This is a genomic window from Paraburkholderia sp. J69-1 (genome assembly GCF_905220255.1).
GTDB lineage: Bacteria > Pseudomonadota > Gammaproteobacteria > Burkholderiales > Burkholderiaceae > Paraburkholderia.
On sequence record NZ_CAJMZG010000020.1, the window covers coordinates 1 to 114,390 of the forward strand.

Here is a 114,390-nt window from a genome sequence, read left to right on the forward strand (position 1 = left end):
AACCTATCGCTTGCATTTAAATCGCGTTTAAAAGCTTTTTAAAATTATTTAAAGAGGGTGCAAATAAAAATCTAATGCGCATTAAATCGTCGATTTCCTAAAGTTTCTCTAAAACCCGCCGATACACGCGTGTGTAGTGTTTAACTACTGACTTAAAAAGCACGCAACACCAAAAAGAGTGCGGGGGCTTCTGCGCATGCGCCAGCGTGCGGGAAGCGAGAAACATGCATTGCCGATGGAATGACCACACGCGCAGCGATATACTGCGCCTCTTTCGCTCGCCACGACGCGATGCGCAGCGTATTCGCGTCCTATGCCTCCAGCGCATCTTCCGCCACGCTGAATTGCGCAGCCGCTCCCTGTTCTCCAGCCACTTCACTTCGCGCGTGCCGCAATGCACGCGCGTGTCGTTGTCGTTTCCGTTTCCGTTTCCGTTTCCGTTCTAAAACCAGGGAGAATCCATGAAGCTGTCCAGAACTTGCGTTGCCGTGCTCGCCGTCGCGGCCGTTGCCGCACTGAGCGGTTGCGCTACCGAATCGTCGCGCGCATTGCCTGTCGCGCCGGTCGCAAGCGCACAGCGCCCGGCTGTCGGCAAGCCGGTGCAGATCGCCGTCGGCAAGTTCGATAATCGCTCGGCCTATATGCGCGGCATTTTCTCCGACGGCATCGACCGTCTCGGCGGCCAGGCGAAAACTATTCTGATCACGTCGCTGCAGCAAAGCGGCCGCTTCAGCGTTCTCGATCGCGACAATCTCGACGAGATTCGTCAGGAAGCCGGCTTCACGAAGAAAGCCCAGGCAATCAAGGGTGCCAACTACGTCATTACTGGCGACGTGATCGAATTCGGCCGCAAGGAAGTGGGCGATCACCAGTTGTTCGGCATTCTCGGCAGCGGCAGGAACCAGATTGCATACGCGAAAGTGAATATCAATGTCGTCGATACGACGACGTCGGAAGTGATTGCATCGGCACAAGGCGCGGGCGAATACAGTCTGTCGAATCGCGAAATCATCGGCTTTGGCGGCACCGCAAGCTACGACTCGACGCTCAACGGCAAGGTGCTCGAACTCGCGATTCAGGAAGCCGTCAACCACCTGGCCGATCAGGTCGATGCGGGCGCACTGCGCACCGCGCATTAAGCACGCGCGATTCGCGACTGGTGCTTCACGCTCGATCACAACAACTACGCAAACGGGGTTTTGCAATGAAATACATCGGCACGCTTCGGGGAATCTGCCTGCCCATCACGGCGGCGACATTGGTGCTTGCGGGCTGCGCGCCCGCCACGCCGTCGCTCTATCAATGGACCGGTTATCAGCCGGAAGTCTACGACTACCTGAAGGGCGAAAAGGCGCCGCAGGAACAGATCGACGTGCTCGAAAAGTCGCTGCAGCAGATCCGTGCCAAGGGCAACACGCCGCCGCCGGGTTTCCACGCGCAACTGGGGATGTTGTACGCCAATGTCGGTAACGACACGCAGGCCATGCAGGAATTCGACGCCGAGAAGCATCTCTTCCCGGAATCGACGACCTATATGGACTTCCTCATGAAGAAACCGAAACAACAATAAGCGAGCGTATTGCTATGTCCAGATTCTCTTCTCTCAAGCTCTGGCTGGCGCTGTCTGCGCTCGCGCTGCTGGCCGCCTGCGCGCATCCGGTCAAGAACGTGGATTACACGGCGTTCAAGAACGCCCGTCCGCGCTCGATTCTCGTGCTGCCGCCCGACAACTCGGCGACGGACGTCAACGCGTCAAACAGCATGCTGTCGCAAATGACGATGCCCCTCGCCGAAGCCGGCTACTACGTGATTCCGGTCGCGGTGATGGAAGAAACGTTCAAGCAGAACGGCCTCACCACGGCAGGCGATATCCAGCAGACCCCGGCTGCGAAGCTGCGTGAGATATTTGGTGCCGACGCAGTCGTGTATTCGACGATCACCCAGTACGGCACGCAGTATCGAGTGCTTGCGAGCGCAACGATCGTGACGGCGTCGGCGAAGCTCGTGGATCTCAAGAGCGGCGACGTACTCTGGCAAGGTTCGGCAACGGCCAACAGCGAAGAGGGCAACAACAACGGCGGCGGACTGATTGCGATGCTGGTCATGGCCGCAATCAAACAGGTCGCGAACTCGCTGACCGACAAGAGCCACGACATCGCGGGTATCACGAGCTATCGGCTGTTGCACGCGGGTGCGCCGACGGGCTTGCTCTACGGTCCGCATTCGCCGAAGTACGGCACGGACTAAGCGACGTTCGACGCAATCGCAATTCCCTTCGCGACAAACTTACCAAACGTACCAAACAAAAAGCCCGTCACTTTCGTGACGGGCTTTTTCATTCCAGCGCCGGATCCAGTCCGGCGTAGCGTAGCGATAAAACCGCTATTAACGCTCCAGGAACGGACGCAGCTTGTCGGCGCGGCTCGGGTGCATCAGCTTGCGCATTGCCTTGCTTTCGATCTGGCGGATACGCTCCCGCGTCACGTCGAACTGCTTGCCCACTTCCTCGAGCGTGTGGTCCGAGGTCGTGTCGATGCCGTAACGCATACGCAGCACCTTCGCTTCGCGCGGCGAGAGCGCCTTGAGCGCTTCGTCGATGGCGGCACGCATGTTCGCGTGGATCGCCGCATCGGCGGGCGAGCTCGACGATGCGTCTTCGATCATGTCGCCGAGCGTGGCATCGCCGTCGTCACCGACCGGGCTTTCGAGCGAAACCGGCTGCTTGGCGATCTTCAGGATGCCACGCACCTTCTCTTCGGTCATGCCCATGCGAGCCGCCAGATCGGCCGGATGAGCTTCCATACCGGTCTGCTGGAGGATTTCGCGCGAGATGCGGTTCAGCTTGTTGATCGTTTCGATCATGTGCACCGGCACGCGAATCGTACGCGCCTGGTCGGCGAGCGCACGCGTCACAGCCTGACGAACCCACCACGTTGCGTAGGTCGAGAACTTCCAGCCGCGGCGGTATTCGAACTTGTCCACCGCCTTCATCAGGCCGATGTTGCCTTCCTGAATCAGGTCGAGGAACTGCATGCCACGGTTCACATACTTCTTCGCGATCGAGATCACGAGACGCAGGTTGGCCTTGACCATCTCGCCCTTGGCTTGACGCATCTTCGATTCGGCAGCGGTCATGCGGCGGTTGATCGCCTTGATCTGCTGCAGCGAGAGCGAAGCAGCGGCTTCGATCTCAGCGAGCTTGCGCTGTTCGGCCTGGATGGCCGGCAGGCTACGCTCGATGGCGGGACCGTACTTGCTCGACGAAGCGGCAGCACGCACGCCCCATTCGAGGTCGGTTTCCTTGCCCGGGAACTGCTCGATGAACGCCTCGCGCGGCATGCCGCAACGGTCGACGACGATCGCCAGCACATTGCGTTCGATCGCGCGGATACCCGCGACCTGCTCGTGCAGCAGCGTGCACAGGCGGTCGATCGTGCGAGCCGTGAAGCGGATCTGTGCGAGTTCCTGCTGGATGTCCGCGCAGATCTGCATTTCGGCGGCCGTCGCGCGAGCGTCGGCGTCGGTCGTGCAGGTCATCTGTTCAAACAGCGCGCGCACGCGTGCGAAGATCGCCAGGCTGTCAGCCTTGAGCTGGGCCAGTTGCGCTTCGTTCGCCTTGGCGTTGTCTGCTTCTTCGTCGCTGTCGTCGCTATCGTCCGATTCTTCTTCGTCCGATGCCTGAGCTTCGACGACGTCATCGGCTTCGGCTTCTGCGGCGGGTGCAGGTTCCTGCTCGGCGTCACCGCTGCCGATGCCATCCACGAGTTCGTCGATGCGCATCTCTTCTGCGGCAACGCGGTCTGCGTCGGCGAGAATTGTCGCGACGATCGACGGGCAAGCCGCGATCGCCTGGATCATTTCCTGGAGACCGTCTTCGATGCGCTTGGCGACTTCGATTTCGCCTGCGCGCGTGAGCAGCTCGCTCGAACCCATTTCACGCATGTACATGCGGACCGGGTCGGTCGTGCGGCCGAATTCCGAGTCGACAGTCGACAGCGCGACTTCGACTTCTTCGTCGGCTTCGTCGTCGGCCTGCTGGTCGGCACGTGCTTCGTCGTTCAGGAGCAGCGTGTCGGCGTCCGGCGCCTGCTCGTAGACCTGCACGCCCATGTCGTTGAAGGTCGCGACGATGGTTTCCAGCGCGGCCGTCTGCGCGAAGTTATCGGGCAGGTGGTCGTTAATGTCGGCGTGGGTCAGGTAACCGCGTTCACGGCCGAGCTTGATCAGCGCGCGCATCTGGTGCTGGCGCTTTTCGAGCTGCGAGGAACCGTCCATTTGAGTCGTATCGCCGGTCTTGTCCTTGGATCCGCGGCGTGCGGTGCGGGTAGACGAGGCCAGCGCGTCTTCCCGGTCATGGCTAGTCAATACATTCTCCTCGAGAGGAATGCCCGGCGAGGGCAAAAAGGGTCACGCGCCAGCGGCGTGGCGTCCTGGCGATGACGAAATTGCAGGGGAATGGGCGGGGGCGCGTGCCGGCCCGCCGAGCGAGCGCCAAACGCACAGGGGCGTGGCGTCCTGGATTTTCGTGCAATGCAGAAAGATCGCGTATGGTAGTGCGTTACGCCATAGGAGGCAACCTGTATCGTCGCGCGGACGCACAGATCGCCCCTTGTAGGGTCGAAACGTTTTAGATACGACGTCTGAGTAGCGCTGTTGAGCGCTCCGCGTTCTCTCAAGCGCGTAATTAGACGCAATAACCGGCCAATGGTTCGCACGTTTTCCTTCGTTGGACAAACGGCCAGGCGGTGCCGCAGCAAAATTGCGTCGAAATGGCGCAGGGATGCACGTGGCACACTACGATCGCTCCCCATTACGGCGACTGCGGCGTGCCAACCCATCATTATGAACGTACTTGCGCGCTTGTGCGTTGACATCGGCAAGCCGGCTGGAATATTACGAAGGAAATTCGTCATATTGAGGCAATGCGTCAGTAATCTCGTACCACGGCGCTTTCGATGCGACGAAGAGATGCCCTTGAGGGCGAATCGTCGGCGCATCGAGAAGCGTACCCAGCGTCACGTGCACATACGCGCCTTCGTGTACGACCGAATACAGCAGCGAGCCGCAACGTCCGCAATGGACATCGTGTGCGGCATCGACATCTCCATAAACCGAAACCTCGTCCCGACCCTGTTCGAGACGCAAATGCGCGCGTTCGATACCTGCGAACGGTTTGAAAGCCGCGCCGGTTGCACGCCGGCACTGCGAACAATGGCAGTTGAAGGCGTAGCGGAATGCATCGGCGACGCGATAGCGCACGGCGCCGCAGAGGCACTGGCCTCGCAGCGATGCAGCGCGATCGTCAGCCGACGGTGAATTCATGGTGACAGGCAAGCAAACGAAACGTTACGGGCGGGTCGCGAAACGCGATGGCCTTCTCTATATATAGACACTCGCCGAAAAAACGAGGCCTTGTTTCGCATAGGTTCCCGCTTGCGCCGAAAGGTCACCAGTTATGGGAGCGTATTGCCCGCGTCGTGCCTATTTCTATGCAATGTCGGTGCGACAAGGCACACAGGCAAGTCTGGAAAGCGACTAAACCTGCCTTTTTCGCTCGTATGCGATGCCTGCTGGCGACCTTGATCCCAAATCGGGTTACCTAAGACGCCATGCACGGTTCTCGTTCACGTGCGACCGGCCCGCTCGCGCAATTCCTTGAGCCCCTTGATGACCACGAGCAGCGCGCGCCCGTGCTCTTCCGAACCGTCCCAGACATCGACGATGGCATTGCGCAGCAGGTCGTTATACGCCGACGCATGCCGCGAAGCGGCATCCATATTGTAGAAATTGCATAGCTTATTGAATGACGCGCTGCGTCGAACCCTACGCCCATTCGATAGACGCAACCGCGAAACCGTGGGCTGACTAACCCCCGAAAGCCGCGCGATCTGGCTGGACGAGCGCGTGTCTGCCGCTAGCCGGCGCAGCAGTTCCTGCACGGGAAAATGAGTGTCTGGGCCTTCCATGTCATGCATTATACCTATACAGTAGCGTTTATTGAATTGCCTGCCGAATCCGGTGGGCTCGGCGCATTTCGAGGAAGTCGATGGCACTGAAACACCTACCGCCCACGTTCTGCTGGTCCAGGATCGGTTCCGAAACGGGAGAAGATCTGCCGACGATCGTCCTGCGCAAGGAGTGGGAGCGCCGTCTGGGCGGTGGGCGTTTTCTGTGGGGCATCAGTCAGTCGCTCGGCAGCAGCGCGCAGCTTGCCGCGATGCGTACGGGCTCGCTGCTGGCGTTGTTCTCGCCGGCGGCCAGTCGCCCGCGTGTGGCCGACGTGCGGCGCGAAGACGCGCTGGTCTGGAACGCCTGGGTGGATGCGAGCGGGCAGGTGCGTCAGCTACCGCAACATGTGTTCGTGACGAGCCGCACGCGCTTGCCGTCGGGCAAGCTGCGCGATCATCACTACGCGCTTGTATGCGCGTCGCCAACCGAACTCACGCTGGGCAGCGGCCTGCGCGTGCAGCCCGAGCGTCTGCGTAGCGTCAGCACTGCGAAGGCGCCGTGCGCGTCGCAAGGCACCGTGGTCGTGGACCGCATCGGCACGACGGAGCGCGCAGGCGCGGAATTTGGCGCGAATGGTTATCCGGTCGCGTTTGGCGTCGAACTGGAAGCGCCGTATTTCGTGAAGCTCGTGCAGCCCACGCGCGTGAAGGCGCGCGACATGGCGAAGCTGCACGAAGCGGTACGCAACGCCGACCTCGGCGCCTATATCGGCCTCACGAAGCGCCTGCGCAGCGAGGCATCGGCACAACACACGCGCGGCGTAACGAGCGATCTGTTCGAGCTGGTGACGCAGGCGCGCGAAACCGCCGCGGTGCATCTGGCCGCACGCGAGGTCGAAAGCGGCACGCCAGCGCACATCTCCCGCACACGCTGCGGCGATTGGCCCGCGATGCCGGCAACTTGCGGCCAAAGCGGCCACAGCGGGGATACGCACGAACTCTTCGCACGCGACCTGTTCGACACGTTGCCCACAGACTGCAGCGCGTCCGCGCGACAAAGCGGCACCAGCACCGGCTTGCGGAGCGTCCGTACGCTAGCCGCATCACGCAAGGCCGACTGGACGCAATTGACGATGGAACTGTTCCACGGCGATCCTTACCCGTACCCGCTTCCCCACAAGCGCAGCCGAGGCCGCCCGACGCTGTCCTGAAGCGTCCCCGAAGCCGCCACAGACGGAGAGCGCGATGACGATGGAAGCCGCTCGCACCGCGATCGGGCCGATGGCGTTGGTCGCCGTCGAGCAGCGCCTGGCGCCGTCGCGTCGCATCGTTCAAGACGAACTCGCCGAATCCTTCCTGCCCACCGCTGCGCGCTGGTTTCTGTCGATGACGGGCGCACGCACGGCCACGCGCATGATCGCCATGGCCGAGCGTCACTATCCGGGGCTGTGGGGCGGCTTACTCTGCCGCAAGCGCTACATCGACGACAAGCTCAGCGAAGCGCTGCCGCAGATCGATGCATTCGTGAATCTGGGCGCGGGCTTCGACACGCGTGCGCTACGTCAGCTCGACGACAACCGTGTGCCAGCGTGGGAGTTGGATCAGCGCGCCCATATCGAAACGCGGCGCGCCCGTTTAAAGCAACGCTATGGCCGGGTGCCCGCGAATATGACGCTCGTGGCGATCGATTTCGAGCATCAGGCGCTCGACGCTGCGCTTGCCGCGCAGGGTTACCGGCGCGAGCTGCGCACGTTCTTCGTGTGGGAAGGCGTCACGCAATACCTGGACGAAGCCTCCGTGCGCGCCACCTTCGCGTTTCTTTCTCGCGCAAAGCTAGGCAGTCGCCTGGCTTTCACCTATATCTGCAGTGATTTTCTCGAAGGCGACGTACCGCCGGGAATGGCGCCGCTTTATCGCCGCTTCGTCGCATCGCGCCCGGTCTGGCGTTTCGGTCTCGATCCGCAGGCGCTGCGTGCGTTTCTCGCGCCGTACGGCTGGCGCGCCATCGAGCAGCCCGAACCCGCCGCACTCGCGCAACGCTATATCGAACCGACCGGCCGCACCCTGAGCTGCATGCCGATCGAGCGCACCGTCTACGCGGAGCGCGTCTAGACGCGCCCAGTTATGCCGATGAGTCGTCCGTTTCGGGCTTGAGTTCGAGCACGGCGGCCACGAGCGGCCAGCGTCCGGCCGCGTCCTGCCAGGCTTCGAGCGCCTGCACATCGTAGTAGCGATCGGCATCGACGCCATCGACCAGACGCGCGAGCGCATCGATATCGCCGGGCAGCAACGGACTGCGACGCGAGCGACGCGAACTGCCCCAGAGTTTCAGCGCCATTTACTTGCCCTCCACCCAGACGCCGTCCGGCGTGTGAATCACGTAACCCGATGGCGTGGCCATTGTCACCGTGCCTTCGTTTTCGCCCACCATGCGCGTCTGCGGCAGGTTCTGCGCGTAAGTCGCGAGCGGTTGCGCGCCCACTGCAAACGGGCTTTTCGCCACCAGATTCGCGAGCAGTTGCGCGAGCGCCAGATAGCTCGTCGGCTGGTCGATCGTCACCGGGCCGCCCGCGTGGTCGGTGCCGGCCGGCAGGCCGACCACCTTCACGCCCACCGGCACGTGGACGATATTCGGCGTGGGGATTTCGCGCATGCCGGCGATCTGGTTCTCTTCGCCGCGCAGCGCCGCGCCGTGCTCCGGCACGAACACGATCACGGCCTTGCGACCCGACTGGGCGACGAGGTTGATCACTTTATCGACGTCGCCCAGCAGCGTCTGCAGGCGGATCGGATACGACTGCAGGCTCGTGAGATTGTTGTTCGGCAGGCGGTTGCCGTCGTGCATCGACACCGTGTTGTAGTAGAGCGCCACCGGACCGCCGCCCGCCGCGATGCGCTGCTTGTACCAACGCGCGATCACGTCGTAGTCGTCGTACAGATTCGAGTTGTCGAATTCCTTCATGAACACGGGCAGGCCGTCGTTCGACGGAATCGTCACACCCGGCACGCCGATTTCGTTGATCACCGTACCGCGGAAATTGTCGAAGCGGCCGTTGTGGTTGAGCAGCGCGTTCGGCGTGAAACCGGCCTGCGCCAGTTGCGTGAACAGATGGCACTCGGGCGGCGCGGGATCGTAGAGCGCCTTGTGCGCCTCCTGCCCGCACGACGCGCGCAGCACGCGGATCGCCGCCGGGCCGCTATAGCTCGCGCCCGAGCTGAAGTTCTGGAACACGTAATCGAAGCGCGAGAACAGCGGGTTATTGCGCATCTTCACGACATCCATATCGTCCCAGGACAGCGAGCAGATATGTACGACGATGATGTCGAACTGCGCGCTCGTATCGCTCGTGAGCGGCGTGAAGGTGACGTGGCGGCCTTCTTCGTTGGAACGGAAAGCGGCGAGTTGCTGGTCGTAACCGCCGGCCTGTTCGTTCTTTGGCTCGTTGGCGTTGCGGTTGGCGTTATCGCCGTTGTCGCTATTGTCGGCGAGCGCGCTGGTGGCGTTCGCGACCAGCGTGCCCGCGCCCTGATAAAGCGGAATGCCCACGAGCGCGATCAGCACCAGCGTCGTCACGCGAATCCAGCGATTGACGAGGAAGTAGAGCAGCACCGCCAGCACGGCCGCGATGATCGCCTTGAGCGACACGAGACGACCGAGCAGTTCCAGCATGTACGACGGCGTGAAGGTCAGCAGCACCGGAATCTGCGAGATCGCCCGGCTGATCGGCGGCCAGCCCGACTCGTGATAGAAGAGCACGAAGCCCGCGACGACCGCGAGCACGTTGCGCGTGATGCGCAGCCAGCGCCAGTGCAGCGGCACCAGCAGCGCGACGGCGAACAGGATGTTCAGCAGCCAGACGATCTGCAGCTTCCCGAGCGAGAAGAGATACAGCTTGGCGGCGAAGTAGAGATTCCAGAGGCCCATAGTGAGTCGCGTTCCAGCGTGATTGCGGCGTGAATTCGGTGGTGCTGCTGCGTTTCGAATAGCGATAAATACGGCTGCGCGTTACGGCTGACGCGCCGGTTTGCCCCCTTCGTCGCGCCGCCGCGTGAAGATGTTCTCCAGCGCGTCGAAGAAGGCGTCGGCCAGACGCAGATACCCTTGCCAGCTCAGCAGGATCAGTTCGACGAGACCGTTGAGCGGCGCGTCGTCGCGCGGCACGTCTTCCCATTCGAGCCAGGCGTCGGCGCGACCGAACGTGCATTCGACCAGACGCCGTTCGCGCTCGATCGACATGTCCTCGAAGCGAATCCCCAGGCGCCGGTCCGCGAGCCGCGCGACCACCGCGGGGAAGTCGTGCTCGACCGAGCCGCGCGAAAGACACACGCTCACGCGCTCGCCGGAATCGAGTTTTTCGTCGCCCGCTTCGACGGGCAGCACGAGCCCCAGACCGCCCATCGAATAGTTTTCGGTCTTGCAGGCGAGCGTGCGGCCGTCGGGCAGCGTGAGCATGGCGGGCACGCGCAGCGGAATGCGGTGAGCCACGCGCACCTGGCGCGCTTCCTTGGCCACGCCCACGGCCAGTCCCAGCACGGTGAGATTCACGAGCGCCCAGAACAGGTTCATGAACACCGTGGCGGGTTCGTCGGTCTGCCAGATCGTCAGACGGCCGATGCCGCACAGAATCGCGACCACGTTGATGCCGAGCAGCACGAGATACGGCGTGGAGATGGTCCAGTCGAGGTAATCCTCCTCAATATGACCGCCCTTGGACGTCACGTTGAACTTGCCGAGCTTCGGATTGACGACGGCGATTGTGGTCGGCAGCACGATGTACCACGCCAGCACGCTCTCGTACGCTTCGGCCCAGAACGAATGCCGGTAGCGCCCCTGGATGCGCGAATTGGCGATCGCAGCGGTCACGAGATAAGGCAGCACGTAGGCGAGAATCACCGTCGCGGGCGTGTTGATGACGTGCAGTCCGAAGTACAGGAACGCGCACGGCATCACGAGGAAGATCAGACGCGGCAGCCCGTAGAAGAAGTGCAGCATGGCGTTGCTGTAGCACATGCGCTGGAAGAACGAGAGCCCTTTGCCGAACCACGGATTGTCGAGCCGGAAGATCTGCGCCATGCCGCGCGCCCAGCGGATGCGCTGGCCGATGTGCCCTGCGAGACTTTCGGTGGCGAGGCCCGCGGCCTGCACCGTGCGCAGATACGCCGAGGTGTAGCCGTTGCGATGCAGACGCAGCGACGTGTGCGCGTCTTCGGTCACCGTTTCGGTGGCGATACCGCCGATCGACTCCAGCGGCGCGCGCTTGATGACCGCGCAGGAGCCGCAGAAGAAGGTGGCGTCCCAGAAGTCGTTACCGTCCTGGATCAGACCGTAGAACAGGCTGCCTTCGTTCGGCACGCGATGGAAGGTGTCGAAGTTGCGCTCGAACGGATCGGGCGAAAAGAAGTGGTGCGGCGTCTGCACCATCGCGCATTTTGGATCGGCGAGGAAAGTGCCCACCGTCGTCTGCAGGAAGGAGCGCGTGGGAATGTGGTCGCAGTCGAAGATCGCGATCAGCTCGCCGCTCGTGAGCTTGAGCGCGTGATTGATGTTGCCCGCCTTCGCGTGGGTGTGTTCCTCGCGGCGGATATAGCCGATGCCCACATGCGCGGCGAAGTCGCGGAATTCGTCGCGGTCGCCGTCGTCGAGCAGGTAGATGCGCAGCTTGTCGCGCGGCCAGTCGATCGTGCTGGCGGCGAACACGGTCGGGCGCACCACCGCGAGCGGCTCGTTATAAGTGGGAATGTAGATGTCGACGGTGGGCCAGTCGTTGGGATCGTCGGGCAGCGGCGAAGGCTTGCGGCGCAGCGGCCAGGCCGTCTGCACGTAGCCGAGCATCAGCACGACCCACGTGTACAGCTCGGCGGCGAACAGCACATAGCCGACGATGGCTTCGGCCGGGCTCGTGAGGTGCAGCGTTTGCGTGGAGCGCCACCAGACGTAGCGGCCCGTCATGATGATCGACAGCATCACCATCAGCATGGTGGACAGGCGGCCCGGCACGCGGCGCGCGAGCATCACCACCAGCCAGACGAGGAAGAACAGCAGCACCTGGTCGCCGAGCGGCAGTGGCGTGGTGCAGATGGTGATCGCCGTGATGAAGGCGAGCACGAGCAGGCACTGGCGCAGGAAGGGCACGCTGTCGAGCGCTTCGGAGAGCTTTTCGAGGCGGTGCTGGATGCCGTCCCAGTCGATTGCAGGCAGGCGCGCCGCGATCGCTGTGCCAACGCGCCGGCCATATCGATAAAGCGGTTCGAGCTTGCGGTCGAGCCACACGCGCGCCGCGATCTTGTGCGCTTGCGGCTGCTTGTGGACCATGCGCAGATCGGCGGCGAAACGGCGGCGGCCACGGCGCGGGCGCAGAAAGAGGCGCAGGAGCCACGCGCCCGTGCTGCGGTCCTGACCGAGGTTCAGCCGCGCGACGATATCGCGGCCGATTGCGGAGAAGGCGAGCGCGGGCCAGTCGCGTTTGCCGGGGCGCGGCGGCCGGAAAAAGAGGCGCAGCAGCCACGCGCCGAAGCCCGCATCGGTGGCCACGTTCAGTTCGGGCGCGCTCACGCGGCGCAGACCCACCCAGAGCGCGCGCCAGTAGCGAGCCAGCGGGTCGCTCACGTAGTCGGCCCAGAACGTCTGCACCCTCGCGCGTATCATCCCCGGCCTCCTGCGAAGCGGTCCGGCGGCGGCGGACTCGCACCTTCGGGCAGATCGCTGGCGAGTTCGGAGAGCGCACCCGAAGCCCAGTGCGACAGCCACGAGGCGATACCGTTCAGATCGTGCGCGGCCTGCGAGCCCGGCGCGCTGCGGCAGAAGTTCGAGCCGCCCGCGAAGGCGTTGGGCACGCCTGTATCGGCATGGACTACGTACGGCAGCATGGCCGCGCCCAGACGCGCGCGCAGCAGCGCGATCAGGTCGGTGTGAAGCTGGCGGGCCGGGACCACGGCATTCGCGACGAAGGCGGTGCGCTTGCCCGCGCGCACCAGCGCCTCGGTGAAGCGCGGCAGCGTCGCGCAGGCGGCGGCGTCGGGCGTGAGCACGCCGAGCACGAGGTCGGCGGCTTCGATCGCCTGACGCGCGTGCGCCGAAGGCCAGGGCGCGGCGTCGATCAGCGTGAGCGTGCTGGACGGCAGATCGACGCGCATGAGCAGGTCGCGCAGCCAGCGGCGATTGGCGTCAAGGCGCGTCGTGCCGTCGCCGTCGTCGCTGCTGTGGGTGGTCGACTCGCCGTCGGCCGTGACGCTGCCCCACGGCAGCACCAGCACGCCGTCGTCGCTTTGCAGCGCGGCGCGCGCCCAGTCGTCGCCGGCGGCGTTCGGGTTGTAGAGATGCGTGACCAGCCCTTCGCGCGCGTTTTCGCGCAGACCGAAGTGCAGCGCCAGCACGTTGCGCGGATCGCATTCGACAGCGAGCGCCGTGTGCGAGCGCGCGGCCAGCAGGCCCGCCAGCGAAGCGGCGAGCGTCGTGCGGCCCGCGCCGCCCACGGCGGAGACGATCGCGATGGTTTTCATGAGCGGGGCTCCGCGAGAGTGGCCGCAGAGGCGGGGTTGGCGGGCGCTGGTGCCGTGGCGGCGACCGTCGATGGGCGGCGCACCACGAGATCCTTGCGACGCTTGCCGCGGATCACGAGCGCGTCCAGTTGCGGCGGCAATTCGAGCGGGCGTTGCCGCATCGGCCGCGCCCAGTCGGGCAGAAAGCGTCCGAGGCGCAACCGCCACGCCAGCCACCAGAGCGGCGCGGCGAGAATCAGCCCCCAGATGAAATAGCCGAAGAACATATCCATATCAGCGGGTTCCCTGAGCTTTGAGCGGCAGCGCGGCACGGCGCGGTTCGGCGCGCGTGGACGCAGCCGATGGCGCCGCCGGCGCGGCATCGGCGAGCACGGGCAACGCGGGCAGCGACGGCAAGGGCCGCGCCACCTCGGCAGGCGCGACTTCGCGCGGTGCGATATAGGTGGGAATCACGGGCGCCTGCTGTGGCTCCTGAGCTTGTTTCGTGGCCTGCGCTTTCTGCGGTTTGGGTGTTTCCTGCGCGGCGGGCGTCTGCTCCTGCACCGGCGCATCCTGCGGCGCATTCAGCGCGAGCCAGCCGGAGTAATCGGGCGGCGTTTGCGCGTCGATTTCGTCGGTGAGCGTTTGCAGCAGCGCGCCGATCGAGCTCGAATCGCCGCAACGCTGCTCGCCCTGGAACAGCTCGGCGAGCGGGCGCAGGAATACGCGCTGGCAGACCGCATCGGCGTCGCCCAGGCGGCACGCGAAGAAGAACACGTAGAGGCTGTCGCCCGCCGCCGTCATGATGTCGCCCGCGCGGCGCTGATGGCAGGCCTGCAACGCATCGACGTGCGCGACTTCGGGCATCAGCGCAAGGCGGATCAGCACGTTCGGCAACTGGATCACGCGGCTGCGTTCGACGGCGGCGCGCACGAGTTCGACGAAGTGCGTCGCGCTGACGTAGCCGCTTTCGTCGCCGTGCATCACGGCGGCCAGCGCCTGGCGGTAATCGGCGGGCATCGGGCGCGAGAATACCTGGCCCTGCAGACTCTCGACGATCGCTTCGACCTGCGAAAGCGTGGTGTTGCGCGGCACGACGCGGTTCGCGCCCAGATTGAGCATCAGCGATTCGTAGCGCATCGCCACGCCGTCTTCGCGCACGATGATCTTGAGCGCGGTGCCGCATTGCAGGCGCAGCGTGTGGACGTGTTCGGCGAGCGCTTCGAGGTCGCGGCTCGCGCCGAAATCGAGCACCACGGTCGCGGCGACGGCATTGCGCGCGGCGGTGAGCGCCGCCTCGTTATCGTCGACGACCTGCCACGACGGCGGCAGCACGCGCTCGTTGAGCACGGCGTCGCGCGACACGATCACACGGCCTTCGTCGGGCGCGAGTAGACCGGCTTCGCCCGCCGAATTCGAGAAGACCCCGCCCGATACCGTCAGCCGATGATCGACTGCCGAAAAGCGCAACGGCAACGACTGGCTGCCGAGCACCGCATCGCCCGTGCGCCAGAACGCGACTTCCCAGTGGAACTGGCCCTGCGTCTGCAGCAACTGCGCCACGCCCGCGAAGCGCGCCTGGAACGCGGCGAGCGCGGGCTGTGCGTTGTCTTCGCCCGCGCCCGGCGGTTCGGCGACCAGCAGCACGCCGTAGCGGTGCTGCGCGCACCAGTTGGCGAGCTGCGCGCCCTGGCGCGCGAGCGCGGCGGCGTCGTGCCAGGCGAAGAAGGCTTCCGCGCCTTCGATGTAGAACTGGCTGGCGGGCGCGGCGCACTGGTTGGCGAGCGCTTCCAGCGCCTCGATCAGCACCTGCGCGCCGTCGCGGCCTTCGAGCGGCGTGAGCGAGCAGATATTGGCCCAGTGATGGGTGGCGTCGCGCCGGTCGATGTCGATGCCGTGCTCGCGCAGCTTGGCGGCAATGCTGGCGGTATCGCGCGTGGACAGCACGGTGGCCGGGCCTTCGAGCGCGGCGGCGGCGGTTTCCCAGAACAGCGCGTCGCGCGCGGGCGAGGCGTTGGCGTAGACGATATGCACGAGGCCCATGCCGAGCGTGGCCAGCGCGGGCGGCAGACCGTCGACGGCGAGAGGCTCGCGTTGTGACAGACGCGCGAGCAGCGACTTGCGCGGCTCGGCGGCGTGGGGCGCGGCCTGCGCCTTGCCGGCGGTGGATTCGCGGGCGGGCTGGTTCATCGTGTCGCTCCCGGCGCGGCCAGCCGCGGCGCAGGCGGGCGGCCCAGCGTCGTGGCGAGAGTCGGCAGCGCGTTGTCCATCGAAGTCTTCATACGATGCCTCAATATTCCGAGTATGGCCTGACCGGCGTCGGCGGATACGGCACCGGACCGTGCTGCGGCGTGAAGAAGTAGCGCAGATACAGCAGGCCCACGTTCGGCGCGTAATCGCGTGAGCGGTCGAGCCGGAAGCGTCCGCCCACCGTGAAGTGCGGCGTCACGCGGTATTCGAGCGCGGCTTCCACGGCATAGCTGAAGCCGCCGCCCGAACCGCCGCCGAAATACGGCGAGCCCAGCCCGTTGGCGGCCATGTAAGCGGCGGCCTGCGACTGCAGTGCGGCGTTGGTCGGGAAATACGGCGAGCGGTCCTCGTTGGTGAACGATACGCCTACCGATCCGTCGATCTCCCACGACAGCTTGTTGTAACGCCCGGTCCAGTCGATCGGGATGCCGAACGACAGATAACTTTGCGGGCTGTAATAACCGCCGTTGCCGAAGGTATAGAAGTGCTCGTTCTTCGAGTACTTCCAGAAGTTGATCGTGAGGCCGCTCGACACGTTCTGGTCGGGCCGCTTCCAGACCGTCAGACCGTAACCGCTGCGGATGCGCAGTTCCTGGTTGGTCGGCACGTTGGTGCCGGTCAGCAGACCGTAGCCGACGCTCGTGAACAGCGTGCCCGGACCGAAATCCTGCGCGCCGCGCACGCTGATCGCATTGCGCACCACGCCGCCCCAGGTTTCGCCCGTGACGGGATCGCGTCCGCCCGCATACGACACGAGCGTACTCGTCATGGCCCGGCGCGACACATCGACCGACAGCGACGCGTGCGGGAAATCGTAGCGATACAGCAGGCCGCCGAGCACGCTAGTGATCGGGAAGCCGATCGGCGTGCTGCCGATATCGGCGCGCCAGTTGGTATTTGCGCGGTTGTACTCGTAACCGGCCGCCAGCGCGACGCCCGTGGCCGTCTCGTTGACCGGATTCAGGCCAGTATTGCCGAGCGCCGCGATCTTGCCGTACTGATACGCGCTTTGCAGATCGTTGGCGGGCAGCGTACCGGCGTTCAGATAGACGGTATCGGCGTGGAAGAAATAGTGGCCCGTGTAGCCATCCGGGATGCGCACGTAGAGCGGGATTTCGGTGGCGTGCAGCTCCGAAATGCCCGAATCGCCCGAGAGATTCGACTGATACCACTCGGTGGCGATCTGCCCTTGCTTGCGATCTTCCAGACCTTGCAGCGCGCGGGCCGCCGATGTCAGCCCGTCGGTGGTGTCCGGCTGCGCGCCTTCGGCCTGCTCCTGGGTCTGCGAGGTGCGATAGAGGCTGGCGGCTTCGTCGTAGTCGCCGCGCGACTGCGCCACGCGCCCGGCCTGCGTCGTGACATCCGAGCGGTCCGGATAGCGCGCGCGCAGCGGATCGACCACATCCTGCGCGTCCTGATTGAGCCCTTGCGCCGTGAAGCGCCGCGCGATGGCGAGGCGCGTATCGACGTCGTCTTCGGGCGTGTCGGCGAGCACGTCGCGCACCATCTGTGCGGCCTGCGCATTGCGGCCCATGCGTTCGTAGAGGCGCGCGACCGTCAGGCGCGCATCGGCGTCGTTCGGCTGCGTGGCCAGCACCTTCTGCGCGCAGGCCAGCGCGCCCTTGTAGTCGCCTTTTGCTTCCAGCACATCGGCTTCTTCGAGCAGCCAGCGGCGGTTCGACTTCAGGCGATCTGGCACGGCGTCGAGCGTGCGCTGCGCGCGGCGCAGATCGCCCGCTTCGATCAGACGGTCGGTGGCACGCACGGCGAGGCGCAGTTCCTGATCGTCGAGGCTCGCGCGTTGTTCGTCGGTGATGCCGGGCTGCGCGCGCGTGGCGTCGATCCACTTCGCCCACTCGTCGTCGCGATTGGCCGCGCCGAGCAGCTCGCCATAGCGCACGCGCACGCTGTTCGCGGCCGGATCGCCCGGATGCGCGGCGAGCCAGTCCTGCACCAGCTTGAGCCCCTTGTCGGTTTCGCCGATGGCGATCCATTCACGCCCCACCGTGGCCAGCATCTGCGGATCATTGGCGGCCGTGGCGCTAGCGGCGGCGCTGTCGAGCAGCGCGCGCGCTTCGTCTTCCTTGCCTTGCGCGATGAGCTGGCGCGCCTGCGCAAGCTGCTTCTGCGCCTTGAGATTGCCCATCAGTTCGCGCATGCCGTCGCTGCGCTGGGCGACCGGAATCGCATCGAGCTGCGCGGCGGCGCCGTCCATGTCATCGACGGAATTCAGATAGAGCGCCGTTGCGTAGTGCATGTCGGGCGCCTGCGAGACTTTCAGGCCATCTTCCATGACTTGACGGCCGAGCGCGGGCAAACCCAGATCGCGATACTGACGCGCGAGCGTGAAGCGCGTCCAGGCGTCGTCGGGCGTGAGGCGCACGGCGTCTTCGAGTTTGGCGATGGCCGGGCTCTTGAGGTTTTGGGCGAGCAGTTGATCGGCCTGGATCGAAAGCAGGTCGGCGCGCAGGCGCTTGAGTTCCGCGGTCGAGCCGGACAGACGCGGCGCCGTGGCCGTGATCAGCGGATCGATTTCGTTGTCGCGATGCGTCGCGCGCAGCACGGTGACGAGACTGCGCAGCGCGCCCATGTCGGGCTGCTTTGCTTCGACGAGCGGGCGCAGCAGCGTTTCCGCCTCGTTCCACTTCTTCTGCGCGATCAGCGAATCGGCGAGGATGCGCGTGGCGTCGCTATTGCCCGGATCGAGCTTGAGCGCCTGGCGGGCGAGCGCTTCGCCTTCCTCCGGCTTGCCCTGCGAATTGGCGGTGCGCGCGCGGCCAATGGTGCCCCAGATGCTCGCCGTCTTTTCGAGGCTGCGCCACTTGCCGGCGTTATCCGGATCGAGCTTGAGTGCGCGTGCGAACAGATCGCGCGCTTCGTCCTGACGGCCTTCGCGCATGCGCACGAGACCGAGCGCGCCGAGCGTTTCGCCGTCGTTCGGATCGGCGCGCTGGGCGCTCTGCAGCGATGCTTCGGCATCCTTGAGATCGCCGCGCCCCATTTGCGCAAGGCCGCGATTGCGCGCCGCCGCGCCGGGACCGGCCGGGCGCGTGCGCGTCTGGCTGCCACCACCGTTTCCACCGCCGCTATTCGATGCGACGACATAAGGCTTGCCGCTCGCCGCCGCCGCATTGGCCTGGGCGACGCCGTTCGGCCCGAGCTTCTTCGCGAGATCGGCGACGGTCTGCTGCGTGTCGGTGTCGTCGGGCACCTGTTGCAGATAGCGCAGATACCAGACGTAATAGGCCGGATCGTCGCGGCCCGCGCTGGCGAGCGCGCGCCGCCAGAGTTCGAGCGCTTCGGCGCGGTTGCTGTCCTGACGCTGATAGACGCCGTAGATCAGGTTCAGCCCTTCCATGCGTGTGCTGGCGCGATCGGTCAGCAGGTCGCCGAGAATCAGCGCGGAGGGCGCGTCGCCCGGGTTCTGTTTCAACCGCGCCCGCAGTTCGTTGATGACCTGCACGCGGCCCGCGCTCGTGCCCGACATGATGCGGTAGTAGTCGCGCGCGAGATCGCCGCGCGGCGCGCCGTTCGGGAACAGCTTCGCCATGCGCGGGGCGGCTTCCTCGGACTTGCCCGCATTCGCCAGCAGACGGATTTCGGCGAGTTCGTTCTTGTCTTTGGTGGCCACGCGATAGGCGTCGGCGAGTTCCTGGGTGGCGGGCGCATTCGGCGCGATCTTCTGCAACTGCGCGAGCGCCTTCGCGGCTTCGGCCGGGCGATTCATGCGCAACTCGACCTCGCCCATGAGCGCGAGCGCATCGAGCTGCTGCGGATTGAACAGCAGCGCCTTTTGCACCAGCGTTTGCGCGACGTCGGGACGGTTTTTCGACATCCACATGCGCGCGCCCGACAGCAGTTGCGCGGCCTGTGCCGAAGGCGCGGCGGCGTTCGCTGCGGGCTGCGGCGAGTTCTGCGCGCTCGGCACCATCGCGGTGTTCTGGGCGTTCTGGGCGCGCGCGACGAACGGCGACGCCGCGATCAGCAGCGCGAGCAGCGACGACAGGCGCGGCGTCGCGCGCAGACGGACGCGCGGTTGCTGGCCACGCGACGGGCGGGCGAGGGCGGTCAGCGCGGGGCCGGGCATCGGGTAGTCCATGCGGGCGCGACGCGGCCTTGCGCGTCGAAGTGATAAAGGCCTTGCAGATAGCCAAGGCCGAACAGCATCAGCACGCTGCTGTAGTAGCCGGGCGGCGATTTTTGCGCGAGCGTGCGGCTGCGTTCGACCTGGGCGTCGGCGAGATCGGTGCGGCCCAGCGCCGACAGATACGGCGCAACCGCCGCCGAAAAGCCGCCGTTGCCCTCGTTCGAAGCCGGCGTGCCGGTTTGCGTATCGACGCGTTCGGGCGGGAAGCCATGCGCCGCCACGAAGCCGGAGAGCGGCGTGAAGGTGGCGAGCGTCGTTTTGCGCAGCGGATCGTCATAGGCGAGCATGCCCGCCCACAGATACACGCGGATGGCGTTATAGGCGCTTTCGGCGTGCGTGGGGGCGTCGGGGCCGAAGCCGTTCTTGCCGCCGCTCTTCGCACCGTCCTTGCCGCGATAAACGACCCAGTCCGGCGAGAAACCATGTGGCGCGGTGTCGTTTACGAGCTTCGTCGAACTGTCGAGCATCGCTTTCCATTCGCTCGCCTCGGGCAGCGCCAGCGCGAAGCGGCGCATCAGCTGCAGCGGCACGTAGCTCGGGTTCAGACGCCACGTGTCCTTGTCGAGCCTGAAGCCTGCGGGACCGGGCAGCACGGTGCGGCCGAGACCCGGCAGCGTGGCCGTTTCGGTGCGTACGATGTTGCGCGCCATGACGGTGCCAAGCGCCGTGTAGCGGCGCACGTTCCAGAGCCGGCCCGCTTCGAGCAGCGTGTAGGCGATCCAGAGATCGGCGTCGCTGGCGGAGTTCGAATCAATCACGCCCCACGTGCCTTTCGAGGCTTGCGCCGCGCTGGCAGAAGCCGCCGCCGAGGCACCCGATGCAGCCACGGGCGCGCCCTTCTCGTCGATATCCGTGCGTCCCCAGACCCATGCCGGCAGATGCGCGGTGAGATCGCCTTGCGCCAGATTGTTCTCGGTCCACTGCAGGATCTTGTCGAACGCCGCGCGGTCGTTCGCGACCAGCGCGAAGAAGAGTGCGTACGACTGGCCTTCGGACACGGTGATCTGGCGCGGCGTGCTGGCGTCGATCACGCGGCCGTCGGAAAGCAGGGTGTGCTTGAACGCGGTCCAGTCGGACCACGCGCAGGCGCTTGTGCTCGCCGATGCAGGCGTCGCCTTGGCCGAAGCGGCAGGCGTCGAACTCGCCGCCTGCGCCGCGCCCGAATCGACGGGCAGCGCAAGCGGCGCGAACGCGCAGGCGCCAGCCGCGAGCCAGCGCGCGAGGCGGGACGGTCCCGGCCGCATCGTCAGTCTCCGGTGCGGCGAGCGGCCATGCGCCCGAGCGCCCAGAACACCGTAAGCGCGACGATCAGACCCGCGAGAATCCCCGCGAGCGCCATCAGCGACGGATAGCGCGAGACATGCACCCAGACGCGCGCATACCACGGCAGATCGCCGACGAAGTAACGATCGCCCACGCGCATCCCTTCCACATCGTTTTGGCGCACGAGACTCAGATCGCCATGGATCGCCGAGACCTTGGTGCCATCGTCCATCGCATCGAGCACATCGCCCAGTTGCGCCGACGATGTCGTGGCCAGCGCCACCACGCTGCGGCCCGACGACAGCGGCGACTCGAAGCCGATCAGCGCGGCGATCGGCCCGCCGAGCGTGACGATCGAGCGGCCTGCCGGGGTTGCGTCGTCCATGTCTTCGGTGCCGCCGAGCCAGCCCGGCCAGCCGCTGCGCTGATCGCGCGTGGTCACTGCGGTCTTGCCTTGCTCGATCAACAGCGGCAGATCCTTGCCCCACTTCTGCAGCAGCGTGGCCGCGGAACCCGAGCCGATCACCAGCAGGTCGTCGCCGCTCACGCTGTCGATCTGGCTGGCGGGTACGATCTTCACGCGCAGCGCGGGCAGGCCGGTCCACTGGCCCATATGGCCGAGCATCGTCAGCACGGCTTCCTGATCCTGCGCGTTGGGCGCATCGGGAATCACGATGGCGGATTCCGCGAGGTCGGCCATGCGCGTGAACGGATAGCCGCTATTGGCGAAGTAGGCCAGGTTCGGCAGCGCCGTATAGTGCGCGAAGTCGCTGAAATCAACCACCGAATCGGGGTCGATGGCGGCGCGCGCAACGTCCGTGGCGGTGGAGGTGCACAGGCCGGTCTTCTGCGAATCGATGTGGAACTGGAACTGGAACTGGTTGTTCGAGCCGACGCGGAAGGCCGGAATTTCGATGTTGCTCGTCGCGCGCGCATCGGCGCCCGTGAGCAGCGGCACGTTGATGCGCGCTTCGTCGGCGGAGCGCGTGACCGGACGCAGACGTTGCGAACGCACCAACTGGTCGTTGATGCTCACGTTGAGCACCGAATCGTTCCAGGTCGACGGCGCCGTGTAGCGATAGCGGATGTCGAGCGGCACGTTGCTGCGCGCCCACGCGTAGAGGTCGGCGGGCACGCGCATGTTCACGCGGATCATCGGCGGGTTGTAGCCCGAGACCTGCAATTGCTGCGGATCGCTGACGAGTTCGCGCAGCAGCACGGGGCGGTCGGTGGGCACCCAGTTCGGCGCGTCGTAAGGCTTGCGCGCCGGACCCATATCGACCGATTGCACGATCACGCTGTCACCCGACATGCCGGCCTGGCCGAGCACCAGCGCATCGGCGGCCTTCTCCAGTTCTTCGGGCGTGCGGCCGGCGAGCACCAGCAGCTTGCGGCCCGATTGCGGATCGGCGGCGGGGTTGGCTATCACCGAGATCGTCGGGCCTTTGATCTCCGGTAGCGTCAGACCTGCGGGCACCTGGCCGGGCAGTGCGAGCACGACGGCGTTGGCGTCGGTGGGTGCGCTGCGCACGACCGGGAAGCGCGCGCCGCGATAGCTCGCAAGCGCGCCGAGCCACGACGACACCACGCCGGCCGCATGGAGCGTCGGCACGCCCGCGTTGGCCGCGAGCACGAAGGGCACGCGCAGCAGCGTGTTGTCGTGGCGATCGAAGAACGGCACCGGCAGCAGCGCGAGGCTGTTGGGCAGCGTGATGCCGGTGGTGTTGAGCGTGAGCGTGCTTTCGGGCGCGACATCGGCCCACAGCGCCGAGTGGTACGGGTCTTCGCAGTGATCGAGCGTGTAATGCGCGATCATCTGCACGCTGATGCGGTTGTAGTCCGTGAAGAGGCGCGGGTCCAGATTGATCTCACTCGTGACCATCTGCCCGGCGGTTTCCTTCACGAGCGGAATCGTCGCGACGATTTCGCCGTTGACCATCACCTTCAGATGCGAGAGCGGATAGATAAGCGACGGCGAGTACGTGTAGACGAGGCGCAACTTCGCACTGTTGACGACTTCGTCGGTGCGTACATCGACATTCATATAGCCGGTGGGATCGAGCCCGCGCAATTGCATCGGACCGTAGACGCCCATCTGGCGCAGCGAGAAGGTGCGCGTGCGGGTCGGGCCGACGGGGAGCGGCGTGGCGTCCGCCGGCATGGCGATCTTGCCGGGCGCCGTTTGAATCACCGCGGGACCGCTGCCGCCAGGCGTCGTGGCGATGCTGCCCGCTACGCCGCCCGTAAGACCGATGCCGATATCCGGCCCGGAGGCGGGCGCAGGCGCGGCGGCCGAAGGTGTAGCAGTTGGCGTGCCTGAAGTGGCGTTGGGCTGAGCTTTGCTTGCCGACGCAGCGGCCAGCTTGTCGGCTGCGAGAAGACTGGACGCCAGCAGCAGCCCGGCGATCAGCGCGCCGAGGCGGACATGAACGGAAACTCGCATCGCAAACGGCCCTTTGTCTTATCGCGACGGCTGCCCCCAGTCGTGCACAGCCAGCCGTCGTCGGGTGATATTGGCGATTCCGCATTTCCCGCCCTGAGTCGGGAGTGCGCCAACGTTCGGAGTTCAGCGGAGTTTATATGACTCTTATCAAAACCGGCAGATGATTGCTCACCGTTTATTTACTTTGCATGGTTAAGGATTGTCAGAAGGCCGTGCATAGTCGCATTCGCGCAACGCATGGCTAGAGCCGCCTGCAATAAGCCTCTCACGCCTGCCCCCTTATCGCGCGGCGGATCGAAGGAGTGAGCAATGTTTTCGAACGGTTCCGCAATATCTATGCATAACGAATGAAAGCCCGCAAGCATTGGCTTGCATGGAAATCGACAAAAAATAAAGCGAAAAAAACTTGTCGATAATCATGATCGACACATAGAAAATTGAGTCATCAGGCGTGTCTGATTGACTTGTCGTGCCGATCTTCGGGTGGCGCTAACTGCAGATCGTTCTGTGCGCGCGTTAAGCTGGCTGCTTCATCGATCGCGGAGCGCGCAATGAACGAACAGACCTGGCATGCCGTAGACGACTGGTTTTCCGATCGCTTGATCGGCGTGGACGAAGCGCTCGACGGTGCGCTGGCGGCAAGTGCGCAAGCGGGGCTGCGCGCCATCAACGTCGCGCCGAATCAAGGCAAGTTCCTGCATCTGCTGGCGCGCATTCAGGGCGCGCGGCGCATGCTCGAAATCGGCACGCTGGGCGGCTATAGCGCGATCTGGCTCGCGCGTGCGCTGCCGGAAGACGGCACGCTGGTGTCGCTCGAATTCAGTCAGGAGAACGCGGCGGTGGCGCGCGCCAATCTCGCGCGCGCGGGCTTGAGCGAAAAGGTCACGGTCGTGACCGGCCTGGCGCTGGATTCGCTCGATGCGATGGTGAGCGACGGCACGCCGCCGTTCGATTTTGTGTTTATCGACGCGGACAAGCGCAGCAATCCGCAGTACCTCGAACGCGTGCTGAAGCTTGCGCGCCCGGGCACGGTCATCGTCGCGGATAACGTGGTGCGCAGCGGCCGCATCGCCGATCCGAACGATCACGACGCCGATGTCGTGGGGCTGCGCAATTACTTCGATCTGCTCACGCAGGACGCGCGGCTCGATACGACGGCGGTGCAGACCGTGGGCAGCAAGGGCTGGGATGGTTTTGCGATCACCGTCGTCGGCGGTTGAAGCGCTCTTGTTGCGCGGATAAAAAAACGCCGGTGCTGCATGCAGCACCGGCGTTTTCACTTCACTCATGACGCTCGTGAAGCGCGCAAGCGCGATCAGAAGTCCGTCGTCATCGAGAACAGCACCGTGCGCGGTGCGCCCATCGTCAGATAGCCGCCGGTCGTCGAGCTCCAGTAGGCCTTGTTGGTCAGGTTGAACACGTCGGCGCGGAAGGTCGTGTCGCGGCCGAACAGGTTCGTCTTGTAGCGCGCGCCGAGATCGACCGTGTCCCATGCCTTGATCGACAGCGTGTTGGTCGTGTTCAGATACTGCGGACCGGTGTGCGTGTAGCGCGCCGAGAACGTCAGGCCCGGCACCCACGGCAGATCGTATTCCGCGCCCAGGTTGAACATGAAGCTCGGTACGCCGATCGGACGATTGCCGTCGTTCGTACCCGTGTCCAGCTGCACCGCGTTGATGTAGGTCGCGCCCGCCATCAGACGCACGCCTTTGTACACCTCGCCGAACACCGACGCTTCCACGCCGCGATGGCGTTCGTTGCCGTCGGCCACGTAATAGCCCGCGCTATTGGTATAGCTCTGCGGCTTTTCGAGCTGATACAGCGCGAGTTGCGCGCCGTATTTGCCGGTGTCGTACTTCGCGCCCACTTCATACTGTTTGGTGCGCTCCGGCGCGAGCAGCGCGCCGTTATTCTTCGCCGTACTCGGCGCCTGGTCGCCCGCGGAGAGCGATTCGCTGCGGTTCGCGTAGAACGACAGGTTATTGGTCGCCTTGAACACGACGCCGAACAGCGGCGTTGTGATCGAATCGTTGTAGGCCTCGGTCTGCAGCAGCGTCGACGACGAATACGCGTTCGAGTTGATTTCCTGATGACGCACGCCCACCGTGAACAGCACGCGATCGTGCAGGAAGCCGAGCGTGTCGGACACAGCCACGCTGCGCATCAGGCTGGTCGAGGTCAGCGGCAGATTTCCGTCCAGACCCTGCGAGTAGTACTTCGACGCGGGCGTAGCTACTTGCGGCGTGTTGTAGAGGTCGGTGTTGAAGCTGCCCGACATGTTCCACGCCGATTCCGTATGCACGCTCACGATCGACGCGCCCGCCGTCACGAAATGGCTGACCGGACCGGTGTTGAAGTGGCCGCGCACGCCCACTTCCGCCGATGTCGCGTCTTCCTTGCGCGGCACGAACATGCGCGAACCCGTGGTGACGCCAGGGCTCGTGTAATACGGCGACGAATACTGGCCCGACTCGTTGCTATGGCGCGCGCCGCCCGCCACGTAGGCGGTCCAGCCCGGCATAAAGTCGTATTCGGCGCGCAGGATACCGACGGTGTCTTCGGTCGAGCTGTACGACCAGGTCTGGGCATAGTTATAAGTCGCAGACGGCACCGACGGAATTTCCGTACCCGAGACGTACACCACCGGACGGCCGTCCGAAACGTGTTGACGCTGATACAGGAAATCGCCTTCGACGCGCACTTTCTCGCCGCGCCAGTCGAGCGCCACGGCGGTCTGGCTGTTGCGGCGGTGTTCGCCGTCGATGCTGGTTTCGCCGTCGCGGTTTGCCTGGTTCACGCGAATGCCGAACTGGTCCTGATCGCCGAAACGACGACCCACATCGACACGCGTGCCGAACTCGCCCGAAGCGCTGCCTTCGAGCGTGACCTGGGTGATCGGCTTGTCGTCGGCGCGCTTGAGCTGCAGGTTCACGCTGCCGCCGATCGAGCTGCCGTTCGGCGACGCGCCGTTCAGGAAGGCGCTCGCGCCCTTGAACACGTCCACGCGTTCGAGCGCCGGCGTTTCCACCATCTGGCGCGGCGTGATGCCGTACAGGCCGTTGAGGGAGACGTCATCGCTATCGAGCTGGAATCCGCGAATGACGTAGACCTCCTGGAAGTTGCCGTAGCCGTACGCCGTGCGCACCGCCGGATCATTCTGAAGTACGTCGGCGACGGTGCGCGCCTGCTTGTCGGCGATGGCCTTGGCCGTGTAGGTCGTCATCGAGAACGGCACGTCGATGTTGTTCTTCTGGCCGAGCATGCCGAAGTTGCCGCCGCGCGCGATTTGACCGCCGCCGTAAGTCGGCGCGAGATCGCCGGCCAGCGTGTCCCTGGCGGCCTGCACCTTGACGGTGGGCAGCGTGCTATTGGTGCTTTGTTCGGTGGTGGTCGTGGCGGCGGCGCTGCTGGCCTGGGCGAACGCGGCGGCGGGCAGCGCGAACGCCACGGCGACGGCGGCGAGAATCGCGCGGCGGCTGGCGGGCATGGCAGGCGAAGCGGTCTGGATCGACGAAGCGGACAGCGCAGCCGCATCAAGGCGCGGTGAAAGCAAACGGGTTGCGGACATAGTGAATTCGAAGCGTGTGGTCGTGCAGCCGCCTCGCGAGACCTGCGGCTCGTCGGCGGACGTATCGTTTGGGGAATGGGCGCGGTGCCGCGGCGATGCGCGGCAAAGGCTGAACCTCAAAAGTATGCGGATTGTATCTGTGAATGAGAACGATTGTTATTTGTTTTCGCAGATCAAGGGCATATTCGGCGTTTACGCCACACTTTCAGCACCTGATGAATACCTGACAGGCCAGTGCGCACACAACTATCTTTGGAGGCGTTTGAGAGGGTCAAATCGCTTCGGCAGCGCAGGCAGTAGCGAGCGCTCTGAATAACGTTGCACGCGCAACGTTATGACATTTGAAAGAACACGGCGAAGCATGTTCCGGTGGCGGTATGGGCGGGGCGGGCCCGCTTACGAGCAAGGTGGCGAGCATCTTGCTGGTCGGACGTGTCGATGCGGAAGTGGACTACGTGTTGGACTACGTGTTCGCCATCGGGCGCGCTCTGGCGGACGCGCGTGGACGCGCGCGATGGCGAGGCGGCGTTCAGCGCGCGGTCTGGCCGCTCAGGCGGCCTTCCACCACCCGCACCGCAGGCGCGGCCTCCGCGACCGCAAGCCGGATCGCGTCGATCAATGCGCGCGCGCCCGGCGACGGCGCGCTATCCGAGCGCATCGTCAGCCCGATCTCGCGCCGCGTGTTGTGCAGCGGCACATCCAGCACCACGAGTTCTCCCGCGGCGATCTCGTAGTGCAATTGCTGCGCGGAAAGCGCTGCGATCATGTCCGTGCCCATCAGCAGGCCGCGAATCACGGCGAGATCGGCGGTTTCGACGGTCGGCGTGGGCGGCTTGAGTTTCAGGCGTTTGAACTGCGCCTCGAACAGCCCGCGCGCTGGTGAATTCAGGCGCGAAACGATCCACTGGGCGTTGCGCATATCGGCCACACTCAGCCCGGTTTTCTGCGCGAGCGGATGATCGCGCCGTGCGAGCACGACCATGTCCTCTGCCATCAGACGTTCGTTGGCGAGGCCGCTGGCCGCATCGTTTTCGCGCAGCGCGCCCAGAATAAAATCGATATCGCCTGCGCGCAGGCCGGCGACCAGCAATTCATAGGCGCTTTCATCCGTGACCACGCGCACGCCGGGATGCTGCGCGCTCAGGCGCGCGATGGCCGCCGGCAGGATCAGCGTGCGGCCCAGCGGCAGTGCACCCACGGTGACCGCGCCCTGAATGTTGCCGTGCAAGGCGGCGATGTCGTCGGGCACGTGCCGCAATTCGTTGAGCGCGCGCCGCACGTGCAGCAGGAAGGTTTCGCCTTCGGTGCTCAGTTGCACGCCGCGCGGACTGCGGTGAAAAAGCGTCACGCCCGAGCCGCTTTCGAGCACGCGCATCGCGCTGCTCACGGCGGGCTGGCTGATGCCGAATGCGCTCGCGGTGCTGGGCATATGGCGATGGCGCGCGAGCGCCACGAATAGCTGCAGCCGCCGCGTGTTGAGCAGCCACGCAGGCAGCGCGCCTTCGGCGAGCGCCCGGCGGCGTGTCTGGCGTGCCGCGCACCATTGCGCCAGCGCTTCGAGTTCGGTAAAGATGCGCGCGCAACGATCGAGCACAACGCGGCCGACGGCGGTCGGCAACATGCCCGAGGGCTTGCGCTCGAACAGCGGCTGGCCCAGCGCGGTTTCGAGTTCCTGCACCGATCGCGTGACGGCCGATTGCGCGCGGTACAGGGCGGCGGCGGCGCGCGTGGCGCTGCCCGTATCGGCGACCAGGCGGAACGCGCGCAGATGCGTGAGATTGAGCAGATCCGGCGGATTCATGCGGCCCCCGCGATCAGATGCAGATTTTCGGCCGAGAGATTCAGGCTCTCCTTTGAAATGTGCGTGTGCTCTTTCATCAGCGCCTCCACGCGCGCGCCTTCGCCCTTGAGCAACGCGCCGACTATGGCGTGATGCTGGCGGTGCGCGTAGGCCAGCATCATGTATTGCTGCTGGCGCGCGGCATCGTCGAAGACGACCGTGGCCGGCGAAACGAAGGGAATCTTGTCGTTGAGGCCAAGCGCCGCGCTGACTGCGTGATTCTGCGCGGCATCGACGATCAGGGCGTGAAAGCGCCCGTTCATATCGGCATAGTGCGCTTCCGCCTCGCCGCCGAGCGCCTCGGCACCCGCCTGGAAAATCGCATCGCCTTCGCGCAGGCAATCCTGCAAGGCGCGCGCGAGCGCGGGGCTCACGCCGCGTTCGGCCACGCTGCGCGCGGCCAGGCCTTCGAGCACGCCGCGCACGTCGATTGCATTGAGCACGTCGGTTACGCTGAAACGGCGCACGATATAGCCACGCCCGCCGGAGCGCTCGACGAGCCCTTCGGTGGCCAGCACGCTCAGCGCGTAACGCAGCGGCGTGCGGGAGATGCCGAGGCGTTCGGCGAGGTGGGCTTCGACAAGCCGCTGGCCCGGCGCGAGCTCGCCCGAAAGGATGCGTGTGCGCAGCGCCTGCACGATGGTTTGCTGGGTAGTCTCGTTCATCTCGATGTCCCGCCAGGGGCCGCCCGGACGGCCTTGCGAGTTCGTTCTTTTGCTATCTGTTTCGTTTATTGGCCGGTTGCCGCGTGAAGCCGTGAAGAATCACGAACAACTCGTTTCAGGATACCAAAAACCGTTATGGCGCGTGGCTTTCGCGGCAGCGAGAAAGGCCGAGGAACGCCGGATAGCCCGTTTATAGCGCTTCGAAATGCAAAAGTTAGTGGTTACCCTTACTTACCACGCAAACGCCGATTCTGTAATTTCGTATCCCAACAGGGTCCGCTTCGCGCCACAGCGCGGCGAGTCCCTTCGGTAATCGAACGTAATATCCGGCACGCATTTGCACGACGCGGGCGGGCCGGCATGAGGGCAACACAGCATGGCAAGGATAGTAGGCGGCATTGGGACTTCGCATGTGCCGACGATCGGCATGGCGTACGACAAGGGCAAGCAGAACGAGCCGGCCTGGGCGCCGCTCTTCAAGGGGTACGAACCCGTTGCGCAGTGGCTCGCCGAGCGCAAGCCGGACGTGCTGGTGATGTTCTACAACGATCACGCCAACAGCTTCTTCTTCGACTGCTATCCGACGTTCGCGCTGGGCGTCTCGCCGCAGCACGAATTCGCCGACGAAGGCGCGGGCAAGCGTCCGTTGCCGGATATCGCCGGTCACCCGGAACTGGCCATCCATATCGCCGAACAGCTCGTCAACGACGAATTCGATCTGACGATCTTCCAGGACAAGCCGCTCGATCACGGCTGCAACTCGCCGCTTTCGCTGATGCTGCCGCACGACGGCGGCTGGCCCACGGCGCTGGTGCCGTTCGAAATGAACGTGCTGCAGTATCCGCTGCCGACGGCGAACCGCTGCTATCGCCTCGGTCAGGCGATGCGCCGCGCTATCGAATCGTTCGAGGAAGATCTCGACGTGGTGGTGGTGGGCACGGGCGGCCTCTCGCATCAGGTGCATGGCGAGCGCAGCGGCTTCAACAACACCGAATGGGACATGGAGTTCCTCGACCTCATCGTCAACGACCCGGAACGGCTCGCGAAGATGAAGCACGTGGATTACGTGCGCCTGGGCGGCGCGGAAAGCGTGGAAACGATCATGTGGCTGGCGATGCGCGGCGCGCTCGCGCCGAAGATCAAGGAAGTGCACCGCAACTACTACCTCGCGACCAGCACGGCGATGGCCGTGACGATCTACGAGAACGTCGCGGAAGGTAACGAGGAGGGCGCACGATGAATCCGCAACTCGAAGGCGTCGAAGCGCTGACCGGTACGTATCCGTTCGACATCCGCCTGAGTATCAAGGCGATGCGTCTGAACCGCTTCTTCTGGATGATGCGCACGCCGGCCGCGCGCGAGCTGTGGCTGGGCGATCGCAAGGCGGCCTACGATGCCGCCGCGCTCACGACCGAAGAGCGCACGCTGGTCGACAACACCGACTGGCTCGGCCTCGTGCAGTACGGCGTGTGTTTCTTCGTGCTGGAGAAGTTCGCGCGTGTCGTGAAGATCACCAATCTGGGCATGTACGCGTGCATGCGGGGCGAATCGCTCGAAGCGTTCCTGAAAACGCGTCAGGTGCCCGACGCAGTTTGACCGCTTGACTGGCCGCGGGCGCGCCACCCGAACACGGCGCGCCTGCCGATTGATCCGCAGTAGCTTGTAGCAACACACTCCCGCGCCGACGAAGCGCGCGAGCGGGGAAATATTAACTTCGGAGACACGCATGAACTCTGCTGATGCAGTGGATATCAAGGGCTTTATCGATTCCCGCAGGATGTCGGGCTTTCAATGGCTCGTCCTCGCCCTCTGTTTTCTGATCGTGACGCTCGATGGGCTCGACACGGCCGTGATGGGCTTCGTTGCGCCGGTCGTCATGAAGGAATGGTCGATCACGCGCGCCGCATTCGGCCCGGTGATGAGCGCGGCGATGGTGGGCCTCGCCATTGGCGCGCTGGTCGCGGGACCGTCAGCAGACCGCATCGGCCGCAAGAAAGTGCTGCTTGGCTCGGTTGCATGCTTCGGTCTTTTCAGCCTGTTGTGCGCCTTCGCGAATACGCCGGGCCAACTGGTCGCGCTGCGATTCCTCACGGGCCTCGGTCTGGGCGCGGCCATGCCGAACTCGACGACGCTGCTCTCCGAATACGTGCCTTCGAAAAGCCGTTCGCTGTTGCTGACCATCATGTTCACGGGCTTTAACTTCGGCTCGGGCATGGGCGGCTTTGTTGCGGCGTCGCTGATTCCGCACTTCGGCTGGCGTGGTGTGTTCGTCTTCGGCGGTGTGCTGCCGATTCTGTTCGTGCCGGTGCTGATGGGTCTGCTGCCGGAATCCGCACGCTTCCTGCTGGTTCGCCGCTTCTCCGCCGAACGTATTGCCGCAACGCTCTCGCGTGTCAGCGGTCATCGCTTCGCCGCCACGACTCGCTTCACCTCGCCGGAACCGGCCGTTGCCGCCAAGGCGCCAGTACGCATGCTGTTCGCCGATGGCTACGCCATGAGCACGCTGATGCTGTGGGTTACCTACTTCATGGGACTCCTGATCATTTATCTGCTCACCGGCTGGCTGCCGACGTTGATCAAGGACGCAGGTCTTCCGGTCGAGCGCGCAGCGGCGATTACCGGCATGTTCCAGTTGGGCGGCACGGTGGGCGCGATCGTGGTGGGCTTCGCCATGGACCGTCTCGACCGCAACGCCGTGATTGGCGCGGCTTATCTGCTGGGCGGCGTGTTCATCTTCGCTTTGGGTATGGGCACGCTCAAATCCAGCATGCTGACCGTGCTGGTGGCTTGCGCAGGCTTCTTCATGAGCGGCGCGCAAACGGGCCTCAACGCACTCGCACCGAGCTGCTACCCGACGCGTGCCCGTGCCACGGGCGTGAGCTGGATGCTGGGCTTCGGCCGGCTGGGCGGCATTCTCGGTTCGTTCGTGGGTGGCGTGCTGCTGTCGCTGGGCTTCAGCTTCTCGACGGTGTTCTCGGTGCTGGCCGTGCCCGCTCTGGTGGCTGCCGCTGCGATCCTGCTCAACCGCCTCGCACTGCGCTTCATTACTGCGCCGGTCGCGGACGCCTGAACGTCGCGTTCGCACCCGCCACAATCGACGAATACAAACAAGACGATCTAGATCTATAAACAGGAGGCTTGGAGAATGGCAAACGGTAAGCAGTACAAAAAAATAATCGCCGCGCTGGCGGGGGTGATCTGCGCAGGCCCGGTGTTCGCACAAAGCAGCGTGACGCTCTACGGGATGATGGATACGGGCATCACCTACGTGAGCAATCAGGGCGGCCACGGCAATGTGAAGATGGACGACGGCGTGAACGGCCCGAACCTCTGGGGCATCACCGGCACGGAAGATCTGGGTGGCGGCAGCAAGGCGTTCTTCCAGCTCGTCAACCAGTTTCAGATCGACAACGGCAGCTTCATGCCGAACAAGAGCCTCTTTAGCCGCACGTCGATCGTCGGCCTGAGCAACCCCGTCTACGGCAAGCTCTCGCTGGGTAACCAGTACGACTTCATGACGGACTCGCTGTATTTCGCGGGCGATGATCCGGCCGAACTGTCGGGTCACTTCTACGACTTCCGCGCGGGTCCGTTCGACAAGCTCGCGCTGCCGAGCAACGCGACCGGCGCGTTTGACTGGGACCGCATGGCGGGCGAGACCGTCAACAACTCGGTGAAATACGTTTCGCCGACGTTCGGCGGCTTCAGCGCGGGCGCGATGTACAGCTTCGGCAACGTGGCGGGTTCGATCGGTACGGGCAACGGTTCGAGCTTCGCGCTGAACTACGCGCACGAAAACTTCGGTGTGAATGCGGCGTACACGAACCTCAAGTACGTGGTGAGCGGCGAAGGCGACGTGAGCGTGCGTAACTGGGGTATCGGTGCGCATTACAAGTTTGGCAACTGGATCACCAACGCGCTGTTCACGACGGTGCACAACTCTTATAACGGCGGTTCCGTGTATGAGGGCTCGGTGGGCGCGCATTACTACTTCACGCCGGCGCTGAGCGCGGGTGCGTCGTATATGTACATGAAGGGTAACGACGTGGTCGATAACAATCACGCGCACCAGCTGGCGGCGATTGTCGATTACGCGCTGTCCAAGCGCACCAGCGTGTATGTGCTCGGCGTGTATCAGCGTGCCAGCTCGGGCGGCAATGCGCAGATCAACGGCATGAACAGCTCGGATGGCGCATCGAGCGGTCAGACCCAGGCGGTCGCACGAGTGGGTCTGCATACGAAGTTCTGATTGTCCTCTGTTCTCCGAACGCGGCGCATGTGGGTTTCCTGCATGCGCCGCGTTTCGTCTTGCGGTATTCTCCTTCGCGCTTCTCAAGCTCAATGGGGAAACCGGTCTTATGCGTACATTCCTGCCGCTCGCGTTGGCAGTCGTTGCGACACTCTCGACTCCTGCTCAAGCCAGCGAAGATCAGCCTTGCGGCGATGATGTCGTCGCATCGGTGGCGAAGTGGGCGGGCGTGAAAGGCAATCTCGCGTCCTGGAGCAATGGCGATGGCGTGCTTGCGGCGGCGTCCTGCAAGGCGATGCCGGATGCGCCGGATACGACGATTGCAGCGCTCGCGTTCGATACGGATCATGTTGGTCCGAATAGCGATGATGGCCAGATTGCGCAGGTCGTCGCGCTGGTTAAAGGCGATCAGGTGATTGCGGCTACGCGTTCCACGATCGAAGAAGACCCGTCGGAGCAGGTCGGTAGCTTTCGCATCGATACCGCGCCGTATTGGCTTTCGCCCGACGTACGCGCGTTCGGTGTGGTGTTCAATAGCAGTGGACGCGGCCCGAATTGCGCCGATGCGGCTGCGGACCAGGAGTTGACGCTCTACGTGCGAGAAGGCAGCGCGCTGCGTGCTGTATTAGGCACGAATCTCTATGGCTGGGCTAGCATTGCCCCGAATTCGTGCGGTCCCGGCTTCGACCAGACACACGGCGCGGACGCTACCATTACGATTGCTGTCGAAAAGACCGCCAGCCGCGGTTTCGCAGATCTCGCGCTCAGCGCACGAGTCACACGCGAAGAGGTAAAAAAGCTGCAATGGGCCGAGACAGGCATGTACACGAAGCGCACTGTGCTGCACTACGACGGCAAGACCTATGGATTCAATATGTCCCGTGACTTCTGGTATCCCCCTGATTCCGTCATGAAGCGCGGAAAGTGAGCGTGTGGTCGAACGTGCAGCCGTGATAACGTGGCGAGCGCGTCAGCTACGGCGAAGGCGCACATCCCGACGCATCAACGAATCAACGCATAGCAAGGAGCAGAACGTGGTCTACGAAATGGCGCATATCACGGTGTTGGCAGGCAAGAACGCCGAATTCGAAGCGGGCGTCACGCAGGCGCTGCCGCTTTTCCATCGCGCGCGCGGCTGCCTGGCGGTCGAGCTGCAACGCGGCGTGGAAGAGCCGAACCAGTACGTGCTGGTCGTGCAGTGGGAGACCCTCGAGGATCACATGGTCCACTTCCGCGAATCCGCCGACTTCCAGGAATGGCGCCGCCTGGTTGGCCCGTACTTCGAAAAGCCGCCGGTCGTGGGCCATACGGAAGTGGTGGTGAAATAAGCGGGACGTACTCTCGCGAGGAAAACGCCGCACTGCACGCGCTGCCTGATGGCGCATGCAGTGCGGCGTTTTTTATTGACCTGAATCGCAGACAGTTACCGTAAACGGCATTCTTATATTGATTGGCAGTGTGAATTAATAGTGCGAGGCTGCCTCACGTAGAGACGCCTGTTTCAACCTCTCTCCAGTGATATATCCCCCATTAATTAGGCGCTTTGCACAATGCTATGTCGGCGACGTTGTGACGTCGGCGACTACCTACGCCGAACTGGAATATGGCGTCGCCATGTCGGCCAGTCACGCGCGGCAAAAGCGCAATCTGGCGGCCTTGATCGAAGATATCCCGGTTGCCCTGTTCGATGCGGCGGCTGCAGTGGCTTATGGGCCTATTCGGCAAGCCACGCGTGAGCGCAAGACCACCTGGACAAACTGATCGCCGCTCATGCAATGGCGCTCGACGTCGTGCTGGTGACGAATAACGAACGCGATTTCGTGCATTATCTCGGCGTGAAACTCGACAACTGGCTCAACGACTAGCGCTTCTGATCTCAAACTCCTCCACATACGCCGCCGCATTCTCCCCATCCCAGGTGTGTCCATCGACGAACACCGGCCTGGGCAATACCGCAGGCACCGAAATTCCCATCGCCCCCGCCGCTTCCCGATAAAGCGCCGTCTGATTCAGTGCGCTGGCGATCCCGGCATAGTCGGTACGCGGCGCCAGCATGCCCCAGCGCTCGAATTGCGTCAGAAACCAGACGCCTTCCGACTCCACCGGATAATTCACCGCGCCGTCCTCGAAGAACTTCATCTCGGACGCGCTCAATCCCGCCTCACCCTCCAGCCGCGCCGCAATCAGATCGGCATCCGCGCCCAGCATTTCGGGCCGCGCAAGCCACTGCGCAATTTCCCTGCGATGGCCCGCGCCGTCGAGCCATCGGCACGCTTCCAGCATCGCCTGCACCAGTGCGCGCGCCGTATTCGGATTGCTGGCGACAAAATCGCGCCGGCAGGCCAGCACTTTTTCCGGATGATCCGGCCAGATCTCGCCGCTGCGGATCACCGTGCGCCCCACGCCGCGACGCTGCGCTAGGGCGGGCCAGGGCTCGCCCACGCACAGGCCGTCGAGCCGCTCTTCGGCCAGCGCCGCCACCATCTGCGGCGGCGGAATCACCACGCTGTCGATGTCGCGCAGCGGATGCACGCCCTGCGAAGCGAGCCAGTAATACAGCCACATCGCGTGCGTGCCGGTCGGGAAAGTCTGCGCGAACACGGGCTTGCGACCGAGCGTGGCGAGCGCGCGCGGCAAGGTGCCGTGTTTGGTGAGCGCATCGGCGAGACGGTTCGATAGCGAAATCGCCTGGCCATTGCGGTTGAGCACCATCAGTACGGCCATGTCTGTCTGCGGCCCGCCAATGCCGAGCTGCACGCCATACACGAGCCCATACAGCGAGTGCGCGGCGTCCAGCTCGCCGGCCAGCAGCTTGTCGCGCAGCGCGGCCCACGTCGGCTGTCGCGACAGTTCGAGCGTGAGGCCGTGGGCGTGGCCGAACTCCAGCAGCTTCGCGGCGACGACGGGCGCGGCATCGGCGAGCGGCACGAAGCCGATCTTCAGATGGGTCTTTTCGAGCCGCGCGGCCGGTGTGGACGGCGCGGCGCCTGGGTTGGCGGTGGCATTCATAGGCGAGTTCATGCGTCGCGCTCGCGCGCGTCGGCGGCCGCGACGATCTGGCGGGCGACTTCGGCGAGCTTGAGGCTCTGGTTCATCGCGCGCTTGCGCAGCGAAGCGTAGGCGGCGGGCTCGGTCAACTTCTGTTGTTCCATCAGGATTCGCTTGGCGCGGTCGATCAGCTTGCGCTCGGCGAGTTCGTTCTCGGCCTGGGTCAGACGCTCGCGCAGTTGCGCTTCCTGCGCGAAACGCGCGAGCGCGACTTCGAGAATCGGCGCGATGCGCTCGCCAGCGAGACCTTCGACGAGATACGCCGTCACGCCCGCATTGACCGCCGAGCGGATCAATTGCTGATTGGCGTCGTTGCTGAACATCAGCACGGGACGCGGCGCGGTGGCGTTCATCACTGCGAGCTGTTCGAGCGTGTCGCGCGAGGGCGATTCGGTATCGATGATGATGACGTCCGGCCGCTCGCGTTCGACGACGCGATGCAGCGCCTGGGGCGTCGCGGGCTCGGCGAGCATGTCGTAGCCCAGGCGCGCGAGCGCGTCGCGCAGATCGCCGATGGGCTTGTCGGTGTCGGTTACGAGCAGGACGCGCAGCATGGTGTTTCTTGGGTCGATGGCATGAAGGCTTTCGACGTGGCGCATCGCGCGAGCCGGTTGGCTCGATGCGTTTGCCTCGCGAGTCGAACAGCATTGCCCGACTGAAATGGATCGCGACGTGTGGGGCGTCGTCGTACGTGGCGCGCCGCATCGTTGCGGCACACGTCATCTTTTCAGCAAGGTGCGTGCCAGTTTGTGCTCCGCACGAAATGAGGGCGAAGAAGGCGCAGCGGCGGGGCGCAGGCCGGATTTAGATCGGATGTGATGCACCGCAGCAGTGCATGCAACGCGCTCTGGCACTCGAATGGCGCAAATCGGAGTGACGCATCGCAACTAACAGCCAATTCCGTGCGATGCCATTAAATCAGAAAAGAGGGATGTTGAAGCGTCGAGACCTAATGCAGCGGAGTTCAGCAAGCAGCAGAAGATCCGCCCGTATCGCGCGACAGTTCTCTGCTGCGTGCGTACGCGGCCTCAGCCCGCGCGACGCACTGGCGGAAACCGCCGCTTGCCGCCGCCCGTGCCGATACGGCGGAAGCGTTCGCGTTTGGTCTCTTCCTCGAAATGCGTCAGCGACAGCTTCACAAGATCGCTGCGCGAGACGATGCCCACGAGCCGCTTCGATTCGCGATCGCTCACCACCGGCAGCCGCTCCAGCCCATGCACGGCAAGTCGCGCGGCGATCTGGCGGCAAGTTTCCTCGGGCAGCGCGACATCCACTGTACGCGCGGCGAACAGCGTGCCGACCGGCTGATCGAGCGCTTCATCCGCGCGCACCGCTTCGAGCATCGCGCGATCCGCCACGCCTAGCACCTGGCCGTCACGCACCACGGGCCACGCGCGCCGCTGCTGCGTCGTGCCGAAGAAGCGCGTCAACGCTTCGCGCACGCTCATGTTCGCGTCGATCGATTCGACCTGACGCGTCATCACCTCATCGACGTAATGACGCTCCAGCGGATCGACACTATATTCGCGATAGATGTGATACCCACGCCGCGCAATCTTCTCGGTCATGATCGAGCGCTTCATCACAACGGTCGCGAAACCGTGCGCGACCAGCGTCGCGGCGAGCAAAGGCAGCAGCGCATTGCCGTCGTGCGTGAGGCCGAAGGCGAACACGATGGCCGTGAGCGGCGCACCCAGCGTGGCGCCGAGCGTCGCGGCCATGCACACTAGCGGCCACAGCGCGGGATCGCTGCCGGGCAGCACGTGACTGAGCACGCATCCCAGCCCGGCGCCCAGCATCAGCAGCGGCGCGAGCACGCCGCCCGACGTGCCGGAACCAAGCGCGATGACCCAGATCACGGCCTTCACGGCGAGAATCGCCACGGCCGCCTGCAACAGAATATGTTGATGCAGCAAATCGCCGATCACGTCATAGCCCACGCCCAGCGCGCGCGGCTCGATATATCCGCCGATCCCCACCGCCAGACCGCCGATAGCGGGCCACCACGACCAGTGCAGCGGCAGACGCTTGAACAGGTCTTCGACCTTGTAAAGCGAAACCGACAAACCCGAAGCCAGCGCGCCCGAGAGCAGCCCGGCGATCACACACGAGCCTAGCGCGAGCGCTTGAGGTGGCGGTGTCTGCATGGCGAACAGCGGCTGGGTGCCGAAGAACACCGCGCGCGCGAAACCCGCCACGGCACATGCAAGCGCCACTGGCAGAAAACTGCGCGGACGCCATTCGAACAGCAGCAATTCCACCGCGAGCAGGACGGCCGCGACCGGCGTGCCGAACACCGCCGTCATGCCTGCGGCGGCACCGGCCACGAGCAGCGTCTTGCGCTCCGCGGCGGTGAGGCGCACGCACTGCGCGAGCAGCGAACCCAGCGCGCCGCCCGTCATGATGATCGGACCTTCCGCGCCGAACGGCCCGCCGCTGCCGATCACGATTCCCGACGACAGCGGCTTGAGCACCGCCACCTTCGGCGACATCTTGCTCTTGCCGAACAGGATCGCTTCGATTGCTTCGGGAATGCCGTGGCCGCGAATTTTTTCCGAACCGAAACGCGCCATCATCCCGACGATCAGGCCGCCCGCCACCGGCACGACGATCACCCACGCGCCGAGCGTATTGAGCGCGGGCGAATGATCGGCGAACGAGAAGCGGCCAAAGAAAAACAGGTTCGTGAACCAGTGAATCAGGCTCAGCAGCACGAACGCGGCGAGTGTGGCGAGCGCGCCAATCACGGCCGCCAGCGCGCCGATACCGGGCAGGCGAGCGTTGGCCGAAAAATCGCGCTTGTGGGAATCGTCGGAACGCATGGTCTTCAAAGGTCGATTTGCGGAATGGTGAAAGCGCCTTCGAGCGAGCGCAGTTCCGCGCGATGCAGTTCGGCGAGGCGCACGAGCAGCTTTTCGCCGGCGTCGAGCAGATGCACTTCCACCTGGCGGCGGTCGCGCTCGCTCACGCGACGCTCCACGAGTTCGAGCGCTTCGCAGCGTGACACAAGCGCGACTACGCCGTGATGCTGCGCCTGCAGACGCTCGGCCAGTTCGCCGATGGTGGCCCATTCGCGGCCAGGATAACCCTTCACATGCAGCAGCAACAGATACTGCAGCGGCGTGATGCCTTCGTTCTGGGCGGCCTGCTCAGAGAAGCGCTCGAAACGGCGCATCTGATAGCGGAATTCGGACAGTTGCTCGAAATCGGCCTTTTTCAGGCCGCGTGGGCTTTGCTTCATCGGGGATCCAGGGCGGGACGTTTCGATCTACGAATATATCACAACATGATATTTATGGCCGCAATGGGACATTGCGGCAGCGCTGTTGCGTGCTTCAGACGCTCTGTTTTTGCAGCGGCTGCGTTTGGCGGTAAAGGCCCGAGATCAGATCGGCCTGCGTGATGATGCCGGTGAGGCGGCGCTCGCCGTCTACGACTGGCACGTGATGATGCCCGCGTCCCGCGAACAGCGCGAGCAATTCGACGATGGGCGTCGCCGCGGTAATCGTGCGCACGTGCGTGCTCATCAATGTGTTGACGCGCGCATCGTTGCCCGCGCGTTCACGCGGGCCGAGGCCGAACGTGCGCAGCAAGGCGCGCAGCGGATGCTGGCGGGCGCCATCGTCGGCGAGATCGGCGCGGGTGACGATGCCTTTCACGTGACGCTGTGCGTCTACCACCGGCAGCGCCTTCACGTCATGCTCGCGCAGCAGCGCGCGCGCTTCGCCCACCGTGGTCGCGGGCGTGATGCTGACGACGTCGCGCGACATGACATCGGCGCAATTGAGCATGCCGAAAGTGCGCGCGTAGGCGCGAATTTCGGTTTCGCGCAGCAGCGCTTCGAGATCGTCGGTATCGACGTCGATCAACTCGTTGCGCTCGCGCAGGGCGGCTTCGAGATCGGCGCGCAAGAAGCCGCTCGCGGCAGGCGCGGGCGGCGTGGATTTCGCTGCGAGCGCGGCATGCGGATAGCGATGCCCCGTGGCCTTGTGATAGACAAGCGTCGCGCCCAGCAGCACGAACGATTGCAGCAGCACGGGCTCCAGCACGAACTCGTAGCCGAGCGCGCGCACGGCAGGGCCGCCGAGCACCGCAGTCAACGCCACCGCGCCCGAAGGCGGATGCACGCAGCGCAGCGTGAACATCGCGCAGATCGCCACGCCCACGGCGACGGCGGCAGCCAGCACCGGATCGGCGATAAAGAGCGCGCAGGTCACGCCCACGACCGCCGAAACCAGATTCCCGCCGATGATCGACCACGGTTGCGCCAGCGGGCTGGCAGGCACGCCGAACAGCAGCACGGCTGAAGCGCCCATTGGCGCGATCAGCCAGGGGATCGTCGAAGCGTTGCCGAGCAGATGTTGCGAGACGGCGCCGGTGAGTGCAATGCCGATCAGCGCACCGATGCCCGAACGCAGACGTTCGCGCCAGCGCAAGGTGACGGGCGGCGGCGCGAAGCGTGCGATCCAGCGGGAGAAGTTCAGACGAAACACAGTTGAAATAGCGACAAATCGAACGTTATAAGCATGAAGCCGGGAAGCTTCGATTGCGTCGAATTATATCGTAACGTGATATAAATGGTGCTGCGCGATGCTCGGTATAAGCGCGGATATACGTGCCGATATAAGCGTTGAAGTTTTCGCGGGGGTTGGCGCAGATCGACATTAATGAGGATGCCGAATAAATTGGCATGAAAAAGCCGCCGGGCGCATGCGATGCGCCCGGCGGCTTGTCTTGTGGCTCTGGCGAAGGCCTGGGCCTAGACCGTATGACGCGGACTGCCCGCCATCGGATGCGCATCGCCGGGATGGGCGTTCGGCAGGCGGCGGCCATGATCGGCGGCGTTGCGGCTGGGCGCCGGGGCGTGATGCTGCGCCTGGCGCGTCTCGGAGCGCGCATGCGGATGCGGCTGCGGATGGGTTTCGGCGCGCGGCATCGGGCGCGGCGCGCCATGACCGCCCGGACGCGAGACCATTTCCACATGCACGCGCGGCCCATGCGGCGCGCGCGGCGGCGGCTCGACAAAGGCGTGCTGTTGCATCGGCAGATGGCCATCGTGGTGCGCCATCACGTTGCGCAGTTCGGCGCGGCGATGGAACACTTCGCCGCGCAGATCGCCGCGGCCATAGTAGTGACGATGGCGTTGGCCATCCGGGCCGACGAACCAGATGTACGTCATGCCGCCCACGTAGACCACGTCGCGATCGAGCGCGACCGACACATAGGCGTCGTGCGGCTCGGGCACATAGGCGGGCGCGCCCACCACGACCGGCGCGGGCGGCGGCGCGGCCACCACCACGGGGCGCGCGGGCGCAGCGACCACTTGCGTATGGGTCACGCAGCCCGAAAGCAGCGCAACCGAAAGAGGGACGAAGGCCGCGAGCGCGGCGAGGGCGCCGGTTTTGGGTCTGGAAATAAAGGCGCGCGTGTTCCCGTTCAAGCGTGGCTCCGTGAGAAGGTTGATGGCTCAACCGGTTAACGGCAGGAATGAACAGTGGCTTGAGGAAAAGGGACGTCGAAGTGCGGGTTACAGCGCCTTCGCCATTTCCGTCGTCCCGCCCCAACCGAGTTGCCGATACAGATCGCGGCCCTGCTCGGTCGAATGCAGGATCACGTAGCGGATGCCACGCCGCGCGAATTCGGCGTCGGCGAGTTGCATGAGCTGCCGGGCGAGGCCGCGCCGCCGTGCGTGCGGCTCGACGTAGACATTGAGCACATAGCCGCGCCGGTCCTGATCGGGGTGAGCGGGATGCGGCGGCCAGTCGATTTCCATCAGGCCGATGCTCGCGACGGGCGCATCGACTTCGGCTTCATTCAGCACGAAACCGAAGTAGCGACCATCGGCAAGACGCGGCGCGAGCCAGGTGCGGAAGTGCGCGGTCATGGTCGCGAGCGTGGCCGCGTCGCGGCCGGCTTCGCGGAACATCGCCTCGCGGTGGTGGCAGACGAGTTCGAGATCGCCGCTATGAATGGCGCGTGGCTGCATCGGAAATCCCCGTATTCATCAGTGCAAAGCCCGCGGCGTGCGTCTAGCTGGCTTTGGTCCCTTCGATCTCGCGCAGGATTTCGTCGAAGGGCGCGGGCTTGACGAGATGCCGGTCGAAGCCGGCTTCAGTGGTGGCCTGGCGGTCGCGTTCCTGGCCGTAGCCGGTGAGCGCGATCAGCTGCGTGTGCGCCGTGGCCGGTTGCGCGCGCAGCGCCTTGGCGAGCGCATGGCCGTCCATGCCTGGCAGACCGATATCGAGAATCGCCACATGCGGCTCGAAGCTTTGCGCGATCGTCAGCGCACTCGGGCCGTCGTGCGCCACGCGCACGTCATGGCCTTCGAGTTCGAGCAGCATCAGGAGCGAGGTGGCCGAATCGACATTGTCGTCGGCGATCAGTACGCGTCGTTTGCGTGAGATTTGTTCGTTATCCATATTGTTGTTATCTATGGGTACGGCGTCGGTATCCGGCGCGAGCACGATGGGCAGCCGCACCACGAATTCCGAGCCCTTGCCGAGTCCTTCCGAATGCGCGGCCACGGAGCCGCCATGCAGTTCCGCCAGCTCGCGCACGAGTGCGAGGCCAATGCCGAGCCCGCCGTCCGCGCGCTTGACCGCGTCGCGCGATTGCATGAAGAGTTCGAACACATAAGGCAGCTCGTCGTGCGCGATGCCGATGCCATTATCGCGCACGCTGATCGCCACGTCGGCGTTGCTGGCATCGAGACGCAAGGTGACCGCGCCGCCTACGGCCGTATATTTGGCCGAATTCGACAGAAGATTGCTGATGATCTGCGCGACGCGAATGCCGTCGCCCACAATATGGCAAGGCGCCGCCGTCATGTTTACGGTCAGTTTCTGCTGCTTGGCGTCGAGCACCGGGCGGCTGGTCTCCACCGCCATTTCGACGATCTGGCGCAGATCGAGCGTGTTCATCTGCAGGGCGATCTTGCCGTGCGAAATCCGCGAGACGTCGAGCAGATCGTCCACCAGCCGGCCGAGATGTTCGACCTGGCGGCTGGCGATCTGGCGCGCGTCGGCGCGGCCCGCGTCGCTTGCGCCGTGGCGCGGGTCGAGCAGTTCGATGGCGTTGCGGATCGGCGCGAGCGGGTTGCGCAACTCGTGCGCGAGCGTGGCGAGGAAGTGGTCCTTGCGGCGGTCGGCGTCGCGAAGCGCTTGTTCGGCGGCGTAGAGGCGCAGCAGCGCGCGCACGTTCGCCACCAGTTCGGCGGGATCGACGGGTTCGGTCAGATAGCTGTCGGCGCCGCCGTCGAGCGCGCGAATCTTGTCGCGCGCCTGCACGGCCGCGGCCGACGTCTGCAGAATCAGCGTCGAATTGGTCCGCGGGTCCTGCTTGATGAGGCGGCAAACGTCGATGCCGCTGATGTCCGGCAACTTCACGTCGAGCAGCACGAGTGCGGGCGCGTGCTCGCGCACGGCGTCGAGCGCGGCCTGCCCCGTGGCGGCTTCGATCACCGCGAAGCCCGCATGGCGCAACACGCGCGACTTCACATAGCGCGCGCCTTCGTTGTCGTCGACATTGAGGATGAGTGTGGCGTCGGGCGTCATGATGCCGCGCCTCCCGAGCCGGCGGGTTCGTTGTGTTCATCGCTGGCGTGAGCGGCATCGGCGAGCCGCACGGGAATATCGACATGAAACGTCGAGCCCACGCCCAGTTCGCTCTCCACGCCCACTTCGCCGCCCAGCAAGGCGGCCAGCTTGCGGCACAACGGCAGGCCGAGGCCGGTTCCCTTCACGCGCTGTTGCAGACGGTTCTGCACCTGGCCGAACTCCTCGAAGATGATCGGGTGATGCTCGGGAGCAATCCCGATGCCCGTATCCGCGACGAAGAACACGATGCGCTCGCCGTTCGCTTCGAGCCGCGCGCCCACGCGAATCAGGCCTCGTTCGGTGTACTTGAGCGCGTTCGAGACGAAGTTGCGCAGGATCTGCGTGAGCTTGGGTTCGTCGGTGTAAAGGCGCGGCAAGTCGGCCGTGGCGGCGAATTCGAGCGACACGTGCGGTGTTTCCAGCAGCGGCGTCAGCATGGTGCGCAGCGCGGCGAACAGATCGGCGGGATCGAACCACGCGGGCGTGACTTCGGTCTTGCCGGCCTCGATCTTGGCGAGATCGAGCAGATCGTCCACGGCTTCGCCGAGCGTTTCCGCCGAGGCGAGGATCAGCTTGACCTGGCGCTCCTGTTCCGTCGTCAGATCGCCGTCGAGCCGGTTGAGCAGCAGGTTGGCGAGCGCGCGGACCGACGAAAGCGGCGTGCGCAGTTCGTGGCTCATGTTGGAGAGAAAGCGCGTTTTCATCAGGTCGGCGCGGCGCAGTTCTTCGGCGCGTTCGTCGAGTTCCGCATAGAGCGCGACCACGCCGCGATTGGTCGCTTCCAGTTCCTGGGTCAGGCGCGCGAGTTCTTCCTGACGCTCGCGCAACTCGTCGAGCGTCGCCACCAGCTCGCGATTTTGCTGCTGCACTTCTTCGAGCGAATCGGCCTGCGGCGCGAGCGCGGCCGCGCCGTTGACGATGCGCTCCAGTTCCTGGCCGCGCAGCGTCGAGCGCTCGTGCGGCAGGCTGCGCGCCATCGATACGGTGGTGCCTTTCGGCGTCGATTCGATCTCGAAGCGATCCATCAGCCGCCGGCTGCCCATGATGCCCAGCCCCATGCCGGTGGGCGAGCGCCACGTGCCGTCGAGCACGGCTGCGAGATCGCGCAGCCCCTGGCCGTGGTCGCGCACGATGATTTCGAACGTCTGCGGCGAGCGCGCCGCGTCGAAGGCGAAACTGACCTCGCCGCCGCCCGCGTAGTCGAAGGCGTTGCGCGCGATTTCGGACACGGCGCTGGCGATGCGAGTCTGGTCGAGCGTCGAAAAGCCGAAGCCCGCCGCCAGGTCGCGCGAACGCCGCCGCGCCACGACGACGTCCTGGGCGGTTTCAATGCGGATGCGCAGCAGTGGCGTATTCATGGTTCAACTGTACTCCCGGCTGCGCCTTGACGACGACGACGGTGGCGTCGTCGCGGCGGCGCGAGAAGTCGCGGTAAAGGACAGCGGCGATGACGACGGCCGGCTGATGGGCGAGCCCCGACCAGGCGTCCAGATCCCAGCGCGTGCCGACCCCGTCCGAATGCAGGATCAGCAGGCTGTTGGCCCGCCAGGCCAGTTCGAATTCCTGGGTGCCGCGCATGGTGTGACCGACGATGCCGTTGCGCGAGACGATCTGGTAGCTCGGGCGGGCGTCGCCTTGCGCGCTGATCGAATTCGTCGACGAGTTCGACGACGAATTCGACGATAAGCTCGCCGACGAAGCCGCGCCCGCAAGCCCCGGCCGCCCGGTGCCATACGCCACCGCCGCAATATTGCCGGTGCCGCAAAAGCTCACGCTTGCGCGCACGAGATCGAAGCGCGCCAGCGCGAGCGCCGCGCCGCGCGTCGGGCGCAACGCCGCGTGCGACAGCTCCATCAACGCGGCGGGCAAAAGCCCCGCGCGCCGCCGCAACACTTCGAGCGCTGCCGTGGCGGCCACGTGCGCTTCCGCGCCGTGACCGAGGCCATCGGCGAGCGCGATCGTGAAACCGCCCGGATCGGCCTGCGCCTGCCAGCCATCGCCGCTCACTTCCTCGCCCGGATACGGCACGCAGACGCCGCCGATCTCGGGACCGGAGAGCGCCGCGCGCGGCGCGCCGGGCTTTTGCACCAGCACGCGCAGCACCGTGCCGTGGCCCGGCTGCGACCACAGCGCGATCTGATTCGAAAGCCGCCGGATCGCGCCCAGACCCGTGCCGGGCGTGCCAGCCGTCGAGTGGCCGTCGGACAGCGCGGCGCGCACATCGGTCATGCCGGGGCCGCGGTCGAGCGCGATCAGTTCCACGCCGCCGTCCAGCGCGCGCACCAGCAGTTCGCCGTGGCCCGCGTGCTTGAGGATGTTGGTGGCGGCTTCGGTCAGCACGATCGCGAGGCGTCCCGTATCGGTCTCGTTGAGCCCGGCCAGGTGTGCGGCCTGCGCCGCGCCGCGGCGCGCGAACGCCACGCTGCTGGCGTCGCCGATCTCGAAGGAGCGATGAGTGCCGCCGGCCGAGCCGGACGCGCCGCCTAGCGTACTTTCCATTTGATGATGGTGACCGTGGTGCCACTGCCCGGCGTGGAGTCGATCGTGAACGCATCGCACAGACGCCGCGAGCCGCCCAGACCCAGGCCCAGACCGTTGCCGCTCGTGAAGCCGTCCTGCAAGGCGCGTTCGATGTCGGGAATGCCCGGTCCCTGATCGGTGAAGGTGAGCTTCAGCCCCACGCGCACGCCGTTGCTGACGGCGTCGAGCCGCGCATCGCCGCCGCCGCCGTATTGCAGCGTATTGCGCGCGAGTTCACTCGCCGCCGTCACGAACCTGGTCTGCTCGATCAGCGAAAAGCCGTGGGCGATCGCTTCGTCGCGCACGATCTGCCGCAGCCGGACGATTTCCTCGTCCGAGCGCAGGCTCACCTGGGTGAGCAGCCTGTCGGTCGTGCCGTTGCCGTTCATCTCGCAGGCAACCGGCGTGCTAGACCTGACGCTGCTTGAGCAGCGCCATGCCTTTTTCGACATTGAGGGCGGTGCGCACGCCAGTGAGCGTGAGACCGAGTTCGACCAGCGTGATCGCCACCGACGGCTGCATGCCGACCACCACGGTCTGCGCATCGAGCACCATCGCCATCGCCGCCGTGTTCGAAATCATCCGGCCGATGAACGAGTCCACCATATCGAGCGCGGAAATATCGATCAGCACGCCCTTGGCGGATTCCTTGACGATGCGCGCGGTGAGATCGTCCTGCAGCGCGATCGCGAGGCGGTCGTGCATGTCCACCTGGATCGAGACGATCAGGCAGTCGCCCAGACGCAGAATTGGAATGCGTTCCATGGCGCGCTTGCTCCCTTAAGCCGCGGCTTTCGGCTTGATGATCGACGAGCCGGTGCGCTGCAGCGCGATCACGAAGGCGTCGGCGAGCGTGGATTTGGTGGTGACGTTGGTGAGATCGACGCCCAGATGCACGATGGTCTGCGCGATCTGCGGACGGATGCCGCTGATGATGCAGTCCGCGCCCATCAGCCGCGCGGCGGCGACGGTCTTGAGCAGATGCTGGGCGACGAGGGTATCGACGGTCGGCACGCCGGTGATGTCGATGATCGCGAGGCCCGCGCCCGTATCGACGATCTTCTGCAGCAGGCTTTCCATCACCACCTGGGTGCGCGCGGAATCGAGCGTGCCGATCAGTGGCAGCGCCAGAATGCCTTCCCACAACTGCACGACCGGCGTGGAGAGCTCCAGCAGTTCCTCCTGCTGACGCGCGATGATCGCTTCGCGACTCTTCTGGAACACCTCGGTGGTGTAGAGGCCCAGTTCGTCGATCAGCAGATTGATCGACCAGCTGACTTCGGCCAGCTCGGCGGGATTCACGAAGCTCTCGCGTAGACGCGCATAGAGAGGCTGCTTGAGCGAGAACACGAAAGTGGCGGTTTCGGCGGGCGTGAAACCCTGTCGCGCGCGATGAGCCGACATATCGGCGAGAAAAGCGCGCACCGGCTCCCATTCCGGGCGATTGACGTCGAGCGCGTCGGACTTTGCGAGCGTGTCGAGGAACACCTTGAGGAAGGTCGAAAATTGCTCGCGGATTTCCGCTTCCATGGCGAGACCGCGGCGCAGCGCGATGGGCAGATGCAGGCGGACCCAGTCGGCGAGCAGGGCGTCGCGATGCGGGTTCAGAACATCTTCGAGACGGGCCCGTTCGGGTGTGTTCATGCGATCTCTCCTGCAGTCTGGCGGTGCACTTGCAGTCTCTATTTTTGAGACGGAACCGCTGCACCTTACACCATTGTCGTGATTGAAGCTATTACCCGTAGGTAAAAAGAACGGGAACGGAATGGACGTTTTTGGGGTTTTCTGAGGTCGCGGTCGAGTCGGTAAAGTCCTTTTGTATTAAGGGGTTTCACGCTTTTGCATGGTGTTCTTGTAGTTTTTACACGCAATGGCGATGTCGTGCATGTTGCGGCCGTGAAGCGCGATTCGGGAATTGGGTGCGGGACCGCACTCTGGCGTGAGGGAATTGCTCGCATCGCGCGGTTTTTTGTGGCTGGACGCGCTGGTACGGAGATTGCTATGTATTGACCGCCACACACAAAAACGAGGAGAGGGGTGCCACATGAAGATCGATCCCGTTTCACTACAGGAATCGACGCCAACGGGTCTCACCAGCGGAACGGCAGGGGCCGCGTTCGCTACCGCGCAAGGACTGGCGGAAGAGGTCGCCGAGGACGAGAAAGGCCTGCGGGTCTTGTCGAGATTGTCGTATTGCGTTGCCTGGCTGTTTGGGCTGGAGGCCTTCTTTATGGAGCCTGCGGCGGCGGGACAGGCGGGGCAAGGGTTTGAGGGGAGGGGGCGCGAATAAAGCGCCGGGACGGCCGGCTGACTTGTTGGTTGAGGTCGGCTGGTCGTCACCTGACTGGTTTTTGCTGTTTTGTTTCTGCTGGGTCTTTTGCTGGTCTTCTGGACCCGGTTTCTGTAACAAAATCCCGGTAGATGTAACGTGACGTAACAGGTTTTTTGGACCTGGGTGTGAGGTTACGTTTGCTCCGCGGTTTGTTCGATCAAAACTCGCAAAAACATAGAAAAGAAAAGACCTTGAAACACACCCATCGCCCGAATGCTTTATAAAAGTGGCGACAGCCAGCCAGAAAACCGACCGAGCCCCGCATGAAGACCGTCCTGCAAATCATCACGCTACTCACCGCCCTGACCGGCCTGCTTCCCCACACAGCCAGCGCAGCACCGCAACAAGTTGACCAGACCGACCCGCAGGCGCTGATCAAAACCGCCACCCAGCAAGTGCTCGACGAAGTCCGCGCCCAGTCGATCACCCCCGACGACATCCCGCGCATCCGCAGCATCGTCGACCGTGACATCCTCCCGTACGTCGATTTCCAGCGCACGACGCAGCTTTCGATGGGCCGCCACTGGCGCACCGCCACGCCCGCCCAGCAGCAACAGGTGATGCAGCAGTTCCAGCTTCTGCTGATCCACCTCTACGCCGGCGCCCTGGCGCAACTGAAGCCCGATCAGCAGATCGAATACACCCCCATGCGTAACTCCCCGACGGATACCGACGTCGTCGTGCGCACCCTCGCGCAAACCAGCGGCAAGCCCGTCGAGATCGACTATCGCCTCTACAAGACGCCGAACGGCTGGCGCCTCTACGACCTGAACGTGCTCGGCGCCTGGCTGATCCAGACTTACCGCGCGCAGTTCAACGAAAAGATCCAGCAAGGCGGCGTAGACGGCCTGATCCAGTTCCTGAGCTCGCGCAATCAGCAACTCGAAGCCGGCAAACCCTGACGCGCGCAGACTGCGCGCCCTTTCGCCCTTTCGCCCATCGCGCGTCTGCGTTACGCTCGCGCGCGGCACGCCGCTTGCCCTGCCCATGCCAGGCAAACCGGAACGCAAGCGGCGTGCAGCAAGCCACGCATACCCAAATGATTTCGCCCGTTGCCGCCCATTGCGCGCAGCGCGCACTACCCTGAATGCAGGTGCGCCCCGATGCGCGAACCCAATTCGCACCACGAATCGCCAAATGAATCCTATGACCGTCCCCGCCCCGGTCGCCATGCCATGAATTTTCCGCTTCCGCCTCCCGAGCGGCCGCAGTTCGGCCACGCTCACGCGACTCCCGGCAGCCGCCGCAACCGCGTGTTCCCCCCGAGCACGCCGACCGTCCACACGCTCGCGTCCGTCATCACCGGCGTGGTGGTCGTCTGCGGTCTGTACTTCGGCCGCGCAGTGCTGATTCCGATCACGCTTTCGGTGCTGCTGAGCTTTCTGCTCGCGCCGCTCGTCAACGCGCTGCGCCGCCTGCGCCTGCCGCAGTTTCTGTCGATCATGATCGCCGTGCTCGCCACCGTGCTCGCGCTGGCGGGCGTGAGCGCGCTGATCGGCGCGCAGGTCGTGCAGCTTGCCGCCGATCTGCCGCAGTATCAGGAAGCCATCGAGCAGAAAATCGAGACGGTGCAGGAAAAGACCGTCGGCCGCGCTGATTCGCTGATGACGCGCGCCGCCGCCGCATTGCAGCGCGTGACGCCCACGCCGCCGCCCGCGCCGCCGCAGCCGCGCGGGCGCGCCGCGCGCAATCAGCCGCAGCAGCCGATGCCGGTCGAGGTCCACACGCCCGCGCCCACGCCGATGCAGCTCGCGCAGAAAGCGTTTTCGCCGGTCATCGCGCCGCTCGAAACCGGCTTTATCGTGCTGGTGGTGACGATCTTCATCCTGCTGCAGCGCGAGGATCTGCGCGACCGGCTCATCAGTGTGTTCGGCTCCGACGACCTGCACCGCACAACGACCGCCATCAACGACGCCTCCGAGCGTCTGTCGCGCTACTTCGTCGCACAACTGGGCGTGAACGTTTCGGTGGGCGCGGTGCTCGCGGTGGGGCTGGCGGGCATCGGCGTGCCGGGCGCGCTGCTGTTCGGCGCGTGCGCGGCGCTGCTGCGTTTCGTGCCGTACATCGGCATCTGGATCGCCGCCGTGATGGCCACGATTCTGGCCGCCGCGATCCAGCCGCAATGGACCATGGCGGTCTGGACGCTGATCTTCTTTATCGTCGTCGATGTGGTGGCGGGGCAGTTCGCCGAGCCGATGCTCTATGGGCGCCGTTCGGGTCTTTCGCCGCTCGCGGTGGTGGTGGCGGCCATTTTCTGGAGCTGGCTCTGGGGGCCGATCGGTCTGGTGCTGTCGACGCCGCTGACGCTGTGCATCGTCACGCTCGGCCGTTACGTGGATCGATTGAATTTTCTGACCATCCTGCTCGGCGATCAGCCCGCGCTCACGCCCGCGCAAACCTGCTATCAGCGTCTGCTCGCCGACGATCCGCATGAGGCGCTGTTGCAGGCCGACCGCCTGCTCGCCGATATGCCGCTGATCGATTACTACGAGCAGGTGGTGTTCGAAGGGCTGCGGTTCGCGCGCAACGACGTGCTGCGCGGCGTGCTGCCGGCCGAGCAACTGGCGCGCATCAATCAGGCGTTGCTCGATATCGTCGAAGATCTCGAATCCGTTGACGATTCGCGCCACGCGGCGCTGGAAGATGCGAACGCGCGCCGCAATGGCGATGCCGTCGATGCGCCGCTGGACGTGCCGCATGACGGCCGCGTCGTGCTGTGCATTCCGGGGCGCGGCGCCTTCGACGACGTGGTGGCCGCCATCGTCTGCCAGTTGCTGATGCGCGCGCGCATTCCCTGCACGGCGACCACTTACGACGACGTGCGCAACACGAAAGCGGGCATGGTGGATGCGCTGGATATCCACGCGATTTGCGTGGTGTCGCTCGATGCCGCGGAATCGCCGCCGTACCTTCGCAACCTGGTGCGGCGCGTGCGCGAGCGGGCGCCTGCCATGCCGATCATCGTCGGCGTGCGGGCGATGCGTCGCGACGAAGGCATGGGGATTGCCACCGACGATGCCGCTACGCATCTCGCCGCGACGCTGCGCGATCTCGTGGAGGAGTGCGGCACAGCGCTGACGCGCCAGCCGGAGGCGGTCGCACGACAACAAATGTGACAGTCACGCTGGCGTCACATTCATGTCTGATGATATGCGCCCCTGTGCCCCTGGTTGCGGCATCACTAGGAGACATGAATTGTTGAGCCCCCACGAGTTCGCCACGCTAATGTTGATCCGCCACGCGCCGGAACAGATCGACATGAACCGTCACGAACTCGACACCCTGCTTGAACGCCAGCTCGTCGCGCTCGAAACGCGCGCCGAGGGACTGTGCCTGCCGTCGCTCACGACCGCGGGCCATTCGTTGCTCGCCGCGCTCGGCCGCGTCGAGCCCGTGCGCATGATGCACGACGATATGAGTTTCGATACGCATTGAGGCGGCGCGCGGACGCGCAGCCTGCGGGCGATGATCAAGCCCGCATAGAATGGGCGTCCGTTCAAAACATGCCGGGCTCGCCGGCCGTTTCCCCGCCGATGAACTGTCTTTGCCTCGCACTGAAATTCGCGCTCAATGCCGCTTTGCTTGCGGCGTCGCTTGATCTCGCCCACGCCGCCGATCTAGACCGCAGCGACCCCGACCGCGCGCAGATTCTGGCGGCCGCGCACCGGGATCGCAAGGAAGACGGGCGCTACATCGTGCTTGAGATGGTCAAGACGGGCGACGTGGCTTTTCTCTGTGCGGCCATCCGTTTGCCGCAAGGCTCGATCGAACAGACCGACGATGCAATCGACATCGATCTGCTTGCGTTCCAGAAGACAGCCGGAGTCTGGAAGAACGTTGCGAGCGCAGCCAATTTCAGCGCAATCCCGCTCGATCGCGAGGCCTGCGCACCGGAAGGGCACGCATTCAAGACCCGCGCCAGCATTATCGCGTTCATCAAGCGCTTCAGCGGGCCCTGACATACGCACTACGCGCGCCGTCCGCGCAAAAAAAATCGCCGGCGGTTGCCCGCCGGCGCTCAATCTTCGACTCTGCATGGTCCCTGAATGAACGGGGACAGGGTATGGTGCGCGGCGCACGAACCGGCAAGTCGGTCGATTCGCTGCCGTGCTCCATGACTTGATTAACGGTCATCGAGACAAAAGGTTGAATTCGGAAAAACCCGCTCGCTCGCTAACCCTGGCAGGGTCGGAATCGGTAAAAAAGACCTTCCAGGAAGACGCAAAACGCATTCGCGCCTTCCGTCGGACTGCTTAGCGGCGATCCACCCACACCGTCTGGATGTTGCAGAACTCGTGCAGCCCGAAGCTCGACAGTTCGCGCCCGAAGCCGCTCTTCTTCACGCCGCCCACCGTCACGCGCGGATCGGTCGCCACGTCGCCGTTGATAAAGACCGCGCCCGTTTCGATCTGCGCCGCCATTGCGTTCGCGCGCTCGAGGTCGGCCGACCAGATCGTGCCGCCCAGACCGAATTCGCTGTCGTTGGCCAGTTCGACCGCGTGCTGCGCGTCGCGCGCCACCACGATCGCCGCGACCGGGCCGAACAGTTCTTCCTTGAACGCCGTCATGCCCGGCTGCACGTCGGCGAGAATCGTCGGCGCGTAGTAGTTGCCCGCGCCTTCGATCTTGTTGCCGCCCAGCACGAGGCGCGCGCCTTCGGCGATCGAACGCTCGACCTGGTTGTGCAGTTCGTCGCGCAGGTCGTAACGCGCCATCGGGCCGATAAAGGTGCTGTCCTCGCGCGGCGCACCCACGCGTAGCGCCTTCACGGCTTCGACGAAACGCGCTTCGAATTCGGCGGCGATGCTTTCCTCGACGATCAGGCGCTTGGCCGCGAGGCACACCTGGCCGGTATTGCCGTAGCGGCCCAGCACGGCGGAGCGCACGGCTTCGTTCAGATCGGCATCGGCGAGCACGATGAAGGCGTCCGAGCCGCCCAGTTCGAGCACGCACTTCTTGAGCGCCGCGCCCGCCTGCTGCGCGATGGCCGCACCGGCACGCACGCTGCCCGTCACGGCGATGGCGGCGATGCGCGCATCGGCGATCACCGGCGCGACGCGCTCGGGCGGCAGGTTCAGTACTTCGAAGGCGCCTTCCGGCAGGTCGGTGGCGGCGAGCGCGTCGCGCAGCAGATAGGCGCTGCCCATCACGTTCGGCGCGTGCTTGAGCACGTACGTGTTACCCGCGAGCAGCATGCTCAGCGCGCCGCGCAGCACTTGCCAGATCGGGAAATTCCACGGCATGACCGCGAGGATCGGGCCGAGTGGACGGAATTCCTGACGCGCGACGCCGCTTTGCACCGGCGCGTTGAGCGGCGCGAGCATGGCCGGGCCGTGCTCGGCGTACCACTCGGCCAGCGCCGCGCACTTCTCGACTTCGCCGCGCGCCTGCACGACGGGCTTGCCCATTTCGTCGGCGATCATGTTGGCGAAGACCTGCTTGCGCTCGCGCAGCACGTGCGCGAGTTGCACCAGCACGGCGGCGCGCTGGGCGACCGGCGTGTCGCGCCAGGTGCGCGCGGCGCTGGCCGTACGCACGAGCGCGGCTTCGACGGCGACTTCGCTGTCGAACGCATAGGTGGCGATGATGTCGCCGTTGGCGGGGTTGCGCGAGACGGCGCCGGTCGTGTCGATGTGTGCGGTCATGCTGGGCTCCTGGCAGGAAACATGAGATGGGATGAGCCACAGCATACGAGCTGGCAATGCTCAGTAAAAGTGAATAATATTGAACAAATTGTTCTCTGGGGGTGAGGGTGTGGAACTGGCTCAATTGCAGATCTTTCGCGAAATCGCCGATGCAGGCAGCGTGCAGGCCGCCGCGCTGCGGCTGCATCGCGTGCCGTCCAATCTCACGACGAGGCTCAAGCAACTGGAAGAAGAACTGGGGGCGGAACTCTTTATCCGCGAAAAGATGCGTCTGCGGCTGTCCGCGACGGGCGCGTCCTTTCTCGACTACACGCGCCGCATCCTCGATCTCGCCGATGAAGCGAAACTCTCGGTTGCCGGCGACGAACCGCGCGGCGTGCTGCCGCTAGGCTCGCTCGAAAGCACGGCGGCTGTGCGCATTCCACCGGTGCTGGCGGCGTTTCATCAGCGCTATCCGGAAGTGGCGCTCGATCTGTCGACCGGTCCGTCGGGCAAGCTGATCGATCGCGTGCTCGAAGGCGAACTGGCCGCGGCTTTCGTCGACGGGCCGCTTTCGCATCCGGCACTCACGGGCGTGCCGGTGTTCAACGAGGAACTGGTGCTGATCTCGGCGGTGAACCGCGCGCCTATCAAGCGCGCGCAGGACGTGAACGGCGCGAACATCTACGCGTTCCGCTCGAACTGTTCGTATCGGCGAATTTTCGAGCGCTGGTTCGAAGAGGATTGCGCGGCGCCCGGGCGCGTGTTCGAACTGGAGTCGTATCACGGCATGCTGGCGTGTGTTTCGGCGGGCGCGGGGCTCGCGCTGCTGCCCGCGAGCATGCTGGAAAACATGCCGAGCCGCGCTTCGGTGATGGCGCACACGTTGCCGGTTTCCGTGCGCAACGTGTCGATCCATCTGGTCTGGCGGCGCGATCTGCGCGCGCCGGCTGCGCTGCGTCGGCTGGTGGACATGCTGGAAGCGCAGGCGCTGGCCGCCGCGCAGTGAAAAGCGCCCCGGCACGCGCATGCACCTGTGCCGGGGCCAACCCCAGTCCAGATCGGCTCAACGAGCGGCCCAGGCAGTCTCGGAGAAGACTGGCCGCATCGTAGCAAGCGCGCGCAGGCGTGAACGAAGGCTTTGGCATATCGTAATGAACGCTCAATCGTGCGGATGCAAGCGCCGATGCAGCGGCGCCAGCGCCATCGACAACACCACGCACACGCACAGAATCGCCACCAGCGCGAACATCGACACCTTGAAGCCCGCCGCGTAATCGAGCGCGCCAGGATGCTCGCCCAGCCGCGCGAAAAAGAGCCCGCCGAGCGTCGCTGCGCCCACGGCCGCGCCGATCTGCAGCATCGCCGTGACCATACCCGACGCCACGCCCGCACGCGCCGGTTCGACTTCCGCGAGCACGATGCGCACGACCGAAGGCAGCACCAGACCCTGGCCGATACCCATCGCCGCGAGCCCGACGTAGAAGCCCGTGCCCGGCGCCGTGGCGCCCGCGAGCGACGCCGCCGTTGCAAGGCCCAGCGCGATCATCACGTAACCCAGCGTCAGCACCAGATATCCGCCGATGCGCGCCACCAGACGCGGCATCAACAAGGGACTCGACAGAAAGCCCACGCCGAACGGCAGAATCGCGAACCCCGACGCCAGCGGCGTCCAGTGCAGCCCGCTCTGCAGATAAATCCCGTAGCTCAGGAAAAACGCGCTGAGCAGATAGAACAGAAACGCTAGCGCCAGACCGAGCGCCACTACGGGATTGCGCAGCAACCGCACGTCGAGCAGCGGGTCTTTGCCTGCGGCCAGCGTGCGCAGTTCCACGCGCAGCAGCAGGCCGAGCACCGGCACCGAAGCCGCGAGGCAGAACAGCATCCACGCGGGCCAGCCTTCTTCGCGTCCGCGCGTGAGCGGATACACCAGCATCAGCAGAAACAGCGAGAGCAGCAGCGTGCCGGGCACGTCGATACGCGCGCCGCGCGGCGGCCGGCTTTCCGGGATAAACCGCCAGCTGCCGAGCAGCGCGAGCACACCGATGGGCAGATTGACGAGAAAGATCGCGCGCCAGCCCAGGCCAAACGGATGCAGGCTGATGAGCGCGCCGCCGCCCAACTGGCCGATCACCGCCGCAACGCCGAACACGAAACCGTACAGCCCCATCACGCGCACCTGCTCGTGCGGCGCGTAGACGCTGCGGATCGTCGCCAGCACCTGCGGCGCGAGCACGGCGGCGAACAGGCCTTGCAGGATGCGCCCGAGCACCAGCACCGAACCGCTCGACGCCAGGCCGCAGAGCGTGGAGGCCAGCACGAAGCCCGCCATGCCGATCATGAACATGCGCTTGCGGCCGTAGAGATCGCCCAGCCGTCCGCCGGTAATCTGCGCGACGGCATTGGCGCACGCGTACGCCGACACCACGAGTTCCAGCTGCGACGGGCTGGCGGCGAGCCCGCGGTGAATCGACGGCATCGCCAGATTGACGATGAAGTAATCGACTGGCGGCAGGATCGCGCCGATCAGCAGCACCACGAGCGCCCAGCCGGAATGACCGTGCGCGGCAGCGCCGCAAGCGGGTGCCGCGGCCACGGGCGGCGCGGCGGTCAGGGTGTTGTCGCTCATGACGGACCTTTCTGGAGAGTTGCGCGGGCGCGTTGCAGCGCACCATCGGCAGGCCATTGTGCTATAGCACGCATCCGGCGGAAAAGCGGGAATAGGTGGTACTATCCATCGACTTATTCGATGGATAGCGAGGGCAGGATGCGCGGTTTCGAACTCGACCAGTTACGCTCGTTCACGGTGGTGGCGGACGCGGGCAGCCTCACGGCCGCCGCGCCCACGCTGCATCTTTCGCAATCCACCGTGAGCGAGCAGATGCGCAAGCTGGAGGCGCGCGCGGGCGTGCCGCTATTCGTGCGTAGCAAGCGCGGCGTCGAGACCACGCCGGCCGGCTCGCGACTGCTGGAACACGCGCGGCGCATCGTGGCGCTCAACGAAGCCGCTTTCGACGACGTGCGCGGCCAGGCGATCAAGGGCGAGTTGCGCGTCGCCATCACCGATTACTACCGCACCCACGAAGTGGCCGGCATGCTCGCGCGCCTGCGCGAGTGTTATCCGCAACTGAGCCTGCACGTGAGCACGATGAAAAGCGTGGAGATCGAGCAGGCGCATGCGCGCGGCCAGATCGATCTGGGCGTGGTGATGAATATGTCGGTGGGCGCCGTGCGGCCCGCGAGCGGCGACGCGCGCTGGGTACTGCGCCGCGAGCCTTTGTATTGGGTGGCGTCGCCTGCGCTGGCGGAATCGCTGCCCGATCCGCTGCCGCTCGTGCTGCTGCCCGGCGACTGCATGCTGCATCAGATCGCGGTGCACGCGCTGCAAGAGCAGGGCCGCGCGTTCGTGATGGGGCATAGCGCGTCGGGCGTGGCGGGCCTGCAGTCGATGCTGGCGGCGGGGCTGGGCGTGGGCTGCCTGTGCGCGTCGGCGGTGCCGGACGGCTTGGTGCGTCTGAGCGCACGCTATCGCTTGCCCGCGCTGCCCGAGGCGGTGTTTTCGCTCACGCCGCCGCTACCCGGCGAAAACGAAACGGTGACGCAGGCGCGCGAGGTGTTGGCGCGCCAGTTGGTGGTGTGACGGCGCGATGTGAGCGCGCTCACCACTTGATCCGGTGCTTCTCGTCTGTTTCGCGGTGGCGAACGTCGTCGTCGCTATGCAAATAGAGGCTGGTCGTGCTCAGCGACGCGTGGCCGAGGTTGTCGCGCACGAGGCGCAGATCGACATCGCCATCGGCCATATGCGAGCCCGCGCTATGCCGCAGCCAGTGCGCCGACGCGCTTTCGAGCCGCGCCGCGCGCGCCTGCGCGTGCTCCGCATCGGCTGATCCGACCGTTCCGCCCATCTCGCGCAGCCGTTGCGCGGCGCCCGCGAAAATCCCTTTGACGATGGTGTGCAGCGCCGTGCGCGTGAGCGGCTTGACCGATTTGCCGATCGGCAGCACGAGCGGCGTGGTTTCATGCGGCGCGGGCAGCGCACTGAGCTCGCGGGCGCGGCGATAGCGCGTGAGCTCGGTCATCATTTCGGCGGTTGCGGGCACGAGACGGCGGCGCTCGCCTTTGCCGAGCACATCGAGCCACCAGCGCTCCACGCCCGAATTGTCGCGCCGCACGAAAAAATCGCCCATCGTATTCGTGCCGACTTCGGAAATGCGCAGGCCGCCCAGATACAGCAGCGTGAGCAGCCAGCGGGTGCGGCCGTGGTGCTCGCGCTGGCGCGCGGTCTCGAGCGGCAGGCTGTCGACGTAAGCCTTCACCTCGTCCCAGAGTTCGCGTTCGAGATAACGCGTGATACGCGGCGCCGCGCGGCGCGCGCGCTGACGCGACAGCGAAAGCGGATTCCCCGCCAGATAGCCCGCGCTCACCAGCCAGGAAAACAGCGCGTTGAGAATCACCATCGCCTGGCGCTGGCTCGTGGCGGAAAGCGGGCCGTAGAACGGCCGCCAGCGCGGATCGTCGCGGGCGTGCTTGCGACCGCCGCCTGCGACCCAGCGCGCGGCGGGCTGCGGATCGGCGAGAAATTGCTGATACGCGAGCAGATCCTCATGCGTGAGCGACGACAGCGGCTTGCCCAGTTGCACGATGGCCCAGAGCAGCAGGCGCTCGGCTTCCTTGCGGTAGGTCTCGAAAGTGGCCTTCGAATCGGCGATGCGCGCGAGCCACGCGCGGATCGCTTCGAGGTCGTTGGCCGCCGCGATCTGCATGCGGCCGTGCGCGCGATTGACGCCGTCGCGGCCATCGAGATCGGCGGGCAGTTCGAGAGCGTCGAGCGGACGGGGAGCGAGCAGGGCGGTGTGCATGGGCAAAGCGTGACGGAAACCACGCGGACTATAACGCGGATCGCCCGCTGCCCGAAGGCCGCGCGAGCCTCGATGGAAGGCCCGCGCGGCGAGTCCCGCCGATTATGCCGGTGCGCTACCGTCGGTCAGGCGCGCTTCGTGATGCACTGCATGAGAGGTATCGACGCCATTGATTGCTGGCGTCCCGGCGTGCGCGGCCGCGGCGTGCGCGCCCTCGATTGCGCTCGCCACGCCCGGCACCATCGCTGGCAACGACGCGCCGTTCAGGCCGATTTCCTTGAGCAACGAATCGACGAGCGGCGCATGCGTGCGATAAGCCAGCGCCGCCGACATCGCCTGCTCGGCGAGATTGCCGGTTCCAGTGCCGGTTCCGTTGCCCATTGCGCCCACGCCATCGGCAGCGATGCCGCCCTGACGATTGAGCCCATCGACCTGAATGATCTTGATGCCTTCGATCGACTTCATCGGCTCGACGGTCTGCTCGATGATCGACGGCAGCGCCTGCAGCAGCGCGAGCTTGAACTTCAGGCTGGTCTGATCGGAAGAAAGCGTGTTGATTGCGTCGTTCAAGGCGCGTTGCGCTTCGGCTTCGGCGATGCCTTTCTTGCGGGCCGCCTCGGCCAGCTCGACGATGGCCGTGGCCTGCATCTGTGCGGCTTCGCGTTCCGCGCGCGCCTTGGTCGTCACGTGCACGGCGCTGGTTTCCGCCTCCTGCGCGGCTTCGATCAGCGCGACCTGCTTGGCGCGGTCGGCTTCGGCGGTGCGGCGCGTGGTTTCCACGAGCTGCTCGGCCTTGACGGCTTCGGCGAGCGACTCATTGGCGCGCGCCTGGGCCTGCGATTGCGCCTCGGACTTCTGCGCGATGATGATCGCGCGTTCCTGTTCGGCGATCTGCGTGACCTTGGCCTGCTCGATTTCCTTCACGCGGATTTCGCGGTCGGCTTCGACCTTGCGCGAGCGCACGGCCTGTTCGCGTTCGATCTCCGACTCCTGCACCTGACGTTCCGCGCCGATACGGCTTTGCTCCGCTTCCTGATGACGCTGCGCCTCGAATGCGGTGATGCGCGCGTTCTGCTCCGCCGTGCGCGTCTTCACCTGCTGCTCCTGTTCGAGCTTCATGAAGGCTTCCTGCTGATCGATCTCGAGACGCTTGGAGAGCGCATCGCGATTCTTTTCTCGCACGGAAACTTCGGTGTCCTGCTCGACTTCGTTACGCTCCTTGCGTCGGCGCTCGGTTTCCTGCGTGAGCTTGGTGAGACCTTCGGCGTCGAACGCATTATTCGGATCGAAGTATTCCTTCGAGGTCTGGTTGAAGTTGGTCAGCGAAACGCTTTCCAATTCGAGACCGTTCTTCGTGAGGTCTTCCGCGACGGTGTTCTGCACGCCTTGCACGAACTTTTCGCGCGCGTCCTGCAGATCCTGCATCGTCATTTGCGCGGCGGTGGAGCGCAGTGCATCGACGAACTTGTCGTCCACCAGCGCGCGCAGATTTTCCGGCGCGAGCGTGCGCTGGCCGAGCGTTTGCGCGGCGGTGGAGACGCCTTCGGCGGTGGGCGCGACGCGCACGAAGAAGGCCACGACGACATCCACGCGCATGCGATCTTTGGTGATCAGGCTGTCACGCGACGCGCGGCTGACTTCGAGCTTCAGCGTGTTCATGTTGATGGGGATGACTTCGTGGAACACCGGCAGCACGACGGCGCCGCCGCTCATGATGACGCGCTGGCCGCCGAGGCCGGTGCGCACGAAGGCGCGTTCTGCCGATGCGCGTACGTAGAGACGCGCGAAGATCAGGCCGATCAGGCACAGGCCGACGATGACCGCGAGGCCGATGGCGCCGTAGAAGATGATGGTATCCATTGCGATGTCTGACTCATGTGATGCCTCTCCCCCGGCCCCTCTCCCCTGGGAGAGGGGTTAAAAAGTCCCTCTCCCGGAGGGAGAGGGATTTAGGGAGAGGGAGCAGGATCGGGCCTTTTGATCGCCCGATAGAGCGAACCCGAAACCCGCGTAGTAATCAACACCGTTTGCCCGCGCACGAACACGAGCCCGGCTTCATCCGGTTCGACGCGAACGTAATGCGCCTGGCCGAATTCATCGACGAAACGCCCTTCAGCCGGATTGCCTTGCGTCGCTTCGCCCGTGACGATACGCACGGCTCGACCAATAAAATCGATCTCCGAAAGCGCGCTGGTTTCTTCCTGCGGCACGATGCGGCCAATCGGCTTGCCGGTTTTACGCACGAAAACCAGCGCAAGCGGCAGCGCCAGACACGCGGCCAATGCAGGCGGCAACATGAAATGAAATAGCCCGTGCAGCACCGATTGCAATAACAGCCCCGCCACCGCAAAGCCCGTGAGAAACAACACCAGTAAAACCAGAAACGGCACGCGGCCTACATGCAGCCAGCCAAGAAATTGCCCGGCAAGCCCGGCTTCGCCGCCACTCGCCGCGTGATCGATATCGAATTGATGGGCAATCAGATTGCCCGCATGCGCGGTGACGCTAAATCCAAATAACAGCGTCACGCTTTCCAGAACGGCAATCACCAGCATGATGCCGATCGCCACGATGAATGGCGCATATCCCGCTTGCAGCAAGGAGGTCATTGAGCTTTTTCTGTTCTGCGTTATCCCGCTGTAAGTTTATATCGTTTTGATGCAATGCACTAAATGCACTGCGAATAAACGCGCAAATAAACTAATGCGGCGTGCATTAATCTAGCCTTTTGCGCGTAAAAATACCGTAAAGATTAGTGGTTTCGGTGACGGGATAATGACTGTCGCGAAAACTTAAATTAATTTGCGATTAAACCGTCGCGATCAGAAACGATTCGCCCATTGCGGGCCGCAAACCGTCGCGGCGATCGGCGAAATAACGCGCGACGATTTCCTCGGTGCCGATATGTTCGGCGCGCGAGAAACCGGCTTCGCGCGCGAGGTCGAGCATCTCCCCGGGCCGGAAGAAGCTCTCGAACGGCGTGCCCGCCGCGCGCGCGCGCTCGTAGACGGCGGCGTGCTGCGAACGCTCCGGTTCGTCGATCATGTCGAGCGGCAAGGTGAAGGTCATCGCCAGCGTGGTGCCGGGCGCAAGCTGCGCGATCTCGCGCAGCGTGGCCAGATTCGCCGCGCGCGTGAGGTACATCGACACGCCCGTGGATGCCACCACCGCGCGCTGCGCGACATCGAAACCCGCGCGCACCAGTTGCGCGCGCCACGATTGTCCGGCTTCGAAATCGACGGCCACGAAACGCAGCCAGTCCTGCTCGCGAAAACCCAGGTCGGCGAGACGCTGGCGTTTCCAGCTCTGCGTATCGGGTTGATCGACTTCGTACACGTGCAGGCGCGAGGCGATCTCGGGATGACGCTGGGCGAACGTGTCGAGCCCCGCGCCCAGCAGAACGTATTGCGCGACGCCTTGCGCGTTCTGTGCGGCGACCAGATCTTCGATCAACCGCGCGCGACCCACGATCGACGCGCGGTAGCCACGCGTGCCTTCCGGGTCCATGTCGGGACGTTTGCGCCAGAACACGTCGGGCGCGGCAAGCTGCATGCCGATTTCGTCTTCGAGCACATGCGGTTCGGCATCGACCTGAACGTGCAGCGCGCGCCAGAGTGCGGTGCGTACGGCGCTGCTATCGGGAATGGATGCGGACATCGGCGTCTCCTTGTCGTGAGCAAGCTGCATAGTGCGCTAGCTTAACGAATTCGTATCCTGCGCCGCCGGGCTGTACACCTCGGCGCTGACGGTCCGCAGCGCTTCGATCATCACTTCGGCGGCGGGTGACAGCAGCTTGTCGGCGCGCGTGATGATGCCGAAGTCGTCCATCTGGCAATCCATCGGCAGCGGCAGGATCGCCACCATGCCGTGCGCCGCGTAGTAGCGCGCGACGTCGCCGGTCAGCACGGCGATCATGTCGCTTTGCTCCAGCACGCGCGTGATGAAGAGCAGCGCGGGCGTTTCCACCACGTTTGACGGCGGCGCAAGACTCGCGCGCTGGAACATCAATTCGAAACGATGGCGCAGTACGCTGGCCACCGGCGGCACGACCCAGGTGGCGCGGGCGACATCCGCGAGCGCGAGCGGCCTCGCCGGCGCCTGCGCGAGCAGCGGATGCCCCGGCCGCACGACGGCGCACACCGGCTCGCCGGTCAGCGGCTCGTAACGCAGCGCGAGTTTGTCGTGTTCGGCGGAAAGGCGCCCGAGCACCACGTCGAGTTTGTCCTGCGCCAGATGTTCGAGCAGCACGTTGCTGGCGTCGATCTGCACGGCAATACGCATGTTCGCATGCGTGCGCTTGACGGCCGCCACGGCGGCCGGCAACACGCGCACGCCAGGCGAGGTGATCGCGCCCACCGCCACATGCCCGAGCCGCCCGGCCTTGAGCGCAGTCAGTTCTTCCTGCGCCTGGTCGAGACTGCCGAGCACCGCGCGCGCGTGGCGGATCAGCGCGTCGCCGTAGAGCGTGGGCTTCATGCCGCGCGGCATGCGCTCGAACAGCACGGCGTCGAGCATCTCTTCGAGCTCGCGCAGCAGCTTCGAGGCGGCCGGCTGCGTCATGTTCAGCGCCGCCGCCGCGCGATGAATATTGCCTTCTTCCGCGAGCGCGACCACGAGCAGCAACTGCCGCGTCTTGAGCCGCGTGCGCACGTACCAGGGGCTTGTCTCCAGCATGGCCGAACCCGATTTCCCAAATAGTTCTAAGCGTTTATACCAATGCCGATTTCGATATCGAAACCGTCGTTTTTTTCATTAGAAGGTTATCAGAGTTCTCCTTAAACTAGGCAAACATTCAGTCCACCAGACCAGACGATGTCGGCAACGAAACCTAAACTGCGCTCCCAACAGTGGTTCGGCACCACGGACAAAAACGGCTTCATGTATCGAAGCTGGATGAAGAATCAGGGCATTCCCGATCACGAGTTCGATGGCCGCCCGGTCATCGGCATCTGCAATACGTGGTCGGAACTCACGCCCTGCAACGCGCACTTCCGCAAGCTCGCGGAACACGTCAAGCGCGGCATCTACGAGGCGGGCGGTTTCCCGGTCGAATTCCCGGTGTTCTCGAACGGCGAATCGAATCTGCGCCCCTCGGCGATGCTCACGCGCAATCTCGCGTCGATGGACGTGGAAGAGGCGATTCGCGGCAATCCGATCGACGCCGTCGTGCTGCTGTGCGGCTGCGACAAGACCACGCCCGCGCTGCTGATGGGCGCGGCGAGCGTCGATGTGCCCGCCATCGTCGTGACCGGCGGGCCGATGCTCAACGGCAAGCTCGAAGGCAAGGACATCGGTTCGGGCACGGCCGTGTGGCGTCTGCACGAATCGCTCAAGGCGGGCGAGATCGATCTGCATCATTTCCTCGCGGCCGAAGGCGGCATGTCGCGCTCGGCGGGCACCTGCAACACCATGGGCACGGCGTCGACGATGGCCTGCATGGCCGAATCGCTGGGCGTTTCGCTGCCGCACAACGCGGCGATTCCGGCTGTCGATGCCCGCCGCTACGTGCTCGCGCATATGTCGGGCATGCGCATCGTGCAGATGGCGCTCGAAGACCTGAAGCTGTCGAAGATCCTCACGCGCGAAGCGTTCGAGAACGCAATCCGCACCAATGCGGCGATCGGCGGTTCGACCAACGCGGTGATTCACCTGAAGGCGATCGCGGGCCGTCTTGGCGTGCCGCTCGAACTCGAAGACTGGCAGCGCATTGGCCGCAGCACGCCGACCATCGTCGATCTGCAGCCGTCGGGCCGCTTCCTGATGGAAGAGTTCTATTACGCGGGCGGCCTGCCGGCGGTGCTGCGCCGTCTGGGCGAAGCGAATCTGCTGCCGCACCCGGACGCGCTCACCGTGAACGGCAAGTCCATCTGGGACAACGTGCGCGAAGCACCGAACTACAACGACGAAGTGATTCGCCAGATCGACAACCCGCTGATCGCGGACGGCGGCATCTGCATCCTGCGCGGCAATCTTGCGCCGCGCGGCGCGGTGCTCAAGCCCTCGGCGGCCACGCCTGAATTGCTCAAGCATCGCGGCCGCGCCGTGGTGTTCGAGAATTTCGATCACTACAAGGCGACCATCGGCGACGAATCGCTCGACGTCGATAAAGACTCGATCCTCGTGATGAAGAACTGCGGCCCGCGCGGTTATCCGGGCATGGCCGAAGTCGGCAATATGGGCCTGCCGCCCAAGCTGCTGCGCCAGGGCGTGAAGGACATGGTGCGAATTTCCGATGCGCGCATGAGCGGCACGGCTTACGGCACGGTGGTGCTGCACGTCGCGCCGGAAGCGGCGGCGGGCGGCCCGCTGGCGGCCGTGCGCAATGGCGACTGGATCGAACTCGATTGCGACAGCGGCCGCCTGCATCTGGAAATCAGCGACGAGGAACTGCAGCGCCGCTTGAGCGATGTCGATCCGGCTGCCGCGCCTGGCGTGGCCGAGCAACTCGGCAAGGGCGGCTACGCGCGCCTGTATGTCGATCACGTGCTGCAAGCCGATGAAGGCTGCGATCTGGACTTCCTCGTCGGCAAACGCGGGTCCGATGTGCCGCGCCACTCGCACTGAGCCCTGAGCTTTGACGTACGCAAGGATTTCAACATGACGATTGCACTCACGGGCGAACTGCTGATCGGCGCTCAGGCGAAACGCGGCGAAGGCCAGGCGTTTCAGTCGATCGATGCCGCCAGCCAGGAAGCCATCGCGCAGCCGGTTTTCCACGGCGCGCTGCAAGGCGACGTCGATCAAGCCTGCGCGCTCGCCGATGAAGCGTTCGACACGTATCGCGCCTTGCCCGCCGAAACGCGCGCGCAGTTTCTCGACGATTGCGCCGCGCGCATCGAAGCGCTCGGCGATGCGCTGATCGAGCGCGCGATCTGCGAAAGCGGTCTGCCGCGTGCACGTCTCGAAGGCGAACGTGCGCGCACGGCGAATCAGTTGCGCATGTTCGCCACGCTCGTGCGTAGCGGTGACGCGCTCGACGCGCGCATCGAACCCGCCTTGCCCGAGCGTCAGCCGCCGCGTACGGATCTGCGCTTCTGGCGCATCGGCGTGGGCCCGGTGGCGGTGTTCGGCGCGAGCAATTTCCCGCTGGCGTTTTCGGTGGCGGGCGGCGATACGGCTTCGGCGCTGGCTGCCGGTTGTCCGGTGATCGTGAAGGCGCATGCCGCGCATCCGGGCACCTCCGAACTCGTGGGCCGCGCGATCCAGCAAGCGGTCGCGGCGGCGGGCCTGCCTGAAGGCGTGTTCTCGCTGCTGTTCGATGCCGGTTACGAAGTGGGCGCGGCGCTGGTGCAGCATCCGGCGATTCGCGCGGTGGGCTTTACCGGCTCGCGCGCGGGCGGTCTGGCGCTGGTGAAACTCGCCGCGGCGCGCACCGAGCCGATTCCCGTCTACGCCGAAATGAGCAGCGTGAATCCGAACCTGCTGCTGCCGGGCGCGCTGGCCGCGCGCGGCGAAGCGCTGGCGCGTGAATTCGCGGCATCGGCGACGCTCGGTTGCGGGCAGTTCTGCACCAACCCCGGCTTGATGCTGGGCCTCGCGGGCGCGGAATTCGACGCCTTCGCCGCGCATGCGGCGCGCGAATTCAGCGCGGCGAATGCGGGCGTGATGTTGACTCCGGGCATCCTGAGCGCTTATGAGCGCGGCGTGAATCGCCTCGCGCAGCACGCCAGCGTGACCACGCTCGCGCGCGGCGCGGCGGCGCCCGGGCGCGCGCAAAGCGTACTGTTCAAGGTCGACGCGCGCGATCTGCTTGCTCACGCAACGATCGGCGAGGAAGTATTCGGCCCGAGTAGCGTGCTGGTGGAATGCGCGGACGAAAGCGAGTTGCGCGCGGTGCTGCGCGGCATCGAAGGCCAGTTGACGATCACGCTCCACGCCGAACCCGCCGATGCCGATCTCGTGCGCTCGGTCTTGCCGCTCATCGAGCGTAAGGCGGGGCGCGTGCTGGCGAACGGTTTCCCGACCGGCGTGGAAGTGTGCGATGCGATGGTGCATGGCGGCCCGTTCCCGGCGACGTCCGATGTGCGCAGCACGTCAGTCGGCACGGCGGCGATCGAGCGCTTCCTGCGGCCGGTCTGTTATCAGAATCTCGCCGACGGGCTGCTGCCCGAAGCGCTGCGCGATGCGAATCCGCTCGCGATCAATCGACGTATTGCGGGCAAATTCGCGGGCTAACCTGAGAGCACTCAATAAACGCATCGACACAAGCGATTAACACAAGCGACGCAGTATCGTCCTCACACGCCGCCCATGAGATCCGCGCTTAACGCGGACCGGCGGCACGCTGGAGCAACAGGAAGGAGACAGACAGGATGACGAATTCGCAGGTGCTGCAATCTGGCAAGACCGAAGCGAGCGCGCCCCAGATGGGCGCGGAGGAAAAGCGTATCGTCGGCCATATCGCGCGGCGGCTCGTGCCGTTTCTCGCGCTGATCTATGTAGTGGCCTATGTCGATCGCACGGTGGTGGGTTTCGCGAAGCTGCATATGAACGCGGCCGTGGGCCTGAGCGATGCGGCCTATGGCATGGGCGCAGGGCTGTTCTTTATCGGCTATTTCCTCTGCGAAGTGCCTAGCAATCTCGCGCTGGCGCGCTTCGGCGCACGGGTGTGGTTCGCGCGCATCCTGTTCACGTGGGGCGCGATTACGATGGCGATGGCCTTCGTCAGCGGTCCGAAGAGTTTTTATGCGTTGCGTTTTTTGCTGGGCGCAGCCGAAGCCGGGCTCTATCCCGGCATTCTGTTTTTCCTCACGCACTGGTTTCCGCTGCGCCATCGCGCGCGCGTGATTGGTCTGCTGGTGCTCGCGCAGCCGATTGCCGGCATCGTCACCGGCCCGATCGCGGGCGCGCTGCTGGAAACCCACGGCTTTTTCGGGCTCTCGAACTGGCAGACGCTTTTTGTCGCGAGCGGCCTGCCTGCCGTGCTGCTGTGCATCCCCACGCTGCGTCTGCTGCCCGAGTCGCCCGCGCATGCGCGCTGGCTCGATGCGCCGTCGCGCCGCTGGATCGAACGCGAACTGGCTGCCGACAAGCGCAGCTACTCACTCGATTCGCATCGCAATCCGTTCAGCGCGTTGAAAGACCGCCGTGTCTTGCTGCTCGCGCTGCTGTTTCTGCCGTTTCCGCTGTGCATCTACGGTTTGTCACTGTGGTTGCCTACTATTATCAAGGCGTTCGGCGTGAGCGATTCGACGGCGGGGCTGCTGTCCGCGGTGCCGTATCTGTTCGCGGTCGTCGGCCTGTTGATCGTGCCGCGTCATTCGGATAAACGCCGCGAGCGCTACGGACATATCGTGGTGATCTCCAGCGTAGCCGCCTTGACGATGGCCGCGAGCGCGTGGGTGCATTCGCCGGTGCTGCAACTGCTGTTCATCAGCCTGACGGCATTTTCGATTTACTCGATCCAGGCCGTGGTCTGGGCGCTGCCGGGCGAATTCCTGAGCGGCACCAGCGCCGCCGTGGGGATCGCGATGATCAACTCGCTCGCGAATCTGGGCGGTTATCTCGGGCCTTACGGTGTCGGGCTCATCAAGGACGCGACGGGCAGCCTCGCGGCCGGACTGTATTTTCTCGCGGCCACGCTGGTGATCGCGGTGCTCGCCACCTTCGCGGTGCGCGCCGCGCTGCGCACGCCAGCCACCTCTACTGAAGCAGGATTGACGACATGACGACCAGCAGCACGCCCCGCTACCGGGGCATTTTCCCGGTGGTGCCCACCACGTTCACCGCAAGCGGCGAACTCGACCTGGCCAGCCAGAAGCGCGCTGTCGATTTCATGATCGACGCGGGCGTCAACGGCCTGTGCATTCTCGCCAACTTCTCCGAACAGTTCTCACTCTCCGACGACGAACGCGAACTCATCACCCGCACCGTGCTCGAACACGTGGCGGGCCGCGTGCCGGTGATCGTCACGACCACGCATTACGGCTCGAACGTGTGCGCCGCGCGCAGCAAGCGCGCGCAGGAGCAGGGCGCGGCGATGGTGATGGTGATGCCGCCGTATCACGGTGCCACCTTCCGCGTGCCCGAAGCGCAGATCTATGAGTTCTACGCGCGCGTGTCCGACGCCATCGACATTCCGATCATGATTCAGGACGCGCCCGCGAGCGGCACGGTGTTGTCCGCGCCGTTTCTTGCGCGCATGGCCCGCGAGATCGAGCAGGTGTCGTACTTCAAGATCGAAACGCCGGGCGCGGCCAACAAGCTGCGCGAGTTGATCCGCCTCGCAGGCGACGCGGCCGAAGGCCCGTGGGACGGCGAAGAAGGCATCACGCTGCTGGCGGATCTGCACGCAGGCGCGACCGGTTCGATGACGGGCGGCGGCTTCCCCGACGGCATCCGTCCGATCCTCGACGCCTGGCTCGCAGGCCGCGCGGATGACGCCTTCACGCTCTACCAGAAGTGGCTGCCGCTGATCAATCACGAGAATCGTCAGGCCGGTTTGCTGGCCTGCAAGGCGCTGATGAAGGAGGGCGGCGTGATCGACTGCGAACTGCCGCGCCATCCGCTGCCCGCCATGCATCCGGAAACGCGCGCCGAACTCATTGCGATTGCGCGACGTCTCGACCCGCTCGTGCTGCGGTGGGGCAAGTAAGACATTCGGCATCCATAACAATAACTGCCTCGTTTATGCTGAATAAGGAATGGAGATCGTCATGAATGCGTCGTATACGTTGGCCATCGTCGGTGTCGGCAAGATTGCGCGCGACCAGCATCTGCCTGCTATCGCGGGCAATCCCGGCTTCGATCTGGTCGCGGCCGCGAGCCGCAACGCGCAGGTCGAAGGCGTGCGCAATTACAGCGATGTCGATGCCTTGCTCGCCGCCGAACACGACCTCGATGCCGTGTCGCTGTGTGCGCCGCCGCAGGTGCGTTACGCGCAGGCACGCGCCGCGCTCGAAGCGGGCAAGCACGTGATGCTCGAAAAACCGCCGGGCGCGAGCGTGAGCGAAGTGGAAGCGCTGCGCGAACTCGCGAAGCAGCACAAGCGCACGCTGTTCGCCACCTGGCATTCGCGCTGCGCGAGCGCGGTCGAACCGGCGCGTGCGTGGCTCGCTCAGCGCACGCTGCGCGCCGTGCATGTGCGCTGGAAGGAAGACGTGCGCCGCTGGCATCCGGGCCAGCAATGGATCTGGGAACCGGGCGGGCTGGGCGTATTCGATCCGGGCATCAACGCGCTGTCCATCGTCACGCGCATCCTGCCGCGCGAAGTGCTGCTGCGCGGCGCGACGCTGCATGTGCCGGGTGACTGCTCGACGCCGATCGCCGCCGAACTCGATTGCATCGATACCGATGGTGTGCCCGTGCGCGCCGAATTCGACTGGCGTCATGGTCCGGTCGAGCAATGGGAAATCGACGTGGAAACCACCGACGGCCTGCTGTCGATTTCCGAAGGCGGCAAGCGCCTGGCGATCAACGGCGACCCGGTCGAACTCGATGTGGAACGCGAATACGCGGCGCTTTACGAGCGTTTCCACTGGCTGATCGCGCACGGCACCGAGGATGTGGACGTGCGCCCGCTGCGCCTCGTGGCGGACGCATTCCTGCTGGGAAAGCACATCGAAGTCGAAGCATTCGGGCACTGATCGCGTAACAACATCATTCGCATGACGAATTAAGCTGATACAACGCAGAAGCAACAACCACACCCAAGGAGACAGAAGCATGACGAGCACCATCCGCCGCTTTACCCTTCGCGCCGTGTTCGCGGCCCTGTGCGTCGCGCCGCTCGGCATGAATATCGCGGCGCACGCCGATTCGCCCACCAAGATCGGCTTTCTCGTGAAGATGCCGGAACAGGCGTGGTTCATCAACGAACAGAAGGCCGCTACGGCGCTGGGCCAGAAGGAAAATTTCTCGGTCGTGAACATCGGCACGCCGGACGGCGAGAAGGTGCTGGCCGCGATCGATAACCTCGGCGCACAAGGCGCGCAGGGCTTCGTGATCTGCGCCCCCGACGTGCGTCTCGGACCGGCAATTCAGGCGCGCGCCAAGCGCTACAACATGAAGTTCGTGACGGTGGACGATCAGCTGGTCGATTCCTCGGGCAAGCCGCTCGCGAGCGTGCCGCATCTGGGCATGTCGGCGTTCAAGATCGGTAATCAGGTCGGCACGGCCATCGCCGACGAAATGAAGAAGCGCGGCTGGAAGCCGGAAGAAGTGGGCGCGCTGCGCATCACCGACTACGAACTGCCGACCGCCAAGCTGCGCACGGATGGCGCCACGGCCTCGCTGATCGCCGGCGGCTTCAAGAAGGAAAACATTTTCGACGCGCCGCAAAAGACCACCGACGACGAAGGCGGCTTCAACGCCGCTTCGCCGGTGCTCGCGCAGCATCCGAACATCAAGAAATGGGTGATCTTCGCGCTCAATGAAGAAAGCGTGCTGGGCGCCGTGCGCGCTACGGAACAACTGCATCTGCCCGCCGCGGACGTGATCGGCGTGGGCATCAACGGTGCGGGCGAAGCGTTCGCCGAATTCCAGAAGAAGGCGCCCACGGGCTTCTACGGCACCATCGCGGTGAGCTCGACCAACCACGGCAAGGACAGCGCGCAGAACCTCGTCGAGTGGATTCGCGACGGCAAGCAGCCCGCCGCCGATACGCAGACCACCGGCAAGCTGATGACGCGCGACAACTGGACGGCTGTGCGTAGCGAGCTGGGTATCTAAGTTCTGCTCAGGGAATGCAATGACTGAAACTATGACCTATGCCGATGCAGCGCGCGCGAGCGGAGCGGTACAACAGGCTCAACAGGGGCCGCGCGCGTATCTGGAGCTCGACGGCATCACCGTGAGCTTTCCGGGCGTCAAGGCGCTCGACCGCGTGTCGCTGGAAGTGCGCGCGGGCGAAGTGCACGGCCTGATGGGCGAGAACGGCGCGGGCAAATCCACGCTGCTCAAGGTGCTCTCGGGCGTGAACCAGGCGCAGGAAGGCACGCTCGCGCTCAATGGCGTGGAGCAGCGCTTCACGACCACGAAGGCGGCGCTCGATGCGGGCATCGCGATCATCTATCAGGAATTGCATCTGGTGCCCGAGCTGACGGTGGCCGACAACCTGATGCTCGGGCAACTGCCCAACCGCCTGGGCGTGCTCGACGAACGCACGCTCGTGCAGCGCGCGATGGACGAACTCAAGCGTCTGGGCGAGCGGATCGATCCACGCACCCCGGTGAAGAATCTCTCCATCGGCCAGCGCCAGATGATCGAGATCGGCAAGGCGCTGATGCGCAACGCGCGCGTGATCGCCTTCGACGAACCCACGAGTTCGCTCTCGGCGCGCGAAACCGAGAACCTCTTTCGCATCATCAACGCGCTGCGCGCCGATGGCCGCGCGATCATCTACGTCACGCACCGCATGGACGAAGTCTATGAGTTGTGCGACCGCGTGACGGTGTTCCGCGACGGCAAGCGCATCGAGACCTTCGAATCGGTCGCCGATCTCGACCGCAACCGCCTGATCGCGGCGATGGTAGGCCGCTCGATCGAGGACGTCTACGGCTATCGCCCGCGCGCAGCCGGCGACGTGGTGCTCGAAGCCAAAGGGCTGATGGGACCAGGCCTGGCCGAGCCGGTGTCGTTTGCGGCGCGGCGCGGCGAGATCGTCGGCTTCTTTGGGCTGGTGGGCGCGGGCCGCTCCGAATTGATGAAGCTGATTTACGGCGCCACGCGCGCCAGTGCCGGCCACGTCGAACTGAACGGCCAGCGCGTGAACTTCGCGAGCCCGCGCGACGCCGTGCGCGCGGGCATCGCGCTGTGTCCGGAGGACCGCAAGCAGGAAGGCATCGTCGCGATTGCGTCGGTGGCGGATAACCTCAATATCAGCGCGCGCCGCCATTTCAGTCCCGCGCGCTTCCTGCTCGACGCGAAACGCGAGAAGACGTTGGCGCAGGACTACATCAAGAAGCTCGCGATCAAGACGCGCAATGGCGATACGGCCATCGGCACGCTGTCGGGCGGCAACCAGCAGAAGGTGATCCTGTCGCGCTGGCTGGCCGAACGCATCGACGTGTTCCTGATGGATGAACCCACGCGCGGCATCGACGTGGGCGCGCGCGCCGAAATCTACAACCTGCTTTACGAGCTGGCCGAAGCGGGGCGCACCGTGATCATGGTGTCGAGCGATCTCGCCGAGGTGATCGGCGTGGCCGACCGCATCGTCGTGATGCGCGAAGGGCGAATCGCAGGCAGCCTGCCGAAGGCCGAAGCCTCGCCCGACGAACTGATCAAGCTCGCGCTGCCGCGTTGAGCACTACCGAAACACACATTGAGATGAGTCAAGCCATGCAGCCACAAGGCACGTCTACCGTCAACGAAGCCGCCGCGCCGATCACGCCTTCGCGTGCGCGCGCGTGGGACATGATCAACAAATCGGGCATCGCGGTGGTGTTCGTGGCGCTGTTCGCGATACTTTCCGCGACGGTGCCGGATTTCCTCACGAGCCGCAATATTCAGGGTCTTCTGCTGTCCGTCACGCTGATCGGCTCGATCTCCGTGACCATGATGTTCGTGCTCGCGCTGGGCGAGGTCGATCTGTCCGTGGCGTCGATCGTCGCGTTTTCGGGCGTGGTCGCTTCGACGGTGATCACGCAGTCGCATAGCGTGATGCTGGGCATCGCGGCGGGCATTCTCGCGGGCGGCGCGGTCGGGCTCGTCAACGGCGTGCTGATCGCGCGCTTCAAGATCAATTCGCTGATCGCCACGCTCGCGATGATGGAAGCGGTGCGCGGTCTCGCCTTCCTTACCTCGAACGGCGACGCGGTGATGATCTCGGAAGAGCGCTTCTTCGACCTGGGCGGCGGTTCGTTCCTCGGCATTTCGTTTCCGATCTGGAGCAACATCATCGGCTTCGTGCTGTTCGGCTTCCTGCTCAAGAAAACCGTGTTCGGCAAGAACGTGCTGGCCGTGGGCGGCAATGGCGAGGCCGCGCGTCTCGCCGGTCTGCCGGTCACGCGCATCAAGATCACGGTGTTCGTGCTGCAAGGGCTGGTGACAGGCTTCGCGGGTGTGATGCTGGCTTCGCGCATGAGCTTGGGCGACCCGAAGACTTCGGTGGGCCTGGAACTGGGCGTGATCTCGGCCTGCGTGCTGGGCGGCGTCTCGCTCACGGGCGGCGTGGCGACGATCTCGGGCGTGCTGGTGGGCGTGCTGATCATGGGCTCGGTGCAGGACGCCATGAGCCTCATGAACGTGCCGACGTTCTATCAGTATCTGATTCGCGGCGGCATTCTGTTGCTCGCGGTGCTGTTCGACCAGTTCCGACGTAGCAAGCGCGCAGTCTGAGGAATCGCAATAAGAAGTATTCCACCCGTCCTGCGCAGCGCGGACGGGTGCTGGATTTGATATGCGGCAAGTATCGGCAACATTTGATGCCGATGGCCGAGGAGCGTGGCGTTTCGAGACGGCGGCGCGGGCATACCATCTTGCGCCACTGCGGGGATTGGCCTCGCGCTCGACACTCCCCGGACTCCACCCATGCACGACAGCCGGCCCTTGGCCCTACCCGAGGTCACGCTCTGCGCGGCCGATACGATCAACCCGGCGCTCGCCCTCGATATCTCGATGTCGCGTTGCACTTTCGGCGACGCCATGCTGTTCATGCATCAGGACGTGGCCACGCGCGCGCATCGTCAGAATCGACCCGCTGCGCTCGCGCGAGGCGTATTCGGCGTTCATGCTCAAGGCACTCGTCCAGCACATCGCCACGCCCTGGGTGCTAGTCGCGCAATGGGATGGCTATGTGCTGGACGCGTCGCGCTGGAGCGAGCGGTTTTTCGAGTACGACTATATCGGCGCGCACTGGCCGCATAGTCCGCCGGGCTAGGACATGGGCAATGGCGGCTTTTCGCTGCGATCGGCGCGCCTGCTGAAAGCATTTGCCGACGAGCGCTTCGTGGTCGCGCCCGATACGGTCGAAGACGAAGCCATCTGCCAGCGATGGCGCCCCGTGCTGGAAGCGGAATACGGCATGCGCTACGCGCCGCAGGACGGGGCGGCGCAGTTTTCCTACGAGGCTTCGCCGGGCGCGCGGCCGAGCTTTGGCTTCCACGCCGTCTATTACATGTGGCGTCACGTGGACGACAGCGAAATGATGGCGATCATGCGCGATATCGATCTGCGCACCTTCGCGTCGAACGAATCGCTGCATCTGCTTACCGTGTATTGCCGGCTGCAGAAGTACGCATGTGTGCGCGCGATGTACGCGCGCTACCGCAGCCCCTGGCCGTCAGGAAATCGCCGATGCGCTCAAGCGCGCGCATCAAGGAAGAACTCGTGCAGCATTACGTGCAGATCTGCGAAAACGCCTGATTACGTCTCCAGCGCGGCGCCGCCCAGTATCGAAGTCGCATCGGCGCGCGCGTTGTCGAGCTGCACGACACTGGCCTGACGCGCCGCGAGTGCATCGCGATGCTCGATCGCCGTGAGGATTGCCTTGTGGCGCGGCAGCGAAAGCGCATGGGTATTCGGATGCCGGCTCGTGAGCTTGATCGATTCGGTCAGCGCCAGCGAGAGCATATTGCCGATATACGCGAGCATGTCGTTATGCGTGGCCGCCATGATCGCGCGGTGGAATTCGAGGTCGGGCTCGAGCAGGTCGCTGGCGGTTTTCGCCTCTTCCATGCGCGCGTAGGCGGTGGCGATGCGGGCGCGGTCTTCATCGGTGGCGGAAATCGCGGCGAGCGCGGCGGCGGCCGGTTCGATGATCTGGCGCACCGTCATGAGCGAGCGGAAGAATTCGCCTTCGGGCAGGCTGTTGACGGTCCAGAACAGCACGTCGGGGTCGAGCATGTGCCATTCTTCGCGCGGGCGCACCACGCTGCCCACGCGCGGCTTGGACACCACGAGGCCCTTGGCGACCAGCACGCGGGTCGCTTCGCGCAGCACGGGGCGGCTTACGCCATATGTTTCGCACAATGTCGGTTCGGGAGGCAGACGCTGTCCCGGGCGCAGCGAGCCGCCCACGATCTGCATGCCGAGCTCTTGCACGATGCGAGCGTGCATGCTCTTGCGTTTCTCTAGATTGCGGTAATCCATAGATGATCCGACCGGGCGCGCCGGTCAGGCATGCCCCCTGTTGACGACGATCACGCGCTGGTGGCGCGCATCGCCCGGTATTCCCGCCGCACGATCTCCATCAGCTCCGCCACCGAAGTAAGCGCGCTCTTTTGTTCATACGTGACGCGGCCCCGCTGCATCAACATGATGCGATCCGCAATATCGAGCGTCTGCGCATAGTTGTGCATGATCATGATAATGGATAGCCCACCCTTTTCCTTCAGACGCATGAGCAGGTCGATGATGAGCCCGGCCTCGCGCGCGCCCATTGCCGCGAGCGGTTCGTCGAGCAGCAGGATCTTCGCGTTCGAGTGCACGGCGCGCGCCACCGCAATCGCCTGACGCTGGCCGCCGGATAGCCGTTCCACCGGCAGATCGACCGACGGCACATGCACGCCGATATCGTCGAGACACTGCGCCGCGCGCTCGCGCATCTGCTTGTGATCGAGCAGCCGGAACGGACCGCGCCGCACGATCTCGCGGTTCAGGAACATGTTGTGATAGATCGACAGCGAATTCGCGAGCGCGAGATCCTGATAGACGCATTCGATACCCAGCGAGCGCGCGTGATCGACGGAACGCAGCAGGGTTTGCTGACCGTCGATATACAGTTCGCCGTCGGTCTGCTGATGAAAGCCCGTGAGGATTTTCACGAGCGTGGATTTGCCCGCGCCGTTATCGCCGAGAATGCCCAGAATTTCGCCCCTGCCGAGCGTGAGCGAGACGCCGTCGAGCGCCGTCACCGCGCCGAAGCGCTTGACGATCTTGTCGCCGCGCAGGGCGAGCGGTTCGAGCGCGCCACCATTCGCGGGCGCGTGGAAAGCCTGCGATTCGTCCATCAGCGGCCTCCCTTGCGGCGAATGCGGCCGACGTGAATATTGAAGACCATCGCGGCGAGAATCGCGGCGCCCAGAATGATGTTGAAGGTAAAGGCGTTGATGCCGATCAGCGTGAAGCCGTCGTTCAGAATGCCGAGCACCGCCGCGCCGATCAACCCGCCCACGATCGTGCCCGAGCCGCCCGTGAGCGGCGTGCCGCCGATCACCGCAGCGGCCACGGCCAGAAACATGATCTGGTTGCCGCCCGCCTGCGGATCGATCGAGGTGATGCGAAAGCCTTCGAGTATGCCGGTCAGGCCTGCGAGCACCGCCGCGATCACGAAGTTGCCCAGCCGTAGCCGGTTCACATGAATACCGGCCTCGCTCGCGCCCACCGGGTTCGCGCCCGCCGCCTGCGTATGCAGGCCCCAGCGCGTATGGCGCAGCAAGGTGTGCATGATCACGGCCAGCGCAACGGTCCAGAGAATCTCGCTATAACCCCACGCGCCCATGAAGGCCGAAAACTCCGGCGAACCCGGCGTGGATGCCGGCGTGCCGCGCGAAACCGTCAGCGTGATGCCGTTGATCAGAAACAGCGTGCCGAGCGTGGTGACGAAAGAGGGCAGGCGCAGCCACACGGTCACCGCGCCATTCACGAAGCCGATGATCGCCGCCGCCACCAGACCGGCAATCACGGAGAGCCACATCGGTGCGCCCGCATCGTTGGCGAACACCATCATGAACGGAGCAAAGGCGAACACCATGCCCGCCGACAGATCGATATCGCCGCCGATCATCAGCATGATTTCGCCGAACGCGATGATCGCCACCGGCGCGATGAACTGCGAGAGATTGACGAGGCTCGCGTTGGTGAGCAGGAAATCGTGATTCGCGAACTCGAAGTAAGCGGCCAGCAACACAGCCACGAGCAGGATGCGCAGCTCGGCCGCCCAGTGCGAGGTCCACGGAACACCCGCGCGCCGGGGCGCGCGGGCTTCGACATTGCCAGGTTCGTTCACCGTATCCATCACGACTTGATTGCGCCGCTCATCGGCACGATTTGCGGCTTGGTGGTCTTGCCTTCATAACGCGTCGAGGTGTTCAGATACGGCTCGACCGTCGACTTCGTCACGAACTTCAGACCCGTGTTGATATTGGCCGGCCCAACAAGGCCGCTCGAAGCGAGGAACACGAACGCTTCCATCACCGTATAGAAGCCCTGCACATAGGGCTGCTGGTCGATGGTGAAGTCGAGGAAGCCCTCGTGAATCAACTGGATGGTGGTGGGCAGCAGATCGAAGCCGCCGCCGTGCACGCCCTTCGAAGGCAGATTCGATTCCTTCATCACCTGCGCGACGCCCTGCGTGCTGCCCGCGTCCACCGCGAACATACCCTTGAGATCCTGGTGGCCCAGATAGAACGACTTGATCTTCGAAAGTTCTTCGTTGACCGTTGCGCCCGTGGCGACGGTCTGGATATCGATCTTCTTGCCGGACTTCTTGATCGCGTCGCTTGCGCCATCGAGACGCGGCTGGATGTTGAGCTGCCCAGGCGTGGCGATGAAAAGCGCCACCATGCCGCTATCGATCAGACTGACGATGCGTTCGCCCATCTGATAGCCCGAGAGATACAGATCCTGGCCGATATAGGCGAGGCGCGGATTGCTCTTGCCGCGCGGCGCGTCGGCGTTATAGGCGAACACCGGAATGCCGGCGTCGAGCGCGGCCTGAATCGGTTTGTCGAAAGCGCCCGGATCGACGATCGGCACGGCGATGGCGTCGGCCTTGGCGGCGATCGCGGAGTTGACCGCGCGCACCATTTCGCCTGCATCGGAGGTGGCCGAACCGGTCCACTGATAGTCCATGCCGAACATCGAGCAGGCATCCTGAATACCGTACTGCGTCGGCACGAAGAAGGGATTCGTGGTCACGTGATTGACGAACACGATCTTCCACTTCTTGTGCGAAGGGAAGGCCATTTCGGCGGCCTGCGCCTGCGAAATCATGCCGCCCGCGCCGCCGCCCAGCGCGCCCATCAGCGACAGCGCAGCGCCTAGCCCTGCGCCTTGCATCAGGCCGCGCCGCGTGGCGTTCAGGCCCGTGTTGCGGGTGTCTTGCGTGGATTCCTGCGGATGGTTGTCGTCATCCCGTTGCTGCGCCATGTCTTCCTCCGGCTCTCGTTGTCGTGGGTCGATCGAATCGACTTTGCGTTCGACGTTGCGTCGATAAACGTGCAGATGCTGGGGCGGCACCGGAAGTGCGCGAGCGTGGGTGCGTGATTCGGTGCGTGCTGTGACGTCGATAACGTTGCCATGCGCCGTGCCGTACCGCAAAAATCTTAGTGCAGGGCTGTTGAGCCGCCTAATCCATGTATACCCCTAACTAGTCGGACTATTGGGTGCGCGGCGGTGAGGCGAAGCGCGCCTGCTTCATCGGTTCGAGCGGCGCGTCGGGCTGCGTGAGCGTTCGGCGCGCGCGTTGCGCGCCCTTGCCGCCGCCCGTCGATTTACGCCGCGCCGCGTGACGTTCGGTGGCGCGCTGCAGCAGACAGAACGCGCAGAGCAGGGCGCCGATAACGATGCGCGTCCACCACGAACTGAGCGTGCCGTCGAAGGTGATGAGCGTCTGGATCGTGCCGAGAATGCCCACGCCGAATACCGAACCGATCACATAGCCCACCCCGCCCGTGAGCAGCGTGCCACCGATCACCGTCGCGGCGATGGCGTCGAGCTCCATGCCTTGCGCCTGCAGGCCGTAGCCCGAGAGCACGTAAAGCGTGAACACCACGCCACCGAGCGCCGAGCAGAAACCCGACAGCGCATACACGCCGATCTTGGTGCGCGCCACCGGCAGGCCCATCAGCAGCGCGGAGCGCTCGTTCCCGCCGATCGCATAGACATTGCGGCCGAAGCGCGTGAAATGCGCGATTACGATGCCGCCCGCGAGCATCGCCAGCGCAGTCAGCGAGCCGGTCGTGAGCGAGCCGCTGCCCATCGGAATGTTGAATTCGGAGAGCGCGTGAAAACCGGCGTCGTTGATCTGGATGGATTCGGTGGTGATGAGGAAGCAGGCGCCGCGCGCGAGGAACATGCCTGCGAGCGTGATGATGAAGGGCTGCAGGCGGAAGAAGTGGATCAGCGCGCCCATGGCCGCGCCATAGAGCGCACCGAGCAGCAGCACGAGCGGCACGACCACGGCCACGGGCCAGTGCAGTTTTTCGGTGCCTATGGCGCAGAGTATGGTTGTGAGCGCAACCACTGCGCCCACGGAAAGATCGATGCCGCCCGAAATGATCACAAACGTCATGCCGATGGCGACGATCAGTAGAAACGCATTATCGACCAGCAGTCCAAACAAGACCTGCAGCGAGAAAAAGCCTTTGTACATGACCGAACCGAAGCCAAACAGCGCGACGAACAGCAGCACGGTCACGACGATAGGCAATACACGCGGATCGACAAAACGCGCGATCCCGCGCCGCCACGCGGCAGCGTTCGTGGAAGCGGCGGTAGAAGAAGCGGAAGGCGATGGACGGTTCATGCAGCAAATCCCCGAAGTGTCCTTGAATGACGGGCGTTCATGCGCGCGCCCGGCGACCCGATGCGAGGCGTCGCAACTGCGCGGCCAGGAAAGCGCGCGCGGCGGGCGACTGGATCACGCTCACGACCAGCACGACCACGGCCTTGACCACGAGCGTGGCTTCGGGCGGCACGCCGATCGAATACGTCGTGTAGGTCAGCGTCTGGATGATTAGCGCGCCTAGCACCGTGCCCGCGAGACTGAAGCGCCCGCCCGAGAGCGAAGTGCCACCCAGCGTCACGGCGAGAATCGCGTCGAGTTCGAGCAGCAGACCGGCATTGTTGCCGTCGGCGCTACGCACGTTCGAGCTGATGAGAATGCCCGCAATCGAGGCCGTCAAACCGCAGAACGCATACGCGCCGAACACCACCGCCTGCGAAGACAAGCCCGCAAGCCGCGCGGCCACCGGATTCACGCCGATCGAGCGGATAAAAAGCCCCAGCGCCGTGCGATTGACGATCAGCACGGTCAGTACCGTTACGGCAATCGCGATCCACACCGCGCAGGGCACCAGCGCGAGATAACCGCCGCCCGCATAGAGATAGCCCTTTGCGCCGATCGGGATGATCTGCCCGCCGGTGAGCAGTTGCGCGACGCCGCGCCCGGCCACCATCAGGATCAGCGTGGCGATAATCGGCTGCATGCCGACAAAGGCCACCAGCAGGCCGTTCCAGAGGCCCGCGGCGAGGCCCACGGCCAGCGCCGCGCCAAAGGCCATGGCGACGTTGGTGGGATCGTCGGCGAGCACGGTGGCGGCTGCCGCGCCCGCGATGGCGACGACCGCGCCCACCGAAATATCGATGCCGCGCGTGGCGATCACGAGCGTCATGCCGAGCGACACCACCACCAGCGGTGCGGCGCGCATGAGGATATCGACGGGCGCGCCGAACAGATGGCCGCCGAGAATCGTGATCGACAGAAAGTTCGCACGATGCGCGACATCCACGGCGAATAGCGCCACCAGCGTGAGCGCAGGCCATACGAGCGGATGCCGCAGCAGCAGCGCGAGCCACGAGGGCAGGCCCGCAGGCAGCCCCGACTTCGGACGCGTGTTCATCGGCGGTCTCCGGCGATGAGGTCGTAGACCTCGTGTTCCGAGCGCTGCGCGCCCGCGAGTTCGGCCACCTTGCGGCGATCGCGCAGCACGGCGATACGATCGCTCACGCGCACCACTTCGCTGATTTCGGATGAGATGAACAGAATGCCCAGCCCCTTCGCGCAGAGCGCGCGCACGCGGTCCATGATTTCGAACTTGGCGGCGACGTCGATGCCGCGCGTGGGTTCGTCGAGGATAAGCAGACGCGGTTCGGTGGCGAGCCAGCGCGCCAGCAGCACCTTCTGCTGATTGCCGCCCGAGAGCAGGCCGATGGGTTGCTCCGCATCGCGCGCCTTGATGCCAAGTTGCGCGATGTATTGATCGGCGAGTTCGCGCTGGCGCGCGCGGCCGATCATGCGCCACCAGCCACGCCGCGCCTGCAGCGCCAGCACGATGTTTTCGCGGATCGACAGATCGGCGACGATGCCTTCCTTCTTGCGATCTTCCGGGCAGTAGGCCATGCCATGCCGCACGGCGTCGCGCGGCGAGGACAGCTTCACGGGCTTGCCGTTGATATGGACCGCGCCCGCGTCGGCTTTATCGGCGCCGAAAATCAGGCGTGCGGTTTCCGTGCGCCCTGAACCGAGCAAGCCGGCGAGGCCCAGAATCTGCCCCGGCTGCACTTCGAGATCGAGCGGATTGAGCACGCCGCGCCGCGCGACGCCTTGTGCTGCGAGGTAGGGCTGGCCGCCTGGCGCGGCGGCTTCGTCGTGGCGCGGCGCTTCCGCCTGCGCGAGCCGCGCGCCGGCATCCTCGAGCCCGACCATCTTCGCGACCAGCGTTTGCACCGGCAGATCGGCGGCAAGATATTCGCCTTCGCGCTCGCCGTTACGCATGACGGTGATGCGGTCGGAGATTGCGTAGGTCTGCTCCAGAAAATGCGTGACGAACAGAATCGCGATACCCGACGCTTTGAGCTTGCGCAGCACGTCGAAAAGCCGCGTGACTTCGCCTTCGTCGAGGCTGGAAGTGGGTTCGTCGAGAATCAGGATGCGCGCGTCGACCGACACCGCGCGCGCGATCGCCACCATCTGCTGCATCGCAATCGGATAGGTGTCGAGCGACTGCGTCACGTCGAGCGAAAGATTGAGTTGCGCGAGCGCTTCGGCGGCGCGCCGGTGAATCGTTTTCCAGTCGATCAGGCCGCGTTTGCGCGGCTGCCGCCCGGCGAAAATATTCTCCGCCACCGAGAGATTCGGGCAGAGATTGACTTCCTGATAGAGCGTCTGGATGCCCGCGGCTTCGGCTTCCTGCGGCGTCGAAAAACGCACCGCGTGGCCTGCAAGGCGGATCTCGCCGGCTTCCGGTTCGTGCACGCCCGTGAGCACGTTGATCAGCGTGGATTTGCCCGCGCCGTTCTGGCCCATCAGCGTGTGAACCTCGCCGGGGAACAGACGAAAATCGACCCGGTCGAGCGCACGCACGCCGGGGAAGGTTCGCGACAGGCCAACGGTTTCGAGTAGCGGCGTTGCGCTCATAAGCAGGAGCCGAAAAAGAACGAACTGCCAATCAATGCGTAGCGCGCGTCACGCTGGATAGACCGTGACGCGCGCCCCTTGCCTTCCCAACCTCGATCAATACTTGCGCGAGGGCAGCGTTTGCGCCGCAACATCCATCGGGAACACGGTTTCGTTCGTGACGATGCGCTTGGGCAATTGCTTGCCGGCGACCACGTCCTTCACGGCCGTCATCAGTTGCGGCCCGAGCAGCGGGCTGCATTCCACGTCCACGTTCATCTTGCCGGCGATCATCGCTTCGAAGCCGCCCTTGGTGGCGTCGAACGAGACCACGCTCACGTCCTTGCCCGGCTTCATGCCTGCTTCTTCCATCGCCTGGATCGCGCCCAGCGCCATGTCGTCGTTATGCGCGTAGACCACGTTGATCTTGTTGCCGTAGGACTTGGCGAAGGCTTCCATCACCTGCTTGCCGCCTGCGAGCGTGAAGTCGCCGCTTTGCGAAGCGATGATCTTGAACTTCGGATCGTTCTTGATGACTTCGATCAGACCGGCATGGCGATCGTTGGCCGGAGCGGAACCGACCGTGCCCTGCAGCTCGACGATATTGATCGGGCCGGGAGTGCTCTTGTAGTGCTCTTCGAGCCATTTGCCCGCGCGGCGGCCTTCTTCCATGAAGTCCGAACCGATCATCGTGACGTAGAGCGATTGATCCTTCACGTCGATGTTGCGGTCGGTGAGGATCACGGGAATCTTCGCGCGTTTGGCTTCCTGCAGCACCGGTTCCCAACCCGATTCCACCACCGGCGAGAACGCAATCACATCGACCTTCTGCGCGATATACGAGCGGATCGCCTTGATCTGGTTTTCCTGCTTTTGTTGCGCGTCCGAGAACTTGAGGTTGATGCCTGCGTCCTTGGCGGCGGCCTTGACCGACACCGTGTTGGCGGTGCGCCAGGCGCTTTCCGCGCCCACCTGGGCAAAACCCAGCGTAATCTGCTTGTCTTCGGCGTGCGCGACGCCCGCCGCCAGAGAGAAAGCCGCCGCTGCCGCGACGAACCCGCTCACCATGCGAGTTGCCAGTTTCATGCGTGTCTCCGATGTCGCTCTATCGTTTTTTAATTCACGGCGCATCGCTCGCGTCCACCACGGCCGGACAGAAGCACGAGTCGATCGCGCCATCCCGGGCCCTCGGTCGCCCTCGGACCGCTGCCTTGCAATTGCTGCATTGCGGTGCTGCTTTTTTGATTCGGATTTCTGAATAGCCAAACTATATGCAACAGTTAAGGCCGTTTTTATTAGCGTTTTCCCGATCATTGCGACTCATATAGTCATGCTATTTATGGGTCTTTCTCACAAAGTGGGCAAAGCCATGAACATCCGTAAGCCCAGGCTCCGCTCGGCCGAGTGGTTCGGCACGGCGGACAAGAACGGTTTCATGTATCGCAGCTGGATGAAGAACCAAGGCATTCCCGATCACGAGTTCGCCGGCAAGCCCATTATTGGCATCTGCAATACGTGGTCGGAACTCACGCCCTGCAATGCGCACTTTCGCAAGCTCGCGGAACACGTGAAGCGCGGCGTGTACGAGGCGGGTGGTTTTCCGGTCGAGTTTCCGGTGTTTTCGAACGGCGAATCGAATCTGCGGCCCACGGCGATGTTCACACGCAATCTCGCCTCGATGGACGTGGAGGAATCGATCCGCGGCAATCCCGTCGATGCGGTGGTGCTGCTGGTGGGCTGCGACAAGACTACGCCGGCCTTGCTGATGGGCGCGGCCAGTTGCGATGTGCCCGCGATCGTGGTGAGCGGCGGACCGATGCTCAACGGCAAGCACGAAGGGCGCGACATCGGCTCGGGCACGGTCGTGTGGCAATTGAGCGAGCAGGTGAAGGCGGGCAAGATTTCGATTCACGATTTCATGTCGGCGGAAGCGGGCATGTCGCGTTCGGCGGGCACCTGCAACACCATGGGCACGGCTTCGACGATGGCCTGCATGGCAGAAGCATTAGGCGTGACGTTGCCGCATAACGCAGCGATTCCAGCGGTAGATGCGCGGCGTTATGTGCTCGCACAAATGTCAGGAATGCGAATCGTCGAAATGGCGCTAGAGGATGTGCGGCTTTCGAAACTGCTCACGCGCGAGGCGTTCGAGAATGCGATACGCGCGAATGCGGCGATAGGCGGCTCCACCAACGCGGCGATTCATTTGAAGGCGATCGCCGGGCGCATTGGCGTGCCGCTGGAACTGGACGACTGGACCCGCATCGGGCGCGGCACGCCCACGCTGGTCGATCTGCAGCCTTCCGGCCGCTTCCTGATGGAAGAGTTCTATTACGCGGGCGGTCTGCCCGCCGTGTTGCGCAGGCTCGGCGAAGCGAATCTGCTGCCGCATCCCAATGCGCTCACGGCCAATGGCCGAACGCTTTGGGAGAACGTGCGCGAAGCGCCGAACTATAACGACGAAGTCATCCGCCCGATCGGCAATCCGCTCGTGCAGGATGGCGGCCTGTGCGTGTTGCGCGGCAATCTCGCGCCCAACGGCGCGGTGCTCAAACCGTCTGCGGCCACGCCGAAATTGCTCAAGCATCGCGGCCGAGCCGTGGTGTTCGAGCATTTCGAGGACTACAAAAAGCGCATCGTCGATCCCGATCTGAACGTGACGGCGGATTCGGTGCTCGTGATGAAAAACTGCGGCCCGAAGGGTTATCCGGGCATGGCCGAAGTCGGCAATATGGGCCTGCCGCCCAAGCTGCTCGCGCAGGGCGTGACCGACATGGTGCGCGTGTCGGACGCGCGCATGAGCGGCACGGCTTACGGCACGGTGGTGCTGCACGTCGCGCCCGAGGCGCGCGCGGGCGGGCCGCTTGCCATCGTGCGCGACGGCGACTGGATCGAGCTGGATTGCGAAACCGGCACGCTGCGCGTGGATATCGACGATGCGGAAATTCACACGCGTCTGGACACGTGGCGCGCGCAGCAACAGCCGCTGGCGGCGGACGGCAGCGGTTATCGCAAGCTCTACGTCGAACACGTGCTGCAAGCCGACGAAGGCTGCGACTTCGATTTTCTGGTGGGTTGCCGAGGCGCGGAGGTGCCGAAGCACTCGCATTGACCGGCGTGATGTCGTTGTGCGCGCAACGGGCGAAAGCCCGCTGCGCGCACACGGATGGACTGCTTTACTTCTCGATGATGCCCGGAATCGCGACGTTCGGATTGACGTCGGCCGTGTAGTCCACGCCTTCGATGCCGAAGCCGAACAGGCGCAGGAATTCCGCCTTGTAGCCGGCGAAATCGGTCATCGCGTAGATGTTGTCATCGGCGACTTCGTTCCACCAGGCCTTGACCTGCTCCTGGATGGCCGGATCGAGTTCCTTGTAGTCGGCGCGCAGACGGCCTTCGTCGTCGAGGATCGGCGTCGTGCTGTAGAGCGAGTCCTTGTACAGACCGTAGACCTGCTCGATGCAGCCTTCGTGCGTGCCGTTGGCCTTCATCGCGCGGAACAGCAGCGAGAGGTAGAGCGGCATGATGGGAATCGCCGAGCTGGCCTGCGTTACTACGGCCTTGAGCACGGCCACGCGGGCGTCGCCGCCGGTGGCTGCGAGCTTCGCGCGAATGCCCAGCACCTTCTGGTCCAGATCCTTCTTGGCCTGGCCGATCGAGCCGTTCCAGTAGATGTCGTGCGTGACTTCGGCGCCCAGATACGTGAACGCCGTGGTCTTCGCGCCATCGGCGAGCACGCCGGCTGCAGCCAGCGCGTCGATCCACATCTGCCAGTCTTCACCGCCCATCACCGCCACGGTGCCGTCGAGCTCTTCCTGGGTGGCCGCTTCGAGGACGGTTTCCTTGATCACTTCCTTGTCGGTGTCGATGCCGCGCATGCGCAGCTGCTTGCCGACCGGCTTGAGTGTCGAGTTGTGCACGGTGCCCGTGACCGGGTGCGTGCGGCGCGGCGCGGCGAGGCTGTAGACCACCAGGTCGACCTGGCCGAGATCGCGCTTGATCGCTTCGATGGTTTCCTGCTTGATGACGTCCGAGAACGCGTCGCCGTTGATGGACTTCGCGTAGAGGCCCTTCTGGGTGGCGAACTTCTCGAAGGCCGCCGTGTTGTACCAGCCGGCCGTGGCCGGGCGGGTGTCGGTGCCGGCGCGCTCGAAGCAGACGCCGAGCGTGGCTGCATCCGAGCCGAAGGCCGCCGAAATGCGGGCGGCGAGGCCGTAGCCGGTCGAGGCGCCGAGCACGAGCACGCGCTTCGGGCCGTTGGCCACGGGGCCGTGTTGTTTAACGTATTCGATTTGCTGAGCGACGTTGGCTTCACATCCTGCCGGATGGGCCGTCACGCAAATGAAGCCGCGGACGCGCGGTTCGATAATCATCAGACTTCTCCGTAAGTCGCATGGTGCATGCAGGAACGGGGCGCATTTTAGCGCGAGCCGGGCCTGCGGGCCATTCGTCGCGTTTTTGGCGAGGGTTATTGGGGCCGGTTGCGCGCTGAGAGCGGCATTTTTTGCGGCCATTTTTCCCTCGCCACGGAGTCGTTTCGAGGCGCTTTCAGTGTGCCGCGGCCATCGGATTCGACGCGGCCGGCAGGCAGCCAAGGCCTTGCAGCGTGGCTTCCACAGCGTTATCCAGCGGTGTGTGCGGCTCGCGGCCGAGCGTTGCGACGAGGCGGCGGTTGTCGAGTTCGAGCGTCTCGCGCCAGAGATAGCGCATTTCCAGCATTTCGCGCGGCGTGGTCGAAAAGAGCGCTGCCACGTAGATCAGCGGCCAGGGAAACGCGCCGCGCTTGACCGTCAGGCCGTGGCGCGCGGCCACGCGGCAAATGGCGGCGGCCATTTGCGTGCCGTCTGCGTCCCAGTGGCCGGCCATGTGAAAGCGCGCGAAAGGCGCGAGCGCGTCGCGCTGCGCGATCAGTTCGAGCATGGCGCGCGCGACGTCCGGCACATAGCCCCAGGCGTGGCCGATGCCAGGCGTGCCCGGCTCGCGCACGCTCGCCACCGGCGCGCCGGGCTTGAGAAACCCCTGCGCGAGCCAGCTATTTCCTACCCGCGGCCCGAAAAAGTCGCCCGCCCGCAGCACGATCGCGCGCACGTCCCGCGCGGTGGCGGCCTCGATGCACCGCTCCAGTTCCACGCGGATCGCGCCCTTGCGGGTGCGCGGCTGCTGCGGCGCGTCCTCGGCCACCCGCGGCAGCGCCTCGGGGCCGAAGTTGTAGACCGTGCCCGGCAGCACGACGGTGGCGCGCTCAGCCTGTGCGGCGGCCAGCGTGTTGTCGATCATCGGCAGCACGAGATCGGCCCAGCGTCGATAACCCGGCGGATTCACCGCATGCACGATCACCTCGCATCCCTGGGCGGCGCGCAGGACGGCTTCGCGGTCCATGACATCGCCTTGCACGACCTCGAAGCCCGGCAGGCTGGCAGCGCGCCGCTGCAAGGCCCGCACGCGCCAGCCCGCACCGGCAAGCTGGCGCGCGACTTCGCCGCCGATTCCGCCGCTCACGCCCAGCACGAGGGCCGTGCGGGCCGGTTCTCTGAGATTTGCCGCCATGATCGTTCTCGCTTGAATGAAGTGTCGATGGCTGCATTCTGCGCGTCTCGCAGATCATAAAAAATTGCCGAAGATGCGCTATCGGCTATACATTTATGCATGGCTTCGAACCTCAATTGGGAACTCTACCGGACCTTCCTCGCGGTACTCACGGAAGGCTCGCTCTCGGGCGCGGCGCGCGCGCTCGGCATCACGCAACCTACGGCGGGGCGGCATATCGCGTCGCTGGAAGCCGCGTTCGGCCAGTCGCTGTTCACGCGCTCTCCCGCCGGCTTTCTGCCGACCGAGGCCGCAGGCACGCTGCGCGGTTACGCCGAGTCCATGCGCAGCACGGCGGCGGCGCTTGAACGCGCGGCTTCGGGGCAGGGCAATGCGATGTGCGGCGTCGTGCGTGTGTCGGCCAGCGAAGTGGTGAGCGTGGAAGTGCTGCCGCCGATCCTCGCCGCCTTGCGCCGCGCGCATCCGCAGATCGTCGTCGAACTGGTGCCGAGCAACCGGCTGCAGGACCTGCTTCAGCGCGAAGTGGATATTGCCGTGCGCATGACGCAGCCGCAGCAGGACATGCTGATCGCGCGGCGGATCGGCGAGATCGAGATCGGCATGCACGCGCGCGACGACTATCTGGCCGATCACGGCACGCCCGACACGCTCGCCGATCTCGCGCGGCACACGCTGATCGGCTATGACACGGTGACGCCGTTCGTGCGCGCGGCGTCGAGCAGCTTGCCGTACTGGAAGCGCGAGAGTTTTGCGCTGCGCACCGATAGCGATGTCGCGCAACTGGCGCTTATCCGCGCGGGTTGCGGTATCGGCATTTGCCAGGTAGGGCTGGCGCGGCGCGACGCGCGCCTGCAGCGCGTGCTGCCGCATGACTGCGCCGCGAGCCTGACGACGTGGATCGCCATGCATGAAGACCTGCGTAGCAACAAGCGCTGCAAGGCGGTGTTCGATGCGCTGGCCAGCGGCCTGGAAGCGTATATCGCGCAGGCGGCCTGAACGTGCCCGCCCGCGCCTGTGATCAGCGGGAGATCATTCGCTCGCGATCTCCACCACCGGCTCGCAGCGAATCGGGAAGTTCACCGAGTTGGCGATATAGCACTGCTCGTGCGCCGCGTGGTGCAGCTGTTCGGCGAGACTCGGGTTGTCGCCCGCGCGGATCGTCACGCGCGGACGCAGCACGATTTCCTTGAAGCAGCCGCGCTGCGGGCTGTCGATCATCGTGCCCTGCGCGTCGTCCACATAGGCGAGCACGACGATGCCCGCATCGGCGCACAGATGCAGATACCAGAGCTTGTGACAGGCGCTGGCCGAGGCCACGAGCAGATCTTCCGGGTTCCAGCGCGCGGCGTCGCCACGAAATGCGGGGTCCGCCGATCCGGCGATAGCGGCCTTGCCGGCCGCTTCGATCGTGTGATCGCGGTCATAGTCGCGATACCCCGAGGTGCCCGTGCCGCGATTGCCGGTCCATCGCACCGTCACCGCGTAGTTGTGTTCTTTGTGCGCCATCTGAAGCTCTCCGTGCTGTCATGGGTCGGCACATTAAGACACAACACGGCTTTTTTTACGACGTTTTTTTCTGGTTTTCCGCTGAGCCTCGCGCGCAAACCGGGATCGATTTTCAGGCTGTCACTAGAGCGTTTTCTTCGACCCAGCGCACGAATTCCTCCGCAGGCATGGCCTTCGCATAAAGCCAGCCTTGTGCGAACTGCACGCCATGCTCGCGCAGATACGCGGCCTGTGCTTCGATTTCCACGCCTTCGGCCACCATCGCCAGATTCAACTCATGCGCGATGCTGATCACGTGCGGCACGATCGCATTGACTTCCGAACCCGAAGTCAGCGATTTGACGAAGGCTTTATCGATCTTGATGCCGTCCACGGGCAGCGTTTGCAGATACGCGAGACTCGAATAACCGGTGCCGAAATCGTCGATAAAAACCTGATGCCCCGCATCGCGATAGCGCTGTAAAACAGGCCCGATCTGTTCGGCGTCGATAAACGCGCGCTCGATGCATTCGAACCAGATTTGCCTCGCCAGCACGTCGTATTTCGCGAAACACGCGTCGAGCGTCTTCAGCACGCGCGAGGAAACCAGATCGTCGCGCGTGAGGTTGATCGAGATATGCAGGTCGCGACGCTGCGCGAGCACGCTGCCTGCGCCTGCAAACACGGATTCGATCACGAGGTCGGTGATTGGCTGGATCAGGCCGATCGATTCCGCCATGGGAATAAAGGTGTCGGGCGCGATCAGGGTGCCGTCGCCGAGACGCCAGCGCACCAGCGCTTCCGCACCGATGCAGCGGCCCGTGCGCAGATCGACGAGCGGCTGGAACCATGCCGTGAACTGGCGCCGGCGTATGCCTTCGAGCAGCGCATGACGCGGCGTGCGCAGCTTGCGGCGCCAGCGCAGCACGAGCCACGTGCCCAGCACGCTGGCGATCAGCACGGGCACGAGAAAGGTTCTGATCTGCGCGGGAAAGTCCGGCCGCACGCGATCTTCGGGCTCGTAAGCGACGACCGAAATCGGGTAGCGCTGTGAACGATTCACCACGTAGTAGCGTTGCTCGAAGAAATGCGCGGCCGGATCGCGAAACAGCGCGGCGCGCGACAGCGCTTCGTCGGCACGCGGCCAGCGCGCGATAACCGAACCATCGACGGATTCGAGCAGCGCGAGTTCGATCGTGTCGTCGAGCGGCACGATGTCCAGATAAAAGCGCGGGTCGACCACGACAATATGATTGCCGAGCCGGATATTGAGCATGGGCAGTTCATTGCCGCGCTTGCCCGCTTCCGTGGACCACGCGCTGACGTCGTGCGGGTAGTGCCATTGCGCGGGCGGCAGCGCGTTATCCATGCCGCCGCGCAACGACGAACAGAGAATGCGCGTGCCATCGGTCCACGCGACATTGCGGATATAGCGGTATTGCTCCTCGACACGCCGCATCGATTGCAGATGGTCGGGCGTGCAGGGCGTGTCGTCGAAGCTGGAAAGCGTGCGCAGGGAAGCAACAGCTTCGGCGGTCACGAGTTCGGCGCGTATCAAGGCGCGCCGCGAGTATTCGTTCACCTGCTCGCGCTGATGCTGCTCGATCACTGCATCCGTGGCAGCGGCGACAGCCGCGAGCGTCGCGCACACCGTAAGCGCGACGAGGCAGAACGTGACCAGCACGGACAATCTGCTTTTCATGCCGGATAGGCGCGTTCGCGTGGGTGAGTGGCCAGCCGATGTTAGCCCCTTTCGCGCGCTGCGGTCCGAGCGGTGCGCATTGCGCCGCTATGTCGCTAAACGCCTTATTCGTTGCGCATGAAATGAGTCAGGCCGCGCGTTCAATGGAGTTGCAGATCGGCGTGCACCACACGATTGCGCCCGCTTTCCTTCGCTCGATAGAGGCGCCGGTCGGCGACCTGCATGAGCGCTTCGTAATCGGCGGCGCAATCTTCGGGGCTGGCGGCCACGCCGATCGACACCGTGAAGGCGATCGCATCGGCGCTGTCTGGTGGGGCGTCGGCGCGCACATGCGATTCGACGGCGCGGCGCACGCGTTCGGCCACGGCGGCGGCGGTGGCGAGATCGGCGTCGGGCAGCAAGGCTGCGAATTCCTCGCCGCCCACGCGCGCAGGCAGGTCCACGCTGCGCAGATTCGCCTGGAGGATCTCCGCGAAGATCGTCAGCACGCGATCGCCGGCCGCGTGACCAAAACTGTCGTTGACGCGCTTGAAGAAGTCGATGTCGAGCATCAGCGCGGCCATCTGCGGAGGCTTGCTCTCTGCGCCTTCCTTGCCTTCGGCGCGTTGGGCGCGGTCGAGGTTTTCCGCGAAGGCTTCCATGAAGCGCCGCCGGTTGGCGAGACCGGTGAGCGGGTCGCTGCGAGCGAGCGCTTCCAGCCGCTCGCTCGCTTCCACGTAATGGCCGAATATATTCGTGACGATGCGCAGCGTGCCCACCAGCAGCAGGATCAGCACGATCCACGCGGCAATGACCGGGCTGTTGAACACGCGTCGCGCGGCGGTGAGCGTGAGTTCGCTGTTGTCGGTGGGCGCGAGCAGCATCCAGTGCGTCTGGCCGACACGCTGATACAGGACGTAAGTGCCGCGATGCTCGACGTAACCGGAGCCTTGCCGCATCCATCGATCGACCGAATGCTGGGCGATCTGCAGCAGTTCGGGATTGAAGGCCGCAGGGCGCTGATCGGTGAGTGCGCCGTTGCGGAAATAAACGATGTTGCCGTTGCTGTTGAGCAGGCCGAATTCGATATTTTCGTCGCCGTCTTCGGGCGCGCCGCCTGCGGCGAGTTGCAGCGAGAGCAGACGCGAAGGCGTGAGATCCATCACCACTGCGCCGCGAAACTTGCCGTCCACATACACCGGCGCGCTGAGCGTCGAAATCGATTCGCCCTTTTGCAGGCCCGCATACACCGGCGTCCACAGCACGTCGCGCGCGGGATTGCGCTCGGGCAACTGGCCGCGATAATAGTTCATCGTGTTGAAGCGGCGCAGCAGGTCGGGCACGCTGCGGCCCTGATGCTCGGGCGCGATCACGAACACGCCATTCGACGAGATAAAGGCCACGGTGCTTTGCACGGTATCCGCATGCTGGCTGATCTGCACGAGCGGGCTGATGGCGCGCGCGAGCGCGATATCGGCGGGCAAGGTGGCGGGGTCGCGCTGGAAGCCTTCGAGACCGGCCAGACCGGCCGCATTGGTGCCGTAGACGCCGGGCCCGTCGAGCGCACCGGCCACATGCCAGACCGGCTGCGTGGAGGCGGCCAGCGCCTGCATCACGGCCGATTGTTCGGCGGGCGAGGGCGGCGTGCTGGCGGCAAGCTGATGCTCGGCGTAATTGCGCAGGAACATCAGGCGGCGGCGTTCGGCTTCGATCAACGCGTCCACGCCCACGGCGCGCACTTCGAGATCGCGCTGGCGGCTGTGCAGATCGTTGCGCGTCATGTTGTACAACTGGCGCAGACCGACCGCGCTCAACAGCGCCATCGCGCCGATAAAACAGAGCGTCACCACGAGACGCGGCCGCTTCATGACGATGCTGGAAAAGCGGCCGCTTCGCGTGTGGACCGCCGAGCACTTCGCGCTGCGCTGCATGGTGTCGCCGTCCCTCGTGGTTGTGCCGCCGCGCGGCGTTCGGGTACGGCGCCAAGGATAGCATCGGGCGATTTTGCGAGTCCCGGCTCAGGCCAGCGCGACGAATTCCCGGACCGTGGCCGAGGTGTCCTGCTCGCGCCAGCCGAGCGCGAGGCGCGCGCGCATATGCACGCCGGTCACATCGAGATAACGCACGCCCTTGACCTGCACCTGGGCGATGGCGGCGGGCACGATCGACACGCCCAGACCGGCCGCCACCAGATTGACGACGGACGACACCTGCGGCGCGGGCTGCGCGAGACGCGGGCTGAAGCCGGTTTCGGCGCAGGCGCGCACGATCTCGTCGTGCAGCGTGGCGCCCGCAGGGCCGGACACCAGCACGAAGGGTTCGTGTTCGAGCGCAGTGAGCGGCAGGCGCCGGCGCGCGGCAAGCGGGTGCGACGCGGGCAGCGCGATCTTCATCGCTTCATCGGGGAAGTGATGCAGGGCGATGCCGGGCAGCGCTTGCGCCTGGGCCTGAGCTGTTTCGCGGCGTCCGGGGCGGAAGAACACCGCGTCGAGCCGGTCTTCGGCGAGACCCTGAAGCAATAGCGGCGTGTTGGCTTCGTCAAGCGTCAGGTCGACGGCCGGAAAGCGCTGCTTGTAGCGCTGGATCAGATTCGGCACGAGCGGATTGAACGCCGCCGACCCCGTGAAGCCGATGCGGATCTGGCCCGCTTCGCCGCGCGCCGCCCGTTGCGCGACCTGCGCGGCGCGCGCGGCATCGTCGAGCACCCGGCGCGCTTCGATCAGAAACGCCTCGCCCGCGCGCGTGAGATCGGCGCCTTGCGGCGTGCGCACGAACAGGGTAACGCCCAGTTCGTGCTCCAGACTCTTGATCTGCTGACTGAGCGGCGGCTGGCCGATACCGAGCTTTTCGGCCGCGCGCGTGAAGTTGCGCTCGGCCGCCACGGCGACGAAATAGCGAAGATGTCGAAGTTCCATGCCGATGTTAGCCAGTGCTAAAAAGTATCGCGTTAGCGGGTTCCATATATTGGACAGTATAGCGGCGCGGCGGGACAATTTGCCTCGTCACTGGATTTTCCGCGAGGCATCGCCGTTATGAGTTCCGTATCGTCCGCCGTGGGTGTCAGCCCGGGCTCCGCTGCTTATCGCCGCATCAGCATTGCGCTGTTTCTGGCCGGATTTGCTACGTTTTCCTTACTGTATTGCGTGCAGCCGCTGCTGCCGGTATTCGCCGATGAGTTTCATATCGGCGCGGCGCAAAGCTCGCTGGCGCTGTCCTTATCGACGGGCTTTCTTGCGGTGTCGATTCTGTGCGCGGGCGCGCTCTCCGAGCGCTTCGGGCGGCGCGGCCTGATTTTCGCGTCGATGACGCTGGCCGCGCTCTTTAACGTGCTCGCCGCCGTCGAGCCCAGCTGGCACGGCATTCTGGTCGCACGCGCACTCGAAGGTTTCGCGCTGGGCGGCGTGCCCGCCGTGGCCATGGCTTATCTCGCCGAAGAAATCACCGCCACCGGGCTGGGATTCGCGATGGGGCTTTACGTGGGCGGCACCGCGTTTGGCGGCATGGTCGGGCGCGTGGGCATGAGCTGGCTCAGCGAGCATCTGTCGTGGCGCACCGCCATGCTGACGATAGGCGTGATCGACATTGTCGCGGCCGTGGCGTTCTTCGTGCTGCTGCCCGCTTCGCGCAATTTCGTGCGCCGCGCGAGCCTCAATCCCGCGCATCACATCGCGCTGTGGCGCAAGCATCTGGGCGCATCCACGCTGCCTGCGGTGTTCGCCACGGGTTGTCTCGCGATGGGCTTTTTCGTGACGATCTACAACTACGCGGGCTTTCGTCTGCTGCTGCCGCCGTTCAATCTGAGCGAGACGCAAACGGGCCTGATTTTCTGCGCTTATCTGTTCGGTATCGTCGCCGCGACGATGGCTGGCGCGCTCGCCGACCGCTGCGGTCGCGGGCCGATTCTGATCGGCGGCGTCGTGGTCGCGGCGCTGGGACTGGCGTTGACGCTCGCGCATGCGATCGTGCCGGTGGTGATCGGCATTATCGTGCTGACGGTGGGCTTCTTTACGACGCATTCGGTCGCGAGCGGCTGGGTGGGCCAGCTTGCTGATGGCGCGAAGGGGCACGCCACGTCGCTCTATCTGCTGGCCTATTACCTGGGGTCGAGCGTGCTGGGATCGTGGGGCGGCTGGTTCTGGCAGAACGGGCAGTGGCCTTCCGTGGTGGCGTTTTCCTTTGCGATGCTGGCGGCGTGTGGCGTGCTGGCGATGTTTATCGCAGGCAGACAGTCACGCGCGGCGGTGAAGCTGGCGAGCTAGAACATCGAAAAACAGCCGTAAAACAGCCGTAAAACGCAAAGCGCGCCGGGAAATCCAGCGCGCTTTTTTGCTTTCAACGGACCGATACTTCAAGCTTTCCACGCCGACCCGCGGATCACGCTGCAAAAATTTCCCGCGTGAAAATGCGGGTCCTTATCGGCGAGCACATCGGCTTTCACATTGCCGAACGTCGTTGCGGGCTTGTGGCGGATGCCGTCATAGAAGGCCTGAATGATGTCTTCCTTGAAATGCTCCGTGCGCGGGTGCGCGTGCACGACCGCCTCGCGTTCCGCATCGCTGTACTCGTGATACGTGAGGCCGAGCACATCCATCTCCACACCCGCCGTCACCAGCGCGACAACCGGATGCATATGCTGAGGAATCCCAGGCGTGGTGTGAAGGGCGATGGCGGTCCAGACCAGATCGACATCGTGCTGATCGATGCCGCGTGCGCGCAGGAAGTCGCGTGCGGCGTTGGCGCCATCGACTTCGAAACGCTCGTGTTCGCTGCTATGCGAATGCATCAGCCCGACATCGTGGAACATGGCGCCTGCGTAAAGCAGTTCGGGATCGAACTTCAGGCCGCGATGCAGCCCGGCCAGCGCGCCGAAATGATAGACGCGGCTCGAATGATTGAACAGCAAGGGCGATTCGGTATCGCGCACGAATTCGGTGATTTCTCGGGCGAGCTGGCTATCCGGAATGCGGGCAAGGCGCGGCACGGCGGTGGAGGAAAGATCGAGGCTCATGACAGGGCTCCTTTCGGGGTGGTGTGGAGTCCATTCTGGCCTGTGCTAGCATTGTCCGTAGTTGACTGACTACGCCGAATCCTGCCATTTGACGCGTGATTCGGCCATCCACACGCGAAGCACGCCGAAGCCGAGTTCAAACCCTCTCATTGATCTGACCCCATGCCGAAAATCATCGCCATTCTCGCGTTGCCGGGCGTGCAATTGCTCGATGTGAGCGGCCCGCTCGACGTCTTTGCGCAGGCCAATATCGAGGCGGGCCGCACGGTCTACGATCTGCGCGTGATTGCCTGTCGGCCGGGACCGATCCGCAGTTCATCGGGCGTGCGGCTGTTGCCGGACGAAGTCGCGGGCAAAACGCCGGAGCACGAGCAGGCGCGCATCGACACGCTGCTGGTGGCCGGTGCGCCCGATGCCGCCACCGCGCAACTCGCGCCGCGCGTGCGCGACTGGCTGCGCACGACCGCGGCGCGCGCGCGGCGTTTCGGCTCGGTCTGCACGGGCGCGTTCGCGCTGGCCGCGAGCGGCCTGCTCGACCGGCGCCGTCTGACGACGCACTGGGCGAGCGTGGAGGCGCTCGCGCAGGTTTGCCCGACCGTCTCGATCGAGGCCGATTCGCTCTACGTGCGCGATGGCAAACTGCGCACGGCCGCGGGCGTGACCGCGGGGCTCGATCTGGCGCTGGCGCTCGTCGAGGAAGATCTGGGGCGCGAGATCGCCATGCAGGTCGCGAGCCAACTGGTGATGTTTTTCAAGCGCCCCGGCGGACAGTTGCAATTCAGCCGCAAGGGCGAGACGCGCCCGGCGGGGCGCTCGGCGCTTCAGGAAGTGCAGCGCTGGGTGGCGGCGAATCCGGCGCTCGCGCATCGCGTGCCGGATCTGGCCGAACGCGTGGGCCTGAGTCCGCGCCATTTCGCCCGCCTGTTTCAGGCCGAGGTCGGACTCACGCCGGCCGCGTGGGTGGAAGCGGTGCGCGTCGACGCGGCGCGCGCGCTGCTCGAAACCGAGGCCGAAGCGCCCAAACGCGTGGCCGCGCGTTGCGGGTTCGCAAACGCGGACACCTTGCGGCGCGCATTCATCAAGCATGTTGGCGTGTCGCCGGCCGAGTATCGACGCCGCTTTGGCGGGCCGTCGGCGGAGCCCGTTCAGGCGTGAAAAAGAGCCCGGTATGCGGATTGCTTGATCTGGCCCAGCAATAGCCGATTCGTCTGGCATGAAAGCGTTGTTAGCGGGCAATTTTCAGGACAAGCATCGGCGATCCCGGCGATAATCTGAACCACGGATTGCCCGGTTGCGCAAGCGATGCAGAAAGCATGCGAACAGGTGCGCGAATGTTGCCGCATCGAACCTATCGACGGCAAAACCGCGCAAGAGTCCTGAAGGAATTCAGAACCCTTTCACGGAGTCAAAAACAATCGAGCGCCGCACGGGGCCGCCCTGAATGGGGGCATGCGGCAACCTTGTCCTACACGACGCGTCCATGTCGAAGCGGCCCGCAAGGGCGATTCGGGCGCGAAGGTTGCGCAGGGGACGATCTCACGAAGATCTGGCGCATCTGAGGTATCAGGCGCCGCAGACCAGCAGGCAGTGCCGGCGCGTCGACGCCACGCGCCGGGCGGTGAAAACAAGAATCCACGCGACACATTATGTATTCGATCTTGCCCGCGTTCGTATCCGCGTTGTTTCTCGGGTTCGGCGTGTACGTGCTCCTGACGGAAGGCGTGTCGCGCCTTTCGGTGCCGTTCGCCTTGATGTGCGCGACCACCTTCGTCTGGCAAGGCACCTGGGCATTCCTGTTCCAGACGCCCGATCCCGAACTGGCCGAAGTGCTCGTCAAGTTCGGCTATCTGTTCATCCTGTTTCTGCCCACGACGTATTACCACTTCAATATCGAAGTCAGCGCGCGGCGCAGCGAGCGGCCTTTTCTGATCGCCTCGTATGGCCTGAGTCTCGTGCTCGCGATGTTGCTGATCGTGAGCGACGAAGTCGTCTCCGGTTACGGCACATTTTTCTTCGGCCGATATCCGCATGCGGGCCTGCTGCATCCCGTCCACGTGGCGCAGACCGTGCTGCTCGCATTGCGCAGCGGCTGGGTGCTGTTTGTGGCGCGCGGCCAGACCCAGGCGCGCGACCGCCGCCGTCTGCTCGATCTGTGTCTGCTGAGCCTGGCCATTTACGGCGTGGCCGCGAGCGATTACGCCGTGAATTACGGCATCGCGTTCTATCCGGTGGGCGCGGTGTTCATCGCCGTGAGCCTGGGGATTCTGGCCGTCACTATCGTGCGTTACGGGCTGATGCGCCCGTATCTGATCGCGGCTACGGTCGCGCATGAAGTGGCCACGCCGCTTGCAGCCATCGGCATGCATGCCGAGGAAATCGGCAATGTGCTGCCCGAACTCATGCGCGGTTATCAGCTGGCCGTGCAGCATCAGCTCTGCGTCGATGGCCTCTATCCGGGGCAGACGGAGCGCATTACCTCGCTGGCCTCGTCGATACGGCGGCAGGTCGATAGCACCAGCACGGTGGTCGAGATGTCGCTGGCGTCGTTTACGCTCGACCGGCTCGACCGGCGCAGCTTCGAGGCGTATCCGATCCGCTCCTGCGTGAACGCGGCGCTCGAACGCTTTCCGTTCCGCCCGGGCGAGCGCGAACTGGTCACCGTCTTGCCGATCGATCCGCTGCTGAGCTTTTCGGGCTCGGATTCGCTGGTGGTGTTCGTGCTGTTCAACCTGCTCAAGAACGCGCTCTTTGCGATTCACGCGAGCGGCAAGGGCGCGGTGGAAATCGACACGGCCAGCGAAAACGGCTATTGCGTGCTGCGTTTCACCGACACCGGGCCGGGCATTCCCGCCGACGTGCTGCCGCGCATCTTCGAGCCGTTCTATTCGACCAAGTCGCATGGTAAGGGCGCGGGCATGGGCCTCGCGTTCTGCCGCCGCGTGGCCGACGCGCTGGGCGGGGCGATCGCGTGCGAATCGGTGCAGGGCGTGGCCACCACTTTTACGCTGTATCTGCCGGAGCCGGGCTCGTCCGCGGATCGTGCAATCCAGGACACGCCGGGGAAGCCCCGCCGATGGACGGCGGGGCAGGACTACGCGGGTTGAAGCGGCGCTGGCCTGATCCAGCGATGAATCGGTTTCAAGTCAACATTGCGTCAACTTCGAGTCAACATCGCGTCAACTTCGGGCCAATGCCGGGCTTCGTCCCAGGGTTCGCGTCTGGATCGTTTTGTGGACGATGCCCTTAACGGACGCTCGTCGGCAGCACGATTTCATATTCCTTGACGCGCTCGACGATCCCCGGCGGGAAGCGGCGAATCCGCTTGTCGGTACCGGCAAAGAGAATCTGCTGGTAGCCGAGCGAAACGGGGCGCCCGTCCACGCAAAAACGAAACACGAGATAAGCCGAGCATTGCCGCACCTGGAAGGTGTTCATGTAGCAATCGACGCGCTGGAACGGAAACGTCTCTTGCACATACTCCTGGTGCGCGCGCTTCGTGACGAAGACGCCGCCTGCCGCGAGCAGGTTGTTATGGATACATTCGTGGAACCAGCGTTCGCGGCAAATGCCCTGCCACTCGAAATAGCGGGCGAAATACGTGTTCATGAAGGCATTGGAGTCCTTGAGGTAAATATCGATGACATGATGGAACGTCTTGGGAGGCGTGGCGGCCATGATTTCGTCGGCAAAGCCGTTGGCGCCACGGGAGAGCACTGCGGGGATCGATTCACGAGCATTCATTGGATGAACTCCATATGAGTTGACCGCTGGCGGCGGTCGCGCATGCCTTCGAATGTCCGAAGACATGCCCCCAATTCTGTGCGTGTTACCTGGCCGCCAAAACCGCGTTTGCCACATGCCGGTGCATCCTGCGGCACCGTGCGTGCTCGCAAACGATTTCGCGCATAAGCCTGGGTTGCGCTGTCTGTGCGTTTGCCCGCAACACCCGTGGGTCAACGGTTGCCGAGCCTGGCCCGAGGCCGCATAATCTGGCAGCGATAGCGTTGCGATGCGTTGCGCGTGTTCTGCTGTGCGGGGCACTGATCAATGGTTTCGCGGGCTTCGCGAGCACCGAGGCATATACATGAGTTCGATCGTCAGGCAGCCGGTTTTTTACCCCGTATCCGTGGTCTTTCTCGACGACAGCGCGGATTTTCTTCACGCCCTGCGCGGGCTTTTCCCGCAGGCGCCCACGCATCACTTCTTCACCTCGCAGGACGAGGCGCGTGCGTTCATCGAATCGGCTGGCACGCGCGCCGCGCGCCAGAGCCCGATGTCGGGCGCGGCGTGGTCGGAGTTCGAGAAGAAGGGCGGCAATGCGCTAGGTCAGGACGCGATGGCGGACGCCACGCGCTTCGAAGACGTGGCCGCCATCGTGGTGGACTACGACATGCCGGGGCAGGACGGGCTGGAATTTCTCGCGTCGGTGAAAGACGCGAACTGCACGCGCATTCTGCTGACCGGCACCGCCGATGAATCGCACGCCGTCGACGCTTTCAACGCCGGGCTGATTCATTTTTACGTCAAGAAGTCGGACCCGCAGATGACGCGCAAGCTGGCGCAGGCGCTGGCCAACGCGCAGCAGAAGTTCTGCGCGCAGCACGGCCATATCGGCGTGCATGGCGTGGGCGCGGTCTATGCCGACCGCCGCACGAGCGAAGTGCTGCATACGCTGGCGCAGCGCGAGCGCATCGTCGAATACTACTGGCGGCCCGAGCAGAACGCGGTGCTGACCTTCGACGCGCAAGGCAACGCGGGCGTGTTCCTCGCGTGGGACGCGCACGACTGGGACGCGCAATGCGATGTGGTCACCGACGAAGGCGGTCCCGCCGCCTTGCGTGACGAAATGGAAGGGCGCCGCATCATGCCGGTGTTCTGGCCGAACGAGGCTTACCGGCCGGGCATGGCGCGCGTGGAGTTTGCCACGCCGCAGCCGGTGCCGGGCACCCAGGATGTCTATACGAGCTGGACGCGCATCGAAGGCGTCGAACTGGCGCCGGGCCTCGTGACCTATGCGCAGTGGTTGCGGCAGCAACGAGGCTGATCGAAACGATGAAGGGCGCACCACGGTGCGCCCTTTTCGTTGGTGCTTTAACGCATTGGTGCGTTAGAACGTTTCCCAGTCCTGGTCGTTGCCTGCCGTAGCGAGTACCGGCGAGGGCGCTGGCGCCGGTGCGGTTGCCTTCGGCATGGGTTTGCTCGCGGGCTTCAGCGTGGATTTGCGTGCTGGCGCAGACGCGCGTTGCGCGGCTTTCACGGGCGCAGGTTTCATCGGCTGGGTCTTGCGCGATGTATCCGCTGCTTGCACGACCGACTGCAACGTCGATTGTGCGCCGATCCTGAACACCGCCACCACATCGCGCAGGCCACTCGACTGCACAGCCATCGACTGCGCCGCCGCCGAAGCTTCTTCCACGAGCGCCGCGTTCTGCTGCGTCACCTCATCCATCTGCGCGACGGCGCGATTGACCTGCTCGATGCCCGTGTGCTGCTCTTCGGACGCTGCGGCGATCTCACCCATCAGATCGGCGACGCGGCGCGCGGACTGCACGACTTCGTCGATCGTCGCGCCTGCTTCGTCGACGAGCTTCGAGCCTTCCGCCACCTGCACCACCGACTGCCCGATCAGATCCTTGATCTCCTTCGCGGCGCTCGCGCTACGCTGCGCGAGCGTGCGCACTTCGCCGGCCACGACCGCGAATCCACGGCCCTGTTCGCCTGCGCGCGCGGCTTCGACGGCAGCATTCAGCGCGAGAATATTGGTCTGAAAGGCAATTCCGTCGATCACGCCGATGATCTGCTCGACGCGCTGCGACGTATCGGCGATGCCGTGCATCGTGGTCACGACGCGGCGCACGACTTCGCCGCCGCGCGCCGCCACATCCGACGCATTGACGGCCAGCGTATTGCCCTGGCGCGCGTTATCCGTGTTGTGCTTCACGGCGGCCGTGAACTGCTCCATGCTCGCAGCGGTTTCTTCGAGCGAGGCGGCCTGTTCTTCGGTACGCGAGGACAGATCCTGATTGCCCGCCGCGATCTGCTGCGCGCCCGTCGTGATCGATTCGGCCGACGTCTGGATGCGCTGCACCGTGTCCACGAGCTGGCGCTGCATCTGGCTCATGGCGTGCAGCAGGCTGCGATCGTCGCCGGGCGAGAGCTGGACCTGCGCCGTGAGATCGCCAGCGGCGATGCGCTCGCAGATATCGGCGGCATAGTCGGGCTCGCCGCCCAGACTCGCGCGGATACTGCGGATCAGCCAGAACATGCCGAGCGTGAGCGCCACGCCAATCAGCGCGACCAGCGACAGACTGCGGATCAAGGCGCCATAGAAGGCATCGTCGATATCGTCTACATAGACGCCGGTGAAGACATGCCAGTCCCAGCCGGGCACGACATCGGCGTAGGTGATCTTTTCCACCGGGCTGCTGTGGCCGGGCTTGGGCCACACGTAGCTGCTGACATGATTGCCGCCCGCCGACGAGCTTTTCACGATCTCCAGCGCGACATGCGTGCCGTTGGAATCGACCATATCGGCCTGGCTCTTGCCTTCGAGTTCGGGCTTGGGCGGCACCAGCACGGCCGTGGCCGCGCTGTCGTAAATGCCGAAGTAGCCGCTTTGATCGGCGCCGTAGCGCAGGCCGCGCAACGCGGCGATGGCCTGACGCTTCGCATCGTCGACGGGCAGATGACCTTGCGATGCTTCCTTCTGATAAAAGCCGATGACGCCGAGCGCGGTTTGCGTCTCCTGCGCGAGCGAGCCCTTGCGGTCTTCGAGCATGCCCACGCGCGTCATGACCGCATTGGCCACGACCAGCACCACGAGGGCAATCCACAGCAGCGCGACGATGCTCCACGCTTTTTGATTCAACGACAGTCGCTTCACGTTCTCCGTTTCCTCCAGGCCCGGCTGCCGTTTGCGGCAAGCCCTGTTTCATGGCGCAAGGCGGTGAGACCCACCTTTCCCGCCATGTTTATCGGCGCGCTGGACGACGATCTGAAGCCAGGGAATGCCCGGCGAACGAGCTTTTTGATTGGGCTGGAGAATGCGTTATTCGTCAGAGGATTGTGTAAGCCGATTGATATGCGCAATGGCTGAAAGTTGCGCGTGCAACGAAATCGCCAAAGGTGGCGTTAGCGCTTGAATGTGCCTGCCGCCAGGCCACTGACAATGTGCGCGGCAATGGCATCGGGCGTTGCGGATTCATCGCTGATCGCGTGATTTGCCGCTTCGCCTGCAAAAAGCGTGTAGAAGCCACGCAGCGTTTCGTAATCGCCGATCTTGCCCGCATCGCGTCGGGATGCCCGCAGCGCGCAGGTTTCGATCCCCGGACGCAGCAACACATAATGCAAGGGGATGTCCTTGACGATGGTGCGCAGCGTGTCGAGCATCGCGGGCGGGATCGAGAAGTCCAAAACCACCTGAAAGTCGGAGCGCGCGAACGGCAGGCAGGCCGCGGTCATCGAACGGATGATCGTGCGGAAGTTGTCGTGGCGCTCGCGTGCGTCGGGTTTGACGATGAACTTCCAGAAGCGGTCGCCTTCGATGCAGGCCACGGGTTGCGGCAGGAGCGGGATCAGCGCTTTGGTGACCGCTGTCTTGCCGCTGCCGGGCGGCCCGCTAATCACAATGATCCGACCAGTGTGAATCGGCTGACCGTTCTGATCCAGTCGGCCCGTGGAGGGTGTCGTTGGCATAGGGGCCTCGCGAGGCAGGGCGGCGCGGTGTGCGCAAGCCTTCCCAGTATAGGGCGCTCGCGTTGCCGGCCTGCGCTCAGGCGTCCACGTTGCCCAGCCCGGACGTCTCGATCTCCTCGATCAGCGCCCTGAGCACACTGTCGATCGCCGACGACAGGCGCCGGTCGCGCATCGTCGTCACGTAGAGGCTGCGCTGGCGTAACTCGGGTTCGTCGATGGGACGCGCGACGAGCGCGAGTTCATCGGCGCGATGGCTGAGGCCCGCGAGCGAAAGCTTGCTACCCAGCGTGATCGCGCCCGCGAGCGCGGCGAAGGCATGCAGCGCGCTGGAGTTGTTGCTCGTGAGAATCGCGTTCAGTTCGATACCCTGACGCGCGCAGCAGGCGTCGATCAACTGGCGCGCCGTGTTGCCGCGTTCGAGCAGCGCCACGGGATACGCCGCGAGATCGGCGAGCGTGAGCGTGTCCTGCTGTGCGAGCGGATGCGCGGGATCGAGCAGCGCGCACACGCCCGCCTGCGCGCTGTATTCCACGCTCACCTTCGCGGGATCGCCGCCCGAGAACGACACGCCCAGATCGACTTCGCCCGATGCCACCCAATGCTCGACCTGCGCGGGCGCGCCCGAACGCAGCATGAAATGCACATGCGGCACGGCGGCGTGATGGCGCGCGAGCACGCCGGGCAGAAACGAGCGCGTAAAACCCTCGGTGCAGCCGATGCGCACGATGCCGCGCCCCAGCGCCTTGCTGGCGGCGATTTCGGCGAGCACCGCATCGCCTTCGAGCAGCGCGCGGCGCGCGTGGGCGGCAAGGCGCTCGCCCGATTCGGTCAGCACCATGCCGCGCGGCATGCGCTCGAACAGCGGCGTGCCCACGTCCTCCTCCAGTTTGGCGATCTGCCGGCTGATGGCCGAAACGGCCACGTGCAGCGTCTGCGAAGCGGCCGCGAGCGAGCCGGTGCGCGCCACTTCGATGAAGTAGCGCAGGGCGATGCCGTGCAGCATGGTCTAGGGGTCTCCTGAATCTGCGTTGCCGTTTTGGCAATGCTATCCGCAAAATTTGAAATTGTTGCGAATTTTTGGCGTTCATAGACTGGGTTTAACTTCCTCATCCGCAAGACCCAGGAGACCCCGTGAGCGTGCTTGAGACCCTTGAGACCCGAGAAATCGCCGAGCAACCCCTTGCCACGCGCCAGCAGGCCATTGCCGCCGCGCTTGAGCACTTCGATTCGGGCGCATTCCTGCAAGCGCTCGAACGCCGCGTGGCGGTGCGCTCGGAGAGCCAGAACCCGGCGCAGGCCGAGGCGCTGGCCGCCTATCTGAGCGACGAAATCGCGCCCGAACTGGCGGCGCTTGGCTTCACGAGCCGGTTGGCTGCCAACCCGGTCAACGCGCGCGCGCCGTTTCTGATCGCCGAGCGTATCGAAGATCCCGCGCTGCCGACCGTGCTGACCTACGGCCACGGCGACGTGGTGCGCGGTTACGACGAACAATGGCGCGATGGCCTGAAGCCGTGGGAAATCCGCGTGGAAGGCGACCGCTGGTACGGACGCGGCACCGCCGACAACAAAGGCCAGCATTCGGTGAACTTCGCGGCGCTGGCGGCGGTGCTGGCCACGCGCGGCGGCCGGCTGGGCTACAACGTGAAGGTGATCTTCGAGACTGGCGAGGAAATCGGCTCGCCGGGTCTGAACGAAGTCTGCGCCGCCGAGCGCGACGCGCTGGCCGCCGATGTCTTTATCGCCTCGGACGGCCCGCGTGTGAGCGCGGAGCGCCCGACGCTGTTTCTCGGCTCGCGCGGCGGCGTGACATTTGAGTTGCGCGTCGATCTGCGCGACGGCGCGCATCACTCGGGCAACTGGGGTGGTGCGCTGCGCAATCCGGCCATCGTGCTCTCGCATGCCATCGCCAGTCTCGTGGACCGGCACGGCGCGATTGCCGTGGAAGGCCTGCGTCCGCCGCCGATTCCCGCGAGCGTGCGCGCCGCGCTCGCCGACATCGAACTGGGCGGCGACGAAAACGCGCCCGCCGTCGATGCCGATTGGGGCGAGCCGGGCCTCACGCCCACGGAACGTGTGATCGGCTGGAATACGCTCGAAGTGCTGGCCTTCAAGGCCGGCAATCCCGACGCGCCCGTCAACGCGATCCCGCCGCGCGCCCATGCGGTGTGCCAGTTGCGCTTCGTGGTGGGCACCGATTATCAGCGCGTGGGCGAGCATCTGCAGGCGCATTTTGCGCGGCTAGGCTTTAGCGAAGTCGAGGCGCGGGTCACGCAGACCGCCGCCGCCACGCGCCTCGACCCGGACGACGCGTGGGTGCGCTGGGCGCTCGAATCGCTGCGCGCGAGCACGGACAAAAAGCCCGCGCTGCTGCCGAATCTGGGCGGCACGGTGCCCAACGACGTGTTCGCCGAAACGCTTGGCCTGCCCACGCTGTGGGTGCCGCATTCGTATCCGGCCTGCGCGCAGCACGCGCCCAACGAGCATCTGCTGGGCAGCGTCGCGCGCGAGGCGCTCGCCGTGATGGCGGGCCTCTGGTACGACCTGGGCGACGATGCCGCGCGCATGGCCACCCTCGCCACCCGTAGTTAGTCGAGCACGCAGACGAGGAAGACCATCATGACCACGGCATCCACGCACGCCGGTAAAAAGCGGCCCAGCCTGACGCAGATCGTTGTCGCGACATCGGCGGGCAATGCGCTCGAATGGTTCGACATCGCGATTTACGGCTTTTTTGCGGTGTTTATCGGCAAGCACTTCTTTCCGGCGGCCAGCGAGACGGCTTCGCTGCTGCTGACCTTCGGCGCGTTCGGCGCTTCGTATCTGGTGCGTCCGCTGGGCGGCATGGTGCTGGGCGCCTACGCCGACCGGCGCGGGCGCAAGGCCGCGCTGATGCTGTCCGTGAGCCTGATGATGGTGGGCACGGCGATCATCGCGCTGGTGCCGGACTATGCCGCGATCGGCATGGCCGCGCCGCTTGCGGTGCTGGCGGCGCGCCTGATCCAGGGCTTTTCGGCGGGCGGCGAGTTTGGCGCATCGACGGCGATGCTGATCGAACACGCCCCGCACCGGCGCGGCTTTATCGCCAGCTGGCAGTTCGCCACGCAAGGACTGGCGACGCTGCTGGCGGCCTCGTTCGGCTATGGTCTGGCCAAGGCGATGGCGCCCGCCGATCTGGCCGCGTGGGGCTGGCGGCTGCCGTTCTTCTTCGGTCTGTTGATCGGCCCGGTGGGGCTTTATCTGCGCCGCTTTATCGAAGATGCCGAAGACTTCACGCAGGCGGCGCGCACCGAATCGCCCGTGCGCGAAGTGTTCGCAAAGCAGAAGCGGCTCGTGCTCACCTCGATCGGATTGCTGACGGTTTCGACGGCCGTGAATTATCTGCTGCAATACGTGCCGACGTTCGCGATCCGCGATCTGCATCTGGGCGCGGCCACGGGCTTCGCGGCCACCATGGTGGGCGGCGTGATACTCACGGTGGTCACGCCTTTTGCGGGACATCTTTCGGACCGCATCGGCCGACGTCGCCAGATGACCTGGGTGGCCCTGCTGTTCGCGATCACCGCTTACCCGGGCTTCGCATGGGCGACGTCGCAAGGCGGCGCGATGCCGCTCTTCGTGCTGATCGCCTGGCTCGCGCTGCTCAAGTCGATCTACTTTGGCGCTTTGCCTGCGTTGATGGCCGAGATCTTTCCGGCCGCCACGCGCGCGACGGGCATGGCGATTGGCTATAACGTCGGCGTGACGGTGTTCGGCGGTTTTACGCCCGCCATCGTCACCTGGCTGCTGGGCGCGACCGGCGATAACAGCGCGCCGAGCTACTACCTGATCCTCACGGCCACGATCAGCCTTGCGGCGCTCGCGTGGGTGAGCCGCGTGTCGGTCGAACCGCTGGCGCGCCGCGCCGCTGCATAAAGCGGGCGCGGACTTCACGATGTAACCGTCGGTGTGATAGTTTGTCTGACGTTAAGGCGCGGTTAGCGCGGCGCGGCGGGCGGATCGACCTCCGCTCGCGCGCGGCAACCGTCGCCGGGAGATAGACGCATGCAGACCACCGAACTCACCGACTGGAACCAGTTCATGGAGCTGACGACCCAGCTCGACGGCTGGGCGTTTCGTGGGCAGCAGAATGCCCAATGGCGGCTCGAAAGCTCGCTCTCGCGTTATATGCGCGACTACGTGGACGACCACAGCGAATGGCGCGTGCGCGAAGAGCGCGCGATCCGCGTATTCCGCCGCAAGGCGCACAACTTTCTCGCGCGTCCCGACATCCTCGCCGACGATCTGCGCTGCCTCGCGCTAATGCAGCACCACGGCGCGCCCACGCGTTTGCTCGACTTCACGAAAAGTCCCTTCGTTGCAGCCTTTTTTGCGCTCGAACGCGCGACCGGCGACGCCGCCGTCTATGCGCTCAATACGCCTGCGCTGTGGAATAATCGCGCGCGTCCGAAGAGCGATCCGGCGCTCACGCGCGATGTGATCGATCCGCGTGCGCCTGGGCATTTCGAGCGCTATTTCTTCTGCAATACGAACGAAATTATCTGGTCGGGCGAGCCTTCGGAAATGGACGACCGGCTGGTCGCGCAGTCGGGCACTTTTGTCGTGCCGGGCGTGATCGACCGGCCGTTGCAGGCGATTCTCGACGGGTACGAAACCAACGAAGAACTGCTGCATCAGATCGTGCTGCCCGCGCGCATCCGCATGGATGCAATGAAGTGGCTTTACCGGATGAACATCACGAATGCGTCGCTGTTTCCGGGGCTGGACGGCCTTGCGCGCTCGATCGCGGTGGAACTGGAAATCGTCTGGTCGGGGATGATGCAGTCGAAGTGAAAGGCGGGCACGCGCCGGTGCCCATCAAGCGACGTATCATGCCGCGCGCGTCCCATCGGCAAGCAAGCGCGACACCGGCGCCAGCAACGTGCGCAAGGCCTGCAGCGAAACGGGCCGCGAAAACCAGAACCCTTGCGCCTCGTCGCAACCCAGCTCGCGCAGACGCTGGGCCTGTTCGGCCGTTTCGATACCTTCTGCCGTCACCTTGAGTTCCAGCGCGTGCGCCATCTGGATGATCGCGCCCACCAGCGCATCGCTGCGCGGGTCCGTGGCCATCTTCGTCACGAACGAGCGGTCGATCTTGAGCCGGTTGAGCGGCAGACTCGCGAGCCAGCCAAGGTTCGAATAACCGGTGCCGAAATCGTCCACGGCCACCTCGATGCCCAGCGCGCGCACTGCACGCAGCGTCTGCACGGTGCGCCCGGCATCGGCGAGCAGCATGCTTTCGGTGATCTCGATTTCGAGCTGGTCGGGCGCGAGCGCGGCGCGCTCCAGCGCCGCCTCGACCTGCGCGGTGAAGCGCGGATTGACGAACTGCTGCGGCGACACGTTGACCGCCACCTTCGGCAAGATGCGTGCGAGGCGCTGCAACTGACCGGTTTCGCGACACGCTGTCGACATCGCCCAGGCGCCGATCGTGTCGATCAGCGAAGCCTCTTCGGCGATGGGGATGAATTCGGCGGGGCTCACGAGCCCGTGAACGGGATGACGCCAGCGCAGCAGCGCCTCGGATTGCATGATGACGCCGGTTTGCAGCGAAACGCGCGGCTGATACATCAGGAAAAGCTCGCGCGCGTCGAGTGCATGACGCAGCGCGCTTTCGAGTTCGAATTGTCGCGTGGCGCGCTGCTCCTGCGCGCGCGCGAAGCGGCGCACCTGGGCGCGCCCGCTGCGGCGCGCCTCGGACACGGCGACGCTGGCGCGGCGCACGAGCGTGGCGGCATCGTCGCCATCGGCGGGATGACGCGCGGTGCCGATGCTCATGCTCGCCGCCGCGCTGCGCCGTCCCGGCGCGCGTTCGGCCGGCTCGGGCCGGACGGATTCGTCGCCTTGCGCGAAGGCGTCGATCAGCGCCTGCGCGACCTGGCCGGCTTCGTCGCCGCGGCCCGGCAAGGCCATGGCGAACTGATCGCCGCCGATGAAACCCATCGGACTGTCGCCGCAGTGCGCCTGCGCGAGCCGGCGCAGCCGCGCGCCCGCGTATTCGAGCGCGAGATCTGCGCCTTCGGGGCCGAGCGCTTCGCGCGTTTTCTGCAGATCGTCGATTTCGATGACGAGCACCGTGAGCGGCTCGCCGCTGCGGCGGCTGCGCGCGAGCAGCAGATCGAGACGTTCGAGAAATAGCTCGCGATTGGGCAGACGCGTGGCGCTGTCGTGATTGGAGACGTACCAGAGCCGCGCCTCATTTTGCGCGTGTCGCGAGGTGTCCACGGCGATGCCGATGTAGTGGCCGGCGTAACGCTCTTCCAGCGCGCCCGTGAGCGGCGCCATCGCCAGCGACACCGGCACGCGCGTGCCGTTGCGGCGCACATAGGACCACTCGCCGCGAAACTGCGCGAGCGCGCCCGCGCTGGTGGCGGGCACGGGCCCGACACGGCGGATCAGTTCGGCGGGGTCGTGCAGCGCGAGGAATTTGCGCTGGCCGATCAGATCCTGCTCGCTGTAACCGGTCAACTGCTCATAGGCCGCGTTGACGCGCGCGAACACGCCATCGGGCCGGCACAGGAAGGCGCCAAACGGCGCGGCGAGAAAGGCCGATTCATAGACGCTGGGCGTGCTCATCGAAGTCCTGTGCGCGTGGCATGGCGAACCCGCGCGCCGCCGGGCGTAGCGGTGCGTGTCGCCTTGTCGTTATGGAAATCGACGAAGCAGGAGGCGTGCCATATCGGATGCGCGCGCAACGGTCTGGACGGCGCGGTGAGGTGCGGGTGGTTACGTAACGTGTGCGATGCGGGGTGAATGGGTGTTACGTAACGGTATCGCGCCGTGATACCGGATGCGCGGATGGGCGCTTGCAGCGCTCGAAAAGCGGCCGATACGGCTCGTCACGTTCACCCGACCCATACAGACTGAAGCTCTAAAAAACATCGAGTTCGATATCGGCGTGTATGGTCGCCAGATACTCGAATACCGGTGCCAGGATTTCCAGTCCCCGATCGGGCGCGCAGTGATAGATCAGCCGAATCCGATCCGCGTGCCGACCGGACTAGCCCGGCCGGACCGGCGTTTAATATGTGACTCCCAAGGCGGTTTACGGAGACTGTTCAAACCGCCGAAATATATAGAATTCCTGATGCGTACATTCGGTTTATGCGAGGTGATGGCAATCTATCTGATCTTCAGACTCTCTCCAACCTACCTCGATACCTACGATTCCGAATCGCTATGCGAATTCGTGGTGCTGATCGCGACAGGCACATCGATCCAGCTACTGATCCTGCTGCTGGACGAACTCTGGCTCTTTCATGGCGTGTCCAGCATCAACCGCCGTCCCGCATACTTTTCCCTGGGCCTGCACGGCGGCATCAGCATTTCCGGTCTGATTGCCGCCTGGCATTACATCGCGGTATAGGCGCAAGGTTAAACGGCCGCCTCGGGTCGCAGCAGATTCAATCCGGTTGCCAGTCGCGTGGCCTTGAATTCCGTCACGGTATGAACAGCCACGCCTTGCTGCACGAACGGATCGGCAGCGAGGATCGCGTCCAGGCGCTCGCGCTCCATGTTCGATACGACGATCACGCCGCCGTCGCGCGGCACCTTCGGGCCGGCCGCAACAAAGTGGCCGGCGGCAAACTGCGCGTCGAGGTACGCGCGATGCGCGGGCAACACATCGTCGATACGATCGAGCGATGCGGTGTAAGTCAGCGAAACGATATACATGCGAATTCCAGAAAAATAGACCGTCGACGATTGTAGTGGCGTGCGCTCAGCGGGCGGTTGCAGCCGCCGCGGCCTGAAGCGCCGCATGCTGCAGCAGCATGATGGTTTTTCCATCGACGATCTCGCCGCGCCCGATCGCCGCCAGCGCTTCGGTCAAAGGCATTTCGATCACTTCGAGATCTTCGCCTTCTTCGGCGATGCCGCCGCCGCGACCCACGCGCGTGGAGTCGTCGTACTCGCCCATGTAGAAGTAGAGCTTTTCCGTGACCGAACCGGGGCTCATGAAGGCCTCGAACACCTTGCGCAGATTGCGCACGCGATAGCCCGTTTCCTCTTCGACTTCGGCGCGGATGCGCTCTTCCGGCGAGGCCTGATCGAGCAAACCGGCCGCCGCTTCGATCAGCATGCCGTCGTGGCCGTTGACGAAGGCGGGCATGCGGAACTGGCGCGTCAGCACCACATGGCCGGTCGCGGGATTGTGCAGCAGGATGGTCGCGCCATTGCCGCGGTCATAGGTTTCGCGGCTCTGGCGTTGCCAGCTGCCGTCGCGGCGCAGGAAGTCGAAGGTGACTTTGCGCAGCACATACCAGTTGTCCGAAAGCACGGTGGTATCGACGATGCGGATGCGGTCCTGGGTGGTCGTCACGAGAAGCTCCAGTCTGGATCAAAGGGGCGATGCAAGCGGAAGTTCGACATTCCTGCCTGCCGATGGTAACGTGCAATCTCGTGCAGTTTCAAGAAAATTCGTGCAAACCCGATTTCACTCGGTCCGACGATGCTCACCAGCCAAAGAAAAAAAGCGATTCTCGACGCCCTCGAACGTGACGGTCAGGTGCTGGCCGGCGAGCTGAGCGTGGCGTTCGGTGTGTCCGAGGACACCGTGCGGCGCGACTTGCGCGAACTGGCGGCGGAAGGGCGTCTGCAGCGCGTGCATGGCGGCGCGCTGCCTGCTTCGCCCGCTATTGCGCCGCTGGCCGAGCGCGAAGATATGGATGTGGCCGCCAAACAGCGCGTGGCGCGCAAGGCGGCTGCCATGATTGCGCCAGGCCAGGTTGTGATCGTCGATGGCGGGACGACTTCCGCGCTGCTGGTGCAGTCGCTCGCCCCAGATCTCGTTGCGACCATCGTCACGCATAGCCCAGGCATCGCAGTGGCGCTGGCCGCGCATCCCAGCGTCGAAGTCGTGCTGATCGGCGGGCGGCTGTACAAGCATTCGGTGGTGAGCGTTGGCGCGGCGGCCATCGAGGCCATGTCGCACATTCACGCCGATCTCTACTTCATGGGCGTGACCGGCGTGCATGCCAAGGCCGGCCTGAGCACGGGAGATTATGAGGAAGCCTATGTGAAACGCGCGCTGGCGGCGCGTGCGGCTGAAACGGTGGTACTGGCGAGCGCGTCGAAGCTCAACGCGGCTTCGCAATACTGCATCGGCG

The 114,390-nt window shown here is 64.8% G+C and carries 98 protein-coding genes and 1 pseudogene (1 of these 99 only partly in view); 41 read left to right on the plus strand and 58 right to left on the minus strand.

All coding sequences use genetic code 11. The features are described from left to right. Positions 1 to 461 precede the first annotated feature (461 nt). The 3 genes from U5A67_RS29685 (at position 462) to U5A67_RS29695 (ending at position 2,247) form a co-directional block, all read left to right on the plus strand. The gene (locus tag U5A67_RS29685) at positions 462 to 1,139 is read left to right on the plus strand and encodes a CsgG/HfaB family protein (protein WP_321817119.1); all 678 of its coding nucleotides are present in this window, start codon (positions 462 to 464) and stop codon (positions 1,137 to 1,139) included. Between the two features lie 65 nt (positions 1,140 to 1,204). Beyond that, complete coding sequence (locus U5A67_RS29690) at positions 1,205 to 1,570, plus strand: DUF4810 domain-containing protein (protein ID WP_321817120.1); 366 nt, start codon at positions 1,205 to 1,207, stop codon at positions 1,568 to 1,570. A 14-nt stretch (positions 1,571 to 1,584) separates the two neighbouring features. Beyond that, positions 1,585 to 2,247, plus strand: a complete 663-nt coding sequence (locus U5A67_RS29695) for a DUF799 domain-containing protein (protein WP_321817121.1) — start codon at positions 1,585 to 1,587, stop codon at positions 2,245 to 2,247. A 138-nt stretch (positions 2,248 to 2,385) separates the two neighbouring features. Here U5A67_RS29695 and rpoD read toward each other — a convergent pair whose 3' ends face one another. The 3 genes from rpoD to U5A67_RS29710 form a co-directional block, all read right to left on the minus strand. After that, complete coding sequence (gene rpoD, locus U5A67_RS29700; RefSeq protein ID WP_321817122.1) at positions 2,386 to 4,365, minus strand: RNA polymerase sigma factor RpoD; 1,980 nt, start codon at positions 4,363 to 4,365, stop codon at positions 2,386 to 2,388. 528 nt (positions 4,366 to 4,893) lie between these two features. Further along, on the minus strand, positions 4,894 to 5,322 hold the full coding sequence (locus U5A67_RS29705; RefSeq protein WP_321817123.1) for a GFA family protein: 429 nt from the start codon (positions 5,320 to 5,322) through the stop codon (positions 4,894 to 4,896). 302 nt (positions 5,323 to 5,624) lie between these two features. Further along, positions 5,625 to 5,966 carry an XRE family transcriptional regulator gene (locus U5A67_RS29710; RefSeq protein ID WP_321817124.1) on the minus strand — a complete coding sequence of 114 codons (342 nt, stop codon included), beginning with the start codon at positions 5,964 to 5,966 and terminating at the stop codon, positions 5,625 to 5,627. Between the two features lie 80 nt (positions 5,967 to 6,046). Between U5A67_RS29710 and U5A67_RS29715 the strand changes: the two genes are divergently transcribed. Together U5A67_RS29715 and U5A67_RS29720 are read left to right on the plus strand one after the other, a co-directional pair. Beyond that, the gene (locus U5A67_RS29715; protein WP_415767962.1) at positions 6,047 to 7,159 is read left to right on the plus strand and encodes a hypothetical protein; all 1,113 of its coding nucleotides are present in this window, start codon (positions 6,047 to 6,049) and stop codon (positions 7,157 to 7,159) included. A gap of 34 nt (positions 7,160 to 7,193) precedes the next feature. Then, entirely contained in the window at positions 7,194 to 8,060 is an 867-nt protein-coding gene (locus U5A67_RS29720) for an SAM-dependent methyltransferase (RefSeq protein WP_321817125.1), read from the plus strand. 10 nt (positions 8,061 to 8,070) lie between these two features. Here the strand turns inward: U5A67_RS29720 and bcsR are convergent, their stop codons facing one another. The 9 genes from bcsR to bcsB form a co-directional block, all read right to left on the minus strand. Next, complete coding sequence (bcsR, locus tag U5A67_RS29725) at positions 8,071 to 8,286, minus strand: BcsR/BcsP family cellulose biosynthesis protein (RefSeq protein ID WP_205986075.1); 216 nt, start codon at positions 8,284 to 8,286, stop codon at positions 8,071 to 8,073. Continuing rightward, complete coding sequence (gene bcsG / locus U5A67_RS29730; protein WP_321817126.1) at positions 8,287 to 9,873, minus strand: cellulose biosynthesis protein BcsG; 1,587 nt, start codon at positions 9,871 to 9,873, stop codon at positions 8,287 to 8,289. A gap of 81 nt (positions 9,874 to 9,954) precedes the next feature. Further along, on the minus strand, positions 9,955 to 12,594 hold the full coding sequence (gene bcsA / locus U5A67_RS29735) for a UDP-forming cellulose synthase catalytic subunit (protein ID WP_321817127.1): 2,640 nt from the start codon (positions 12,592 to 12,594) through the stop codon (positions 9,955 to 9,957). Further along, a complete protein-coding gene (gene bcsQ / locus U5A67_RS29740) occupies positions 12,591 to 13,448 on the minus strand; it encodes a cellulose biosynthesis protein BcsQ (RefSeq protein ID WP_205986078.1) in 858 nt (285 codons plus the stop codon). Before bcsQ ends, bcsA begins: the two co-directional genes overlap by 4 nt. Next, positions 13,445 to 13,720, minus strand: a complete 276-nt coding sequence (locus U5A67_RS29745; RefSeq protein WP_321817128.1) for a hypothetical protein — start codon at positions 13,718 to 13,720, stop codon at positions 13,445 to 13,447. The genes bcsQ and U5A67_RS29745 overlap by 4 nt, the downstream gene beginning before the upstream one ends. 1 nt (position 13,721) lies before the next feature. Beyond that, entirely contained in the window at positions 13,722 to 15,617 is a 1,896-nt protein-coding gene (gene bcsE / locus U5A67_RS29750) for a cellulose biosynthesis protein BcsE (RefSeq protein ID WP_321817129.1), read from the minus strand. Between the two features lie 100 nt (positions 15,618 to 15,717). Beyond that, complete coding sequence (locus U5A67_RS29755) at positions 15,718 to 19,776, minus strand: cellulose synthase subunit BcsC-related outer membrane protein (RefSeq protein ID WP_321817130.1); 4,059 nt, start codon at positions 19,774 to 19,776, stop codon at positions 15,718 to 15,720. Beyond that, a complete protein-coding gene (gene bcsZ / locus U5A67_RS29760) occupies positions 19,746 to 21,068 on the minus strand; it encodes a cellulose synthase complex periplasmic endoglucanase BcsZ (RefSeq protein WP_321817131.1) in 1,323 nt (440 codons plus the stop codon). Before bcsZ ends, U5A67_RS29755 begins: the two co-directional genes overlap by 31 nt. A gap of 2 nt (positions 21,069 to 21,070) precedes the next feature. Further along, positions 21,071 to 23,530, minus strand: coding sequence for a cellulose biosynthesis cyclic di-GMP-binding regulatory protein BcsB (bcsB, locus tag U5A67_RS29765; RefSeq protein ID WP_321817132.1), 2,460 nt, complete (start codon positions 23,528 to 23,530; stop codon positions 21,071 to 21,073). A gap of 551 nt (positions 23,531 to 24,081) precedes the next feature. Between bcsB and U5A67_RS29770 the strand changes: the two genes are divergently transcribed. Continuing rightward, positions 24,082 to 24,750 (plus strand): O-methyltransferase, encoded by a 669-nt coding sequence (locus U5A67_RS29770; protein ID WP_321817133.1) that lies wholly within the window; start codon positions 24,082 to 24,084, stop codon positions 24,748 to 24,750. Positions 24,751 to 24,845: 95 nt separating this feature from the next. Here the strand turns inward: U5A67_RS29770 and U5A67_RS29775 are convergent, their stop codons facing one another. The 3 genes from U5A67_RS29775 to U5A67_RS29785 form a co-directional block, all read right to left on the minus strand. Continuing rightward, complete coding sequence (locus tag U5A67_RS29775; protein ID WP_321817238.1) at positions 24,846 to 27,017, minus strand: TonB-dependent siderophore receptor; 2,172 nt, start codon at positions 27,015 to 27,017, stop codon at positions 24,846 to 24,848. Positions 27,018 to 27,627: 610 nt separating this feature from the next. Continuing rightward, positions 27,628 to 28,899: a LysR family transcriptional regulator gene (locus U5A67_RS29780; RefSeq protein ID WP_321817134.1), complete on the minus strand. Its 1,272-nt coding sequence runs from the start codon at positions 28,897 to 28,899 to the stop codon at positions 27,628 to 27,630. Beyond that, the gene (locus U5A67_RS29785; protein ID WP_321817135.1) at positions 28,896 to 29,603 is read right to left on the minus strand and encodes a GntR family transcriptional regulator; all 708 of its coding nucleotides are present in this window, start codon (positions 29,601 to 29,603) and stop codon (positions 28,896 to 28,898) included. Before U5A67_RS29785 ends, U5A67_RS29780 begins: the two co-directional genes overlap by 4 nt. 376 nt (positions 29,604 to 29,979) lie before the next feature. On the opposite strand from U5A67_RS29785, the gene U5A67_RS29790 reads away from it, so the two are divergent. The 7 genes and pseudogenes from U5A67_RS29790 to U5A67_RS29820 form a co-directional block, all read left to right on the plus strand. Next, positions 29,980 to 30,843, plus strand: coding sequence for a gallate dioxygenase (locus U5A67_RS29790; RefSeq protein ID WP_205986085.1), 864 nt, complete (start codon positions 29,980 to 29,982; stop codon positions 30,841 to 30,843). Further along, positions 30,840 to 31,199, plus strand: a complete 360-nt coding sequence (locus tag U5A67_RS29795; RefSeq protein ID WP_321817136.1) for a protocatechuate 3,4-dioxygenase — start codon at positions 30,840 to 30,842, stop codon at positions 31,197 to 31,199. The genes U5A67_RS29790 and U5A67_RS29795 overlap by 4 nt, the downstream gene beginning before the upstream one ends. Before the next feature lie 130 nt (positions 31,200 to 31,329). Continuing rightward, a complete protein-coding gene (locus U5A67_RS29800; protein WP_321817137.1) occupies positions 31,330 to 32,673 on the plus strand; it encodes an MFS transporter in 1,344 nt (447 codons plus the stop codon). 75 nt (positions 32,674 to 32,748) lie between these two features. Beyond that, positions 32,749 to 33,852 carry a porin gene (locus tag U5A67_RS29805; RefSeq protein ID WP_321817138.1) on the plus strand — a complete coding sequence of 368 codons (1,104 nt, stop codon included), beginning with the start codon at positions 32,749 to 32,751 and terminating at the stop codon, positions 33,850 to 33,852. Between the two features lie 109 nt (positions 33,853 to 33,961). Continuing rightward, the gene (locus U5A67_RS29810; protein WP_321817139.1) at positions 33,962 to 34,780 is read left to right on the plus strand and encodes a multidrug ABC transporter ATPase; all 819 of its coding nucleotides are present in this window, start codon (positions 33,962 to 33,964) and stop codon (positions 34,778 to 34,780) included. Between the two features lie 106 nt (positions 34,781 to 34,886). Next, the gene (locus U5A67_RS29815) at positions 34,887 to 35,180 is read left to right on the plus strand and encodes an antibiotic biosynthesis monooxygenase (protein WP_321817140.1); all 294 of its coding nucleotides are present in this window, start codon (positions 34,887 to 34,889) and stop codon (positions 35,178 to 35,180) included. Between the two features lie 208 nt (positions 35,181 to 35,388). Beyond that, a pseudogene (locus U5A67_RS29820) lies at positions 35,389 to 35,717 on the plus strand (type II toxin-antitoxin system VapC family toxin); the annotation flags it as partial. On the opposite strand, the gene U5A67_RS29825 reads toward U5A67_RS29820, so the two are convergent. The 13 genes from U5A67_RS29825 to U5A67_RS29885 all read right to left on the minus strand — a co-directional run bounded on the left by U5A67_RS29825 (position 35,707) and on the right by U5A67_RS29885 (position 48,659). After that, positions 35,707 to 36,861, minus strand: a complete 1,155-nt coding sequence (locus tag U5A67_RS29825) for a CmpA/NrtA family ABC transporter substrate-binding protein (protein WP_321817239.1) — start codon at positions 36,859 to 36,861, stop codon at positions 35,707 to 35,709. The pseudogene U5A67_RS29820 and the gene U5A67_RS29825 overlap by 11 nt on opposite strands. Before the next feature lie 8 nt (positions 36,862 to 36,869). Next, positions 36,870 to 37,454: an ANTAR domain-containing response regulator gene (locus U5A67_RS29830; RefSeq protein ID WP_205986090.1), complete on the minus strand. Its 585-nt coding sequence runs from the start codon at positions 37,452 to 37,454 to the stop codon at positions 36,870 to 36,872. Between the two features lie 474 nt (positions 37,455 to 37,928). Then, entirely contained in the window at positions 37,929 to 39,722 is a 1,794-nt protein-coding gene (locus tag U5A67_RS29835; protein ID WP_321817141.1) for a chloride channel protein, read from the minus strand. A gap of 5 nt (positions 39,723 to 39,727) precedes the next feature. Next, positions 39,728 to 40,141, minus strand: a complete 414-nt coding sequence (locus U5A67_RS29840) for a helix-turn-helix domain-containing protein (RefSeq protein ID WP_321817142.1) — start codon at positions 40,139 to 40,141, stop codon at positions 39,728 to 39,730. A 94-nt stretch (positions 40,142 to 40,235) separates the two neighbouring features. Continuing rightward, entirely contained in the window at positions 40,236 to 41,393 is a 1,158-nt protein-coding gene (locus U5A67_RS29845) for an HPP family protein (protein WP_321817143.1), read from the minus strand. Positions 41,394 to 41,659: 266 nt separating this feature from the next. Further along, on the minus strand, positions 41,660 to 42,340 hold the full coding sequence (locus U5A67_RS29850) for a hypothetical protein (protein WP_321817144.1): 681 nt from the start codon (positions 42,338 to 42,340) through the stop codon (positions 41,660 to 41,662). Positions 42,341 to 42,427: 87 nt separating this feature from the next. Beyond that, the gene (locus U5A67_RS29855) at positions 42,428 to 42,886 is read right to left on the minus strand and encodes a GNAT family N-acetyltransferase (RefSeq protein WP_321817145.1); all 459 of its coding nucleotides are present in this window, start codon (positions 42,884 to 42,886) and stop codon (positions 42,428 to 42,430) included. Between the two features lie 43 nt (positions 42,887 to 42,929). After that, positions 42,930 to 44,453 carry a response regulator gene (locus tag U5A67_RS29860; protein WP_321817146.1) on the minus strand — a complete coding sequence of 508 codons (1,524 nt, stop codon included), beginning with the start codon at positions 44,451 to 44,453 and terminating at the stop codon, positions 42,930 to 42,932. Further along, positions 44,450 to 45,853, minus strand: coding sequence for an ATP-binding protein (locus U5A67_RS29865; RefSeq protein ID WP_321817147.1), 1,404 nt, complete (start codon positions 45,851 to 45,853; stop codon positions 44,450 to 44,452). Before U5A67_RS29865 ends, U5A67_RS29860 begins: the two co-directional genes overlap by 4 nt. After that, positions 45,822 to 46,994, minus strand: a complete 1,173-nt coding sequence (locus U5A67_RS29870; RefSeq protein WP_321817148.1) for an ATP-binding SpoIIE family protein phosphatase — start codon at positions 46,992 to 46,994, stop codon at positions 45,822 to 45,824. Before U5A67_RS29870 ends, U5A67_RS29865 begins: the two co-directional genes overlap by 32 nt. Next, entirely contained in the window at positions 46,979 to 47,404 is a 426-nt protein-coding gene (locus U5A67_RS29875) for an ATP-binding protein (protein WP_321817149.1), read from the minus strand. Before U5A67_RS29875 ends, U5A67_RS29870 begins: the two co-directional genes overlap by 16 nt. 19 nt (positions 47,405 to 47,423) lie before the next feature. Next, positions 47,424 to 47,780: an STAS domain-containing protein gene (locus tag U5A67_RS29880; protein WP_321817150.1), complete on the minus strand. Its 357-nt coding sequence runs from the start codon at positions 47,778 to 47,780 to the stop codon at positions 47,424 to 47,426. A 15-nt stretch (positions 47,781 to 47,795) separates the two neighbouring features. After that, on the minus strand, positions 47,796 to 48,659 hold the full coding sequence (locus tag U5A67_RS29885) for an STAS domain-containing protein (protein WP_205986101.1): 864 nt from the start codon (positions 48,657 to 48,659) through the stop codon (positions 47,796 to 47,798). Positions 48,660 to 49,059: 400 nt separating this feature from the next. Here U5A67_RS29885 and U5A67_RS29890 point away from each other — a divergent pair, with 400 nt between their 5' ends. The 5 genes from U5A67_RS29890 to U5A67_RS29910 all read left to right on the plus strand — a co-directional run bounded on the left by U5A67_RS29890 (position 49,060) and on the right by U5A67_RS29910 (position 53,306). Beyond that, positions 49,060 to 49,305 carry a hypothetical protein gene (locus U5A67_RS29890; protein ID WP_321817151.1) on the plus strand — a complete coding sequence of 82 codons (246 nt, stop codon included), beginning with the start codon at positions 49,060 to 49,062 and terminating at the stop codon, positions 49,303 to 49,305. A 305-nt stretch (positions 49,306 to 49,610) separates the two neighbouring features. Then, positions 49,611 to 50,249: an ABC transporter substrate-binding protein gene (locus tag U5A67_RS29895; RefSeq protein ID WP_321817152.1), complete on the plus strand. Its 639-nt coding sequence runs from the start codon at positions 49,611 to 49,613 to the stop codon at positions 50,247 to 50,249. Between the two features lie 273 nt (positions 50,250 to 50,522). Further along, positions 50,523 to 52,463, plus strand: coding sequence for an AI-2E family transporter (locus U5A67_RS29900; protein WP_321817153.1), 1,941 nt, complete (start codon positions 50,523 to 50,525; stop codon positions 52,461 to 52,463). A 79-nt stretch (positions 52,464 to 52,542) separates the two neighbouring features. Further along, positions 52,543 to 52,782, plus strand: a complete 240-nt coding sequence (locus U5A67_RS29905; protein WP_321817154.1) for a hypothetical protein — start codon at positions 52,543 to 52,545, stop codon at positions 52,780 to 52,782. Positions 52,783 to 52,880: 98 nt separating this feature from the next. Then, positions 52,881 to 53,306, plus strand: a complete 426-nt coding sequence (locus U5A67_RS29910; RefSeq protein ID WP_321817155.1) for a hypothetical protein — start codon at positions 52,881 to 52,883, stop codon at positions 53,304 to 53,306. Positions 53,307 to 53,600: 294 nt separating this feature from the next. On the opposite strand, the gene U5A67_RS29915 is transcribed toward U5A67_RS29910, so the two are convergent. After that, complete coding sequence (locus tag U5A67_RS29915; RefSeq protein ID WP_321817156.1) at positions 53,601 to 54,992, minus strand: aldehyde dehydrogenase family protein; 1,392 nt, start codon at positions 54,990 to 54,992, stop codon at positions 53,601 to 53,603. 109 nt (positions 54,993 to 55,101) lie between these two features. Between U5A67_RS29915 and ptrR the strand changes: the two genes are divergently transcribed. Beyond that, positions 55,102 to 55,980: a putrescine utilization regulator PtrR gene (ptrR, locus tag U5A67_RS29920; RefSeq protein WP_321817157.1), complete on the plus strand. Its 879-nt coding sequence runs from the start codon at positions 55,102 to 55,104 to the stop codon at positions 55,978 to 55,980. Positions 55,981 to 56,133: 153 nt separating this feature from the next. Here ptrR and U5A67_RS29925 read toward each other — a convergent pair whose 3' ends face one another. Then, positions 56,134 to 57,600 (minus strand): MFS transporter, encoded by a 1,467-nt coding sequence (locus U5A67_RS29925; RefSeq protein ID WP_321817158.1) that lies wholly within the window; start codon positions 57,598 to 57,600, stop codon positions 56,134 to 56,136. Positions 57,601 to 57,738: 138 nt separating this feature from the next. Between U5A67_RS29925 and U5A67_RS29930 the strand changes: the two genes are divergently transcribed. Then, positions 57,739 to 58,611: a LysR family transcriptional regulator gene (locus tag U5A67_RS29930; RefSeq protein ID WP_205986110.1), complete on the plus strand. Its 873-nt coding sequence runs from the start codon at positions 57,739 to 57,741 to the stop codon at positions 58,609 to 58,611. Between the two features lie 19 nt (positions 58,612 to 58,630). On the opposite strand, the gene U5A67_RS29935 is transcribed toward U5A67_RS29930, so the two are convergent. The 5 genes from U5A67_RS29935 to U5A67_RS29955 form a co-directional block, all read right to left on the minus strand. Beyond that, on the minus strand, positions 58,631 to 59,830 hold the full coding sequence (locus U5A67_RS29935; protein ID WP_321817159.1) for a tyrosine-type recombinase/integrase: 1,200 nt from the start codon (positions 59,828 to 59,830) through the stop codon (positions 58,631 to 58,633). A 102-nt stretch (positions 59,831 to 59,932) separates the two neighbouring features. After that, entirely contained in the window at positions 59,933 to 61,690 is a 1,758-nt protein-coding gene (locus U5A67_RS29940) for a flotillin family protein (protein WP_321817160.1), read from the minus strand. 89 nt (positions 61,691 to 61,779) lie between these two features. Further along, positions 61,780 to 62,439 carry an OB-fold-containig protein gene (locus U5A67_RS29945; RefSeq protein WP_321817161.1) on the minus strand — a complete coding sequence of 220 codons (660 nt, stop codon included), beginning with the start codon at positions 62,437 to 62,439 and terminating at the stop codon, positions 61,780 to 61,782. A 199-nt stretch (positions 62,440 to 62,638) separates the two neighbouring features. After that, positions 62,639 to 63,487: a class I SAM-dependent methyltransferase gene (locus U5A67_RS29950; protein ID WP_321817162.1), complete on the minus strand. Its 849-nt coding sequence runs from the start codon at positions 63,485 to 63,487 to the stop codon at positions 62,639 to 62,641. Between the two features lie 36 nt (positions 63,488 to 63,523). After that, positions 63,524 to 64,504, minus strand: a complete 981-nt coding sequence (locus U5A67_RS29955) for a LysR substrate-binding domain-containing protein (protein ID WP_205986115.1) — start codon at positions 64,502 to 64,504, stop codon at positions 63,524 to 63,526. Between the two features lie 138 nt (positions 64,505 to 64,642). Between U5A67_RS29955 and U5A67_RS29960 the strand changes: the two genes are divergently transcribed. From U5A67_RS29960 to araH, 8 genes are all read left to right on the plus strand, one after another. Beyond that, the gene (locus tag U5A67_RS29960; protein WP_205986116.1) at positions 64,643 to 66,394 is read left to right on the plus strand and encodes an IlvD/Edd family dehydratase; all 1,752 of its coding nucleotides are present in this window, start codon (positions 64,643 to 64,645) and stop codon (positions 66,392 to 66,394) included. A 39-nt stretch (positions 66,395 to 66,433) separates the two neighbouring features. Further along, positions 66,434 to 68,005 (plus strand): aldehyde dehydrogenase (NADP(+)), encoded by a 1,572-nt coding sequence (locus U5A67_RS29965; protein WP_321817240.1) that lies wholly within the window; start codon positions 66,434 to 66,436, stop codon positions 68,003 to 68,005. Between the two features lie 191 nt (positions 68,006 to 68,196). Then, the gene (locus tag U5A67_RS29970) at positions 68,197 to 69,498 is read left to right on the plus strand and encodes an MFS transporter (RefSeq protein ID WP_321817241.1); all 1,302 of its coding nucleotides are present in this window, start codon (positions 68,197 to 68,199) and stop codon (positions 69,496 to 69,498) included. Next, complete coding sequence (locus tag U5A67_RS29975; protein ID WP_321817163.1) at positions 69,495 to 70,424, plus strand: dihydrodipicolinate synthase family protein; 930 nt, start codon at positions 69,495 to 69,497, stop codon at positions 70,422 to 70,424. Before U5A67_RS29970 ends, U5A67_RS29975 begins: the two co-directional genes overlap by 4 nt. Positions 70,425 to 70,485: 61 nt before the next feature. After that, complete coding sequence (locus U5A67_RS29980; RefSeq protein WP_321817164.1) at positions 70,486 to 71,415, plus strand: Gfo/Idh/MocA family oxidoreductase; 930 nt, start codon at positions 70,486 to 70,488, stop codon at positions 71,413 to 71,415. Positions 71,416 to 71,494: 79 nt separating this feature from the next. Beyond that, positions 71,495 to 72,499 carry an arabinose ABC transporter substrate-binding protein gene (locus tag U5A67_RS29985; RefSeq protein WP_205986120.1) on the plus strand — a complete coding sequence of 335 codons (1,005 nt, stop codon included), beginning with the start codon at positions 71,495 to 71,497 and terminating at the stop codon, positions 72,497 to 72,499. Between the two features lie 19 nt (positions 72,500 to 72,518). After that, positions 72,519 to 74,075, plus strand: a complete 1,557-nt coding sequence (gene araG / locus U5A67_RS29990) for an L-arabinose ABC transporter ATP-binding protein AraG (RefSeq protein WP_321817165.1) — start codon at positions 72,519 to 72,521, stop codon at positions 74,073 to 74,075. A gap of 23 nt (positions 74,076 to 74,098) precedes the next feature. After that, positions 74,099 to 75,109 carry an L-arabinose ABC transporter permease AraH gene (gene araH, locus U5A67_RS29995; protein ID WP_321817166.1) on the plus strand — a complete coding sequence of 337 codons (1,011 nt, stop codon included), beginning with the start codon at positions 74,099 to 74,101 and terminating at the stop codon, positions 75,107 to 75,109. 216 nt (positions 75,110 to 75,325) lie between these two features. Here the strand turns inward: araH and U5A67_RS30000 are convergent, their stop codons facing one another. Next, entirely contained in the window at positions 75,326 to 75,502 is a 177-nt protein-coding gene (locus tag U5A67_RS30000) for a hypothetical protein (RefSeq protein ID WP_321817167.1), read from the minus strand. On the opposite strand from U5A67_RS30000, the gene U5A67_RS30005 reads away from it, so the two are divergent. Beyond that, positions 75,501 to 75,650, plus strand: coding sequence for a DUF5672 family protein (locus U5A67_RS30005; RefSeq protein WP_321817168.1), 150 nt, complete (start codon positions 75,501 to 75,503; stop codon positions 75,648 to 75,650). The two genes, U5A67_RS30000 and U5A67_RS30005, sit on opposite strands and share 2 nt — an antisense overlap. Positions 75,651 to 75,653: 3 nt before the next feature. Further along, positions 75,654 to 76,214: a hypothetical protein gene (locus U5A67_RS30010; RefSeq protein ID WP_321817169.1), complete on the plus strand. Its 561-nt coding sequence runs from the start codon at positions 75,654 to 75,656 to the stop codon at positions 76,212 to 76,214. On the opposite strand, the gene U5A67_RS30015 is transcribed toward U5A67_RS30010, so the two are convergent. The 8 genes from U5A67_RS30015 to U5A67_RS30050 form a co-directional block, all read right to left on the minus strand. Then, positions 76,136 to 76,861, minus strand: coding sequence for a FadR/GntR family transcriptional regulator (locus tag U5A67_RS30015; protein WP_205986122.1), 726 nt, complete (start codon positions 76,859 to 76,861; stop codon positions 76,136 to 76,138). The two genes, U5A67_RS30010 and U5A67_RS30015, sit on opposite strands and share 79 nt — an antisense overlap. 50 nt (positions 76,862 to 76,911) lie before the next feature. Continuing rightward, on the minus strand, positions 76,912 to 77,721 hold the full coding sequence (locus U5A67_RS30020; RefSeq protein WP_321817170.1) for an ATP-binding cassette domain-containing protein: 810 nt from the start codon (positions 77,719 to 77,721) through the stop codon (positions 76,912 to 76,914). Continuing rightward, positions 77,721 to 78,728: an ABC transporter permease gene (locus U5A67_RS30025; RefSeq protein WP_321817171.1), complete on the minus strand. Its 1,008-nt coding sequence runs from the start codon at positions 78,726 to 78,728 to the stop codon at positions 77,721 to 77,723. Before U5A67_RS30025 ends, U5A67_RS30020 begins: the two co-directional genes overlap by 1 nt. Then, entirely contained in the window at positions 78,728 to 79,861 is a 1,134-nt protein-coding gene (locus U5A67_RS30030) for a sugar ABC transporter substrate-binding protein (RefSeq protein WP_415767963.1), read from the minus strand. The genes U5A67_RS30025 and U5A67_RS30030 overlap by 1 nt, the downstream gene beginning before the upstream one ends. A gap of 229 nt (positions 79,862 to 80,090) precedes the next feature. Beyond that, on the minus strand, positions 80,091 to 81,239 hold the full coding sequence (yjfF, locus tag U5A67_RS30035) for a galactofuranose ABC transporter, permease protein YjfF (RefSeq protein WP_321817172.1): 1,149 nt from the start codon (positions 81,237 to 81,239) through the stop codon (positions 80,091 to 80,093). A gap of 37 nt (positions 81,240 to 81,276) precedes the next feature. Further along, positions 81,277 to 82,335, minus strand: coding sequence for an ABC transporter permease (locus U5A67_RS30040; protein WP_205986126.1), 1,059 nt, complete (start codon positions 82,333 to 82,335; stop codon positions 81,277 to 81,279). Then, positions 82,332 to 83,852 carry a sugar ABC transporter ATP-binding protein gene (locus tag U5A67_RS30045; protein ID WP_321817173.1) on the minus strand — a complete coding sequence of 507 codons (1,521 nt, stop codon included), beginning with the start codon at positions 83,850 to 83,852 and terminating at the stop codon, positions 82,332 to 82,334. Before U5A67_RS30045 ends, U5A67_RS30040 begins: the two co-directional genes overlap by 4 nt. 96 nt (positions 83,853 to 83,948) lie before the next feature. Further along, a complete protein-coding gene (locus U5A67_RS30050) occupies positions 83,949 to 84,899 on the minus strand; it encodes an ABC transporter substrate-binding protein (protein WP_415767965.1) in 951 nt (316 codons plus the stop codon). A 301-nt stretch (positions 84,900 to 85,200) separates the two neighbouring features. Here U5A67_RS30050 and U5A67_RS30055 point away from each other — a divergent pair, with 301 nt between their 5' ends. After that, on the plus strand, positions 85,201 to 86,943 hold the full coding sequence (locus U5A67_RS30055) for an IlvD/Edd family dehydratase (protein ID WP_321817175.1): 1,743 nt from the start codon (positions 85,201 to 85,203) through the stop codon (positions 86,941 to 86,943). Positions 86,944 to 87,007: 64 nt separating this feature from the next. Here U5A67_RS30055 and fabV read toward each other — a convergent pair whose 3' ends face one another. Then, a complete protein-coding gene (fabV, locus tag U5A67_RS30060; protein WP_321817176.1) occupies positions 87,008 to 88,204 on the minus strand; it encodes an enoyl-ACP reductase FabV in 1,197 nt (398 codons plus the stop codon). A gap of 175 nt (positions 88,205 to 88,379) precedes the next feature. Further along, positions 88,380 to 89,378: an NAD-dependent epimerase/dehydratase family protein gene (locus U5A67_RS30065; protein ID WP_321817177.1), complete on the minus strand. Its 999-nt coding sequence runs from the start codon at positions 89,376 to 89,378 to the stop codon at positions 88,380 to 88,382. A gap of 99 nt (positions 89,379 to 89,477) precedes the next feature. On the opposite strand from U5A67_RS30065, the gene U5A67_RS30070 reads away from it, so the two are divergent. Beyond that, positions 89,478 to 90,374: a LysR family transcriptional regulator gene (locus tag U5A67_RS30070; RefSeq protein WP_321817178.1), complete on the plus strand. Its 897-nt coding sequence runs from the start codon at positions 89,478 to 89,480 to the stop codon at positions 90,372 to 90,374. Between the two features lie 33 nt (positions 90,375 to 90,407). Here U5A67_RS30070 and U5A67_RS30075 read toward each other — a convergent pair whose 3' ends face one another. From U5A67_RS30075 to U5A67_RS30090, 4 genes are all read right to left on the minus strand, one after another. Further along, positions 90,408 to 90,884 (minus strand): OsmC family protein, encoded by a 477-nt coding sequence (locus tag U5A67_RS30075; RefSeq protein ID WP_321817179.1) that lies wholly within the window; start codon positions 90,882 to 90,884, stop codon positions 90,408 to 90,410. A 112-nt stretch (positions 90,885 to 90,996) separates the two neighbouring features. Next, entirely contained in the window at positions 90,997 to 92,565 is a 1,569-nt protein-coding gene (locus U5A67_RS30080; protein ID WP_321817180.1) for an EAL domain-containing protein, read from the minus strand. Positions 92,566 to 92,705: 140 nt separating this feature from the next. After that, entirely contained in the window at positions 92,706 to 94,475 is a 1,770-nt protein-coding gene (locus tag U5A67_RS30085) for a diguanylate cyclase (RefSeq protein ID WP_321817181.1), read from the minus strand. An 87-nt stretch (positions 94,476 to 94,562) separates the two neighbouring features. Next, positions 94,563 to 95,459 (minus strand): LysR family transcriptional regulator, encoded by an 897-nt coding sequence (locus U5A67_RS30090; protein WP_321817182.1) that lies wholly within the window; start codon positions 95,457 to 95,459, stop codon positions 94,563 to 94,565. 117 nt (positions 95,460 to 95,576) lie between these two features. Between U5A67_RS30090 and U5A67_RS30095 the strand changes: the two genes are divergently transcribed. Beyond that, the gene (locus U5A67_RS30095) at positions 95,577 to 96,803 is read left to right on the plus strand and encodes an MFS transporter (protein WP_321817183.1); all 1,227 of its coding nucleotides are present in this window, start codon (positions 95,577 to 95,579) and stop codon (positions 96,801 to 96,803) included. Positions 96,804 to 96,892: 89 nt separating this feature from the next. On the opposite strand, the gene U5A67_RS30100 is transcribed toward U5A67_RS30095, so the two are convergent. Continuing rightward, positions 96,893 to 97,552, minus strand: coding sequence for an HD domain-containing protein (locus U5A67_RS30100; protein WP_321817184.1), 660 nt, complete (start codon positions 97,550 to 97,552; stop codon positions 96,893 to 96,895). 162 nt (positions 97,553 to 97,714) lie between these two features. Between U5A67_RS30100 and U5A67_RS30105 the strand changes: the two genes are divergently transcribed. After that, positions 97,715 to 98,707 carry a GlxA family transcriptional regulator gene (locus U5A67_RS30105; RefSeq protein WP_205986139.1) on the plus strand — a complete coding sequence of 331 codons (993 nt, stop codon included), beginning with the start codon at positions 97,715 to 97,717 and terminating at the stop codon, positions 98,705 to 98,707. A 491-nt stretch (positions 98,708 to 99,198) separates the two neighbouring features. Beyond that, positions 99,199 to 100,656: a sensor histidine kinase gene (locus tag U5A67_RS30110; RefSeq protein ID WP_205986140.1), complete on the plus strand. Its 1,458-nt coding sequence runs from the start codon at positions 99,199 to 99,201 to the stop codon at positions 100,654 to 100,656. 139 nt (positions 100,657 to 100,795) lie between these two features. Here the strand turns inward: U5A67_RS30110 and U5A67_RS30115 are convergent, their stop codons facing one another. Then, positions 100,796 to 101,293 (minus strand): acyl-CoA thioesterase, encoded by a 498-nt coding sequence (locus U5A67_RS30115; protein WP_205986153.1) that lies wholly within the window; start codon positions 101,291 to 101,293, stop codon positions 100,796 to 100,798. 343 nt (positions 101,294 to 101,636) lie between these two features. Between U5A67_RS30115 and U5A67_RS30120 the strand changes: the two genes are divergently transcribed. Continuing rightward, the gene (locus U5A67_RS30120; RefSeq protein WP_205986141.1) at positions 101,637 to 102,596 is read left to right on the plus strand and encodes a response regulator; all 960 of its coding nucleotides are present in this window, start codon (positions 101,637 to 101,639) and stop codon (positions 102,594 to 102,596) included. A 63-nt stretch (positions 102,597 to 102,659) separates the two neighbouring features. Here U5A67_RS30120 and U5A67_RS30125 read toward each other — a convergent pair whose 3' ends face one another. From U5A67_RS30125 to U5A67_RS30135, 3 genes are all read right to left on the minus strand, one after another. Further along, complete coding sequence (locus U5A67_RS30125) at positions 102,660 to 104,435, minus strand: methyl-accepting chemotaxis protein (RefSeq protein WP_321817185.1); 1,776 nt, start codon at positions 104,433 to 104,435, stop codon at positions 102,660 to 102,662. Between the two features lie 248 nt (positions 104,436 to 104,683). Next, the gene (locus U5A67_RS30130) at positions 104,684 to 105,247 is read right to left on the minus strand and encodes a phosphotransferase-like protein (RefSeq protein ID WP_321817186.1); all 564 of its coding nucleotides are present in this window, start codon (positions 105,245 to 105,247) and stop codon (positions 104,684 to 104,686) included. A gap of 76 nt (positions 105,248 to 105,323) precedes the next feature. Continuing rightward, positions 105,324 to 106,250 (minus strand): LysR family transcriptional regulator, encoded by a 927-nt coding sequence (locus U5A67_RS30135; RefSeq protein ID WP_321817187.1) that lies wholly within the window; start codon positions 106,248 to 106,250, stop codon positions 105,324 to 105,326. Between the two features lie 134 nt (positions 106,251 to 106,384). Here U5A67_RS30135 and U5A67_RS30140 point away from each other — a divergent pair, with 134 nt between their 5' ends. The 3 genes from U5A67_RS30140 to U5A67_RS30150 all read left to right on the plus strand — a co-directional run bounded on the left by U5A67_RS30140 (position 106,385) and on the right by U5A67_RS30150 (position 110,077). Further along, on the plus strand, positions 106,385 to 107,836 hold the full coding sequence (locus tag U5A67_RS30140; RefSeq protein WP_321817188.1) for a M20 family metallopeptidase: 1,452 nt from the start codon (positions 106,385 to 106,387) through the stop codon (positions 107,834 to 107,836). Between the two features lie 27 nt (positions 107,837 to 107,863). Then, positions 107,864 to 109,159, plus strand: a complete 1,296-nt coding sequence (locus U5A67_RS30145; RefSeq protein WP_321817189.1) for an MFS transporter — start codon at positions 107,864 to 107,866, stop codon at positions 109,157 to 109,159. 129 nt (positions 109,160 to 109,288) lie between these two features. After that, positions 109,289 to 110,077: an FRG domain-containing protein gene (locus U5A67_RS30150; RefSeq protein ID WP_205986145.1), complete on the plus strand. Its 789-nt coding sequence runs from the start codon at positions 109,289 to 109,291 to the stop codon at positions 110,075 to 110,077. A gap of 36 nt (positions 110,078 to 110,113) precedes the next feature. On the opposite strand, the gene U5A67_RS30155 is transcribed toward U5A67_RS30150, so the two are convergent. Beyond that, complete coding sequence (locus tag U5A67_RS30155; RefSeq protein WP_321817190.1) at positions 110,114 to 111,859, minus strand: putative bifunctional diguanylate cyclase/phosphodiesterase; 1,746 nt, start codon at positions 111,857 to 111,859, stop codon at positions 110,114 to 110,116. A gap of 214 nt (positions 111,860 to 112,073) precedes the next feature. Here U5A67_RS30155 and U5A67_RS30160 point away from each other — a divergent pair, with 214 nt between their 5' ends. Continuing rightward, the gene (locus tag U5A67_RS30160; RefSeq protein ID WP_321817191.1) at positions 112,074 to 112,649 is read left to right on the plus strand and encodes a hypothetical protein; all 576 of its coding nucleotides are present in this window, start codon (positions 112,074 to 112,076) and stop codon (positions 112,647 to 112,649) included. Between the two features lie 8 nt (positions 112,650 to 112,657). On the opposite strand, the gene U5A67_RS30165 is transcribed toward U5A67_RS30160, so the two are convergent. Both U5A67_RS30165 and U5A67_RS30170 read right to left on the minus strand, forming a co-directional pair. Next, on the minus strand, positions 112,658 to 112,957 hold the full coding sequence (locus tag U5A67_RS30165) for a YciI family protein (RefSeq protein WP_321817192.1): 300 nt from the start codon (positions 112,955 to 112,957) through the stop codon (positions 112,658 to 112,660). A gap of 46 nt (positions 112,958 to 113,003) precedes the next feature. Continuing rightward, entirely contained in the window at positions 113,004 to 113,603 is a 600-nt protein-coding gene (locus tag U5A67_RS30170) for an NUDIX domain-containing protein (RefSeq protein WP_321817193.1), read from the minus strand. Between the two features lie 129 nt (positions 113,604 to 113,732). Between U5A67_RS30170 and U5A67_RS30175 the strand changes: the two genes are divergently transcribed. Further along, positions 113,733 to 114,390, plus strand: the 5' portion of a protein-coding gene (locus U5A67_RS30175; protein ID WP_321817194.1) for a DeoR/GlpR family DNA-binding transcription regulator. 98 nt of this gene lie beyond the right edge of the window; the window shows 658 of its 756 coding nt (coding positions 1-658); it begins with the start codon at positions 113,733 to 113,735; its stop codon lies beyond the right edge, outside the window.

What these genes read in the sequence shown, in the direction of transcription:
- U5A67_RS29800 (WP_321817137.1), top strand. Translation starts at nt 31,330, where the DNA reads ATGAACTCTGCTGATGCAGTGGATATCAAGGGCTTTATCGATTCCCGC.
- U5A67_RS29795 (WP_321817136.1), top strand. Translation starts at nt 30,840, where the DNA reads ATGAATCCGCAACTCGAAGGCGTCGAAGCGCTGACCGGTACGTATCCG.
- bcsB (WP_321817132.1), bottom strand. Translation starts at nt 23,530, where the DNA reads ATGCGAGTTTCCGTTCATGTCCGCCTCGGCGCGCTGATCGCCGGGCTG.
- U5A67_RS30045 (WP_321817173.1), bottom strand. Translation starts at nt 83,852, where the DNA reads ATGAGCGCAACGCCGCTACTCGAAACCGTTGGCCTGTCGCGAACCTTC.
- U5A67_RS30095 (WP_321817183.1), top strand. Translation starts at nt 95,577, where the DNA reads ATGAGTTCCGTATCGTCCGCCGTGGGTGTCAGCCCGGGCTCCGCTGCT.
- U5A67_RS30070 (WP_321817178.1), top strand. Translation starts at nt 89,478, where the DNA reads ATGGCTTCGAACCTCAATTGGGAACTCTACCGGACCTTCCTCGCGGTA.
- U5A67_RS29790 (WP_205986085.1), top strand. Translation starts at nt 29,980, where the DNA reads ATGGCAAGGATAGTAGGCGGCATTGGGACTTCGCATGTGCCGACGATC.
- U5A67_RS30085 (WP_321817181.1), bottom strand. Translation starts at nt 94,475, where the DNA reads ATGCAGCGCAGCGCGAAGTGCTCGGCGGTCCACACGCGAAGCGGCCGC.
- U5A67_RS30020 (WP_321817170.1), bottom strand. Translation starts at nt 77,721, where the DNA reads ATGGACGAATCGCAGGCTTTCCACGCGCCCGCGAATGGTGGCGCGCTC.
- U5A67_RS29890 (WP_321817151.1), top strand. Translation starts at nt 49,060, where the DNA reads ATGAAGATCGATCCCGTTTCACTACAGGAATCGACGCCAACGGGTCTC.
- U5A67_RS29910 (WP_321817155.1), top strand. Translation starts at nt 52,881, where the DNA reads ATGAACTGTCTTTGCCTCGCACTGAAATTCGCGCTCAATGCCGCTTTG.
- U5A67_RS29780 (WP_321817134.1), bottom strand. Translation starts at nt 28,899, where the DNA reads ATGAATCCGCCGGATCTGCTCAATCTCACGCATCTGCGCGCGTTCCGC.
- U5A67_RS30090 (WP_321817182.1), bottom strand. Translation starts at nt 95,459, where the DNA reads ATGGAACTTCGACATCTTCGCTATTTCGTCGCCGTGGCGGCCGAGCGC.
- yjfF (WP_321817172.1), bottom strand. Translation starts at nt 81,239, where the DNA reads ATGAACCGTCCATCGCCTTCCGCTTCTTCTACCGCCGCTTCCACGAAC.
- U5A67_RS29940 (WP_321817160.1), bottom strand. Translation starts at nt 61,690, where the DNA reads ATGGATACCATCATCTTCTACGGCGCCATCGGCCTCGCGGTCATCGTC.
- U5A67_RS30160 (WP_321817191.1), top strand. Translation starts at nt 112,074, where the DNA reads ATGCGCGGATGGGCGCTTGCAGCGCTCGAAAAGCGGCCGATACGGCTC.
- U5A67_RS29705 (WP_321817123.1), bottom strand. Translation starts at nt 5,322, where the DNA reads ATGAATTCACCGTCGGCTGACGATCGCGCTGCATCGCTGCGAGGCCAG.
- U5A67_RS29770 (WP_321817133.1), top strand. Translation starts at nt 24,082, where the DNA reads ATGAACGAACAGACCTGGCATGCCGTAGACGACTGGTTTTCCGATCGC.
- U5A67_RS29710 (WP_321817124.1), bottom strand. Translation starts at nt 5,966, where the DNA reads ATGGAAGGCCCAGACACTCATTTTCCCGTGCAGGAACTGCTGCGCCGG.
- U5A67_RS30040 (WP_205986126.1), bottom strand. Translation starts at nt 82,335, where the DNA reads ATGAACACGCGTCCGAAGTCGGGGCTGCCTGCGGGCCTGCCCTCGTGG.
- U5A67_RS30155 (WP_321817190.1), bottom strand. Translation starts at nt 111,859, where the DNA reads ATGAGCACGCCCAGCGTCTATGAATCGGCCTTTCTCGCCGCGCCGTTT.
- U5A67_RS29975 (WP_321817163.1), top strand. Translation starts at nt 69,495, where the DNA reads ATGACGACCAGCAGCACGCCCCGCTACCGGGGCATTTTCCCGGTGGTG.
- U5A67_RS30100 (WP_321817184.1), bottom strand. Translation starts at nt 97,552, where the DNA reads ATGAGCCTCGATCTTTCCTCCACCGCCGTGCCGCGCCTTGCCCGCATT.
- U5A67_RS29985 (WP_205986120.1), top strand. Translation starts at nt 71,495, where the DNA reads ATGACGAGCACCATCCGCCGCTTTACCCTTCGCGCCGTGTTCGCGGCC.
- bcsZ (WP_321817131.1), bottom strand. Translation starts at nt 21,068, where the DNA reads ATGCGGCCGGGACCGTCCCGCCTCGCGCGCTGGCTCGCGGCTGGCGCC.
- U5A67_RS29875 (WP_321817149.1), bottom strand. Translation starts at nt 47,404, where the DNA reads ATGAACGGCAACGGCACGACCGACAGGCTGCTCACCCAGGTGAGCCTG.
- U5A67_RS30010 (WP_321817169.1), top strand. Translation starts at nt 75,654, where the DNA reads ATGGGCAATGGCGGCTTTTCGCTGCGATCGGCGCGCCTGCTGAAAGCA.
- U5A67_RS29960 (WP_205986116.1), top strand. Translation starts at nt 64,643, where the DNA reads ATGTCGGCAACGAAACCTAAACTGCGCTCCCAACAGTGGTTCGGCACC.
- U5A67_RS29980 (WP_321817164.1), top strand. Translation starts at nt 70,486, where the DNA reads ATGAATGCGTCGTATACGTTGGCCATCGTCGGTGTCGGCAAGATTGCG.
- U5A67_RS30050 (WP_415767965.1), bottom strand. Translation starts at nt 84,899, where the DNA reads ATGGTGAGCGGGTTCGTCGCGGCAGCGGCGGCTTTCTCTCTGGCGGCG.
- U5A67_RS30065 (WP_321817177.1), bottom strand. Translation starts at nt 89,378, where the DNA reads ATGGCGGCAAATCTCAGAGAACCGGCCCGCACGGCCCTCGTGCTGGGC.
- U5A67_RS29955 (WP_205986115.1), bottom strand. Translation starts at nt 64,504, where the DNA reads ATGCTGGAGACAAGCCCCTGGTACGTGCGCACGCGGCTCAAGACGCGG.
- U5A67_RS29840 (WP_321817142.1), bottom strand. Translation starts at nt 40,141, where the DNA reads ATGAAGCAAAGCCCACGCGGCCTGAAAAAGGCCGATTTCGAGCAACTG.
- U5A67_RS30115 (WP_205986153.1), bottom strand. Translation starts at nt 101,293, where the DNA reads ATGAATGCTCGTGAATCGATCCCCGCAGTGCTCTCCCGTGGCGCCAAC.
- U5A67_RS29880 (WP_321817150.1), bottom strand. Translation starts at nt 47,780, where the DNA reads ATGGAACGCATTCCAATTCTGCGTCTGGGCGACTGCCTGATCGTCTCG.
- araG (WP_321817165.1), top strand. Translation starts at nt 72,519, where the DNA reads ATGACTGAAACTATGACCTATGCCGATGCAGCGCGCGCGAGCGGAGCG.
- U5A67_RS29970 (WP_321817241.1), top strand. Translation starts at nt 68,197, where the DNA reads ATGGGCGCGGAGGAAAAGCGTATCGTCGGCCATATCGCGCGGCGGCTC.
- U5A67_RS30075 (WP_321817179.1), bottom strand. Translation starts at nt 90,884, where the DNA reads ATGGCGCACAAAGAACACAACTACGCGGTGACGGTGCGATGGACCGGC.
- U5A67_RS29915 (WP_321817156.1), bottom strand. Translation starts at nt 54,992, where the DNA reads ATGACCGCACACATCGACACGACCGGCGCCGTCTCGCGCAACCCCGCC.
- U5A67_RS29930 (WP_205986110.1), top strand. Translation starts at nt 57,739, where the DNA reads ATGCGCGGTTTCGAACTCGACCAGTTACGCTCGTTCACGGTGGTGGCG.
- bcsA (WP_321817127.1), bottom strand. Translation starts at nt 12,594, where the DNA reads ATGATACGCGCGAGGGTGCAGACGTTCTGGGCCGACTACGTGAGCGAC.
- U5A67_RS29810 (WP_321817139.1), top strand. Translation starts at nt 33,962, where the DNA reads ATGCGTACATTCCTGCCGCTCGCGTTGGCAGTCGTTGCGACACTCTCG.
- U5A67_RS29825 (WP_321817239.1), bottom strand. Translation starts at nt 36,861, where the DNA reads ATGAATGCCACCGCCAACCCAGGCGCCGCGCCGTCCACACCGGCCGCG.
- U5A67_RS29785 (WP_321817135.1), bottom strand. Translation starts at nt 29,603, where the DNA reads ATGAACGAGACTACCCAGCAAACCATCGTGCAGGCGCTGCGCACACGC.
- U5A67_RS29855 (WP_321817145.1), bottom strand. Translation starts at nt 42,886, where the DNA reads ATGCAGCCACGCGCCATTCATAGCGGCGATCTCGAACTCGTCTGCCAC.
- U5A67_RS29685 (WP_321817119.1), top strand. Translation starts at nt 462, where the DNA reads ATGAAGCTGTCCAGAACTTGCGTTGCCGTGCTCGCCGTCGCGGCCGTT.
- U5A67_RS30135 (WP_321817187.1), bottom strand. Translation starts at nt 106,250, where the DNA reads ATGCTGCACGGCATCGCCCTGCGCTACTTCATCGAAGTGGCGCGCACC.
- U5A67_RS29900 (WP_321817153.1), top strand. Translation starts at nt 50,523, where the DNA reads ATGAATTTTCCGCTTCCGCCTCCCGAGCGGCCGCAGTTCGGCCACGCT.
- U5A67_RS29885 (WP_205986101.1), bottom strand. Translation starts at nt 48,659, where the DNA reads ATGAACACACCCGAACGGGCCCGTCTCGAAGATGTTCTGAACCCGCAT.
- U5A67_RS30130 (WP_321817186.1), bottom strand. Translation starts at nt 105,247, where the DNA reads ATGCCAACGACACCCTCCACGGGCCGACTGGATCAGAACGGTCAGCCG.
- U5A67_RS30165 (WP_321817192.1), bottom strand. Translation starts at nt 112,957, where the DNA reads ATGTATATCGTTTCGCTGACTTACACCGCATCGCTCGATCGTATCGAC.
- U5A67_RS29860 (WP_321817146.1), bottom strand. Translation starts at nt 44,453, where the DNA reads ATGACGCCCGACGCCACACTCATCCTCAATGTCGACGACAACGAAGGC.
- U5A67_RS30080 (WP_321817180.1), bottom strand. Translation starts at nt 92,565, where the DNA reads ATGAAAAGCAGATTGTCCGTGCTGGTCACGTTCTGCCTCGTCGCGCTT.
- U5A67_RS29715 (WP_415767962.1), top strand. Translation starts at nt 6,047, where the DNA reads ATGGCACTGAAACACCTACCGCCCACGTTCTGCTGGTCCAGGATCGGT.
- U5A67_RS29925 (WP_321817158.1), bottom strand. Translation starts at nt 57,600, where the DNA reads ATGAGCGACAACACCCTGACCGCCGCGCCGCCCGTGGCCGCGGCACCC.
- U5A67_RS29830 (WP_205986090.1), bottom strand. Translation starts at nt 37,454, where the DNA reads ATGCTGCGCGTCCTGCTCGTAACCGACACCGACAAGCCCATCGGCGAT.
- bcsG (WP_321817126.1), bottom strand. Translation starts at nt 9,873, where the DNA reads ATGGGCCTCTGGAATCTCTACTTCGCCGCCAAGCTGTATCTCTTCTCG.
- U5A67_RS30025 (WP_321817171.1), bottom strand. Translation starts at nt 78,728, where the DNA reads ATGGATACGGTGAACGAACCTGGCAATGTCGAAGCCCGCGCGCCCCGG.
- bcsE (WP_321817129.1), bottom strand. Translation starts at nt 15,617, where the DNA reads ATGAACCAGCCCGCCCGCGAATCCACCGCCGGCAAGGCGCAGGCCGCG.
- U5A67_RS29755 (WP_321817130.1), bottom strand. Translation starts at nt 19,776, where the DNA reads ATGGACTACCCGATGCCCGGCCCCGCGCTGACCGCCCTCGCCCGCCCG.
- U5A67_RS30110 (WP_205986140.1), top strand. Translation starts at nt 99,199, where the DNA reads ATGTATTCGATCTTGCCCGCGTTCGTATCCGCGTTGTTTCTCGGGTTC.
- U5A67_RS30105 (WP_205986139.1), top strand. Translation starts at nt 97,715, where the DNA reads ATGCCGAAAATCATCGCCATTCTCGCGTTGCCGGGCGTGCAATTGCTC.
- U5A67_RS30145 (WP_321817189.1), top strand. Translation starts at nt 107,864, where the DNA reads ATGACCACGGCATCCACGCACGCCGGTAAAAAGCGGCCCAGCCTGACG.
- U5A67_RS29950 (WP_321817162.1), bottom strand. Translation starts at nt 63,487, where the DNA reads ATGTCCGCATCCATTCCCGATAGCAGCGCCGTACGCACCGCACTCTGG.
- U5A67_RS29895 (WP_321817152.1), top strand. Translation starts at nt 49,611, where the DNA reads ATGAAGACCGTCCTGCAAATCATCACGCTACTCACCGCCCTGACCGGC.
- U5A67_RS29945 (WP_321817161.1), bottom strand. Translation starts at nt 62,439, where the DNA reads ATGACCTCCTTGCTGCAAGCGGGATATGCGCCATTCATCGTGGCGATC.
- U5A67_RS29745 (WP_321817128.1), bottom strand. Translation starts at nt 13,720, where the DNA reads ATGGATATGTTCTTCGGCTATTTCATCTGGGGGCTGATTCTCGCCGCG.
- U5A67_RS29865 (WP_321817147.1), bottom strand. Translation starts at nt 45,853, where the DNA reads ATGAATACGCCACTGCTGCGCATCCGCATTGAAACCGCCCAGGACGTC.
- U5A67_RS29805 (WP_321817138.1), top strand. Translation starts at nt 32,749, where the DNA reads ATGGCAAACGGTAAGCAGTACAAAAAAATAATCGCCGCGCTGGCGGGG.
- araH (WP_321817166.1), top strand. Translation starts at nt 74,099, where the DNA reads ATGAGTCAAGCCATGCAGCCACAAGGCACGTCTACCGTCAACGAAGCC.
- U5A67_RS29695 (WP_321817121.1), top strand. Translation starts at nt 1,585, where the DNA reads ATGTCCAGATTCTCTTCTCTCAAGCTCTGGCTGGCGCTGTCTGCGCTC.
- U5A67_RS29775 (WP_321817238.1), bottom strand. Translation starts at nt 27,017, where the DNA reads ATGCCCGCCAGCCGCCGCGCGATTCTCGCCGCCGTCGCCGTGGCGTTC.
- bcsR (WP_205986075.1), bottom strand. Translation starts at nt 8,286, where the DNA reads ATGGCGCTGAAACTCTGGGGCAGTTCGCGTCGCTCGCGTCGCAGTCCG.
- U5A67_RS29690 (WP_321817120.1), top strand. Translation starts at nt 1,205, where the DNA reads ATGAAATACATCGGCACGCTTCGGGGAATCTGCCTGCCCATCACGGCG.
- U5A67_RS30150 (WP_205986145.1), top strand. Translation starts at nt 109,289, where the DNA reads ATGCAGACCACCGAACTCACCGACTGGAACCAGTTCATGGAGCTGACG.
- fabV (WP_321817176.1), bottom strand. Translation starts at nt 88,204, where the DNA reads ATGATTATCGAACCGCGCGTCCGCGGCTTCATTTGCGTGACGGCCCAT.
- U5A67_RS30000 (WP_321817167.1), bottom strand. Translation starts at nt 75,502, where the DNA reads ATGAACGCCGAATACGCCTCGCGCGAGCGCAGCGGGTCGATTCTGACG.
- U5A67_RS29935 (WP_321817159.1), bottom strand. Translation starts at nt 59,830, where the DNA reads ATGCACACCGCCCTGCTCGCTCCCCGTCCGCTCGACGCTCTCGAACTG.
- U5A67_RS29720 (WP_321817125.1), top strand. Translation starts at nt 7,194, where the DNA reads ATGACGATGGAAGCCGCTCGCACCGCGATCGGGCCGATGGCGTTGGTC.
- U5A67_RS30120 (WP_205986141.1), top strand. Translation starts at nt 101,637, where the DNA reads ATGAGTTCGATCGTCAGGCAGCCGGTTTTTTACCCCGTATCCGTGGTC.
- bcsQ (WP_205986078.1), bottom strand. Translation starts at nt 13,448, where the DNA reads ATGAAAACCATCGCGATCGTCTCCGCCGTGGGCGGCGCGGGCCGCACG.
- U5A67_RS30055 (WP_321817175.1), top strand. Translation starts at nt 85,201, where the DNA reads ATGAACATCCGTAAGCCCAGGCTCCGCTCGGCCGAGTGGTTCGGCACG.
- U5A67_RS30030 (WP_415767963.1), bottom strand. Translation starts at nt 79,861, where the DNA reads ATGGCGCAGCAACGGGATGACGACAACCATCCGCAGGAATCCACGCAA.
- U5A67_RS29835 (WP_321817141.1), bottom strand. Translation starts at nt 39,722, where the DNA reads ATGCGTTCCGACGATTCCCACAAGCGCGATTTTTCGGCCAACGCTCGC.
- U5A67_RS30005 (WP_321817168.1), top strand. Translation starts at nt 75,501, where the DNA reads ATGCTCAAGGCACTCGTCCAGCACATCGCCACGCCCTGGGTGCTAGTC.
- U5A67_RS30015 (WP_205986122.1), bottom strand. Translation starts at nt 76,861, where the DNA reads ATGGATTACCGCAATCTAGAGAAACGCAAGAGCATGCACGCTCGCATC.
- U5A67_RS29870 (WP_321817148.1), bottom strand. Translation starts at nt 46,994, where the DNA reads ATGGAAAGTACGCTAGGCGGCGCGTCCGGCTCGGCCGGCGGCACTCAT.